Origin of the sequence: Sedimentibacter saalensis (assembly GCF_007830175.1) — a bacterium.
Lineage (GTDB): Bacteria > Bacillota > Clostridia > Tissierellales > Sedimentibacteraceae > Sedimentibacter > Sedimentibacter saalensis.
Window position 1 is genome coordinate 115,344 of sequence record NZ_VLKH01000004.1, and the last position, 115,343, is coordinate 230,686.

At 36.1% G+C, this 115,343-nt stretch carries 105 protein-coding genes, 1 pseudogene and 1 other annotated feature (2 of these 107 cut by a window edge); of the genes and pseudogenes, 21 read left to right on the forward strand and 85 right to left on the reverse strand.

Annotation, left to right across the window (positions count from 1 at the left end):
* The 3 genes in view from pgsW to pgsB are tightly spaced (at most 24 nt apart) and all read right to left on the reverse strand, a layout consistent with a single transcriptional unit that may run on beyond the window.
* A protein-coding gene (gene pgsW / locus LY60_RS08145; RefSeq protein ID WP_170226149.1) for a poly-gamma-glutamate system protein crosses the window boundary here: on the reverse strand, window positions 1–775 show its 5' portion. Its footprint begins 281 nt before the window's first position; only the first 775 of its 1,056 coding nucleotides appear in the window; it begins with the start codon at window positions 773–775; the stop codon falls past the left edge of the window.
* A 24-nt stretch (window positions 776–799) separates the two neighbouring features.
* Complete coding sequence (pgsC, locus tag LY60_RS08150; protein ID WP_145082302.1) at window positions 800–1,228, reverse strand: poly-gamma-glutamate biosynthesis protein PgsC; 429 nt, start codon at window positions 1,226–1,228, stop codon at window positions 800–802.
* Window positions 1,225–2,313, reverse strand: a complete 1,089-nt coding sequence (gene pgsB, locus LY60_RS08155) for a poly-gamma-glutamate synthase PgsB (protein ID WP_145082303.1) — start codon at window positions 2,311–2,313, stop codon at window positions 1,225–1,227. Before pgsB ends, pgsC begins: the two co-directional genes overlap by 4 nt.
* Before the next feature lie 154 nt (window positions 2,314–2,467).
* Between pgsB and LY60_RS08160 the strand changes: the two genes are divergently transcribed.
* Window positions 2,468–3,853, forward strand: a complete 1,386-nt coding sequence (locus LY60_RS08160; protein WP_145082305.1) for a lipopolysaccharide biosynthesis protein — start codon at window positions 2,468–2,470, stop codon at window positions 3,851–3,853.
* 151 nt (window positions 3,854–4,004) lie between these two features.
* Here the strand turns inward: LY60_RS08160 and LY60_RS08165 are convergent, their stop codons facing one another.
* From LY60_RS08165 to LY60_RS08205, 9 genes and pseudogenes are all read right to left on the reverse strand, one after another.
* On the reverse strand, window positions 4,005–4,499 hold the full coding sequence (locus LY60_RS08165) for a CD3072 family TudS-related putative desulfidase (protein ID WP_145082307.1): 495 nt from the start codon (window positions 4,497–4,499) through the stop codon (window positions 4,005–4,007).
* Window positions 4,500–5,072, reverse strand: a pseudogene (locus tag LY60_RS08170) (CD3073 family putative ECF transporter S component); the annotation flags it as partial. It lies immediately after the preceding gene.
* A 208-nt stretch (window positions 5,073–5,280) separates the two neighbouring features.
* The gene (locus LY60_RS08175; RefSeq protein WP_145082311.1) at window positions 5,281–5,859 is read right to left on the reverse strand and encodes a GNAT family acetyltransferase; all 579 of its coding nucleotides are present in this window, start codon (window positions 5,857–5,859) and stop codon (window positions 5,281–5,283) included.
* A 46-nt stretch (window positions 5,860–5,905) separates the two neighbouring features.
* A complete protein-coding gene (locus LY60_RS08180; protein WP_145082313.1) occupies window positions 5,906–6,745 on the reverse strand; it encodes a nitroreductase family protein in 840 nt (279 codons plus the stop codon).
* Between the two features lie 40 nt (window positions 6,746–6,785).
* On the reverse strand, window positions 6,786–7,514 hold the full coding sequence (locus LY60_RS08185) for a nitroreductase family protein (RefSeq protein ID WP_145082315.1): 729 nt from the start codon (window positions 7,512–7,514) through the stop codon (window positions 6,786–6,788).
* Window positions 7,515–7,550: 36 nt separating this feature from the next.
* On the reverse strand, window positions 7,551–7,976 hold the full coding sequence (locus LY60_RS08190) for a RidA family protein (protein WP_145082316.1): 426 nt from the start codon (window positions 7,974–7,976) through the stop codon (window positions 7,551–7,553).
* The gene (locus tag LY60_RS08195; protein ID WP_145082318.1) at window positions 7,977–8,555 is read right to left on the reverse strand and encodes a GNAT family N-acetyltransferase; all 579 of its coding nucleotides are present in this window, start codon (window positions 8,553–8,555) and stop codon (window positions 7,977–7,979) included. It lies immediately after the preceding gene.
* A gap of 229 nt (window positions 8,556–8,784) precedes the next feature.
* On the reverse strand, window positions 8,785–9,324 hold the full coding sequence (locus LY60_RS08200) for a DsbA family oxidoreductase (protein ID WP_145082321.1): 540 nt from the start codon (window positions 9,322–9,324) through the stop codon (window positions 8,785–8,787).
* A gap of 180 nt (window positions 9,325–9,504) precedes the next feature.
* The gene (locus LY60_RS08205) at window positions 9,505–10,374 is read right to left on the reverse strand and encodes a nitrilase family protein (protein WP_246145397.1); all 870 of its coding nucleotides are present in this window, start codon (window positions 10,372–10,374) and stop codon (window positions 9,505–9,507) included.
* 270 nt (window positions 10,375–10,644) lie between these two features.
* Here LY60_RS08205 and LY60_RS08210 point away from each other — a divergent pair, with 270 nt between their 5' ends.
* Genes LY60_RS08210 through LY60_RS08220 form a run of 3 tightly spaced genes read left to right on the forward strand, consistent with a single transcriptional unit; the run spans window position 10,645 to window position 14,645 of the window.
* On the forward strand, window positions 10,645–12,915 hold the full coding sequence (locus LY60_RS08210; protein WP_145082325.1) for an FAD-dependent oxidoreductase: 2,271 nt from the start codon (window positions 10,645–10,647) through the stop codon (window positions 12,913–12,915).
* 11 nt (window positions 12,916–12,926) lie between these two features.
* Window positions 12,927–14,201, forward strand: a complete 1,275-nt coding sequence (locus LY60_RS08215; protein WP_145082327.1) for an aconitase X — start codon at window positions 12,927–12,929, stop codon at window positions 14,199–14,201.
* The gene (locus tag LY60_RS08220) at window positions 14,202–14,645 is read left to right on the forward strand and encodes an aconitase X swivel domain-containing protein (RefSeq protein ID WP_145082329.1); all 444 of its coding nucleotides are present in this window, start codon (window positions 14,202–14,204) and stop codon (window positions 14,643–14,645) included.
* Between the two features lie 188 nt (window positions 14,646–14,833).
* Here LY60_RS08220 and LY60_RS08225 read toward each other — a convergent pair whose 3' ends face one another.
* The 25 genes from LY60_RS08225 to LY60_RS08345 form a co-directional block, all read right to left on the reverse strand.
* A complete protein-coding gene (locus tag LY60_RS08225) occupies window positions 14,834–15,808 on the reverse strand; it encodes a serine hydrolase domain-containing protein (RefSeq protein WP_145082331.1) in 975 nt (324 codons plus the stop codon).
* Window positions 15,809–15,864: 56 nt separating this feature from the next.
* The gene (locus LY60_RS08230; RefSeq protein ID WP_145082333.1) at window positions 15,865–16,794 is read right to left on the reverse strand and encodes an AraC family transcriptional regulator; all 930 of its coding nucleotides are present in this window, start codon (window positions 16,792–16,794) and stop codon (window positions 15,865–15,867) included.
* Window positions 16,795–16,896: 102 nt separating this feature from the next.
* Entirely contained in the window at window positions 16,897–17,436 is a 540-nt protein-coding gene (locus LY60_RS08235; protein WP_145082335.1) for a nitroreductase family protein, read from the reverse strand.
* 41 nt (window positions 17,437–17,477) lie between these two features.
* A complete protein-coding gene (locus LY60_RS08240; protein WP_145082336.1) occupies window positions 17,478–17,945 on the reverse strand; it encodes a cupin domain-containing protein in 468 nt (155 codons plus the stop codon).
* 204 nt (window positions 17,946–18,149) lie between these two features.
* Window positions 18,150–18,893 (reverse strand): class I SAM-dependent DNA methyltransferase, encoded by a 744-nt coding sequence (locus tag LY60_RS08245; RefSeq protein ID WP_145082338.1) that lies wholly within the window; start codon window positions 18,891–18,893, stop codon window positions 18,150–18,152.
* Window positions 18,894–19,134: 241 nt separating this feature from the next.
* Window positions 19,135–19,596, reverse strand: a complete 462-nt coding sequence (locus LY60_RS08250) for a GNAT family N-acetyltransferase (RefSeq protein WP_145082340.1) — start codon at window positions 19,594–19,596, stop codon at window positions 19,135–19,137.
* 297 nt (window positions 19,597–19,893) lie between these two features.
* Window positions 19,894–20,421 carry an AAA family ATPase gene (locus LY60_RS08255; RefSeq protein ID WP_145082342.1) on the reverse strand — a complete coding sequence of 176 codons (528 nt, stop codon included), beginning with the start codon at window positions 20,419–20,421 and terminating at the stop codon, window positions 19,894–19,896.
* A gap of 107 nt (window positions 20,422–20,528) precedes the next feature.
* Window positions 20,529–21,356, reverse strand: a complete 828-nt coding sequence (locus tag LY60_RS08260) for a DNA-formamidopyrimidine glycosylase family protein (protein WP_145082344.1) — start codon at window positions 21,354–21,356, stop codon at window positions 20,529–20,531.
* 338 nt (window positions 21,357–21,694) lie between these two features.
* Window positions 21,695–22,375: a SanA/YdcF family protein gene (locus LY60_RS08265; protein ID WP_145082347.1), complete on the reverse strand. Its 681-nt coding sequence runs from the start codon at window positions 22,373–22,375 to the stop codon at window positions 21,695–21,697.
* A 137-nt stretch (window positions 22,376–22,512) separates the two neighbouring features.
* On the reverse strand, window positions 22,513–23,523 hold the full coding sequence (ilvC, locus tag LY60_RS08270; protein ID WP_145082349.1) for a ketol-acid reductoisomerase: 1,011 nt from the start codon (window positions 23,521–23,523) through the stop codon (window positions 22,513–22,515).
* Window positions 23,524–23,769: 246 nt separating this feature from the next.
* Window positions 23,770–24,025, reverse strand: a binding site (T-box leader).
* A gap of 107 nt (window positions 24,026–24,132) precedes the next feature.
* On the reverse strand, window positions 24,133–24,681 hold the full coding sequence (locus LY60_RS08275) for a flavodoxin family protein (protein ID WP_145082351.1): 549 nt from the start codon (window positions 24,679–24,681) through the stop codon (window positions 24,133–24,135).
* Between the two features lie 135 nt (window positions 24,682–24,816).
* Window positions 24,817–26,409: an ABC transporter permease gene (locus LY60_RS08280; RefSeq protein ID WP_145082353.1), complete on the reverse strand. Its 1,593-nt coding sequence runs from the start codon at window positions 26,407–26,409 to the stop codon at window positions 24,817–24,819.
* Window position 26,410: 1 nt separating this feature from the next.
* On the reverse strand, window positions 26,411–27,331 hold the full coding sequence (locus LY60_RS08285; RefSeq protein WP_145082355.1) for an ABC transporter ATP-binding protein: 921 nt from the start codon (window positions 27,329–27,331) through the stop codon (window positions 26,411–26,413).
* 11 nt (window positions 27,332–27,342) lie between these two features.
* A complete protein-coding gene (locus tag LY60_RS08290; protein ID WP_145082357.1) occupies window positions 27,343–27,966 on the reverse strand; it encodes a TetR/AcrR family transcriptional regulator in 624 nt (207 codons plus the stop codon).
* A 102-nt stretch (window positions 27,967–28,068) separates the two neighbouring features.
* On the reverse strand, window positions 28,069–28,884 hold the full coding sequence (locus tag LY60_RS08295) for an ABC transporter permease subunit (protein WP_212633468.1): 816 nt from the start codon (window positions 28,882–28,884) through the stop codon (window positions 28,069–28,071).
* 11 nt (window positions 28,885–28,895) lie between these two features.
* Window positions 28,896–29,690: an ABC transporter permease subunit gene (locus tag LY60_RS08300; RefSeq protein WP_145082361.1), complete on the reverse strand. Its 795-nt coding sequence runs from the start codon at window positions 29,688–29,690 to the stop codon at window positions 28,896–28,898.
* A gap of 9 nt (window positions 29,691–29,699) precedes the next feature.
* The gene (locus tag LY60_RS08305) at window positions 29,700–30,581 is read right to left on the reverse strand and encodes an ABC transporter ATP-binding protein (RefSeq protein WP_145082363.1); all 882 of its coding nucleotides are present in this window, start codon (window positions 30,579–30,581) and stop codon (window positions 29,700–29,702) included.
* Window positions 30,582–30,589: 8 nt separating this feature from the next.
* Window positions 30,590–31,204: a TetR/AcrR family transcriptional regulator gene (locus LY60_RS08310; RefSeq protein WP_246145398.1), complete on the reverse strand. Its 615-nt coding sequence runs from the start codon at window positions 31,202–31,204 to the stop codon at window positions 30,590–30,592.
* A gap of 88 nt (window positions 31,205–31,292) precedes the next feature.
* Complete coding sequence (locus tag LY60_RS08315; protein WP_145082367.1) at window positions 31,293–33,659, reverse strand: PEP/pyruvate-binding domain-containing protein; 2,367 nt, start codon at window positions 33,657–33,659, stop codon at window positions 31,293–31,295.
* Between the two features lie 2 nt (window positions 33,660–33,661).
* Window positions 33,662–34,282, reverse strand: coding sequence for a TetR/AcrR family transcriptional regulator (locus tag LY60_RS08320; RefSeq protein ID WP_145082370.1), 621 nt, complete (start codon window positions 34,280–34,282; stop codon window positions 33,662–33,664).
* Window positions 34,283–34,409: 127 nt separating this feature from the next.
* On the reverse strand, window positions 34,410–35,369 hold the full coding sequence (locus LY60_RS08325; protein WP_145082372.1) for a permease prefix domain 1-containing protein: 960 nt from the start codon (window positions 35,367–35,369) through the stop codon (window positions 34,410–34,412).
* Window positions 35,356–35,700 carry a PadR family transcriptional regulator gene (locus LY60_RS08330; protein ID WP_145082374.1) on the reverse strand — a complete coding sequence of 115 codons (345 nt, stop codon included), beginning with the start codon at window positions 35,698–35,700 and terminating at the stop codon, window positions 35,356–35,358. The genes LY60_RS08325 and LY60_RS08330 overlap by 14 nt, the downstream gene beginning before the upstream one ends.
* A gap of 143 nt (window positions 35,701–35,843) precedes the next feature.
* Complete coding sequence (locus LY60_RS08335) at window positions 35,844–36,893, reverse strand: flavodoxin family protein (RefSeq protein WP_246145399.1); 1,050 nt, start codon at window positions 36,891–36,893, stop codon at window positions 35,844–35,846.
* Window positions 36,894–36,971: 78 nt separating this feature from the next.
* The gene (locus tag LY60_RS08340) at window positions 36,972–38,201 is read right to left on the reverse strand and encodes a lactate/malate family dehydrogenase (RefSeq protein WP_145082376.1); all 1,230 of its coding nucleotides are present in this window, start codon (window positions 38,199–38,201) and stop codon (window positions 36,972–36,974) included.
* The gene (locus tag LY60_RS08345) at window positions 38,201–43,069 is read right to left on the reverse strand and encodes a nicotinate-nicotinamide nucleotide adenylyltransferase (RefSeq protein WP_145082377.1); all 4,869 of its coding nucleotides are present in this window, start codon (window positions 43,067–43,069) and stop codon (window positions 38,201–38,203) included. The genes LY60_RS08340 and LY60_RS08345 overlap by 1 nt, the downstream gene beginning before the upstream one ends.
* Window positions 43,070–43,282: 213 nt before the next feature.
* On the opposite strand from LY60_RS08345, the gene LY60_RS08350 reads away from it, so the two are divergent.
* Entirely contained in the window at window positions 43,283–44,176 is an 894-nt protein-coding gene (locus tag LY60_RS08350; protein ID WP_145082379.1) for a fumarylacetoacetate hydrolase family protein, read from the forward strand.
* Here the strand turns inward: LY60_RS08350 and LY60_RS08355 are convergent, their stop codons facing one another.
* The 11 genes from LY60_RS08355 to LY60_RS08405 all read right to left on the reverse strand — a co-directional run bounded on the left by LY60_RS08355 (window position 44,177) and on the right by LY60_RS08405 (window position 54,654).
* Window positions 44,177–44,560: a DUF4363 family protein gene (locus tag LY60_RS08355; protein WP_145082381.1), complete on the reverse strand. Its 384-nt coding sequence runs from the start codon at window positions 44,558–44,560 to the stop codon at window positions 44,177–44,179.
* 3 nt (window positions 44,561–44,563) lie between these two features.
* Window positions 44,564–45,202, reverse strand: a complete 639-nt coding sequence (locus LY60_RS08360; protein ID WP_145082383.1) for a DUF421 domain-containing protein — start codon at window positions 45,200–45,202, stop codon at window positions 44,564–44,566.
* A gap of 128 nt (window positions 45,203–45,330) precedes the next feature.
* Entirely contained in the window at window positions 45,331–46,422 is a 1,092-nt protein-coding gene (locus tag LY60_RS08365) for a PIN/TRAM domain-containing protein (protein WP_145082385.1), read from the reverse strand.
* 153 nt (window positions 46,423–46,575) lie between these two features.
* Entirely contained in the window at window positions 46,576–47,070 is a 495-nt protein-coding gene (locus LY60_RS08370; protein ID WP_019227619.1) for a CarD family transcriptional regulator, read from the reverse strand.
* Between the two features lie 232 nt (window positions 47,071–47,302).
* Window positions 47,303–48,235, reverse strand: a complete 933-nt coding sequence (locus LY60_RS08375) for a transketolase family protein (protein WP_145082387.1) — start codon at window positions 48,233–48,235, stop codon at window positions 47,303–47,305.
* On the reverse strand, window positions 48,228–49,046 hold the full coding sequence (locus LY60_RS08380) for a transketolase (RefSeq protein WP_145082388.1): 819 nt from the start codon (window positions 49,044–49,046) through the stop codon (window positions 48,228–48,230). Before LY60_RS08380 ends, LY60_RS08375 begins: the two co-directional genes overlap by 8 nt.
* A 67-nt stretch (window positions 49,047–49,113) precedes the next feature.
* Complete coding sequence (gene fsa / locus LY60_RS08385; RefSeq protein ID WP_019227616.1) at window positions 49,114–49,761, reverse strand: fructose-6-phosphate aldolase; 648 nt, start codon at window positions 49,759–49,761, stop codon at window positions 49,114–49,116.
* A gap of 9 nt (window positions 49,762–49,770) precedes the next feature.
* Window positions 49,771–50,538 carry a WecB/TagA/CpsF family glycosyltransferase gene (locus LY60_RS08390; RefSeq protein WP_145082390.1) on the reverse strand — a complete coding sequence of 256 codons (768 nt, stop codon included), beginning with the start codon at window positions 50,536–50,538 and terminating at the stop codon, window positions 49,771–49,773.
* 1 nt (window position 50,539) lies between these two features.
* Entirely contained in the window at window positions 50,540–51,592 is a 1,053-nt protein-coding gene (gene csaB / locus LY60_RS08395; RefSeq protein WP_145082392.1) for a polysaccharide pyruvyl transferase CsaB, read from the reverse strand.
* Window positions 51,589–53,739, reverse strand: a complete 2,151-nt coding sequence (locus tag LY60_RS08400) for a DUF5693 family protein (protein ID WP_145082394.1) — start codon at window positions 53,737–53,739, stop codon at window positions 51,589–51,591. Before LY60_RS08400 ends, csaB begins: the two co-directional genes overlap by 4 nt.
* Window positions 53,740–53,817: 78 nt before the next feature.
* Window positions 53,818–54,654, reverse strand: a complete 837-nt coding sequence (locus LY60_RS08405) for a class I SAM-dependent methyltransferase (RefSeq protein WP_145082396.1) — start codon at window positions 54,652–54,654, stop codon at window positions 53,818–53,820.
* Between the two features lie 200 nt (window positions 54,655–54,854).
* Between LY60_RS08405 and LY60_RS08410 the strand changes: the two genes are divergently transcribed.
* A complete protein-coding gene (locus tag LY60_RS08410) occupies window positions 54,855–55,334 on the forward strand; it encodes a hypothetical protein (protein ID WP_145082398.1) in 480 nt (159 codons plus the stop codon).
* Between the two features lie 43 nt (window positions 55,335–55,377).
* On the opposite strand, the gene LY60_RS08415 is transcribed toward LY60_RS08410, so the two are convergent.
* The 4 genes from LY60_RS08415 to polA are packed head-to-tail and all read right to left on the reverse strand — an operon-like array spanning window position 55,378 to window position 60,161.
* Window positions 55,378–56,154, reverse strand: coding sequence for a biotin--[acetyl-CoA-carboxylase] ligase (locus tag LY60_RS08415; RefSeq protein WP_145082400.1), 777 nt, complete (start codon window positions 56,152–56,154; stop codon window positions 55,378–55,380).
* On the reverse strand, window positions 56,151–56,771 hold the full coding sequence (locus LY60_RS08420; protein WP_145082402.1) for a hypothetical protein: 621 nt from the start codon (window positions 56,769–56,771) through the stop codon (window positions 56,151–56,153). Before LY60_RS08420 ends, LY60_RS08415 begins: the two co-directional genes overlap by 4 nt.
* A 2-nt stretch (window positions 56,772–56,773) precedes the next feature.
* The gene (gene coaE, locus LY60_RS08425) at window positions 56,774–57,442 is read right to left on the reverse strand and encodes a dephospho-CoA kinase (protein ID WP_170226150.1); all 669 of its coding nucleotides are present in this window, start codon (window positions 57,440–57,442) and stop codon (window positions 56,774–56,776) included.
* The gene (polA, locus tag LY60_RS08430; RefSeq protein ID WP_145082405.1) at window positions 57,429–60,161 is read right to left on the reverse strand and encodes a DNA polymerase I; all 2,733 of its coding nucleotides are present in this window, start codon (window positions 60,159–60,161) and stop codon (window positions 57,429–57,431) included. The genes coaE and polA overlap by 14 nt, the downstream gene beginning before the upstream one ends.
* A 166-nt stretch (window positions 60,162–60,327) precedes the next feature.
* Here polA and LY60_RS08435 point away from each other — a divergent pair, with 166 nt between their 5' ends.
* Window positions 60,328–60,942 carry a superoxide dismutase gene (locus LY60_RS08435; RefSeq protein ID WP_145082407.1) on the forward strand — a complete coding sequence of 205 codons (615 nt, stop codon included), beginning with the start codon at window positions 60,328–60,330 and terminating at the stop codon, window positions 60,940–60,942.
* A 219-nt stretch (window positions 60,943–61,161) separates the two neighbouring features.
* On the opposite strand, the gene LY60_RS08440 is transcribed toward LY60_RS08435, so the two are convergent.
* The 6 genes from LY60_RS08440 to LY60_RS08465 are packed head-to-tail and all read right to left on the reverse strand — an operon-like array spanning window position 61,162 to window position 67,410.
* Window positions 61,162–62,064, reverse strand: coding sequence for a selenium metabolism-associated LysR family transcriptional regulator (locus tag LY60_RS08440; protein WP_145082409.1), 903 nt, complete (start codon window positions 62,062–62,064; stop codon window positions 61,162–61,164).
* Between the two features lie 14 nt (window positions 62,065–62,078).
* A complete protein-coding gene (locus LY60_RS08445; protein WP_019227603.1) occupies window positions 62,079–62,516 on the reverse strand; it encodes a histidine utilization transcription antiterminator HutP in 438 nt (145 codons plus the stop codon).
* 54 nt (window positions 62,517–62,570) lie between these two features.
* Window positions 62,571–63,185: a cyclodeaminase/cyclohydrolase family protein gene (locus LY60_RS08450; protein WP_145082411.1), complete on the reverse strand. Its 615-nt coding sequence runs from the start codon at window positions 63,183–63,185 to the stop codon at window positions 62,571–62,573.
* The gene (gene hutI, locus LY60_RS08455) at window positions 63,175–64,434 is read right to left on the reverse strand and encodes an imidazolonepropionase (protein ID WP_145082413.1); all 1,260 of its coding nucleotides are present in this window, start codon (window positions 64,432–64,434) and stop codon (window positions 63,175–63,177) included. The genes LY60_RS08450 and hutI overlap by 11 nt, the downstream gene beginning before the upstream one ends.
* Before the next feature lie 48 nt (window positions 64,435–64,482).
* The gene (ftcD, locus tag LY60_RS08460; protein WP_145082415.1) at window positions 64,483–65,376 is read right to left on the reverse strand and encodes a glutamate formimidoyltransferase; all 894 of its coding nucleotides are present in this window, start codon (window positions 65,374–65,376) and stop codon (window positions 64,483–64,485) included.
* Between the two features lie 12 nt (window positions 65,377–65,388).
* Entirely contained in the window at window positions 65,389–67,410 is a 2,022-nt protein-coding gene (locus LY60_RS08465) for a urocanate hydratase (RefSeq protein WP_145082924.1), read from the reverse strand.
* 398 nt (window positions 67,411–67,808) lie between these two features.
* Here LY60_RS08465 and LY60_RS08470 point away from each other — a divergent pair, with 398 nt between their 5' ends.
* Entirely contained in the window at window positions 67,809–69,500 is a 1,692-nt protein-coding gene (locus tag LY60_RS08470; RefSeq protein WP_145082417.1) for a BTAD domain-containing putative transcriptional regulator, read from the forward strand.
* A gap of 17 nt (window positions 69,501–69,517) precedes the next feature.
* On the opposite strand, the gene LY60_RS08475 is transcribed toward LY60_RS08470, so the two are convergent.
* From LY60_RS08475 to LY60_RS08495, 5 genes are all read right to left on the reverse strand, one after another.
* The gene (locus LY60_RS08475; protein ID WP_145082419.1) at window positions 69,518–69,787 is read right to left on the reverse strand and encodes a DUF2087 domain-containing protein; all 270 of its coding nucleotides are present in this window, start codon (window positions 69,785–69,787) and stop codon (window positions 69,518–69,520) included.
* Window positions 69,787–70,443, reverse strand: a complete 657-nt coding sequence (locus LY60_RS08480; RefSeq protein WP_145082421.1) for a flavodoxin family protein — start codon at window positions 70,441–70,443, stop codon at window positions 69,787–69,789. The genes LY60_RS08475 and LY60_RS08480 overlap by 1 nt, the downstream gene beginning before the upstream one ends.
* Before the next feature lie 124 nt (window positions 70,444–70,567).
* Entirely contained in the window at window positions 70,568–71,131 is a 564-nt protein-coding gene (locus LY60_RS08485) for a hypothetical protein (RefSeq protein WP_145082423.1), read from the reverse strand.
* 133 nt (window positions 71,132–71,264) lie between these two features.
* Complete coding sequence (locus tag LY60_RS08490; RefSeq protein WP_145082425.1) at window positions 71,265–72,029, reverse strand: MerR family transcriptional regulator; 765 nt, start codon at window positions 72,027–72,029, stop codon at window positions 71,265–71,267.
* Between the two features lie 65 nt (window positions 72,030–72,094).
* Window positions 72,095–72,673, reverse strand: a complete 579-nt coding sequence (locus LY60_RS08495) for a TVP38/TMEM64 family protein (RefSeq protein ID WP_170226151.1) — start codon at window positions 72,671–72,673, stop codon at window positions 72,095–72,097.
* A gap of 130 nt (window positions 72,674–72,803) precedes the next feature.
* On the opposite strand from LY60_RS08495, the gene LY60_RS08500 reads away from it, so the two are divergent.
* On the forward strand, window positions 72,804–73,304 hold the full coding sequence (locus LY60_RS08500) for a 2'-5' RNA ligase family protein (protein WP_212633469.1): 501 nt from the start codon (window positions 72,804–72,806) through the stop codon (window positions 73,302–73,304).
* A gap of 99 nt (window positions 73,305–73,403) precedes the next feature.
* Here LY60_RS08500 and glmM read toward each other — a convergent pair whose 3' ends face one another.
* From glmM to LY60_RS08515, 3 genes are all read right to left on the reverse strand, one after another.
* Window positions 73,404–74,753 carry a phosphoglucosamine mutase gene (gene glmM / locus LY60_RS08505; RefSeq protein ID WP_145082431.1) on the reverse strand — a complete coding sequence of 450 codons (1,350 nt, stop codon included), beginning with the start codon at window positions 74,751–74,753 and terminating at the stop codon, window positions 73,404–73,406.
* 74 nt (window positions 74,754–74,827) lie between these two features.
* Window positions 74,828–75,766 (reverse strand): homoserine O-acetyltransferase MetA, encoded by a 939-nt coding sequence (metA, locus tag LY60_RS08510; RefSeq protein ID WP_145082926.1) that lies wholly within the window; start codon window positions 75,764–75,766, stop codon window positions 74,828–74,830.
* A gap of 115 nt (window positions 75,767–75,881) precedes the next feature.
* Entirely contained in the window at window positions 75,882–76,406 is a 525-nt protein-coding gene (locus LY60_RS08515) for a hypothetical protein (RefSeq protein WP_145082433.1), read from the reverse strand.
* A 146-nt stretch (window positions 76,407–76,552) separates the two neighbouring features.
* Between LY60_RS08515 and LY60_RS08520 the strand changes: the two genes are divergently transcribed.
* Together LY60_RS08520 and LY60_RS08525 are read left to right on the forward strand one after the other, a co-directional pair.
* Window positions 76,553–76,936, forward strand: a complete 384-nt coding sequence (locus tag LY60_RS08520) for a helix-turn-helix domain-containing protein (RefSeq protein ID WP_145082435.1) — start codon at window positions 76,553–76,555, stop codon at window positions 76,934–76,936.
* An 82-nt stretch (window positions 76,937–77,018) separates the two neighbouring features.
* A complete protein-coding gene (locus LY60_RS08525) occupies window positions 77,019–78,935 on the forward strand; it encodes an ABC-F family ATP-binding cassette domain-containing protein (RefSeq protein ID WP_145082437.1) in 1,917 nt (638 codons plus the stop codon).
* Between the two features lie 105 nt (window positions 78,936–79,040).
* On the opposite strand, the gene tsaD is transcribed toward LY60_RS08525, so the two are convergent.
* From tsaD to LY60_RS08550, 5 genes are all read right to left on the reverse strand, one after another.
* Window positions 79,041–80,063 (reverse strand): tRNA (adenosine(37)-N6)-threonylcarbamoyltransferase complex transferase subunit TsaD, encoded by a 1,023-nt coding sequence (tsaD, locus tag LY60_RS08530; protein WP_145082439.1) that lies wholly within the window; start codon window positions 80,061–80,063, stop codon window positions 79,041–79,043.
* Between the two features lie 183 nt (window positions 80,064–80,246).
* Entirely contained in the window at window positions 80,247–81,548 is a 1,302-nt protein-coding gene (locus LY60_RS08535; RefSeq protein WP_246145400.1) for an ABC transporter permease subunit, read from the reverse strand.
* Window positions 81,548–82,615 (reverse strand): ABC transporter permease subunit, encoded by a 1,068-nt coding sequence (locus LY60_RS08540; protein WP_246145401.1) that lies wholly within the window; start codon window positions 82,613–82,615, stop codon window positions 81,548–81,550. The genes LY60_RS08535 and LY60_RS08540 overlap by 1 nt, the downstream gene beginning before the upstream one ends.
* The gene (locus LY60_RS08545) at window positions 82,615–84,213 is read right to left on the reverse strand and encodes a sugar ABC transporter ATP-binding protein (RefSeq protein WP_145082441.1); all 1,599 of its coding nucleotides are present in this window, start codon (window positions 84,211–84,213) and stop codon (window positions 82,615–82,617) included. The genes LY60_RS08540 and LY60_RS08545 overlap by 1 nt, the downstream gene beginning before the upstream one ends.
* 105 nt (window positions 84,214–84,318) lie before the next feature.
* Window positions 84,319–85,530 carry a DUF3798 domain-containing protein gene (locus LY60_RS08550; RefSeq protein WP_145082443.1) on the reverse strand — a complete coding sequence of 404 codons (1,212 nt, stop codon included), beginning with the start codon at window positions 85,528–85,530 and terminating at the stop codon, window positions 84,319–84,321.
* Window positions 85,531–86,047: 517 nt separating this feature from the next.
* On the opposite strand from LY60_RS08550, the gene LY60_RS08555 reads away from it, so the two are divergent.
* The 3 genes from LY60_RS08555 to LY60_RS08565 are packed head-to-tail and all read left to right on the forward strand — an operon-like array spanning window position 86,048 to window position 90,591.
* On the forward strand, window positions 86,048–87,022 hold the full coding sequence (locus LY60_RS08555) for an AAA family ATPase (protein WP_246145402.1): 975 nt from the start codon (window positions 86,048–86,050) through the stop codon (window positions 87,020–87,022).
* Complete coding sequence (locus tag LY60_RS08560; protein WP_145082445.1) at window positions 87,019–88,164, forward strand: DUF58 domain-containing protein; 1,146 nt, start codon at window positions 87,019–87,021, stop codon at window positions 88,162–88,164. The genes LY60_RS08555 and LY60_RS08560 overlap by 4 nt, the downstream gene beginning before the upstream one ends.
* A gap of 21 nt (window positions 88,165–88,185) precedes the next feature.
* A complete protein-coding gene (locus LY60_RS08565; protein WP_145082447.1) occupies window positions 88,186–90,591 on the forward strand; it encodes a transglutaminase TgpA family protein in 2,406 nt (801 codons plus the stop codon).
* A gap of 72 nt (window positions 90,592–90,663) precedes the next feature.
* On the opposite strand, the gene LY60_RS08570 is transcribed toward LY60_RS08565, so the two are convergent.
* On the reverse strand, window positions 90,664–90,981 hold the full coding sequence (locus tag LY60_RS08570; RefSeq protein ID WP_019227578.1) for a hypothetical protein: 318 nt from the start codon (window positions 90,979–90,981) through the stop codon (window positions 90,664–90,666).
* Window positions 90,982–91,144: 163 nt separating this feature from the next.
* Between LY60_RS08570 and LY60_RS08575 the strand changes: the two genes are divergently transcribed.
* Entirely contained in the window at window positions 91,145–92,002 is an 858-nt protein-coding gene (locus LY60_RS08575) for a hypothetical protein (RefSeq protein WP_145082449.1), read from the forward strand.
* A 42-nt stretch (window positions 92,003–92,044) separates the two neighbouring features.
* On the opposite strand, the gene addA is transcribed toward LY60_RS08575, so the two are convergent.
* The 3 genes from addA to LY60_RS08590 all read right to left on the reverse strand — a co-directional run bounded on the left by addA (window position 92,045) and on the right by LY60_RS08590 (window position 100,173).
* Window positions 92,045–95,665 carry a helicase-exonuclease AddAB subunit AddA gene (addA, locus tag LY60_RS08580; RefSeq protein ID WP_145082451.1) on the reverse strand — a complete coding sequence of 1,207 codons (3,621 nt, stop codon included), beginning with the start codon at window positions 95,663–95,665 and terminating at the stop codon, window positions 92,045–92,047.
* On the reverse strand, window positions 95,655–99,056 hold the full coding sequence (locus LY60_RS08585; protein WP_145082452.1) for a PD-(D/E)XK nuclease family protein: 3,402 nt from the start codon (window positions 99,054–99,056) through the stop codon (window positions 95,655–95,657). The genes addA and LY60_RS08585 overlap by 11 nt, the downstream gene beginning before the upstream one ends.
* A gap of 91 nt (window positions 99,057–99,147) precedes the next feature.
* Window positions 99,148–100,173, reverse strand: coding sequence for a 3'-5' exoribonuclease YhaM family protein (locus LY60_RS08590; RefSeq protein WP_246145403.1), 1,026 nt, complete (start codon window positions 100,171–100,173; stop codon window positions 99,148–99,150).
* Between the two features lie 146 nt (window positions 100,174–100,319).
* Here LY60_RS08590 and LY60_RS18035 point away from each other — a divergent pair, with 146 nt between their 5' ends.
* Window positions 100,320–100,487: a hypothetical protein gene (locus LY60_RS18035; RefSeq protein WP_170226152.1), complete on the forward strand. Its 168-nt coding sequence runs from the start codon at window positions 100,320–100,322 to the stop codon at window positions 100,485–100,487.
* Window positions 100,488–100,553: 66 nt separating this feature from the next.
* Here LY60_RS18035 and LY60_RS08595 read toward each other — a convergent pair whose 3' ends face one another.
* The 5 genes from LY60_RS08595 to LY60_RS08615 form a co-directional block, all read right to left on the reverse strand.
* The gene (locus tag LY60_RS08595) at window positions 100,554–101,828 is read right to left on the reverse strand and encodes a DUF4349 domain-containing protein (protein WP_145082455.1); all 1,275 of its coding nucleotides are present in this window, start codon (window positions 101,826–101,828) and stop codon (window positions 100,554–100,556) included.
* Window positions 101,829–101,840: 12 nt separating this feature from the next.
* The gene (locus LY60_RS08600) at window positions 101,841–102,422 is read right to left on the reverse strand and encodes an RNA polymerase sigma factor (RefSeq protein ID WP_145082457.1); all 582 of its coding nucleotides are present in this window, start codon (window positions 102,420–102,422) and stop codon (window positions 101,841–101,843) included.
* A gap of 66 nt (window positions 102,423–102,488) precedes the next feature.
* A complete protein-coding gene (locus tag LY60_RS08605; RefSeq protein ID WP_145082459.1) occupies window positions 102,489–103,706 on the reverse strand; it encodes an ATP-binding protein in 1,218 nt (405 codons plus the stop codon).
* Between the two features lie 93 nt (window positions 103,707–103,799).
* Entirely contained in the window at window positions 103,800–105,329 is a 1,530-nt protein-coding gene (hutH, locus tag LY60_RS08610) for a histidine ammonia-lyase (RefSeq protein ID WP_145082461.1), read from the reverse strand.
* A gap of 137 nt (window positions 105,330–105,466) precedes the next feature.
* The gene (locus tag LY60_RS08615) at window positions 105,467–106,252 is read right to left on the reverse strand and encodes a hypothetical protein (protein WP_145082463.1); all 786 of its coding nucleotides are present in this window, start codon (window positions 106,250–106,252) and stop codon (window positions 105,467–105,469) included.
* A gap of 193 nt (window positions 106,253–106,445) precedes the next feature.
* Between LY60_RS08615 and LY60_RS08620 the strand changes: the two genes are divergently transcribed.
* Window positions 106,446–106,880: an Lrp/AsnC family transcriptional regulator gene (locus LY60_RS08620; protein ID WP_019227567.1), complete on the forward strand. Its 435-nt coding sequence runs from the start codon at window positions 106,446–106,448 to the stop codon at window positions 106,878–106,880.
* 72 nt (window positions 106,881–106,952) lie between these two features.
* Here the strand turns inward: LY60_RS08620 and LY60_RS08625 are convergent, their stop codons facing one another.
* Window positions 106,953–107,432, reverse strand: a complete 480-nt coding sequence (locus LY60_RS08625) for an FMN-binding protein (protein ID WP_246145404.1) — start codon at window positions 107,430–107,432, stop codon at window positions 106,953–106,955.
* A gap of 106 nt (window positions 107,433–107,538) precedes the next feature.
* Window positions 107,539–109,227, reverse strand: a complete 1,689-nt coding sequence (locus LY60_RS08630) for an FMN-binding protein (protein ID WP_145082466.1) — start codon at window positions 109,225–109,227, stop codon at window positions 107,539–107,541.
* A 298-nt stretch (window positions 109,228–109,525) separates the two neighbouring features.
* On the opposite strand from LY60_RS08630, the gene LY60_RS08635 reads away from it, so the two are divergent.
* The 3 genes from LY60_RS08635 to LY60_RS08645 are packed head-to-tail and all read left to right on the forward strand — an operon-like array spanning window position 109,526 to window position 112,017.
* Entirely contained in the window at window positions 109,526–110,017 is a 492-nt protein-coding gene (locus LY60_RS08635; RefSeq protein WP_145082468.1) for a hypothetical protein, read from the forward strand.
* Window positions 110,014–111,357, forward strand: coding sequence for a TrkH family potassium uptake protein (locus tag LY60_RS08640; RefSeq protein ID WP_145082471.1), 1,344 nt, complete (start codon window positions 110,014–110,016; stop codon window positions 111,355–111,357). Before LY60_RS08635 ends, LY60_RS08640 begins: the two co-directional genes overlap by 4 nt.
* A 9-nt stretch (window positions 111,358–111,366) precedes the next feature.
* Window positions 111,367–112,017 carry a potassium channel family protein gene (locus tag LY60_RS08645; protein ID WP_145082473.1) on the forward strand — a complete coding sequence of 217 codons (651 nt, stop codon included), beginning with the start codon at window positions 111,367–111,369 and terminating at the stop codon, window positions 112,015–112,017.
* A 181-nt stretch (window positions 112,018–112,198) separates the two neighbouring features.
* On the opposite strand, the gene LY60_RS08650 is transcribed toward LY60_RS08645, so the two are convergent.
* Window positions 112,199–112,885 (reverse strand): response regulator, encoded by a 687-nt coding sequence (locus LY60_RS08650; RefSeq protein WP_145082475.1) that lies wholly within the window; start codon window positions 112,883–112,885, stop codon window positions 112,199–112,201.
* Window positions 112,885–114,324 carry a sensor histidine kinase gene (locus tag LY60_RS08655; RefSeq protein WP_170226153.1) on the reverse strand — a complete coding sequence of 480 codons (1,440 nt, stop codon included), beginning with the start codon at window positions 114,322–114,324 and terminating at the stop codon, window positions 112,885–112,887. The genes LY60_RS08650 and LY60_RS08655 overlap by 1 nt, the downstream gene beginning before the upstream one ends.
* A gap of 121 nt (window positions 114,325–114,445) precedes the next feature.
* Here LY60_RS08655 and LY60_RS08660 point away from each other — a divergent pair, with 121 nt between their 5' ends.
* The gene (locus tag LY60_RS08660) at window positions 114,446–115,078 is read left to right on the forward strand and encodes a flavodoxin family protein (protein ID WP_145082478.1); all 633 of its coding nucleotides are present in this window, start codon (window positions 114,446–114,448) and stop codon (window positions 115,076–115,078) included.
* 197 nt (window positions 115,079–115,275) lie between these two features.
* Here the strand turns inward: LY60_RS08660 and LY60_RS08665 are convergent, their stop codons facing one another.
* Window positions 115,276–115,343, reverse strand: the final stretch of a protein-coding gene (locus tag LY60_RS08665) for a hypothetical protein (protein ID WP_145082480.1). Its footprint extends 544 nt past the window's final position; 68 of the gene's 612 nt are visible here — the last part of the coding sequence; the start codon falls outside the window, past its right edge — the gene reads right to left on this strand; the stop codon is at window positions 115,276–115,278.

Here is a 115,343-nt window from a genome sequence, read left to right on the forward strand (position 1 = left end):
AAACCATCACATTGCTATCTCCAAATGAAGCATCATTGCCGCCAACATTTACAAAACATTTTACATCATTGACACTGTTATATATATCATACCTTGCATTTATATTATGTATCAAATCATCATCATATAAAAGCTTATAGCCATAATTTCTAAGTCTTTTCACAATTTTATCCCTTGTTTCAGGATTCATTTCTTGACCAATATCATACATCCCTCCAATTGAGAAGTATGAACTGCGGTTAGTTATTAAACCTTCGTTGTACAAATAATTCTCCATATCAAGATATGTTAATTCAGTATCATTAGCTCCGTGAGTAGATGACCCGATTGATGATATAATAATAGGTTCTAAGTTCATTTTTTCAATTGCACACATGACAGCAATATTTAGAGCCGGAAATGATCCTGAGAAGTTTACAGCAATCGTGTCTTTGGGCTGCAATCTAAGTTCATTAAACATATGGACTATAACTGCTGACATATTTGGATTTGTTGATGTTCTTTTTGCTTCAAGATTACCAAGTGTAGTTGTTATTTCAGAAAAATCCTGTCCAATCATACCTGTATGGTTAAGATCTGTAGACTTATCTATGTTTATATTCTTTTTAATTTTTAGTTGTTTTATTTTTTCAAAGCATTGTGCTGTAAGTCTTGATGCTTCTAATTTAATTTCATAGTCCTCGGAATATGTAGTAACCTTGCTATTTTCTAAAATTAAAAATCCAGATAATAGAATTATAAACAGAGCAATGAGCAAACAATATTTTTTATTCATAATTATCTCCATTCGGTCTTTTATCTACATTAACAATATTTGTACTATTGCAATTATTAGAACCACTATAGATAGACTACCAAGTGTTTTTATGATACCCTGGCGTTCCATAACCCTTCCGAGAATTCCAGGCACTACATATCCTATAGTAATTGACAGGTTATAAAACATATATGTATTGCCAAAGTATATATATGTAAATATTATTTTTATTATTATTCCAATGATTATGTACATAGCAAATTTTCTTCTGCCATAAAGTATTGTATATCTTGACAAAAATTTAATAAAAAATACACATGCAATAGAAGTAAGTACTGTTGCAGCTATTTTAGCTGGATCATAAATATGCAGTGCAAAGTAAAACGGTATTATTATTCCTCCGGGTATTATGTTTGTCATATCTGCAAATATAATACTTACAATCAATGAAACAATAATCAGCTCATTCATTTGTTATCCTCTTCCAGATAATTTATTAGTTCATATGCGCTGCCTTTTATATTTCCTACTCCTACAATCATTCTTGAATCTTTAATATTAAATATATTCTGCCAGTCAGGAAGTTCTGTTACATTCAAAAAACCTTCCTTTCTGAGATGTCTTATTCCAAAGCTTCTATTTTCACCTATTATAATAATTCTTTTATAACTCATATTATTAAAAAAATATCTTGAAAACAAAAGAAGTCTGTCTGGCCTGTCCAACCTGTTATTATATATAAAAGTAATGTCTTCTGTATCCTTTGTAAATTTCTTAAGTACATTTCTTGTAGAAAGCGGATCATTTACTGAGAACAAATTCAGGAATTTTATATTGTCTGATAATTCATATAACTTATGTGCTCCGAAGTCTTCTTTATAATTCCGAATATTTTCTAAAAAATTTTCCCTGTTAATACCAAATAACTTTCCAATTTCATATGCTGCTGCATAGTTTTCATTTTCTATAAATTCATCCGTCCTGCAAAGAATTGCTTCAGAGTTGTTTTTACTGCATATATTGCGGAAATACTCAAAATAATTCTCATCACATGTAAACAGAATTCCATTTTCAGGAACAGTAGTAGAAAGACTTTCTGCAATTTTGTCCAGGCTTTCTCCCATATCAAAAATATGGTCGTAGCGAACATTTGTAATAACATTCAGATTTCCTTTGACTATTTCTTTCTGAGAAATTTTTTGCAGCTCAGGATTTACTGCCATGCATTCAAGAATAAGTATTTCAGCATTTTCCGTATAAGCCAGCTTTATTATTTTAAGCTGTTCTTTTATATTAGCCGTACCTTTTCTTCTTATGAGATGCTCACTGCCATTTGTATCTATAAAAACAGGTGTGCTTCCTGTAGTCTTGGTAAAAACTCTGAATCCTGCACCCCTTAGATTAGCATCAATAAGTCTGCATACACTGGTTTTTCCTCTTATACCGTTAACATGTATGATACATTTGAATGTGGACAGATACATATTGTTTGCTTTTTTTTCATAGATTAGATAAATTATATAAGTTATTAATAAAAATATGGCTATTTGTAACATGGTTGTCCTCCATTCATTGATATAATTATAGTATCATTTTAAAATATTATTCCATAAAAAAAGCGCATGCGCGCTTTTTTTGTATATTGCTATTATCATGTTTATGCTGTATCATAATAAAGGATTTTTCAGGCATTAATTAAGGAGAACAACAGTGAATAAATATAAAAACCTTATTTATAATACATTCATATTTGGTATCAGCACCTTTAGTTCAAAAATATTAGTTTTTTTGCTGTTGCCATTATATACAAGAGTACTTTCAAACACCGATTATGGAGTTGTGGATCTTATTGTTCAAACATCAAATTTGCTCATACCGATTGTTTCTCTGGGAATAGCAAATGGTGTAATAAGATTTGGACTAGATAAAAGCAATAGCTCATCTGACGTTTTTTCAACAGGTTTATTTACCATTTTGGGAGGTTTCTTAATATTCTTATTATTAGAACCTATACTGTCCAAAATAAAATATGTATCAGATTATACTGCACTTATATATATTTTTGTATTAATGTCATCTCTTCGCACATTATGTTCACAATTTATAAGAGCAAGAAAACTAGTGAGGCTGTATGCCTTTGAAGGTGTTTTAAGCACAATAACAACTATTTCTTTTAACATTTTGTACCTTGTAGTATTAAAGCTCGGCATTAACGGGTATGTTCTGGCGATTATTTCATCTGATTTTTTATCAGTTGTCTTCTTATTTTATACTGCAAAGTTGTATAAATTTATAAAGTTTAAGCAAAAGGAAAAATCAACACCAATAAATATGCTTAAATACTCAATACCGCTGATTCCATCAACTATTTTTTGGTGGGTTACAAATGTATCTGATAGATTTATTGTAGCCTACATGCTTGGTGCTGAAGCAAATGGACTTTATGCAATCTCTTACAAAATTCCTACGGTTGTAACATTATTGTCCAGTATTTTTTCAGAAGCATGGCAGTTATCAGCAGTTTCAGAAAAGGATGCGCAATATCGCGAAAAATTCTTCACAAATGTTTTTAAATCGTATTCATCTCTGATTTTTATATCTGCATCCGTCTTGATATTATCAGTAAAAGCCATTACCAAAATATTGGTTTCAGATGCTTTTTACGCTTCCTGGAGCTATGTACCGTTTTTAGTTATGGCAACTTCTTATTCATGCCTGGCTACATTTTTAGGTAGCATATATTTTGTAGAAAAGAAAAGCAATTTATCACTTATAACAACATTTATTGGTGCCCTGGTCAACATTATGTTAAACTTAATTCTTATACCGAAGTTTGGTGTAAATGGTGCTGGTTTTGCAACATTTTTAAGCTATGCTGCCGTGTTTGTGCTAAGAGCTCTCAACACCAGGAAATTCATAAAAATAAACTGCAGCAATAAAAAACTGTTATTTAATACATTTATACTGTTGATACAAAGCACTATTATGATTTTTGAAGCACCTCATTGGATATTGATTGAAATATTTTTATTTGTTTTAATCTTTGCTGTTAACTTAAAAGACATTTTAATAAACATTAAAAAATTAATTGTATAAATATATAAGTTGAATTTAAGAGTGATTATTAAATATGTTCCAGTGCATCCATTACATTTGAACTTATAACAGTAATCATTATAGACATAACAAAATGCATGGCACAAGCTGATGCCATGCATTTTGTTTAAAAACTATAAACCATTAATTTCTAAAGAAGATTTGATACCAATACTTTTATCTCTTCAATAAACTTCTCGCCTTTTTCACCATCGTGATAATCAGTTGGAACATCCATATAACTTATCTTGATATTCTCATGATATAACATGTTTATGAGCTCTTCCATCAATATTCCCTTATCTCCGTTGATGCTGCATGTGGGACTTTCATTAATGCCTATGACTCCTAAAACTTCGTAACCATTATTTATGTATTCCTTTATAATATTTACTGTGTCAGCTGCAATGCTTTTATTAATATTTCTGAAACCTTCAGTATTGTATTGCGCTTTTGTCATAGGTTCTCTTTTTAATCCTAAATATCTGTATTCAGGACATGGAAGCTGATGGATTCCTATATCATTTTTAATTAATTCCATCACTATGTCTTTATACGCACCTTTGGCTCTTGCCAAGGGATATACAACTGTATTCTGATTTAATATGCAATGAGAAACCAGTATAACACGCTTGCTTCTTTCCATTTAATTATTTCCTTGGGTATACTTTGCAGGTACTTTGCTGATTAATAAAGAAACAAATATGCAGCTTGCAATTTTATCAACAATATTGCTTGTTATTCTAGGTATGAATGCTGCAGTAAAAATAGATTGTCCGGATTGAACCAGCCATGTAAAAAATACGTCGTTGATATCTCCAGTAATACCTCCATAAACATATGTGGCGATTGGAGTTCCTATGAGAGGAGCAACCACAGACAAAATTAACCCTGTAAAAATAGATGTTTTAAAATTAAATTTCCATTTTCTTGCTATTAATCCCACTATAATACCTACTGCAATATTAACCAATGCAAATGGAATATCTTTCGGGTTTGTTAAAATACCCTGAATTACGTTGGTTAATCCTCCAACTACTGCTCCGTACCAAGGTCCGAATAATGCAGCCGAGAAAATTGTTCCCACTGTATCAAGAAACAACAATGGTATGTTCAATAATCCTATTACAGTTCCTAATACAATATTGATTGCAATTGCTAATGCTGAAAAAACCAGTTTAAAATTTGAATTATTTCTGTTCATGACTCTCTCCTTGTTTGTTAAATTTCTTGCATATTCAGATTATCATGACAGCTGATTTCAAGTCAATTTCATGTTTTTCATACATTAACTGTCAATTATAAAAATATATTATAGCAAGTGACATCTAAGGTTAATATATGTAAAATCGTCTGTTTTTTAATTTAAAAACTACAAAAAAACCGTTGATTACTCAACGGTCGCAATATAGTATTTCAACAATTGTTTATTGTATGCCTTTAGACCCGGGTGTTTTCCTGGATGTATCGCAGCAAAGAACGAAAAGCTTATTGCTGTGGAATTCAAATTGCTTAACTACATCAAGCCCCAGCTTCCTTGAATGAGCTTGAAATGACCTTTGATTATTCTGATCTACATAAGTTACTAAAATTGGGTACCTGTCTTTCATCAAGAGCCTTGAACATTCAAACAAATTAGGCAATACCTCAGTTCCCCTGTAATCTTTATCAATGCAGGCAGGTCCATACTGATATGAATTGTCTATTGATAACACTCTGTCCTTATACTTAATATTAGGTAAGTCATCAATCATGGGATAGAATACTGGCCATATTTTCAAAAACTGCCAAGATACAGCCCCAGCAAAGCCAATCACTTTGTCCCCATCGCAAGCAACAGCCAGACTTTTTTCTTCTTCTATTAATCTCTTCAGCTTATTCTCAGAAAAAAAGGTTCCAATGAATCCATCAGGTTTATCCTCTTCACTGATTGAATTTTTGTGATATTTTTTCTCCAGCATTATGATACCGGGAATATCTTTTAACTCAGCTCTACGATAATTCATTTTCTCCTCCTGAAAATTTATAATTGCGTATAATACTTCCATTAGCTTATTCAATCTGAAATCTCCAGACTGCTCGACCATCTTCTACAGTGAGTGAAACAATGCAGTTTATATTCTTCATTAAAAGCCCAAGCCAAAAGTGGCTGGCACAAATTCCTATATCAACATCTGGGTGTTCCCATTTTATGTGTTTGTAACCGACTGGCATATATATGGAAATTGTTTTTTGGTCAGACGAAATTAAGAAACGCCAGTGTTGGGTGTTAGCGGCTGATGGAGCCTTACGTGCAAGTTCTAAAGCATATAAAATCTCCGGTGAAAGTTCATCTTTTTTTATGTCTCCATCCAGGAAATTTTCTATGGGTTTTCGTTTATAACTTATTAGATTTTCTTGTATTCTGTCAAATAACCTGACACCGTCTTGTTTCCCGTATCCAAGAGGAGTTATGCAGATTGTTCTTTCGCCTTCAACTTCATCTTTACCATAGCCCCATTTCGGATTTTGCAAATTTTTATATTGTCCTAAGTGAGGCATAACACTTTCCAATTCAGCCAAAGCGTAATGTCCATACCAGCATGTTGAAATCCCGATGCTTGTAGCGTATAAAATTACAACTTCTCCAACAAATCCTGCGGCAGAAATTGAGTATACATCAGTTTTAGACATAAATGCCAGATTGTCAGGAGGTGCGTTATAAACAGTATAAAGCTTCTTGTCAGATTTTGCTTTAAATTTTTTTACTTTTACATTGTGCTCAAAGGGCATATTCATATCACTGATAAAACTATTAATCATGTTCATTTTTTCAGTCTCTACATTTATATTTTGAAAACTTCTCGTAGACCTTCGTGTGTTTATAGCACTTTCCCAATCAATGTTTCTCATAATCTAATCACCCCTTGAATAATTTTTAAAACAACTTCTTTCAAGCATTCCATTCATTAAAGTAAAGTTTTATTGACCTTATCATTTCCTTAAAAAATGGTGCATCCATTTTTCTTTTGTAAAACCTCTTAGCAAAATCATTATCCTTTAATTCTTCCTTTGAAAACATATTATTGATGAATTCTTCTGTTATTGTTGGATACGATTCATCAAACACTATACATGATTTATCAAATCTATCTCTTATTTGCGGCTTTGTGTCATAGTTTCCCATTACTACTAAAGCTATGGGCATTGTGTACTTGGGAAGATTAAAAAGCTCCTTGTGATATTCATAATTTTCAATAATATCCCCTATATAGCAGGTTCCTATACTTAGACTTTCAGCAGCAATAACAGCATTTTGAGCAGCAATCATTGCATCCTCAACTCCAAGCATGAAATCACTTATGCATGGTCCTTTATAATCCGGAAAATCATCAATAATATTTCTTTGTTCATATAATCTATGCCATTTGTGGCTGTCCGCAACGAACAACAGCGCCAGATCTGCATCTTCAATGAATGGCTGGTCATCACAGCTTTTTGCAAGCTTTGACAATGTTTCCTTTGATCTGATTTTAATAATGCTGTAAGCCATCATATTTCCTGCAGTTGCTCCTTGCATAGCAGCTTCGAGAATATGCTTAATTTGTTCATCTGTAATTTTTTCTTGATTGAACTTTCTGATTGAAGTGTGAGATTTTAATAGTTTTATAACTTCGTTCATTTTCCCTCCGAAATTTTATATGCCAATTGTTAATAATTATTGAATATTTTTATGTGTCTTTTTTTCTACAGCAGCAACTGCTTCAATTTCAACCAATTGGTTTTCATATCCTAATACAGTAACACCTGATAAAGTGCTTGGTACATCATGTTCACCAAATTCATCACTTATTACATTCCACACTTTAACTAAGTCTTTTCTGTCTTGGGATGCTACTAATATTCTTGTATATGCGACATCTGTTATTGAGGCACCACATTCTTTTAATGCTTCTTTTAAATTATCAACACACAATTTAGCCTGTCCTTCAAAATCATTTATTAAACTGACTTTACTATCCTTATTGATTGGACACGACCCGGATAAAAATAACAGTTCCATTCCTTCTGGTACTTTGCTGGCATAAGCATAGCTTACTTTTGCCAGATTTTCTGATCTTATGAGAGATATCTTATTTGACATTTAATTATCCTTTCTTATATCCAGCCACATGATGCTCATATTATCCTGCTTTTCTATTTCCTTAAAACCATTTTCCTTATACATATTCAATGTACCCCTGTACAGTTTCTCAGGTTCATTTTTATTTTCAATTGGAAGAGCAATTACAGCTTCATATCCCTGAACCTTGAAGTCTTCTATGGCCTGCTTAAGCAATTGTCTTGCAACCCCCTGTCCTCTGTACTCAGGATGAATAACAAAGCAAATAACACAGCCCGTTTTTTTGTCTTTGATTAATGCCTCTAAATCATCTTTCAACCTCAAATATTCATTTACATCATTTGCATTGCACCACCCGATGCATTTGTTATCATCAAATGCCAGGTAACCTTTCATCTTACCTGATTCTATGTTCTCTATTGCTTCTTGACGATTTGTTGCACCTGATCTTTGCTGCCATTCATCCCTGGAGCAGTTTGTGTGATAATATCTGCAAAAACAAGTTGCCCAATGTGGTGCATGTCCAAAGTCAAGGTTTCCAAGGTAATCTGCAAATGTTAGAGCTAACTCAGCATTTAATTTTCTAATTTCATATTTCATAATATCCTCCTAAAAGTGTAAAATTTTAAAACATTATCTATCTAACAATATTATTAACTATGTAAATTATATGCTACATAATTTTGCAATCGTTTTACTCATTATGAAATTATATCCCTTTATATTTCTCCTGTACTAACAACATTATAACTATTTGTTCAGTATTAATCAACATATACAAACATGACTTGCTAATAAAAATCCTTGAGACTGACCCAAGGATTACTTATTACTTATTCAATACATTTTTAAATGATTCTATAGATTGCGCCCCAACTATAGCATATTTGTCGTTTATTATAAATGTTGGAGTGCTGTTTACTTCATAATGTGTTGCTGATTTCTTTGCTTCTGCCAAGTTACTTTCATAAGAACCATCTTCCAGCCTTTTCATCATTTCATCTTTATTCAGGCCAATACTTTCTGCTATTGATTTAAGCAATCCAACATCACCGATATTTTTCCCCTGAGTAAAATACGAATAAAACAATTTATCATGAAACTCATGGAATTTACCTTTTTCTTTAGCATATTCGCTAGCAAGCAGAGCCAAATGTGTATTTGAAATCAAATCAACTCCGCTAAATTTAACACCATACTTATTGCTCATATTATTTATGTTTTTAAACATATCTTCCACTGACATTCCCGGGAAAAGATCTGAAACTTTGTCACCTTCTTTAGAAACCTCAGGATGCAGTTCATATGGTATCCATTCATCTTCTATATCAAATTCTTTTTTTAATTCATCGACAATACCTTTGCCTATATAACAGAATGGTCACGCATAATCTGAAAAAATTAATATTTTGTTTATCATATTAGCTCCTTTGCATTTAAGTTCTTTTCTTTGTTATACCCATTATTGAAGTAAAATAAACTCAGAACTTTGCAGAACTTAATATCCACTTTGTTTTATATTGTAAGCAATAGAAATTACTACACTGTATTACCTAAAATTTGATGGATCGTATCCTAAAAATTCATCATATACATCTAATCTTCTGTCTTTTTTTGTTGAATTATACTTAGTTGTTCCATGGGCTCTTACTTTAGCAAAATTGCAATCTCCATATATAATTTGTTCTGTATCGTCTGCCGGTCCTGCAATTGGAATTCCCGCTGTTCTTACAATTAAACTTCTGCCCGGAAATGCCATTTCTCTTTCTATTCCGACCCTGTCAGCAGCAGCTATGTATATTCCGTTGGAATGTGCAGCTGCCATAGCAAGTACAGGTCCGAAGTTTTTCATATTATCAGGCAGACTGTCAATGGTAACCCAGTTTGTAGGAACACAAATTATATCTGCTCCCTGTGCCGCAAGAATTCTGTATGTTTCAGGAAACCACATGTCATAACAAATTATAATTCCAATTTTGCCAATTGGTGTATGAAATACAGGGAGTCCCAGGTTTCCAGGTTCAAACCACAAAAATTCATCTTCCCACAGATGTAGCTTTCTATATTTTCCAATTAAACCCTCGGGCCCAATCAGCACTGCAGTGTTGTATAAATCAGAACCATCAATTTCTGTAATTCCTGACACTATGTAGATATTTCTGTCACGGGCTGTCTTGCTCCATGCTTTTACACTTTCACTGTCATTGATGTTCTCTGCTAAGTCAATTGCTTCTTGCCTGTTATCAAAATTGTATCCTGAATTGGCCATTTCAGGCATAACTATAAGCTTGGCCCCATTATCTGCAGCTTCATTTATCATATGCACAGATTTTTTTATATTTCCCGCAATGTCGCCTATTTTAACATCCATTTGCAAACATGCAACCTTAACGTCCAGTTTCTTTTTTTTAATTTCCACTTCTTCCTCCTGTTTATATAAATTATGTACTATTTTAGTGAAGAACCTTACGAATATATATCGAAAACGATAAAAGGCCCCGTCCCTATATCCATTATCCATCTAAAGCATTAATTAAGCAAAGATTTTTTTGACAAACGTCTATTTATTTGTTGAATATTTCACAAAATAATATCTTGTGCTTTTCTTATCTTTATTATATCATAAAAGTGAGTATATGTAAATTAATGGAAACACGCACTACTATAAAAGCAAAGGAAGTGTTAATTTATGAAAACAGATGCATTGGTACAAGAACTTATCGACAGCTACGGTAACTGGGTTTCCGACGGAAAACGTTCGCAGCAGTCAATGGGCTCCATGACAAAGAATCTGTATCCTTATGATTCTATATTCAGTCCCATTCGTGTAAATCATCTGGTTATCAAGAACCGCATCGTCATGGCTCCTATGGGCAACATCGACATGTGCGAGGAAACAGGACGTCCCAACGACAAGATGCTCCAGTATTTCTTCGCAAGAGCAAAGGGCGGCACCGGTCTTCTGACCACCGGACTCATACCAATTTCTCACGGCATTGACAACTCTATCACAGAAATGGGCAAACTGTCTTACTTCCCCAGGATAGACCGCAGCCGCACAGTACAAGCTGGCTGGCGCGATCTGGCGCAGGGCTGCCACGCTTTCGGCTCCAGAATTTTTATACAGTTAACACCAGGTCTTGGTCGTGTGGGTAATCCACAATGCCTGGTCAATGAATTAAAATTCCCGGTTTCAGCATCGTGGAATCCTAATTTCTATATTTCTCAAATTCCTTGCGCCAGGATTTCCGACGGGAAACTGAAGAAGATTGTCAAAAACACAGGTCAGGCAGCGGCAGATGCCAAGGCTTGCGGCTTAGACGGTGTCTATCTCCACGGTCATGAGGGTTACCTGCTTGAACAAATGACCAATCCTGCCTTTAACCGCAGAAAAATGGGTCGCTATGCCAACTGGAAGCAGTTCGGCATTGACCTTGTTACAGAAATCCGCAATAGAACAGGTCCAGCATACCCTATTATGTACCGCATAGACTTAAGTCTTGCTTTGAATGAAACCTATGGTTCAACCATGGAAAAGGAAAGTGCTTTAAAAAAATTCACCAATGGCCGCTCCATTGAGGATACTCTTGAGTACATGGAAGATTTAGTCAGAGCCGGCGTTGACATGTTCGACGTTGACCTGGGATGCTACGATAACTGGTGGCTGCCCCACCCACCTGCAGGCATGCCCGCAGGCTGCTTCCTGCAGATAAGCAAGTACGCCAAGGATTATTTCAATAATAAGGGCATCAAGTCTAATGCAGGTGTAGAGGTTCCCATTGTGGCTGTAGGAAAGCTTGGCTATCCTGACCTCGCAGAACAGGCACTTCGGGACAATATGTGCGACATGGTGATGCTGGGACGCCCGCTTCTGGCAGATCCTGAATGGCCTAACAAAGTGTATGCCGGTAAAGTTGAAGAAATCTGTCCATGCATAGGTTGTCAGGAGGGATGCATCAATGAATTCGTTGATGGCGGCCATCCCCAGTGCGCTGTAAATCCCAGAACCGGATTTGAAGATGTGCATACGGCAATTCCTGCTGATGCAAAAATAAAAAAACACATTGCAGTTATTGGCGCAGGGCCAGCCGGATGCAACTTTGCCTTACAAGCTGCTGCACGGGGCCATAAGGTTGACTTGTATGAAAAATCCGGCAGCATTGGCGGCAAGATGAATCCCGGCTCAACACCTAAGGGAAAATTTGACTTTAACAACTACCGAATGTATGTGGAAGCAACAGTGATAAAAGCGGTCGAAGAAGGCATGATCGATGTTTTTCTTAATACAGAATGTGACCTGGATACCCTGAAGAAGAAAAGCTATGATACGATCGTGACCGCCATCGGCACCAAAGCAGCAGAACTTAATGTCCCAGGCTATGAAAATATGAAGACTGCACAGGCAACAGAACTGCTGGAGAATCCTGAGCTGCTGGGAGAGGCAAAGAAGGTTGTAATTATCGGAGGAGGTGTGGTTGGCTGCGAAACTGCCTACTGGCTGTCTTTTGAAAAAAATATGGATGTTACTGTGGTAGAAATGCTGCCTTACCTTATGGATGGGGCCTGCACCGCGAACCGCGGCCATTTGATCTATTACATGAAAAAAAATGGTGTAAAACTCATCAATATGGCAATGGTAAAGGGCTTTGAAAACAGCAAGGTGAAGATTTCCCGCAACACTCATAAGAATGTTCCCAACCCATATAACACCTGGCAGCCCATCCTGCCAAAAAATATTGAAAATCCCCTTGCACCCAAGGTAAAGGATGAATATCAAGAAGAGTTTCTGGATGCCGATCTGGTGGTGTTTGCCATGGGCGGCAAACCTGATGACAGCCTGTACTATGCTTTGCAGGAAGCCCACGCAGCACATGAAATCTACAATATCGGAGACAGCTTCGCCGCCGGCAGAGTACTGGAAGCAAACCGGGCAGCATATAATCTTGCTGTAAAGCTGTAAGGAGGAGATCTATGATTTTAAAACCTGAGCAACAAGCCATTTTAAACGGTGAAAAGGGTGAAACGCTGGCAAAGGTAATGAAGACCTTAGTCATGTTTGGTGAAGCCTTTGATGCAGAAACGATGGTACCTGTAACCAGTAAATATAACCACCTTGTCACCTCTTTTGGACTCGGTGCTCTGCAGCCGGTCTATGATTTGATGAACCAGTTTATTGATGCGGGCGCTGTATCAAGCCAAAAGTTCACTGCAGACCCAAGACCCATGGATAAAAATGTTCCATCCGGTCTCTTACAAAATCTGGTTTTCAAAAAGTTTATGTACAACAAGCAAGATTACTATGAAGATCAGCTGAAAAAGCTGGGCCTCCTCAACGATGATGCCTTTACCTGCACCTGCTATATGGATGCCGTTGGAAATAAACCCAACAAGGGTGATGTCCTGTCCTGGTCTGAATCCTCTGCCGTTGTCTATGCCAACTCCGTGCTGGGTGCCCGCTGCAACCGCAATTCCGGTATACTCGACATCATGGGCTCAATCGTAGGCTTTGTGCCCTACTTTGGCCTTCTTACCGATGAAGGCCGCAAGGCAGACTGGATTGTAGAAGTTAAAACATCTAAAAAGCCGGAAGCGCAACTCCTTGGATCTGCAATAGGCATGAAGGTAATGGAAGATGTTCCATATGTAAAAGGCCTTGACAAATGGCTGGGCAATAACCTAGATGATGATGCCTGTACATACCTTAAGGACTTCGGCGCAGCAACCGCCTCCAATGGTGCAGTGGGTCTGTATCACATTGACGGTCTGACGCCGGAAGCCGTAGAGCAAGGAGAACAGCTTATTGCTGACGGTGCAAAGATCTACGTCATAGACGATGATGAGCTACAGCGTGTTTATGACAACTATCCTGTAATGTGGAAAAACATTGATGCCAAACCCAAGCTATGCTTCATGGGATGTCCTCATATGAGCCTGCAGCAACTTAAGGACTGGACAGACAAGGTAGAATCATCACTGAAGCAGTATGGAAACAAGAAGGTCGTTATTCCCACTGTGTTTACAGCAGCACCAGGAGTTTTGAAGGAGTTTGAAACCACGTCCTATTCAGCGCGGCTGAACGCTACCGGTGTCATTACCTCCTATATATGCCCCCTGATGTATATGAACAACCCTCTGAGCGGAAAAATGCCGGTCATAACCTCAAGCAACAAGCTGCGCACATATACCACCGCACGATATTTCACTGATGATGAAATACTGGTCCAGATTACAAAAGGAGGGAAGTAAATGAAAACATTTAAAGGACGCGTTGTAACACCCGGCACCTCAAAGGCGGAAGCTCTTGTCTCCCACGGTGGTCTGAATACACTTGCTTCATTCCAGAAAGCGCTGCAGTTCGGTGATAAGACTTCCAAGTGCAGCGATCAGAACAATGAAGATCTTTATGGAAAGCCCATGGCCGGCAAGGCTTTATGTCTGCCTCAGACTATCGGCTCTACAACCGGCGGTCTAGTGCTTTACACTGCCTGCTCCATGGGCCGTCAACCTGCGTGTATGCTGTTTGCCAACCATATTGACTCACTTGCTGCAGCAGGTGCCATTCTGGCTAATATTTGGCTGGATGGGATTTCCATGCCGGTCGTTGACTCTCTCGGGGAAGAATTCCTCGCTTATGTCAAGGATGGGATGCAGATTACAATTGATGACGAAGGCATTGTTACTGTAATTTAAATCTTGATCATATTAAGGACTAAAATTCCAACAAGCAATAAATTATTCACTATAAATATTAAGAAAGGGCAAATCAGAATTTTTCTCTGATTTGCCCACTTTTGTTTTATTTAATAAACTATTTTATTATTAACCATTTTCCTCATAACATTTATTTTTAGTACGATATACCCCTAAATTGAAATTCACTATACACAATCCTCAAACACTGGTTCGATATACTCTTTAATCAGTTTTATTCTATCTTGAGCATGGGGTGTATAAAAAGAAGCAATTGAAATAACTATATTTTTCTTTTCATTGACATAAATCACATTTCCTCCATCTCCCATAGCGGCATAAGCATGTTCTTCATCATCAATAATCCACCACAGATAACCATATGACAGTTCTCCCCACCTGCTATGTTCTTTTGTACTCTCATTTATCCATTCGGAAGATATAACTTGTTTACCATTCCATATTCCACCATCCAGGTACAGTTGACCTATCTTTGCCATATCCGCAGGAGTCAGGGTAAGACCCCATCCTGCTGCATTTACTCCATTTTGGTCAACAACCCAGCCGTTGACATCCTTAGCTTCGTAAAATGCCATTTGTTCCTCTTTATTATGAAAAATCACATTGGACTTGGTCTCAATTTCCAGCGGCGAGAATAAGTACTTTGTTGCGAAATCAAGCACGGATTGCCCGGTTGCTTTTACAAGAATACCTGAAAAAATATCCGGTCCTATAAGGGGAGCGTATCTGAATTCTCCAATCTGTCCTTTTCCTCCTAATAAATCAAGTGCAAATTTTACCCAGTTATCGCTGGTAAAATATTTTGTATAAGGTTCGGTTTTATGTTTATAGGGTGCTGTCATTGTCAACAGGTCTTTAAGTGTAATGCTCTGTATCGTTTTTTCTCCTCTTTTTACTGTGTAATCCGGAAAAAAATCCAATACATTCTGATTAATGCTTTTTATGAACCCTTTGTCTATGGCTATGCCAATCAATATGGAAATAATACTTTTTGTTACTGAAAAAACATGGAGAGTGCTGGCAGCACTGCATTCGTTAAAGTACTTTTCATATACCGTCTTACCATTTTTCAGAACAATTATGCCTCCCATATTCTTGTAGCTGTTATTTATTACCTCTTCCATTTTTGTTTTTAAGTTCATGCATGATACCTCCTTATATTTTCCATATGCCCACCTCAGAATTAATTTACAGCATATTAGAAAATAATGGGCTCAATGGGAACGTAAATGTCCACTTCAATGATATGATTTTCATCAGCATCCGGATTATTACGATACACTTCAAATGGATAGGAATTTCTTGGAACATAACCACTGCATGTAAGCCATTCCTTATACATGTAATCCCAGACATTGCTGAATTGTTCCTGCTGAATCCGGAAATGTCCAACCGCATACAGACCACCTTCTAACTTCATCCTTCCAAGAACTCCGTTTTCTTGTATCAGTATGTCCTTTGGAACCGTCAGGCACAGACTGGTACGAAACTGACTCTCATCTCCGAATTCCGGATTGTCATGATATATGGCAAGCAGCCAGTTTTGTTCGTCTACAAGAAGGTGCTGATTATTCGCATGAACAAATAACGTGTGTAGCAGATTGACATATTCTTTTGATAAAGTCTCATAAGTGCCGGTATGTCTGACATAAGCGACCTGTTTTTCTTCCAGGTTTTCTATTGTGATTTGACCAGTCACAGGAAACAGCTTTTCTGCCCATTCTTTCTTTGCTGTATCCTTATTGTACTCTGACAATAAAAAAGAATCTTTGCAATTCTTGCTATATTCCTTACGATATTCTCTTGGACTAATGCCATAATAATTCTTAAAAGCTCGGGAAAATACAGCTGAGTCCGTAAATCCAAGTTCATAAGCAATGTCCGTGATATTTTTATCTGCCCGATGTACTAGCAGAAAAAGTGCATTCTCCATACGGATTCGGTTCACATAATGAGCCAATGATTCATGTAACATACTCTGAAAAATTCGGCTGAAATGATACTTTGAGAACCCAGCAGCATTAGAAAGCTCCTCAATAGACATGGGCTGTCCGAAATGTTGCTCAATGTAGTCCTGTACTTTATGAATTCTTCGTATGTATTCTTCCTTACACTCCTGCTCTGACATATGATTTCCTCCTGTTCCTGTCACGGTTACACTTATCATACCTCAAATGTTATTTACAAATATACTAATTTTTTAAAATTGTAATAAATTAAGAAGATTTCATTACCATTTTTCATACCGAACTATTTCATCAATCTTTTTTCTTGGTCGTTGATTTGGTGCTTCATCACCATATCCCAACGTAATTATTCCGCACACATATTTATCTTCCGGAATGTTTAGAATAGGTCTGACAGCATCTTGTTCAAACCACGCTGTCCAACATGTTGCCAACCCCAAATGCTCTGCTTCAAGCAATATATGTTCTATCGCAATCGCTGTATCCCTAATAATTAGTTTAAGCTCTGGCTCAGGGCTGTTCTCATCCAGCCTGACACTGATGTCTTCAGAAATACGACAGCGAATATCTGCTACGCACACAATAAATACTGAAGCTGTCATCATCCATTTTTGATTATGATCGGCAATTGTTAGTTTCTCTTTAGTTTCCTCTGATTCAACTATGATGAAAGTCCATGGTTGAGTATTGCTGCCTGATGGTGCTAATCTAGCACTTTCTAATATTTGAACAACCTTCTCTTTTTCAATTTTTTTATCAAGATATTTACGGATGCTTCTTCTGTTTTCTATTTGTTCCAGCATGTTAATCTCCCTTTCTGATATAGGTCATCGTGGAAGCTTGCTCATTTTGTGTGATTTGGCTCAGATGTCCACGACGAATCTAAATCTTTTCCTCTGAAAATTCGGCGTTGGTCATTCGATTTCTGAAGATACATATCCTCATCCGGATAGTAACAGGTATCCTCTTTTTCGTTGGTTCCTACATCTATAATGACCAGACTTTCATTGCCAGAGTTATAAAACGTATGCGCGATTTCTTGCGCCGCCGGTTTTGCAATGAAGTCACCCTGTTTCACAAGCCACTCTTGGCCGTTTAAGCGCAAAGTCCCGGAGCCAGAAAGGATCATAAAAAACTCTTCCTGTTGGGAGTGACTATGATATTTGGTGCTATATGCTTTCGGCGGAACGTAATCAATGTTCACATAAATCTTTTGGCTCCCCGCCGCAGCACCTAACGATTTTGTAATTAAGCCAACGGAATCTTTCCATAAAAATTCTTCTGGTAATTGTTCTACATTCAATATTTCCATGTGTTTGTTGCTCCTTCATAAAATATAAGAAATTTGTATTTCGCATTGTTTGATATTGACGGTCATAGGGGACGGTTCTCCTTGACCATTTCATTATATCTTTTAACACCGTTACTCTTAGATTTGGTGATTTTCCACAGAGAACTGCCCCCTATGGCGCATAAACAATTTTGGTTCGCTTCTCCTCATTAACCAATCCTGCAATTATTTCTTTAATTTCATTGCTCTAATCAGCAGAAAATCAGGCTTATGAATGTTGTCCAAATAATCATGATATTGATTCATTACCAACTCAGATGGAATTGGCTCTGACATCTGTTCAATACAGAATCCAGATTCGATTAAAGTGTTAATAATACTTGAAAACGTCCTATGATACTTAATAACTCCATCCTTAAACCATCGAGATTCTCTTTTACCATCAATTGAATAGTTAGAAATATTTGCATAGAGCTTTTTGCCATTTTCATCTTTAGTCCATCGATTTCCATATGTAAAACTTGTACTAAAAGGATGCTCTTGCGAGAAAATAAATTTACCACCGTTATTAAGCAATCTATATACTTGTTCCGCTACCATCTTAAAATCCTCTATATAATGCAACGCTAAAGAGCTAACAACCAAATCAAATGATGGATTAAGTTCTGATAAATCCTCCATATCCAATTTTTTGTATATAATCTGAGGTGATGAGTTTTCATTAATGGCAACCTGTAGCATTTTTTCAGATATGTCGATTCCTACCACCTTATCAGCTCCCATTCCTATGTACTTAACACAATGTTCTCCATAGCCGCAACCAAGATCCAAAATACGAAGACCACTAAGTGGAGGTAGCATTTCAAAAAGAGCAGGAATTTCAACAATTTCATTTGCATTTACTCCAGATCTTAATTTCTTATATGATTCAAAAAAAACATTATCATCGTAAATATTTTGTCTATTCAACGCTCATACCTTCTTCTTCTAAATTAATTTACCTGACTTTAAACTATAAGTCATAGTTTGTTATGTTATAAATCTATACTACTTTAACAAGTCAGGCAAATTCTATTTAACTGTGCGTTATTATATAATTTGTTTTTCATATTTTTGATAATGACATGCTCGTTTAATACACTATCGTTTTTAATTTCGCTTATAACATTTACAATTTATTTAAATTAAACTGTGGGTATTATATTTAGTCTTACTTCAAAAAATATGCCATGGGGGTGAATCGTATACCATTCACAGTCTGCTCCTTGTCTATATCAACAAAACCAAGTCGATGATATACTTCTACTGCATATGGAGATGAATTTACAGTAATTTTGCTAACATTGTCCTGTTTTTTGCATATTTCTTTAACTGTCTGGAATAAACTTTTTGCTATACCTCGCCTATGATAATCCTTTTTTACAAACAGCATACATATATGATTAACTCCTCTTGTTGCTATTACGCCTGTCAAATCACCATTATCTATATATCCCCAAAAACATAACTCTCCTTTATCAAATTTTTCAACAATAGAATTATATGATATAAATTTTCTAAACTCTTCGATACCATCTGTTGAGTAATCAGGTGATTCAAATTCTTGAAAAACCGCCCACACTAAATCAAGAGAATTTTCAATATTTTCTTTCTTCAACTTAATAATATTCACACAAACACACCTGCCTAACACGAATTATTGTTTCGCATTTATTTAAATATTTTGACATAAGATTATATATTTTATTTATAATTAGCACAAAATTTCACTACCAAAATACTGTTCCTGAAAGTATATTTTGTTGTTCAATTCCTTTTTTCGTAAATATCATATTATATATTCAATTATTATGTGGCTCCTAATGTCATATTTTTATTTTATAAATCTAATTTTATTTCATCTCATAATAAACATAATGGGAAATTCAAATTATCGACAAATTGGAATTTATCTATTTCATAATCAACACTAACGTTCCATTAATAATCGACATATAGTTTGAATATTTCTGTCTATAGGTTGCGTTCCATCTACCCGAATGATCGGAATATTAATATACTCTAACCATACTGCTACATCATCTTCTGAACGTTGCTCAACCATATCAAAAAACTTTTTCTCCTTCTCATATAAATCGCCACCTTGCAAAATCCTGTCTCCAAATTTTTTATATGATCTATTTCTTACTCGTTTCATTCTAATTTCTTTTGGCGCACTAACCAATACCGCACAAGTAAACATGGAACTAACTTCTTCACCATAATTTCCTTTAACCGAAGCAAGTATAAAATTATCATATAGTTTTAGATCTTCTAACAATAAAGACGACACCTCTTCTCTTGTTCGTGCCATCTCATAGTTATAATCCATGCTATTTAAAGGGAAATAATAGTCTTCTATGTCCACAAACTTCCATTCTAATTTTTTAGAAAGTTCTTTGCCTAATGTACTTTTTCCTGCACCATTTCCACCACATACAATTATTCTATTTCCCATTCTATTTTCCTCATCAAATTCTTATTTAACTGTGCGTTATTAGCCAAACTAGAAGTTTATTTTATATCTTTATATTAATTTTATCTTACTTTGCTTTCCGAATTCATTTATATCTTTTGACATTTCGGACAATAATAAATGCTGCCGCCCATGTATGCTTCTTTGATTATTGTGGTGCCGCATATTTCACATGGCTTGTTAGCTGTGTTTTTGCTTAGTTTTGTTATGTAGCTGCCTGGGTTTCCGAACAGATCTTTTTCAGTGTCCCTGCCGCCTTGTTCTATCATTTCTTTTAGGGTAGTTTTAATTGAATCATAGAGGAGTTCTTTATCGCTTTTCGTAAATGATGAAACTTTTTTCTTTGGATGAATTCCGGCATTGAAGAGAATGTCCTGCAATGTGCCGTTACCTAAGCCTGGTATTCTTTGCTCAGTTGCCAGCAAAGCTTTTGCACTTAATTTTTGTGCTCCTGGTGCAGATAAAATTGCATTAAAATATTCCCTGTCAAATTCTTCAGAGATGGGAGATATACTATCTTTGGCGCGTAAATAATATGAGTTGTCAAATCCTCCAACATTAAAGCACCATAGACCTCCATACATTTGAACTGATGCGCTCAAGGCTGTAAAATCCTCAAATTCAACTAGAAGCTGGTGCTTTTGCGGTCTTTTTTCTCCAATACCATGGAATCTTAAATTGACTCCATCCCCAAATAATAATATTGCATCCTCAACTGTGATTTCAACATATCCGGCTACTGCTTCCGCTCTGGTTATCACTTTTCCTGAGAGCATACTTTTGTAGTCCTGCGGATCATTGTTGAACCATGCAAATTTATGAGGAGATTGTGAAGCTATAACATCCTTAATTCGTTTTCCTTCAACAGTTTTGTTTAATTGCATTGATAATGTTGATGCTTCTGGTATTTCAATCATTTTTTACACCCCCTAATGTAAATAAATAATCAAGTATTAAGTTAATCGCGCAATATATTCATTAAAACAATACTAGCATAATATGGAGAAAACCGCAATAAATGTTTCCTAAAAATGGTAATTGTTATATATGCTTTACCTTTACTTGGTAGAAGTGATTTAATTTAAACTATAATTACTATTATTGAAAAATATGTTTCTTACAAGGAAGAATAATTTAAATAAATGATATAAGAAAGTCAATTTACAGAAATTCTTTCACACACTCAAGAAATGTATCTGTAGGAAATGCAGATACATTTCTTTATTCCTCTTTTAAAGGAACTGCTTTAATTTTGCTAATTATCATTTGTTGTATCGCCGTTTCCACTGACAGGTATTGTATCACCCAGAAATTTAGGGTTCGGCTTAAATATAGCCATAAAAAAATCCTTGACTCTTGCAGCTTTTTCTCGTATTTCTCTTAAATCCTGGCCTGCATATACCCTGATGTCAGCTGATACTCCATATGCTTCTATTCCAAGGGACCTTGCAGTGTATAAAGCTCTATACAGATGATACTGTTGAGTAACAATTATAATTTTATCTGCCTGAAATATTTCTTTTGCACGATAAATGCTGTCATAGGTAGATATGCCGGCATGATCCATGAAAACATGCTCGGAAGGTATTCCCCTCTCAACTGCATATCTCTTCATTGTGTTGACCTCATCGTATCCTTTGGTGCTGTGATCACCGCTCATAATCAATCTGTCGGAAACCCCTTTATTATATAAATCCATGCCTGTCAAGATTCTGTCCTCCAACATTGGACTTGGAGATCCGTCTCTTCTAACTCCGGCACCAAGAACCAATATGCAGTCCGCATCTTTATCTAATGATTCTTCAGCTGATATTATCATGTCTTCAGTGGAAGATTTCACATGAATATTGATAAATATAGTTAATAAAATTGACAATATAATCAATGAAATAATTGCTTTAGAAATAAAAATCCCCACTTTAACTATTTTTTTCATAATGTCTCCTGATAAATACTCTTAGTTATATTCTACTAGATTATGATATAAATTGAAACATAAAATCAAATTATTTTATTTACATATAAAAATCTGGTAATTGATTTATCATTACCAGATTTAAATAGTTTTAAAAATTATTCTTGTCCTTCTGCTGATTTTCCAATCCAGGACATCATTGACCTTAATTTTCTGCCAGTTCCAATTATAGGATGCTCCAGCTGCATTTTTTTCATTGCCTGGAATCTTGGCTTTCCTGCTTTGTTTTCTGATATCCAGTCGTAGGCAAATGTTCCGTCTTGAATATCACTTAATACTTTTTTCATAGATTCTCTTGTATCTTTAGTAATTATTTTGGTTCCAGTTATATAATCTCCGTATTCTGCTGTATCACTTATAGAATATCTCATATTTTCAAATCCGCCTTCATAGATTAAATCAACTATGAGTTTCATTTCATGTAAGCATTCAAAGTATGCTATTTCCGGCTGATATCCTGCTTGAGTCAATGTATCGAAACCTGCTTTAATCAGTTCAGTTATTCCTCCGCAAATAATTGCCTGTTCTCCAAATAAATCTGTTTCAGTTTCTTCCTTAAAAGTTGTTTCTATAACACCAGCTCTGGTTCCGCCTATTGCCTTGGCATAAGCCAATGTAATTTCCCTGCATCTTCCTGTGAAATCCTGATGTATTGCAAAAACATCCGGAACGCCTTTTCCTTCAAGATACGTTCTTCTAACCAGATGACCTGGTCCCTTGGGTGCAACCATGAACACATCTATATTTTTGGGCGGTATAATTTGATTGTAGTGAATATTGAATCCATGAGCAAATGCAATAGCATTTCCTTCTTCCAGATTAGGCGCTATACTTTCTTCATAAATTTGTTTCTGAACCGTATCCGGTGCAAGCATCATAATTACATCTGCTGCACGAGCTGCTTCAGCAACTGTCATAACTTTAAGCCCGTGTGATTCTGCTTTAGCTTTGGATTTGCTTCCTTCCTGAAGTCCTACGACTACATTTATTCCGCTTTCCATAAGATTTAGAGCATGTGCATGGCCCTGGCTTCCATAGCCGATTATTGCCACTGTCTTTCCCTCCAGATATTTTAAATCTGCATCCTTGTCATAATACATTGTTCCCATTTTACTTCCTCCATGAAATATAATTTTAGTTTATTAGTTATGTCATTTGACAAACCTACAGCAATACTAGTTGTCCATGAGAAAGTTAGCAATTTCCAGTCTCGTTCATCAATTTATTTGCTCACTTTCGCTCGCATAAATTGAGAACTCGTTGGGTTTGACCTACCAACCATTTTACAGAAAAAATACTCTGAAAAATTGGGTTAGGGCATAAAAAAATCTTCCTCTCTCAGGGTAAACTAATCCCTAAGAGACGGAAGATATAAATCTTTCGCGGTACCACTCTTATTCATTTCATACGAAATGCCCTCTCCGGATACGGAATATTTCTAGTCGATATCCTGCCACTTTTAACGATTGGCTTCTTCGTACCATCCTACTCAAATTTTCGGAAGGTCCGCTCCAAGGCTACTTCTGCATTTCATCTGATATTGTCTTTCACCAATCCAACAACTCTCTGAAATCGCTGAAAATGCATACTACTCCTTTTCACAGCGTTTATGTGTTTATTAATTTGTATTTTTTAGAAGTATAACATCCGCAAAAAGGTTTGTCAATTAAAATTTTAAAATTTTGTTTTGTCATAAATTCAGTAGTATTTCATCCAATTTAACTATGACACATTTCTTTTCCAAGTTTTCTTGCCATTAATTTATATTCACTGTTCTCTGCATCCTGCCTTGTGCCTAATCCATAGGCCAAAAGCATTCCGCCTTCCTGCCAGTTCATATATTTGCACAAGCTTTTGTAATGAGCTTTTATTCCATCCATAGCCCATTCATCTTTATCTGCACCTGCAGCTATGAGAAATAATTTTTTTGAATTTTCCCTAAGCAAATCATTAACAGAATAAAATCTGTCTATAACCCTTTTTAACTGCGATGTCATACCGAAATAATACAATGGAGTTACCAATACAACCGCATCGGCAGTTAACAAATGCAAAATTATTTCAATCATGTCATCATATTCATATACACATTTACCTTCATTCTTCCGGCAGTGGTCACAACCAATACATGGATTGAGTTTTAATTTTGCTGTATCAAAACGAATTAATTCATGAGATGATTCCATTGCACCGCTGCAAAATTCATCTGCTAGCAACGATGTTGTTCCGTTTGTGTGCGGACTTCCTGTAAGTACTACAACTTTCATACTATTCCCCTATTCTTATTCTGCGTTTTCATTGTTTGAATATGTAAATTTTTATAAATTATATCATTAATACAGAAATTCTTCAAACAATACAATAATTTACCCGGCAGCAAAAATGATTGCTGCCGGATTTATTTATATTATGTTTCTATTTTTAAATCCTGCTAAACCGACGAGAGTAAAAGTTATTGAAAGCAGAACAAGCAATGACAGTGACAATGCTGACAGTTCATTAACTGGAATGCTGTAGTGAGCGTAACCAAACGGAGTAAGCTCCATTGCTGACCAGCCAACAATTCCTGCCTCCCACAGCATTTCTGTAACAATAAACAGTCCAAGTAAAAACCAGCTCAATACAGCAGAAATGCGCGGCATCCATCCATACAGCAATGATGTAATTCCAATTATAACCCAGACTGATGGTATTTTTGTCAAACTCATTACTATTGCCTTTGAAACTAATGACATGTCCCCTGATGAATAGCCCCATCCCCATCCTACTGATGCCCCTAGGACTAAAAGTATAACAGCACTTCCTGCATATGCTATAATTAAATAACCGCTCATCAATTTGATTCTGCTCACAGGCTGGGCTAACAACATTTCTGCAAAATGCTCTGACTCTTCTTTTTTAAGATTAAGTACTGTTGATATACCATAGACAGAAGTTCCTGCCATGAGCCCCATAATATAAATGGTTACTGAAACAAAGCCTTCTCTGTTGCCGAGTTTTGACATAGTTTCTGCCCATGTGCTCATGTTCACTAGCATTTCACTTATATTTTCAGATATGCTTGGAGTTATAAATCCAACAGCACCTCCTATAAAAGCCATGCCTATACACCAAACTATTATTGTTTTCTTATGCTGTCTTAAAGATAGCGCCAATGGACTCTTAAGTTCAGCAGAATCCTCCGGACCAAGCTTTTCCTTGAAAATACCTCTGCCTAAATCTCTGTTATCCATCAAGTAATATGCAAAAGCAATAGGAATAATTGACAGCACCATAAAAACTAGCAAAGGAGAAAAATTATTTCCTCCAAAAGGCTCAGTTATTCTAAACCATGCTTCTGGAGCAAGCCATATCCAAAATGTGCTGCCGCCTCCAACATTGTTTATCATCATAGGAACCATGCTTAAAAAATAAAGTGCTAAAATAAAACCTCGTGCACTTCCGGAATCTTGAAAAATCTGTGATATGAGAACCCCAATTCCGGTAAAAATAAGTCCCACCGCACAAAGTGTCAATCCTGCCAATAAAGAACCTGTTAATGAAAATCCACTGATTATCATTATTATGGAGACAAACAATGCTGATATGAAACTTCCTGCAAAGCTAATAGCAATAGAAGCAGTTATGGCTGCATTTCTTCCTTTTCCGTTTCCATAAATCAATTCATATCTTCCGGACTCTTCATCGGAACGGGTATGTCTGATAGCGGTAAATGAACTTCCTATCATGACTGCAATAGATGATTGAAGCATTCCGCGCCATAAAACCGCACCTTCCTTGCTCAGTGGCACAATTGGACCAAGGATTGCATTTGTAAGTGCATTAGCAGAAAGTTCTGCCATAAATTCACGCCAGTCAGCCATAGATTCAATGAAAGAAATCTGTCCGGCAATTAAAAATAACGGTAGCAGTATCCAAACAGGCAATATGAATCTGTCTCGGCGCAAATAAAATCTCAATAAATTTAACGTTCCTTTGAAGTTATTGTCAGCCATATTACTTCAACTCCTTGTGAGCAGCATTATTAAGCATTATGCCTTCATTTTTTTCATAATGTCGCATGAAAAGTTCTTCTAAGGCAGGTGGTTCTGCTGTCAGTGACTTTATTCCGGAAGCTGATAGTTTGCTTATAATATGATCTAAATTTTCTGAATCTGCAGAAAAACGAACCTTTCCTCTATCATGAGAAATATCATGAATTCCTTCAAGTTTATTTAAATCCAGATCACTTTTTAATTCAACGGTCAAAGTTGTACGCGTTAAATGACGAAGATCATCTAACGTTCCTGACTCTACGATTTTTCCTTGTCTTATTATTCCAATTTTATCGCACACAGCTTCAACCTCAGCCAAAATATGACTTGACAGAAACACTGTCTTTCCTTCTTTTTTTGCTTTATGAATATAATCTTGAAAAATCAGTTCCATAAGTGGATCCAAGCCGGAAGTTGGTTCATCTAATATAAGCATTTTTGCATTTGATGACAATGCTGCAATTAAAGCTACCTTTTGACGATTACCTTTAGAATATGACTTGCACTTTTTTCGTATATCCAATTGAAAAGTTTCAATTAATTCCTTCTGCTTTGCAGAGTCAATGTTTCCATGCAATCGTCCTAAAAAGTTAATTACCTCACCTCCTGTTAAGTTAGGCCAGAGTGTCACATCTCCGGGCACATATGCTATGTGTTCATGCAACTTAACAGCATCGGTCCAGGGATCTCCCCCAAGTAATCTTACATCTCCTGAATCCTTTTGAAGCATCCCCAACAAAATCCGTATTGTAGTGGATTTTCCTGCTCCATTTGGGCCTATGAATCCATATATTTCACCTTCTTTTACAATTAAATCAACACCATCCAAAGCTTTTTGTTTACCAAAAAATTTTGTGAGTTTACTAATTTCAATTGTATTCATAAATACCCTCCCTATTTATAAAAACTTTTTCTTAATTCATCTAAATATCCGTTAAATTCAACACCTATTTTTTCATAGTCTGCCACATAATTTTCATCGCTTCTTATTTCTTCAAGAATTTTATTAGCATAACCCCCGATAGCCCAATAAATAAGCTGCTTTGATTTTTCAACATCAAGGTTATCTCTGAATTTTGAAATATCAATATCGCCGTAAAAATTCATAAGGCTGTATTCGTCAAGATTTTTTCGTCTTTCATCCAGTTCTTTCTTAACATCTTCAGAATCTGTAAAAACAACAACCTTTGTAAAATCAAATATCCACGGATATTTTTTTAAAACCTTAACTTTAAGCATATAAGTATTGCTCAATCTCTCAAATATATCTTTTTCATCCAAATCAATTAAATCAAAATATTCCTTTTTTATAATTTCTAAGCAATAATCATACAAAAACAGAAAAAAATCCTTTTTATTATTTACATAATGAAACATTAAGCTTTTAGAAATACCTGCTTCTTTTGCTATTACATTTGTGGAAGCATCATCAAAGCCCTTAGCTGCAAATTCTTTCAATGCTGCATTTATTATTTCTTCACGCCTTTTGGACTCTAAATTTAGCAATTTTTCAAACAATATAACACCTTCTTACAATAAAATTGACCTATTAGGTTAATGGAATTATATCGCCATTTACCTAATAGGTCAATATAGTAAATTTATTTTTATTGAATTTTATCAAATTAAATCTTTTCTGTTATATAAAGAGTAGGTAAAATAAACTGAAACAGCTGTTATCATTGTGCTAATTAAAACATACACAATGTTTATTCCGTTGTTCACTACCTCTGTTCCAGTAAAATATCTAAATGGAGACAAAAAATTAAGATAATTTATTTTTCCCACATATTCAATCACAATACCTATTACATACGTCACAAATACAAACAAAAAACCGGACTTAAGTGCTGAGTTGTGAGTATTGAGTGCGGCTGCCAACAAAAGGCCAATTGAAAAAAACACGACTTGGGTCAATAACATACCAATTATTGTTTTTGTAATCAATACAATAACTAATTTTCCTTCTATAACCCCTGCAAATGTACCATCTATGAACATAATGGTAGCAATGCTTCCAATCCATGATACAAATGCAAGCACAATTATATTTATAACGCCCACCAGTATCTTTGCAGTAATAATTTCATTCCTTTTATATGGTTTTGAGTAAATAAATTCAAATGTCCTGTCTCTTTGGTCTCTGGAAAGAATGGTAACTCCTATATAGACCGCATGGACAAATACGATTAAACAAATCCAGTAAAACATGATGAGATGGTAATCCAATGATGTATCCATGGATAATCCTTCCATGCCAAACATTATGACTACAATTCTAGGCATGGAATTCATGCTGTCCATAATGCTGTCTGCATATTGTGATACCATTGGATACTCAGCCAATCCATACAAAATGGTCACTAAAGTTACTATACCCCAGATGATTAATCCTTTTTTACTTAGTTTTAATTCTTTTATAATAATAGATTTCATCATCACACCTCCTAAGAAACAAGCGCAATATCTTTTTTGCAAAAAATTTTATATCCTGCAGCTAAGAATAAAAGTATTAAAATTATCAGTGCAGCAATATATTTAACCTCATATGAAACTGATGTAATAATTGCCGAGCCATTAAAATAATGAAGCGGTGACAAGAACCTAAGAAAATTTATTCCAACAATACGAGACATTGAACCCGTTGCATAGGATATAAATACCACTCCCGTTGATATAGGCAGTGTTGCCCTTATTTTTGGAAACATGGTCCCAATGAGCATACCAAAAGTCAGGAAAATCAGCTGAACCCAAGTGATTGAGACAGCAATTAAAACAAGTGTTTTTAGATTAAAACTGTAATTTGTTCCCCTGGACATGCTTACATACGACATTACAGTGTAAAAAACTCCCACAATAATTGCTTCTACAGCTAATGCAAAAAATTTCGATACATATACATTCCCTCTGCTCCATGGCTTTGTCAATAAAAAATCAGCAGAGTTTTGTTTATATTCTTTAGTCATAATTCCAAGACCCTTGTTAAATCCATTGATGGCACAAGCAAACATAATAAAAAATGTCAGGAAGTAATATATACCCATAGGAGTATTTAAAATCTCCATATTAAGCCCAATGGAGTCAAAAAAAGTATTATCACTTAATGATTCCATACCAAAGTTTGCACTGGCTATCATTTTTATATATACAGGAAGCATGAAGAATATTGCTGAACATAAAGCCAATGACCAAATGATAATAGACTTCTTCAACTGTCTCATTTCAAATTTAAAAATTACCATAGTATCCTCCTACTTATAATAATGTAAAAATATCTCTTCGAGAGAAGGCTCTTCAATAAAGACATCATCAACTTTAAGATTATATATCTTTTCAATGATTTTATCTGCTTCGCCTCTATAAATAAATGATACCTGTCTACCCTTCACCTTATAATCTGCAACACTGTCTTCTTTAAAATAATCCTTTTCAATTGGTTCAGAAACCATCAATTGTACTTTTTTATATCCGTTTTTTCTTAATTCAATCATGTTCTGAACGTTAATAATCCTTCCTTCTTTTATAATGGCAACCTTGCTGCATATCCTCTGTACTTCGCTTAATACGTGAGAAGAATATAAAATTGTGGCTCCTTTTTTATTTTCTTCTTTGAGAATTTCAAAAAATATTTCTTTAATCAATGGATCAAGCCCGTTTGTCGGTTCATCGAGTATTATTAATTTTGGAGAATGTAAAAGTGCTGCTACTATCCCCACCTTCTTTTTGTTTCCAAATGAAAGATCACTGATTTTACGTGTATCATCAAGCTTCAATTTTTCTTTTAACTCATTAATTCTGGCGCTGCAATCCATCTGGTAAAGTTCAGCTGAATACTTAAGCAATTCCTTTACTGTCATGTTTTCATAGTAATATGCTTCTGAAGGTAGATACCCCACGTTCCTGGCTATCATGTGGGCTTCTTTGATGCAGTCCATATTGAAAATATTTGCACTGCCTGATGTTGGATGAATAAGAGCTAAAAGTGTCCTGATTGTAGTGGATTTTCCTGCTCCGTTTGGTCCTATGAATCCGAAAATTTCTCCTTCCTCTACTGTAAAGCTTACATCTTCTATGCCTCTGTGTTTGCCGTAAAATTTGGAAAGACTTTTAATTTCAATCACATTTGTACTCATACATCCTCCTATTTATAAAAACAACGTTTCATAATATCGAAATAATCATCCCATTCACCAAGAAGTTCCATGCTTACATCTTCAAATGAATTTAATGAATTTCTCTGTTGCTCTGAAAAGCTGAGCATCGTCCAATTTATAATATTTATGGTTTTATTAATATCAATGTCATCACGAAACTTTGAAAAATCAATATTTTTATAAATCCTTGACATACCATTTTCAATAATTATTTTGCTCTTATTTTTTATTTCTGATTTAACCTCCTCAGATTCTTCCTTTCCAATGGCATTAATAAAATCAAATGCCTGGGGAACCTTTTTCATAATATTAAATTTTATAATACCCACATCTCTTATTCTTTCAAAAAAATCAGTTTCGTTTAAATCAATTTCGTCATACATGTTTTCAATAATTTCAGCAACATAATCAATCAGGAAAAAATATAATTCTTTTTTACTTTTAAAATAATTAAACAATGAACCCTTTGAAATATCAGCTTCCTTAATAATTTCATTTGTTGAAGCCCTTTCATATCCATTTTTGGCAAACTCTTTTAATGAAGCATTTATTATACGACTTTGTTTCTCCGGTTCTAAAGTATAAAACTTATTAAAAATCATAACCACCTCACCTATTAAATTAAATGACCACATTGGTCATATATATTATACAATATATGACCAATGTGGTCAAGGACTATGCTATATTTTATTTCTTTAATTTTTCTACTATTCCATTTCCACCATCAACAATTACTCTGTCTCCGGTTTTTAGTCTTAATGTAGCATTACCACATCCCACAACTGCAGGTATTCCCATCTCTCGGGCTACAATAGCTGCATGTGACAGAGGTGCTCCAACATCAGTTACAACGGCAGCTGCTCTTGGAAAAAGCGGTGTCCACCCTACATTGGTAGTTGTGGCTACTAATATTTCACCCTGCTGCAATTTATCACCTTCTTCCGGATTTAACAGAACTCGAACCGTTCCTTCCACCTTGCCCCCTGCTCCGGGAAAACCCTTAAGTATTTCGGAATCTGGAGAAGTGCTGACAGTCTTTGAAGAATCATAATAGTCCATTCTTCTGTTTTCATCCTTAATCCATTCCGAAGGATTAAATCGTCCTTTTATAATTGATGGAAATGGCGGTAATTCCTTAAATTTTTCATAGTTCGTTTTTCTTGCGGAAATAAACATCAATGATGATTCATCATTTTTTGTGAGTACATTTATAATATCATCAATGTAAAGAAAAAATACATCTTCACCAATTCCTATAATTTCTCCTGCTTTTAGCGCAAATGCTCTGTTGATTCTAAATACTCTTACTAACTCTGAACGCGCTGACTCTCTGTTTCTGGCCCCTTCTGCTGCCTTTTTTAATTGTTTGTCCAGCCATTTTGTTTTATTTGGAAACTTATCTTTATATCTTTTCAAAGCAACTTCAAACTTTGTACGTTGTTCATTCAATAGCTTATCTACATCCGTATCAGAAGCTGTAAATTCATTTATCTGTCTTTCAAGCCATGATTCATCCTCTGAAGGATCAGAAATTGATAGTTCAAACTCATGGGGACCCCTATGTCCATACAATTCTAAATATTCCTCTCGGCTTATGCTTCCTTTTACTACATTTGATATTCCAACAACAGGTCCAAGACTGGCAAGAACAGAATCTCCTCTTAGATTTGACAAAAGCGCATTAGAATCTTCTGCTCCTACCATTTCATTAAGTTTCTTGCTTAACGTCATGGCTATAACGGCTTTACTGCCCCCAGCCACATGTATCCACCATGCTTTTGAATTATATGGCTGAAGTTCATCATTCCATAAGGACAGCAACTCTTCAGGTGTACTAGCGACTTTAATCTTCTCTGAAATGTTCCTGCACCATTCAGGAGTATTCTTAATATGCTCATGCATATTTTTTGAAGCCTTCATTGTATTCTTTATTAAATTCTTTATTCTAGGAAACATAATCTTAATTAATTCAAGACGTGCAAAGGGATAAACAGGTACATTCATTCCCTCCGGAAATTGTCCGAACAAGTCTCCCATAAGTGACATGCCTCGTTTTACATCAAAACCATACAAGGCTGTAATGGCTGATAATCTTTGACTGATATTTGAATATATTCTTCCACAAATATTGCCTGACCATAAAAAATATCCTGGAATAAAGCCAGATTCAACATCTAATGACCTTACTATACTCCATGTCAGTGGAGTTATGACATCAGGTATTGCTTCTCCAACATTTGTATTTACCCATAGACTGTCACCTGATAAACTTTCATTTATCTCATAAGTGTCTAAATTTCCTGATGTCAGAGTAGTTATTGGTCTACACTGCAGCAGATACAATTTTCCATCTGCAACAGCCCATTCAATATCCTGAGGACTCTTCATTTCCTTTTCTAGTTTTGAGGCATATTCATAAAGATCAGATGCATATTTTTTTAACTCATCCGGGCCGGAATATCTTCCTTTTGGGCGCATTAATCTAAAAGGAAAAGCGTCAGATTCTCCCGATACAAGCTGCTCACCTAGACCATGTACGTAATTTCCTATCATATTTACATAGCTTCCTGTTATGGGATCAGCTGAAAACAATACACCAGAAACTTCAGAATTCACCATAAGCTGAACAACAACTGCTACCCTGTGAAACTCATCGACACCTTGAACAGAGCTGTAGACTTTTACTCGCTGTGAATTCCTTGAATTAAAAACTGTATAAATTGCTTCTAAAATTTTATCATCTGTTTCTGCATTTAATACTGTTTCAAATTCACCTGCAAATGATGCTGATTTTGAATCTTCACTTAAGGCTGACGACCTGACAGCAAACATTGCATCTTTATTATTTTTTCTAATTTCATTCAGTAAAAATTGTGTTTCTTGCCATGCTTCATTATTTAATATATCTTCTCTAAAAGCTGAGGGCAAAATTACAAAACCTTCAGGAACCGGATAACCTCCCTTAAACATTTTAGCAAGCATTCCGCCTTTACCGCCTGCAAATTTATATAGTTCAGGACTTAATTCTCTGAAATGTTTTACAGTGTCTAGCATAATTATCCTTCAGTTTTTTCTATGCCGTAACGTATCATACATAGAAAACTGTTCCTTTCTTCTATAAATTTTTGTAGATTAGCTTCATTAAAGTTAGTATCATTTTCAATCTCTGATAAATACTTGTTGTCGCAATAATCCAATGCAAGCATTACAAGCTGGAACGCCTGATCAGAATCTATTCCTTCTTTCAGACTAACTTTCTTAAACATTTGCTTCCATATCTGATTTTTTCTGAAAATCAATTCACCATACTTTTCTTTAATTTCTATTTTCAATTCTTCAGGAGTTTCATAAAAAGCATTAATTACGAACTTATATAAGACTGGATTCTTTTTATAGTATTTGAATTTGATGATGCTGAACTTTTCTTTAGCTTTAAAAAAATCTTCATATTCTGGAAGTGTATCAAAACCCATTTCAACCTTGCCCTTTTCAAAGCATCTGTCCAAAAGGTCCAGGTACAATTCCTTCTTGCCTTTGAAATGATGAAAAATCAGAGTTCTGGATATACCTGCCGCCTCTGATAGCATTAATGTTGAAGTATTATCATATCCATGATTTGCAAATACTTCCATACAAGCATCTAAAATTTGTTCCTTATCATATATTTTTTTAGGCATATTGACCTCCTGTAATTATACTGACCGTACTGTCAGTATAATTATATTACATGCTGACATATGTGTCAACAAAAAATGACAGTCAGGATTTAATCCAGCTGTCATTTTCATCTTCTTTTTAATTTATTTATCTTCCTTCTGAAATTGCTTTTATGGCTCCGAATAGCACTCCGGCTACAGGCCAGATAATCCATGACATTGCCCAGTTGTTGGTTATGAAACTGTATCCCAGATATACAGCAACAACTACACACCAATATACTTTTGAAACAGTCTGGAATGTTTTGTTTGATTTACTTCTTACAGAATAATCACCTTGCTGCAGCAGCACATTGCACGGTTCATAATAGCTGCTCTTGTTGATTAAGTTGTAGGTGGAAAGTGCAACAATTATTAATGTTATTGTTACAGCTATTACACTTAATCCATCAATTTCACTTACAAGTGGAGTAACAATTACAGGCAGTGCACTTAAAATATAGCATACCACTGAAATACTTACTGCCGCTTTATAAGTCGGCTCATCTTGCTTTTGTATATTTCGAACCATTTCTTCAGCCTTATAGTCAAGTTCAAAAACATTGAATTTAAGGTATTCATATTTTTCCAGTTTGCTTGTATATCTTATAAAGTGTAAAACTCCTGTTGCCACTAAACATATGAGAACTACCAAACCTGCAGCAATCAACAATTCTTCCTTAACACCAACAACGCCCAGCTCTTTTAATCCAATTAATAACAACAAAGTTACCGGAGAAATTATGCAAAGCAATACTCCCAAAGCTGTTTTTGGAGCTGCAGCTCTTGATTCTTCTATATAATTTTTTGCTTCTTCATAAGTAACCAAAGGAATATCAGTCTTATTTTCTATGACTTGCTTTATTCCCAAAGTGTCTCCCAGTTCATCCAGATTACCAAATTCAGATATTACAATTCCTATAGCTTCATTTTCAGTTTTTCCCTCATTCTTCAGCTCATTGTACTTGTCTTCCATCATTGCAAGCAATTCTTTTTTTGCCCTTGCCACATCTTCTGTCTGTGGCAACCCTAAAAACATGTTGTCAAGATAATTCCTAATTGTATTCATGGTCATTCTCCTCAACTATAAATTTTTCAATAACTTCACGGGTAACTTCCCATTCTTCGCATCTTTCCTTATAATATTTTATGCCTTCTTCTGTTATTTTGTAATATGTTCGTGGTTTCCCATTTGTTTCGTTTCCCGAGAACGCTTCAATGTAACCATTTGATTCCATTCTCTTAAACGCAGAGTAAAGAGTTGTTTCCTTCATTACATATTTTTCATTTGTTAATTCTCTTATTCTTTTGGAAATTTCATAGCCATAAGATGGTTCATCAAGCAAAAGATATAATATCATCGTATCATTGTAGCCCCTGATTACATCACTGCTAATCATAAAATACCTCTTTCTAATAATTTTACTTCATCTGTCGTACTTTATCTGATGAAGTAATTATAGTACATTTACTACGACAGGTCAAGTACTTTTTAAATTATTTTTATAAAAAAAATAGAGGGTATACCTCCATTTGAAATTATTTACTTAACTGTACACTTTCTTATGTTATCTGCAAATTTCTTTGCCTTTTCATTGATGTTTTCAATTTTTTCCACTTCACCGTAATCATTGGCCGTTTCCATCAGGGCAAATTCCGGTGGAAGCATGAATGTCTTGTTAATGTTCAGGGCACTTATGAGCTGCTGTGCAATTATGTCACTTCCGCTGAATCCTGAAACAATAACTGCATAGACATACTTGTCATAAAACTTAAATTTTCTGAACAGTGCTGTGAGCCTGTTTATTGCAGCTGACATGTTTGCGCTTATGGAATCATTGTAATTTGGGCATACCATCACAAGTACATCACAGTTTATTATTGCAGGGTATATTTCTTCAACCATCACACCTCCGTAAAAACAATTGTTGCTTTGGGAATAGTGCTTGCATGCCTTGTAAGAACATCCCTTGCAGTCTCTTACAGAGCCATTTTCAATATGTATTTCATTTATGTCAAATTCCTCTAAATTGTTTTTGACCATTTTCCAGAGAGACAAAGTGTTTGATGTGTTGTAGTTGCTGGCATGAAGAGCAAGTATTTTTGGTCTGTCAAGTTTGTTAGGGTTAAATTCCATAAGTTTGTCAACAACGCTTTTGCATTCCTGCAAACACACTTCCTCCAGACTTAAATCAGTCATTTTTTTTCGAGTGTTAAGGTTTTTTAATGAGCCTGTGGCTTCTGACAGAGGCCTTCCTGGAAACATACAGCCAGCCATATTTGCATAGAGAATTGTTTTTCTTGCTATATCTCTTGAAAAAAGTTCGTTGTTGCTGTTTATAATAATGCTTCCAGCTGAATTTTCCATAAATTTTTCCCCGGACATTCTTATTTTTTCAAGCATTTTAAAATGCTCAATATTGATGCCGGACTCTCCCAGTTCAACTGCAAACAAAATTTTCTTATTTTTCAAGTCATTAACTTCTTCACTTGCCCTGAAGATTACAGCTTCACGACCTTTCAATGAAAATTCAAGCATATTTTCAAGTCTAAGTGATATTTCCCCGGGAATGAAAACATTTAGTTTTTCCACAAAAACACCCTCTTTTTATTTAATAGCTAAAAATAAGGAACATTCAGCTAAGCTAAATGTACCCTTGATTTATGATTCTTAATCTAATTTTATTTTTTCATTTATAATTTTTGATAATTCATCATATGTATGCCTGATTCTTGCAAAAAGTTCATCCGGCATTTGTATTTTTTCAATTTCAAGGCCGGAAGGAAGATTTCTGTTTTTTGCGCCCATGAAAACTCCCCCAAGAAAGTTAGAGCTGTAATGAAATTTTCCTTCAAGAGTGAGTATTATTGATATTGCCCCCGAAGAAAGTGCCGGTGCTATGTATGGTTTGAACCCTGTTTTTCTCACTTCGAGATTTGCTTCCACTGCAAGTTTTGTGAGTTCTTTTGATAGTTTGTCATCGTAGTTTTCTATGCTGTTTGCTATTACAAGGTCGTTTCCGTGCGGTCCGAAGGCCCTTCCTTCACTCAGGTAGGAAGAATATTCATTGTATTTTTTTGCGTAGTACATTGCTCTTGCATTCATTACACCAAGCCCGTAGCCTTTTATTTGCTCAGGTTTAAGCACACCTTTGCTTTCTTTTAAAACAGCAGCGCACAGCAAATCAACGGGATCTGAAACCACAGCAAATATTCCTTTGAAATTTTCATGGGCAGCCTGAGCTGCATATTCCTGTATGAGTTTATAGTTTTCTTCAAACTGAACCATTCTAACATCAACACTCTCGCTTCCAACGGGCGGGACTCCCTTAGAAGCACAGAACACGAACATATCGCAGTCAAACAGTTCATTTTTTTCTACACCATGCACATGAGGAAGAGAATCTTCAAATGGAAATGCTGTCTGGTTCATTTCATATTCCCATCTGTTGATTTTATCCTGGCTTCTGTCATATATTCCTATGGATTCAACTGCATTTCCCCCAAGAAGCTTAAGACCTGTAAGAAGTGTGCTTCCCACATCTCCAAGAGCCAGTACGTTCACTCTTTTTTTCTTAATTTCATCCATAATGAAACATTGTTCATAATCATCGTAATCCGCATTTACGGCCTTTACTTTTCTTTCACAGATTAAATTCATGATTTCTTCCGGCACTTCTTTTTCAAAGTCATCAGTACCGATTTTCAGGAGTTCAACTCCCTCACCCAACGTGAAAAGGTCAGCCGCACTGCATACGGCGTAAGTTCTTTTTGAACTGTTCCTGTCAGATTTGTACAAAAAATATAATTCATTTGCATCTGCTGGAAGAATTGTTTTTTCATAGCCAAAATCCTGAGCTGAAAACATATATTTATCTTTATATTTATAATAGTTAAACATTATTTTATAATCCTCTCCAGCTTTATTAATGTTTCAATGCTAACATCCATGTAACCGGAAGCTTCCATGTTCAAATCGTAATAAATATTGTCTCCAAGGTAAGGAAGCCTAGGAGAAAGCAGTACTTCACCAAGTCTTTTTACAGTAAGTTTTTTCTCATATAAATCCTGAAATTCTGCTTCAAGAACATGAAGTATGTTTTTAGCGTTTTCAAGACTTACCATGGACAAATTGTAAATTGCTTCATTTGTAGCACCACTGATGTACATAGGCGAATAATATGGAAGTATCAGGTTTATTGACGGTATGAGATTAAGCATGTTTTCATTGTTAAGCCACATTCCGTCACCGCCTAAAAACGGGTACATGAGGTTTTCATTGAACCAAATTCTCAGATTTGGTATGAAATATGCGCAGTCAGCGTCTCTTCCCTGAATGTCCATAAGGTCCTTACCACGGCCTGACATTATTCCAAGGATTATTTTCTTTACTTCAATGTTGTGCTTCTTGAGTATAGGGTCAAGTTCCTTTATTCTGTAACCTTTGTGCAGCAAGTCGTCTACTAGGATAACAGGCTTTTCAAATGACTTTATAGTCTTCACCTGGTTTTCTATAGGTGAATAAAAAGGATATTCAGTTATCATAAACTGTGCTGCATCTGTTGAATAAACTTTTTCTGTATGAAGAGATTTAGTAACGGTGTTCGGCACAACCATTCCCTTTAAAATATTGCCGAAAGGAACGCACATGTAGTCGCCTATTACTTTAGGAACCTGCACTTCGTTGCTTACGTTGTTGATGCTGCATATTTTGTTTATGAGAGTCTGGTTTATCATGTCATTGTCGATTGAAAGAACCAGACTTCCTGGATACAGCTCAGTCATTGATTTCTGAAGCCTTTTTCTGGCGTTAACAATTGCTTCGTGAACCCTCGGATTTGTGTTCAATGGTTCCTTTATGAAGCTTTCAAGGTTCAATGTGAGGCATACAGGGAACTTCATATCTACTGCATAGACAGTCTTGCTCTGCCTTTCATCCTTTATTTCCCTGAACCCCTGAAGCTCCAGCGTTTCAATTACAGTTTCGCTGTTTGTGTTTGAAAGTATGTTGTAGTACATTGCATAAGTAAAATCATTTTTAAGGCAATGAGCCAGCGTTTCCGTGATTAATATCTGCTCCATGTTATCATATAACTTGCTTGGGTTAATAAAAATTCCGTCTATTATAATGAGTCTGCCTGCAGTTTTTTCACGAACATGGTTAGCGATGTACTGGCTTTCAAACTCTGAGTATACTTCTGAAGAGCCTATCTGGTGGAATGCTGAAAATCCAAGAAGCTTGTTGGAATTTTTGCTGTCTCTAATAACAAGAAGCTTTATTTTTTTGGAAATCAATTTTTCACCTATATTTTCATACAGGTTTGTGTACATGAAAATATAGTGCCCTATTTCATCCACGATTTTCTTGCTTAAATCTTCAACAATTTCTATTACAAAAGGTTTTGACTTCAACACGCTCTTGTTGAGAGGCTCCCTTATGTAAAGGTTTCTGTCGTATATGAAGCTTTGAGCAAGAGGATCTATGAGGTTGGAGATGTCTCTGTTGTTGTCTATGTTTTCTCTTATTTGTGTTGAGCTTATATCCTCAAGGTAAAGAGGAAGCTGAAGCTCTACAAGGGAACCCTTTATTCTAGCCTTAGTTTCTTCGGCTTTTTTCACAGAACTTACTGACATATCGTCTTTTGTTCTCTTGAATACTATGTGGTTGAAACTGTGAATTGAGTTCTTTGTAGGACGCGATTTGTATGCTGTTGCATTCATCAATACATCGCTTCCCACAACAATATAAATATCCTTTTCAGGAAACAAAGATTTAAGCCCCTTCAGGTCTGCAGCGTTTGAAAGGTTTATTGGAATATCATCAGGAAACAAAAATACACCAAGTTCATCTGCTATAGACATGTTAATTATCTGACGCCTTATAAGTCTTGGCTGGACTTTCTTGGACCAGGAAAATTCATCAACAGCAAGGTAGACGTCATAGCCGAGATTTCTTATTTCTGTAACAATTCCTTTATGGCTCAGTGAAAACGGGTCGAATGTTCCCGGGAAAAACGCGATGTTTTTATTTTCATTTATGTTGAAATTCTTGAAATTGAATTCATATTCATTGATAAAACGGTAAATGTGGTTGAATGAAGCTGAATTGTTGAAGAAAAACAAGTCTCCCATTTCCCTCTCGTTTATAAGGGTGAGAAGTTTTTTGTAAATCAAAAGAAACACCTTGTTTTTTTCTTGAAGCGTCAGCTTTTTTGAGCCAAATATGTGCTGCCCTATTACAAGGAATGTTTCCTGCTTTACCTGCATGTTGTAATTTGCAAGGCCGCTTAATATTATTCCAAGTATTTTTACAAGCCTCTTGTTATATGTGCCATCATCCTCGCCGAATCTTTCCTTGTATTCAGGATAGTGCTGTACCATCACTCCAAGCGTATTTATTACCAATGCGCTTGCTCTTTCGTTTGTACCTTTGTATATATTGTTAAGCTCTGCGATAAACTCATCAAGTTCCTTTGGATACAATAGCATTACAAATTTCCCCAGGTATTCAGGGATGTATTTTGCGTATTGAAGTTCATCAATTTCCAAGCCTTTTATAAGCTCAACTGCAATTTCGTTTCTCTGGTCAATTGTAAGAAGAGGTCCTATTTCAACAAGTGAGTTTCCTGCCTTGTTTCTTACGGATTCCTTTGCACTTACTTTCACAAGGTTTGCTAGATGTGTTGCTGTCTGAAGTAATGCAACGTCATTCTTATTCTTTATGTGATCCATTATATAGTCTATGCTAATGGTTTTTACATTCCATGGCGTAGCTGTCTTCAGATTGTTTAGGAACAAGTCTGAAGTCTTATACCTGCTGCTTGTGATAAGGGTCTTGTACTTAGTGATTAAATCATAGGACATGTTCATATTTTTGGCTATTTTATATTTAAGATAGTTTATGCACAGTCCGTCATTTTCAGAAATAATGGATGTCAGATCATATATTTTTTCAAGAGATGAGCTTATATTAGCTTTGTTTTTTACAACAAGATTGAAAAACTGAACTGCCATGAGCCTTACATCGCTTGCAGGATTGTCCAGTGAACCAATTGCATAATCAATGATATAATCAAGCTGTTCAGGTTCATACAAATCAACCGGAATACTCAAAAGAGAATTCAGGCAGCTTAATTTAGCCATATATTCATTGTTTTCTGTTTTATAATAGTCTAAAAGAAGATTTAAGTAGCTCTTCTTGTTGTTGTTTCTTTTTGAGTTTATGACTGAATCAACAAATATTCTCAGTGAATATCCGATCCATTCCTTGTGGTTGTCTGTTACCTTGTATCCCGGATCAAGAAAAAGTCCTAAATATTTGTCCCACAAAGCAAGACCGGTCATCTCTTCATTTATTTCAATTTTTACGTCATCAGGAATTTCTTTTGTATATTCCAGATCAAATGAAACAATTATTATACCCATAAGGTTTGCAGCCTGACGTCTTATGTCGCCTTCCCTGTGAACCAGAAGTTCATATAAAAAGCTTAGGGTAAACAACTTTTCTTTCTGTGAAAGATAAATAGAATACTCTTCAAGTATATTCAGATAAGATCTTAGGTTTTTCCAATCCTGTTCACTTCTTGCAGCTTCTATCATGCTTGTGAAGTTTATTTCATTGTTCAGTTTGCTCATGAGTGTTGTATTGTGTGATATTGCCATGTATTTAAAATTTTCAACAACATCATATCCATCTATGAGAGCATAATCTATTATTTTGTCAGGAGAAGGCTCCTCGGTTTTAAAGTCTATGTTTATGCCTTTGTGTATGATGAAGTTTTCAAAATCCTTCAACTTTGAATACACTCTCATGTATCTCTTTTCTTTTGCTTCGTCCACATTGTCAAGTTTGTCAAGAATTATCTGAAATGATTCACTCAAATCGTATATGTGCATTTCATAGCCGTTTTTTGACTGCTTGTTTTTCACTCTGAAATCTGCATATATCAAAATAAGGGATTCAAGAGGTAGATTTTCAAGTTCCAAATCCCAAGTGGAATGGTTTGCCGCAATAAGAGATATGCTTGGCATGTTGTATTTCATGAACCATTGGTCTGTGTAATAGTAATGAAGATATGCAACTCTTCTTTTTTCAAGTCCCTTGCATCCGTACTTACCTATGTCATGGCCAGCTGCTGCCCCGGATACAAGCCCTAAGTTTACGTTAATTCCTACTTTCTTTAGCTGTCTTGCAACATGCATTGCAACATAGTGTACAGCAGTAACATGTTTTAATGTGTTGTAGCCGTTTACTTCAGCATCAAGCATCATCAATTCGTATATATAATTTTTGTCAAACTTATCCAAAAAGTTAACATATTCGTCAGGATTTGGAAGATCGCTGATCTCTTCTTCAGACAGGAATTTGAAATCTGCAAACTTGTCGTAAACATCGCTGTTTTTTGCGTGACTCAGTATTGTTCTTAATATTTCCAGGTATATGAGAGCTCCGTTTTCATATTTGGGATTAAGCTTAATGGTTGCTGCTTCTGGGAACGATTTGTGTAAGACATACTGAAAAATATAAGAAAGCCAGTCTTTGGGAGCTTCAGAACAAACAATGTCAAGTATGTCAACTGAAAGGTCGATTACATCCTTGCACATGAACTGTTTTTTGTTTATAAGAATCAGCAGATTATTTACAAATTTCTTATTTATTATAAATGACTGCATCTTTTCTTCGGAATAATTTATTCTTTTCAAAAACTCTTTTTGAGTCAAACTTAATAATATCTCTTTGTGCAATTCGTTCAACATAAATCTGCTCATAATATACCTCTAAAATTAGATTTAATTGCACACATTATATCATAGTCCAAAGTTTACTGCAAGAATATCATAAAATTCACAAACCATCATAATTCAACAAAACAAACGATTTACCCTTGTAAAATATTCCGAAATGTATTATATTAAATTACACATGAAATCATTTTATTTAATAAATAAATTGCATAACAAATAAAATTATTGGAGGCTAAAATGTTTTTATTGACTTATTTTTACGAGGGTTCAGAAGCTGCAGGATTTCTGAATAGTAACAAGAATGGTATCATTCCTGCATCCGTTGTATTTTCAAAATTAAATGTTCCGGCACCTTCAAACATGCTAAATATAATTGATGTTTTTGATGATTTGGAATTGGATAAAATCAATGAGGCAATTGTATCCTGTTCTGAATTTATTGACTTGGATAAAGTTAAAATTTTGTCTCCAATTCCTTACCCCAGAAGAAACGTAATTTGTCTTGGAAAAAATTATCTGGATCATGTTAAAGAAGTTAAAAATCTGAAAAATGTAAGTGCTGACATACCGTCAAAACCTATATATTTCAGCAAAATTGCATACCCTGCCATAGGTCAGGAAGATTTTGTTGATATGCACCAGGGAATTGTCAAGGAACTGGACTATGAAGCAGAGCTTGCTGTCATAATAGGCAAGAAAGGCAAGAACATATGTAAGGAAGAGGCAGAAGACTATATATTCGGATATACAATTTGCAATGATATTTCTGCCAGGGATTTGCAGCAAGAACACGTGCAGTGGCACAAGGGAAAATCATTTGATACATTTTGCCCATTAGGACCGGTAATTGCTCATAAATCAACAATTGCATTCCCGCCTGAGCTTGAAATAAAAAGCTTCATCAACGGAGAAATCAGACAAAACAGCAACACTAGACAACTCATATTTGACATACCAACAATAATAAGCGACCTTTCAAGTGGCATCACACTATATCCGGGAGACATAATCCTAACAGGAACACCTGCAGGAGTTGGAGCAGGATTTAATCCTCCGAAATATCTTAATCCCGGAGATAAAATGGAATGCTTCATAGAAGGAATAGGAACTCTTGTTAATACTGTAAAATAATTAAAAAATATTATCCAGTGCAAGACATTCATTTTCCTTAATAATATTAAATTGTATTCTTAAGTGCTCAAGCTCTGCTTGAGCCATATTTTTATCTTTGTTTTTAATGAAAGACTGTAGCTTTTTAATGGAAGAATCAATGTTGTCAATTTCATCCTGGTTGATGAAGTACACCCACAGACCTCTTGCTTCTTCCCACCTTCTGTAATGACTTTCATAATCGACTTCTGCTTTTACCCAGTTTCCTTCTTCAATGACTTGTGATAAAAGAAACAGATTTTCCCAGTAATATGAGGTGACCGGCTCCACCGACGTGAAATGAAACCATACCCACACACCTATCATCACAATCAATACTATCAATGAAATAATTACCATTCTCATATGCTACCTCTTATAAAAAATAAATTTATCTTCTTCATCAACAAAACCATACAGTACCTGCCGGGATTTAAGCTTATTCTTTTTAAGCTCGTCTTGTAAATCAGATTCTGAAATATTAAACTTCTCAAGATTTTTCTGCATTATTTCCCCGTCAAGAATTACTGCTATGGGAATTCTTGCGCATCTTTTCCCAGGCTCTTCATCAGGAGCAATGATGCTCATTTCTCCGTTTGTCTCCATAATCAGGTAATCTATGTCTTCAACGCTGTAATACCCTTTAAGCCTCATTTGCCCAAGAACATCATTGACATTGATCCTCAGCTTGTTCATGTCCTTTGTGTTGAATTGTCCATGATCTATTATTATGGTAGGAGTGCCGCATATTATTTTTCTAGCCTTGTTGCTCTTCAATGTGACATAGGATATGAAGCACTGCAAAAACATAATAACAGCTATGGCCATGAAACCATGGACCAAGGGAGCTCCAAGATCTTCCATGGGCATAACTGCAAGCTCTGCAAGCATAAGTGAAACTACAAGGTCAAAAGGCTGAAGCTCGCCCAGCTCTCCCTTTCCCATTATTCTCATTGACAAAAGCAAAATTGCATACAGTATTAATGATCTGATAGCAACAATAATCATTTTTACCTCTCTGTTTAAAGTTATCTAAAAATGCTAAAAACAAATGAAGCATAAAAGTGAATTTTGCTTCATTTGTATTATTGGTTTATTGCATAAAAAAAATACTCATTTCTGAGTATTTTTATTGTTTATACAGCTTTGTTTATTACGTTTTTAAGTTTTGCAAAAATCATTCTTCCTGCTGCAGTCTGTAAGACGCTGGTAACAGTAACCACAACAGAATCTCCAATACACTTTTTGCCGCCTTCCACAACTATCATTGTGCCGTCGTCAAGATATGCAAGTCCCTGGCCTGATTCTTTTCCGTCTTTAACAACCATGACGGTCATTTCTTCTCCTGGAAGAACTATCGGTTTAACCGCATTTGCCAGCTCGTTGATGTTTAACACCTCAACTCCCTGGAACTCAGCAACCTTGTTCAGGTTAAAGTCGTTGGTCAGAACCTTACCCCCAAGTTCCTTTGCAAGTTTTAAAAGCTTCACATCCACTTCAATGTTGTCGCCGTAATCCTTTGATTCAATCAAAACATTTACAGTGTCATCTTTCTGAAGAATATTTAAAATATCCAGACCTCTTCTTCCTCTGTTTCTTTTAAGACTGTCGGAAGAATCTGCTATGTGCCTTAGTTCCTTAAGGACAAATTCAGGAATTACAAGTGTGCCTTCAATAAATCCTGTCTTGCAAATGTCGGAAATTCTACCGTCAATAATAACGCTTGTATCAAGTATCTTTGGTGAAACAATTTCTTTTTTCGCACTTTTGTCTTTCTTAACCGGCTGGACTTTTTTAAGATTTAACTGTGGCCAAATAACATCGTCTTTTTTTCTTGTGGATATTTTTATTCCCAAGTAACCAAACAACAAGTATGACAATATGGAAACTATTGTTCCAACATACTTTATGTCAGCAAATGGCTGGCTTATTAAAAAAGCTATAACAAACCCAACAATAAGACCCAAGGCGCCCCAGATAATATCAATAGTTGAAAATTTCATCAATTCCCTTTCGAAAGCTTCAGCTATTCTCTGACCAGTCTTTTTAATTTTAACAGAAAGTAGAAAAAATATTATTCCAAAAATTAAACTGATACCAATAATTATTAAAATGTTTTGCAAACCTGATAATTTAAGAAGACCATTTTGATTTAACACTACACCTATAAAAGCCCCTATAGAAGCTCCTATGGTAGTAATAACTGCTCTTACAATTTTATCTATCATTTAATCACCTCCTTAGTAGTATACCCAAATTTTGTTATATTATTTAATGTAACACATTTTTTCTTATTTGGCTACATTTAAATGAAATTATACCCCATTTTTATTAAACAAATCTTAACCTGCATAAAAAAAGAATGCACTAAGCATGAGCTTCTAAACATTCAGTGCATCTTCATTTATTATATTGTCCAAATATTCCTGAATTCCGTTGGAGTCTGTCTCTGTTGAAAGTGAAATTTCACTTACAAGCATCTGCTTTGCGCTTACAAGCATTTTCTTTTCTCCGGTTGAAAGACCTTTCTCCTTGTCCCTGTATGTCAGATCCCTCACCACCTGGGCAACTTCAAAAATGTCTCCTGTCTTCATTTTAATCATATTATCGCGGAACCTTTTGTTCCAGTTGGAATCATTCAATACCGCAGCCTGCTTTAATATGCTGTAGACTCCTTCAACAAGACTTTTATCAATAATGTTTCTCAAGCCGATATTGTTTACATTGTCAACAGGTATCATAAGCTTCATTTCACCAATCGGCATTTTCAAAACGTAATAACTTTTTACTTCGCCTAAAATTTCCTTAGATTCCAATGTCTCTATTACCCCAGCTCCGTGCATGGGATAAACTACCTTATCTCCTAAATTAAACATATTGTTACCTCCTATAATTTATAGTATACACTATCGGGCAACTTATGTCAAATTTATCATTATACCTTGACAGTATGTTGTTGTCAATAAAAAATATCAATTTTTTTATTAAAATTTCAACTTATTTTTTAGTTTTCTTTTATAACGTTATACCGGCGTGAAAACGATATGCATAAAATCTCAAAAAAAATATTTTTTAAAATTTTATAAAAAAACAAGTGCCTTTCGGCACTTATTTCATTTTTATGATTTCCTTACAAGATTCTTCTATATTTTTCTCAGTGAGCATGTATTTTTCCATGAGGTCTTCAGGTTTTCCAGATTCACCAAATGTGTCCATAACTCCGATTCTTCTTACAGGTACAGGGCATGTGTCCGAAAGCACTTCCAGCACTGCACTTCCCAATCCGCCTATAATGCTGTGTTCTTCAGCAGTTACCACTGCTCTTGTTTCTTTGGCAGCCTTAATTATAATTTCCTTGTCAATAGGCTTGATTGTGTGTATGTTTATAACTCTTGCATCAATTCCCTGTGCCTTTAATGATTCAGAGGCCTTTAAAGCTTTCTGAACCATTATTCCAGTGGCAATTATTGTCACATCGCTTCCGTTCTTAAGCTCAACGCCCTTACCTATTTCAAACTGGTATGAAGAATCATAAACATCTTCAACAGCCATTCTTCCAAGTCTTATATAAACCGGCCCAACATATTCCGCAGCTTTTAAAACTGCCTGTTCTGCTTCTATACAATCTGCAGGATTTATGACAGTCATGTTTGGAATGCTTCTCATGAGGCTTATGTCTTCAATGGCCTGATGTGATGCTCCGTCTTCTCCGACTGTAAGGCCTGCGTGTGTTGCAGCTATTTTAACGTTTAAAAATGGATATGCCACAGTGTTTCTGATTATTTCAAATGCTCTTCCGGCAGCAAACATTGCAAATGAGCTTGCAAATGGAATTTTTCCTGCAAGAGACATTCCAGCTGCAGTGCCGATTAAATTTTGCTCTGCGATTCCAACATTGAAAAATCTCTCAGGACTTACTTTTTTAAATTCTGATGTCTTGGTGGAACCGGACAAATCAGCATCCAACACCACAACATCTGGATTGTTTGCAGCAAGCTTTTTTAACGCCTCACCGTATGCTTCTCTAGTTGCTTTAGCCATTCAAGCCACCTCCAATTTCTTCCATTGCCATACAAAACTCTTCATAGTTAGGGGCTTTTCCATGCCATGAAGCCTTGTCTTCCATGAAGGAGCAGCCTTTTCCTTTTATAGTTTCTGCTATGATCAGTGCAGGTTTTCCTGTAACTTTTTTTCTTTCTTCGAATGCTTTTTCCAGTGACTCAAAGTCATGACCGTCTGCCTTGATAACATGCCATCCGAATGCTTCGAATTTTTCATCTATTGGCTCAACTGTCATAACGTCGTTGTTTTTGCCGTCTATCTGCAGGCCGTTGTGGTCAAGAATAGCAGTGAGGTTGTCAAGATGGTAGTGATTTGCAAGCATAGCAGCTTCCCAAATCATTCCTTCCTGAATTTCTCCGTCTCCAAGAAGGGCAAACACTCTGTTTTCCTTTTTATCCAGCTTGAAAGCAAGAGCCATTCCGTTTGCAATGGAAAGTCCCTGTCCAAGAGATCCAGTTGAAGCTTCAACTCCCGGAAGCTTTTTCATGTCAGGGTGTCCCTGAAGCTTTGAGTTAACCTGTCTTAATGTGCCCATAAGCTCCTTATTTATGAATCCCTTTTCCATGAGTGCTGAGTACAGAACCGGAGCCCCGTGTCCTTTTGAAAGAACGAAGCGGTCTCTCCCCTCATCATGAGGATCCTTTATGTTCATTTCTTTGAAGTACAGATAGGTAACAATTTCAACAGCTGAAAGAGACCCGCCAGGGTGCCCTGATTTTGCTTCATGAATCATAGTCAGAATGTTTTTTCTTAAATTCTGTGCTGTGAGTTTCAAATCATCATATTTCATATTTTCCTCCGTTTTTTATTAATTGAGGTAATTAAGTTCTAACTATAAACTAACTCAATCATTATTATTAATTTTTTGGAACTGTTTCCCAGTCCTTGAGAAACTGCTCAATTCCCCTGTCTGTAAGAGGATGCTTTGTCATCTGAACAAGAACCTTGTATGGTACTGTTGCAATGTGACAGCCAATTCTTGCAGCCTGTGTTACATGCATAGGGTGTCTTATGCTTGCTGCAATTATTTCTGATTTTATGTTGTGATAGTTGAATATATCAACAATTTCTGAAATAAGCTCCATTCCGTCTGTACTTATATCATCAAGTCTTCCCACAAATGGGCTTACATATGTTGCTCCTGCTCTTGCGGCAAGTAGTGCCTGACCAGCTGAAAATATAAGTGTTACGTTTGTTTTGATGTTTTCACTGCTTAAAACCTTCACAGCCTTAAGACCTTCAGCAGTCATAGGTATTTTAATTATTATGTTCTTGTGTATTTTGGCCAGTTCAACAGCTTCTCTAATCATGCCTTCTGAATCAAGGCTTATAACTTCAGCACTTATGGGGCCGTCAACAATTTGTGTTATTTCTCTTACAACTTCTTCAAATTTTCTTCCTTCTTTGGCAATAAGTGAAGGATTTGTAGTGACTCCGCAGATGATACCCATATCATTTGCTTTTTTTATTTCTTCAACATTGGCTGTATCGATAAATAATTTCATATGTACCTCCTATTTAATTTCTTTCACTATATTTTTATTTCCAAAAATAACCTTTAGCATAAATACAGGCAGCACTGCCTGACGTGATATTCTCTTTGGTTCCTTTATGAGTCTGTACAACCACTCAAGCCCTAAGTTCACATATATGTCAGGAGCTCTTTTCACATTGCCGGCAAGTACGTCAATTGTTCCTCCATTGCCGATTATGATTTTAGCATTTAGCTTATCCTTGTTGAATTCAATCCATTGTTCCTGTTTTTTTGCTCCGAATCCAACAAACAATATGTCTGGTTCATGCATGTTTATTTCATCAACAACCTTCTGTTCTTCTTCATGACCACCCTGGCCTAAGTGTGCTCCCTTGAAATAACCGTGATGATACCCGGCAATTTTTATTCCGGGATATTTTTCATGGACATTTTTCATGGCAGTTTCAGCAATTCCGGGCTTTCCTCCAACAGCGTAAAGCTTAAGTCCTTTTTTGTCAGCAAGCTCAAGAAGTTTCATTGACAAATCAAATCCTGCAACTTTTCCCTTCAAAGGATGTTTTTTGATTTTTGATGCATAAACAAGTCCTATACCATCTGGTATGTTGATGCTTGATTTGTTCATGTAGTTCAGGAACTCCTCATCATTCTGGCACATCATGACTATTTCTGTATTGGGAGTATATATAATGTATTTTTCTCCCTTTGACAATCTGTCCGCAACGGTGCTCATCACTTCGTCCATTGACTGATTGTCAATTCTTACACCCATAATACTTATTTTATCCATTTTAAATTTCCTTTAATATTTTATAATTTACATTTGTCAGTTCACGAAGTTTGGATACGCTTTGTTTAAGCATCAGCTTTTCTTCATTTTCATTTTCTATTTTGTTTACTATTTCACTGTATAGCTGTATGGAATCTATATTGTCTATCTTGCAGGATACCTTCATGTTGACGCTGTTTGCAAAATGGTCAACCTTGTGGTCATAGGATACAGCAACAAATGGTACATTGGCTGCAGCTGCAAATATTAAAGAATGAAGTCTCACTCCAACCATGACATCCATATTTTTTATTATGTCAAGTGCATCAGTTGTAGTAAGTCTTTCCTTGTAATACACTGCCTTGTCGCCCAGGCTTTTTTCAACCTCTTCAATGAGAAGTAAATCTTCGTTGTAATAAAAAGGTATGAAACAGCACTCTATACCGTCACTTATGAGCTTTTGTGCAACCTGGACGATTTTTGTGCTCACATCTGCATTTTTCCAGTTTCTCAGTGAAAAACAAACCCTTTTTGGTCCATGTGGGGTTTTGTTAATGCTTTCGCCGGCCTTTAAGTTGATAACGGGGTCCGTTGACAAAAAAATCTTGTCCTGGTTTACTCCCAGGGCCTCTAAATAGTCCTTTGAATGTTTATCTCGGACAGTGATATAATCCACAAGTTTAAGTGTGCTTGCTACTGCATTTTTGCTCTTTTCATTTATAATTGGTCCTATTCCCTGACTGAGCATTATTATTTTATTGTTCATGAGCTTTGCAAGCCTTATGAGGAATAAATAGTAATAAATGCTTCTTTTGCTCGTTATATCCTGAAGAAGGCTCCCTCCTCCGAACACTATGGCATCAGATGACTTGAGTTTCCTAAGTATGGACATCACATTGTACCTATCTATGGTGTCTATGTCGTATTTTCTTGCGGTTGCTTCCTTGTTGCCTGACAAAATGGTAATGCTTTTTCTGTCCGTTATTTGCAGGATTTGCTCAAGGGCCATTTCCAGTATTGCTTCGTCACCTAAGTTGCCAAAGCCGTAATACCCTGCTAACAATATTCTTTTCACTTAAGTCTCTCCTGTAATTTAACGAATAATTTATTAAGCCAATCAAGCACAACAACCAGAATGCAACCTATGATTATACCAAATCCAAGAGCAATTAATGTCCTTGCAAATGATAAGTAAATCGGAGTTCTCAAATGAGAAAATGTATTTATTACGGATGATGTTCCAATGGCAGAAGCCAGCATAAACAGCCCTGTATAGAACATTGATTTTTTGCTTGCAGCATAAACAGCAGCAAAAATAGAAGGGAATGCAATTAAGAATTCCTTTGTTCTAGGCCTTGCAAGAAGAACATATTCCATGAAATTTCTGGAAATCATTTCAATGTTTGAAGGCTGAATGTTTGTTTCATGTCCTGTTCTTGAAATGTAGATATAGCCTGCAACAGCCAATATTCCTGCAATGATTCCATAGTAAATTTTAATTTCCTTGTTCAAAATTTTAATTGTTGTATTGACTACGCTTTTAACCGAATCTTCCTGTTCGTTGTTCATGAAATATATTAAAAACATCATTAGAAAGACTCCAAACGGAAGAATCTGAGCAAACTTAACTCCTCTGAAAATATCCATTTCAAGGAAGTACTTCACATCAGCAAGCATTGCATCAACAAACACAGCACCTGCCAGTGATATGGCAACAGAAGCTGTAAGGATTAACGTTGAATAAATCATAAGCTGGACGTTTGTGTATTGTTTTTTTGATATGAATATTTTCTTTATATGCATCATGAAAAAATAAATTGCAATTCCTGAAAATGAAACCGCAGCAGCAAAGGAAAATCCTTTCTCAGCAATATTTCTCATGACAAAAGGCACTGCTGAAGCTGGGACTGCTGCCAGGTACAGGTAATTGAAAAATTTATGTTTAATGTTGAACATCTTAAGGAATAAAAACACACAGGATAATGTGATTCCTGCTGCCATTACAGCAAGTCTTTTTGCACCTATGTGGAATTCATGCATTGCCTGAGCCTTTCCAAGAGTTATGTTGTGCTCGCTCAGTCTTTCCTGAAGGCTATTAAATGTTCTTTCATATTCTGCTGCTTCAGTCATGAACTTTGTGCTTTTTTCTTCTTCATAGAAGGGTTTGAAATAAATGACTCTGATGTTTCGTTCTGTGATTGCCCTGAACAGTGTGTTTTCTATTTCTTCTGCACCTTCATAATTGTAGTATTTGTTCCTTGCCCTTATGTAATCCCACATTGTGAATGCTCTTAAAGCCTGGTACCCGGAATCTTCAACCAGGTCCTTAAGCCCTTCCTGCTTAATGTGCTCTCTTTGCTCGGAACTTTCAATCATAACTACGGAAATATCATTTTCCATTACATAATCAAGCAAGTTTTGTTCATTATCAGGAAATCCCAAAACTTCCTTGCCGTGAAGTATGTAAAGCCTTGGTTCTAAATTATATCTTTCATTTGCATTCTTATATGCATCCGCAAGCTTTTCGTTGTGAGACGGGAAATTAATTGGTCTTAATATTACATCAAGATTTGCATCTTTTATAAGATTTATTTTTTCCTCGTCATAGCCTATTCCTATGTTAAGAAGCCTTGAATCGCTAATTTCTTTTGCTTCGTAAACTCCCAAGCCTTCATTGTTGACAATTCTAAGAGTAGGGCTGTAGTAAAGATCGTCGGCTGTTCCGTCAAGAACTATGTAAAAAACACCGTCAAAAGAGTATGTATTGAAAAATTCATCAGTATATCTTTCATTGAGCCCTGAAACCAAGTAATCATAAGTTTCTTTATCCTTTGTTGAAACAACCACATCATACTGATCTATTTCTTTATTCATGATCATTTCTACAATTTCAGGCTTGTAAAATTCAACCCAGTTGTAGTTTTCAATCAACTTTGAAACAATTTCAGCTCTGAGGGGTTTACCGTCTTGGATGAGAAGTTTTATTGTTTCTTCCTGTATTGCAACAGACTGAGAACCGTATTTCTTAAACTCTTTGAGCCACCAACTCAAATCTTTTTCAGAGCTGTCAGCAAATTTCTCCATTTCATTGTAATCAAGTACTATTTCAGCAGTCTTGTACTGCTTTTCAACTTCTACGCGCTGGTATATGGTAAACAGCCCCACAAGCAGTGTCAGGCATATTATTAAGAGCACTGTTTTATCTATTTTGTTAAGTTTCATTTTATCTCCTTTTCAGATGTTTAAATCTAATAAACAATAACATATTAATTTCATAAAATCAACTTTGTAACTATCAAATTATTTTTCCAGCACGCACACAACCATTTTAACGAGAAATTCCTTAAAAAACGGTAATTTTGCAGGATACTTAAAAATTCCCCGAAGGGGTTCTTCCGAATAATACACAGTCTTGAACCTGCTGTTATTTAAGATTTTTTTTGCTCTTTTGATTGTCATTTTGTTTATGTATGAAAAATACTCAGTTCCATCAGATTTTGCTGAAATTCGAAACTCAATTCTTTCCTTGCCGTCAGGCAAATCCTTCACAAGTTCCTTGTATGTTTCTATTAGTGTTTTTTCACTGAAAAATACATGTACCCACGGCATTCCTATGGCATCGCTTAAATGTGCTCCGTAAGGATGGTTGTATGGTGGAAAATTCAAATACAATTTTCCGTTTTTTTTCAATATTCTGTAGCATTCTTCAAGAACCTTCTCCGGCTCATCCACATGTTCCATGGCATCATTCATGATAATAGTGTCAAATGTCTCATCGTCAAAAGGAGTTTTTGAAGCATCCGCGCACACAAACTGGAACTTATCGCTCATGTTGTATTTTTCTGCAAGCTTTTCTGCTTCATTTTTATATTTTCCCAGTATTTCTACCCCTGTTATGCTCTTAACTCCCTTAGAGCCGTAAAAAACAGTCTTTCCTCCTGCTCCGCAGCCAATGTCAAGCACATCTTTATCCTTAAACATTTTATCCACATCTGTATATTTCAAATAAAATTTTATTGTATCTATTCCTTTTTCATACTGCCATTCTGCATATGTTTTTTTACCTTCATTGTTTAAATTGAAAGGATGTAGTGGCAGCTTGAACAGTTTGTTGACTGTCATACATAAATTTCGCATATAATAACCTTCTTCTTTAAGTTTTTATTACTTTGCAATTATAACATTACATTTTGGCAAATTCAATCTTTAGTTGCTTATTCAGCACATTTCGTTCTTCTTCTAAAATTTTACCCATAATTTTTTATTTGTCACTTTATGTTGAATTATTTGTTAATTTAAGTTAAAATGTTTTATATACTATTAAGGGAGTTGTTATTTTGAAAAAAGTTTTAGTTTTGACATTGATATTGCTGCTTGCATTTTCTACGGTTATTTTTGCAGCTCCGGGAGACACAAGCGATCCTATTGTGGTGTTGAGCTACTTGAATGAGCAAATAGAAGCTCTAATCAGCAAGTACAAGCTTGAAGACATCGATGATATGCAAAAACAAATTGACAATTTAGACTCATCAGGCGGCAGTTCCTCTGGTATGGCTCTTGAAATTGTTGAAATCAGAAATGGCGAAAAAATAATTGCAGGCTCCGGATCTGAACTCATTTTAAGAGGCGGAGAAGCTGTCATCATAGGAAGCGAAATGGGCGGTATTTCAGATGTTACCCTAGGCAAGGACTTTGTGTCAGGAATGTCTGTTGTTCCAAACCACCTTATGATAGTTCCAAGAGATGACGGAAGAGGCGTTTATGCTGAAAAATATGCCATATTCATGGTACGAGGCTCATACAAAGTAGTTAAATAAGAATTATAATAAAATGATAAATGGATCTTCCATTTATCATTTTTTATGTATTGAGCCTTACAGACACTTCCCCTGAAATAATTTTCTCAGTCGTTCCATTTTCAGTTATAACCACCAGTTCTCCTTCAGAACTTATGTCAACGGCAGTTGCCTTTCTGACTAAATTGTTTTCAATGAGGTTTATGTTCTTTCCTATGACATATGATTTTTCTCTGCATATGTCCAGGCTTTCTTTAAAATTCCCCTTTATGAATTCATTGTACAAAATTTCAAAGTTATTGAGTATTTTTGCAGCAACAAGGCTCTTCTCGAAAATAATCCCTGCTTCCATATACAATGAAGAAGCTACGTCTTTTATTTCATCAGGAAAATTGTCGTTGTTTATGTTCATTCCTATTCCAACAACTACATATGGATTTTTGTTCATCTCAGTCTTCATCTCAGTGAGTATTCCGCATATCTTTTTACCGTTTAAAAAAATGTCGTTAGGCCACTTGATCTGAGAGATGATATGAAGTTCATCAAGTGCTTTTGCCACTGCAGCAGCACAAACTTGAGTGATCTTCGAAATTTGAGACAGTTCAATTTCAGGAATAAGCACTACGGACATGCACATTCCCTTTTGCGATTCCCATCTTCTGCCCAGCCTTCCCCTGCCTGTTGTCTGTTCTTCACATGTTACAAGGCTGCCATTTGAAAGGTCGTTGTTTTTGGCATAATTGTTTGTTGAGTCAACTTTTTCAACAAACACAACATTTCTTCCCATAAACTTCGTATTGAGATGTTTGTTTAAATTTTCCCCGCTTAAGTAATCCTTCATTGTTGTTCAGCCAATTCCTTTATAAGTTTTACAAACTCTTCATCAGCCTCATACCCTTGAAGATCCAGTCTGTTGTTTTTAGTGCTGAATTCGTTGTGGTATTTTTCCTTCACATAAATTTTTTCTTCTTCAATATCATAGTAAAGATCAAAATTGTATTCATCTTCATTTTCAAATATGAAAAAACTGTTTTCAACAATTACACTGACATCCAGCCAGTAGTACCCGTCATCCTTATTAGACAACTCCTTGACTTTAGCTGCTTCATCTGCATCTGCCAGATTTTCCAGCAAAAGTTTTGCAACGCCAACTTTATCAAGATCATCAGACAAAGCACCATTAAAGCTGTTAAGCTTTTTAATCCTTTCATGCTGACTTGTATATCTGATTCCTTCATTGGAATAAACAGTTGGGTCAACAAATGAAACGCTGCTTATGCTACCGGAAATTTTTAGAATTTCCGAGCTCATAACCTCATCAATTTTCTCCTGGTAATCCTGGGTGCTAAAAAAGCTGTATACTGCAAACACAAGAGCAGCCAGCACCGCAAGCAGCACAATTATTCGTCCGTAATTTATTTTTCGTTTTTTGCTGTACATGCTATGTCTTCTTGCCATAACTACCACCTTATATCTTTTAATTTAAGAAGCTTCTTTATATTTTCTTCAAGCTCCTGTAGTGTGCCCTCATTGTCAATGATTTCATCTGCCATGGAAATTTTTTTCTTAATAGGTATTTGTTTGCTGATGATTTTTAAAACATCTTCAGGGTTTTTACCTTCCTTCAGAGCCCTTTTTTCAAGCCTATTTCTTTGTGTTTCTTCGCTTACGCTCACAAGCCATATCTCATCAAACTTAATGCTGTATGACTCATTCCTTGCAATGCTTTCAAAAATCAGAGGTATGTCTAAAAATATTACTTCGTCATTTGAACTTTCAACACCCTTTGCAAGTTCCTCCCTGACGAATGCATGAACCATGTCATTGAGGGTTTCAAGTCTTTGTGTGTCATTGAACACAATGCTGCCGAGAACACTCCTGTTAATTGTGCCATCTTCATTTAAAATTGTATGTCCGAACAAGTCAACAACCTTGTTATAAAGCTCTGTTCCTTTATTGTAGCCTTCATGGACAATTTTATCCGAATCAAGAACATTAAATCCCATTTTTTTTAAAATATCAACAGCCGCTGACTTACCTGTTCCAATGCTTCCTGTGATGACAATCACTTTTTTATCATTAAATGTTTCTGATTCTTGTTTATGATGATCTTGATTATTTTGCTTCATACCAGCTACCGCCCACATTCACGTCAGATTCCAGGCGAACCTTGAAACCCTTAACCACATTTTCCATTTCTTCCTTAAGAAGTGTCTTGACCGCTTCAAGCTCATCACCGGCAGTTTCTATTATAAGCTCATCGTGTACCTGCAAAATCAGCCTTGATTTCATTTTGTTATTCTTTAACCTGTTGTAGACTCCAACCATTGCAGATTTGATTATATCTGCTGCCGTGCCCTGCACAGGTGTGTTCAGGGCAATTCTTTCTCCAAAAGAACGGATGTTGAAATTGCGGGATGCAAGCTCTGGAATATATCTTCGTCGCCCGAAAAATGTTGTAACATATCCATCCTTCTTGCCCTGTTCAACAATGTTTTTCATGTATTGGTCAATGTTTGAGAAAAACGACAGATAATTGTCTATGTACTGTTTTGCTTCCTTCCTTGGAATACCCAGGTCTCTGCTTAACCCGTAGTCGCTTATTCCATAGACGATTCCAAAGTTTACTGCCTTAGCCCTGCTTCTCATGGTGGAAGTAACCTGTTCCATGTCAACATGGAAAACCTGTGATGCTGTCTTTGTGTGTATGTCTTCATGATTTATAAATGCATCAATAAGATTTTTTTCATCTGCTAGATGTGCCAGCACACGAAGTTCTATTTGGGAATAATCGGCATCGCATAAAACAAATCCATTCTCAGCAACAAAAGCCTTTCTCAGCTCCCTTCCCTCATCCGTCCTTGTAGGAATATTCTGAAGGTTTGGTTCTGTGCTTGAAATTCTTCCTGTTGCTGCAATTGTCTGGTTGAATACAGAATGAACTCGTCCGTCTTTGCTTATTACGTTTTTAAGCCCGTCAACATATGTTGAGTTTAACTTAACCATCTGCCTGTAATCAACAATATATCTGGCTATTTCATGTTCAGACATGAGTTTTTCCAACACTTCCGCATCAGTTGAAACGCCTGTCTTAGTCTTTTTAATGACAGGAAGATTCAACTTTTCAAAAAGAATATATGAAAGCTGTTTTGGGGAATTTATGTTGAAGTTTTCTCCTGCCAGCTCATAGATAACTTTTTCAAGCTCTGCAATTTTCTCCTGAAAATGAACTCCAAGTACACCAAGCATATCCGGATCAACCTTGAAACCTATGAACTCCATGTATGCCAGCACTTCAATAAGAGGAATTTCAATCAAATTGAAAAGGTCTGTCATTTCAAGTTCAGCAATTTCAGATAAAATCAGTTTTTCAGTCCTTATTACTACATTAATGAAATTGTACAAATAAGTTTTTTTATTTTCCAGATCCAGTTCTCTGAATGTAATTCCTTTTTTGCCTGTTCCAAGAATTTCATTTTCAGAAAGTATGTCTTCTTTCAAGTATTCATAGGCTATTTTGTCTATGGAATATGAGCTTTCAGAAGGATTAAGAAGATATTTCCCTATTTCAGAATCAAATGATATTCCGTTAAGCTCCATATTATTTCTCATAAGGTAAATAACTTCATTTTTGATGTTGTGTCCTGATACATTGATTGTACCGTCAACAAATATATATTTTAAAATGTCAAGGACCTTTTCTTCACTTATTTTTTCTAAATCTATGTAGTATATTTTGATTCCGTCAGAAATTCCTATTGCTACCGCATTGCTGTACAATGCCCTGTCACCGTCTAAGAGAAATTTAATATAAATCTTTTTAGTTTTTTTGATATCTTCTGCAATTTCAATTATCTTTTTTTCATCATCTACATAAATAATGCTTGTGTCCACGTAGTTATTTGCATTTACATTTACATCTTCATCGACCTCTGCAGCATCAAACAAAGACATCTGCGACTGTTCCTGTACATTTTCAGGCGAGGTAGTGTCTTCTATTCTTTTTTTGAAATTTCTGAACTCCAGCTGATCGTACAAATCTAAAAGGCTTTTTGCATCCGGCTTTTTAAGTCTGTAGTCTTCAATATTAAAATCAATGGGAATGTCTGTGATTATGCGAGCGAGGCCCTGGCTCATATATGCCTGAAGTTTGTCTGTTTCAAGTTTTTCTTTTAGCTTACCTTTTATGTTGTCAATATTTTCATAAATGTTGTCAAGGCTTTTGTATTCCTGAATCAGCTTCAAAGCAGTTTTTTCTCCAACACCCCCAACTCCCGGAATGTTGTCAGAAGAATCTCCCATGAGAGCCTTAAGGTCAATGAACTGTGCAGGAGTTATTCCATATTCCTCGTTCATTCTTTCAATGCTCATTTCCTCGGTGTTTGTAACGCCTTTTTTCGTAAGTATAACTCTTGTGTTGTTGTCTATAAGCTGAAGATAATCCTTGTCGCTTGTTACAAGGTATGTCTTTGCTCCATATTCTTCTGCAGCGCTGGCAAATGTTCCTGCCACGTCGTCTGCTTCAAAACCTTCTATTTCAACACATTTAATATTATGAACCTCGAGAACATCCCGGATAAGCTGAAACTGTGAAACAAGCTCGTCAGGAGCTTTTTGTCTTGTGGCTTTGTAATCTTTGTATTGTTCATGCCTGAATGTAGGCTTCTTTGGATCAAATGCAACACATATGTACTCAGGAGAATATGTATCTATAAGTTTATACATCATGCTTAAAAAACCATAAACAGCATTTGTAAACTGACCTTTTTTAGTCTTAAGAGGAGGCATAGCGTAAAACGCTCTGAAAAGCAAGCTGTTGCCATCCAATATCATAATTTTATTTTCCATGTAATCTCCTTTGCATCAAAAGAATTCCGTTTTGCTGCAACAGCACCGGTATCTTATTATTATTTTTATTATAACAATTTCTATTCTCAGGGTAAAGGAATATTTTATCTCATATATTGATTTTTCAAACATATAATTAATTAACGATGTGGAGGTGCAATAAATATTGAACAAAATTACTGCAAAAAACTATAATTTTTCAAATGTGAAGTTCTTTACTCCCATGCAATTAAGCGAACATTACAACTTGTACACAAGATATATTGATTGCCTTAATAAGGTTAATCTTGAAATGTCCTACAGCGACACAAATGAATGCAACCAAAATTACAGCAGTACAAGATCCGCCCAAAAATCAAAGACATTTTGTTTTGATGCCATAAAACTCCATGAACTGTATTTTGAAAACCTCACAGGAAACAACACAACAATTTACGGATCTATTTCAGAAGTAATTGACGACGTGTTTGGTTCATACAGCAATTTTTTTGAAAAATTCAAATGCATCGCGCTGTCCATGAGAGGATGGGTAATGTTGTGCTTTGACAAATACAACGGCGAGTATTACATCTATGGGCAGGATTCCCATGACGACGGTGTCATGCTTTACGCTGAGCCTCTAATAGTTCTTGATGTGTATGAGCACTCCTACATGATTGATTACGGAACCAACAGAAGCCTGTATGTTGATGTATTTTTTGAAAACCTTGATTTTAAAGTCGTTAATTCAAGAATAAATTATCTGCTAAATTTGGAACCCAAAGAACCCCCCCACATATAATAAATTAAACAATAAACTTAAGGAGGTTTCAAATATGGGATTTTTTCATGGCAATAGAGTAGGCGGCGCTAGCGGATCAAATTTACTGTTTTTCTTCTTATTGTTGGTAATTTTATTCAACCAGTGCGATGATTTTGATCTGTAATAAATAAAAATTGCATTTAATAAGAACAATAAAAGGCCTGGATTTCCAGGCCTTGTTATTGCATTATTTTATTGTTATTTGTCTTTGTATCTTTCAACCATAAATTCCTTGAATTTTTCTTCAACTTTGGAAAAATATCTGTCAGGCTGATATACATAGTAAAGCTTTCTTTTAAGATTCATACCTTCAACGTTCAATATGAACGCTTTTATTTCATTTATTTCTTGTTCCACTGCCTTTTTAGGAAGTACAGCAAGTCCTAAGTTGTTTGTTATGAATTTCTTGATTATGTCGTTGTCTTCAGCCTGAATTACTATGTTCAGGTCGCTCAATTTAATTTTTTTTCCGTTCAGATAGTTTTCAAACATGTGTAGTGTTGCTGATCCCTTTTCCCTGACAATGAACTTTTGCTCAAGAAGATCAGCTGCTTTTATTTTACGGTCCTTGAACTCTTCATTTTTTTCGGCAGATGCCACAACAACAACTTCATCTTCCGCAATACATATGCTCTTTAATTTTTTGTTCTTGGACAATATTCCCGTAAAACCAAAGCTTGTGAATCCTTCTTCTATGTTTTTGAACACCATGTCCGAGTCAATTTTTTTAATTACATATGTTGTTTCAGGATACAATTTGTTAAATTCGATTATCAAATCGTGTATGTAGTAATCTGCAGGCATTGAACTTGTGTATACAGTCAAATTGCCCTTTACCAAGTCGTCTTCACATCTAAGCAAAGAATATATTTTGTTTTCTTCGCTCAATACGCTTTTTGCATATTTGTACAGAATGTAGCCTTCTTCGGTTGGTACTATTTCTCTGCCGCTTTTCTTAAAAAGCTCTGCTCCGAAATCCTTCTCAAGAAGCTGCATTTGTTTAGAAACTGCAGGCTGTGTTATGAAAAGCTTTTCTGCTGCCTTTGATATATTTTTCAAATTAATTACTTCTATAAATGTTCTTAGGTAAGATGTATTCATGATTAACCCTCATATTATATTGGCTGTATGCCCATTCCAACTGCTTCATGCTCAAAACCTCTTCTAGGAGAGCCTATCTGTCCGTAAAGAACAACAGCAATCCAATTTCCACTGGAAGGGTCGTCCTCGATTAAGGTGCCTCTTACAATTGTAAATGTAAGGCCTGCGCTCCTTAAAACTTCACCTAGCATGACCTGCCCCCTGCAGTAACCGCTGAGAGCTTCAATGATAGCATGATAAAGTGCATGTTCCTCATGGTAGTTCTCACGAATGATGTCTTCTCTTGAAGCCGCTGTTTCTATGGCAGCAACAATTTTCTTCGCATCCATTGAACCGGCCTGGCCCCTGTAAATGACATAATTCTTTTTTTCATAAAATTCCTTGAGATTTTCCATGTCGCCGTCATCCATTGCCAGCAGCAATGCTATTTTACCAATACCACGTTTATTCATGACTACCTCTTCATTGAGTTAATTATAACGCATAACGCATTTTAAATTATACCATTAAAATGGTGATAATTCCAATATTTTTTTCTCATAAAAAAGTGTTTCTTCCTGAAGAACATCTGCTCTGTTTTTATATTCAAAAACAAAATCCTTATCGCTGATTGTTTCAAGGTTTATTCTTACATTTAAAAGTGCCGAGAGAACTGCTGTTCTTGCAAGCATTGCAGCTACAAGACCGTCAGTAACGGCATTTGAATTTCCTCTTGCAACAACGGCCTCAGCCAGAGGAAGGATTTTAAAAGATGTTTGGGCAACATCAAGAGGAACCTCTGCTGCTATTTTTGCACTTTCTTCTATAGCTTTGTTTCTAAGAATTTTTTGTTCATCATCTTCCTTTGGCATTTTGTATGCTTCCATGACTTTGTTGTAAGCGTAGCTGTCCCTTTCAATGTCATCAAGCAGCTTACTTCTAAGAGCCATTGCCTTATTTTTTATTTCATTCATTTCAGATTCAACTTCAATGTATTTTTTCTTACCCGTTGTCAGGTTGGCAACCATTTCTGCAAGAGCAGCGCTCAATGCTCCGCAAAGAGCAGCAATGCTTCCTCCTCCAGGAACAGGAGAATTAGAAGCTACAACTTCTGCAAATTCATGTATAGACTTATTTTTCATATGGGTTCCCCTTTACAATTTCTCCGTTTTTAATTACTGTTTCAACTATGTTTACTGCTGCATGGTATGGAAGAAAATGAATTGAAGGATATTCAAGAATTATTATGTCTGCCTTCTTTCCTTTTTCAATGCTTCCTATTGTGTCAGCTCTGCCCACTGCAGCTGCAGCATTTATTGTGAGAGCTGTAATTATTTCTTCAATTGACAATTTCATGTGAATTGCTGCTAAAGCTATGACAAGTGGTATTGAATTTGTAAAGCAGCTTCCCGGATTAAAATCCGTAGCCAGTGCCACAGCACAGCCTTCATCTATCATCATTCTTCCCCTTGCATATTCTTCCTTAAGGCAAAATGCTGTTGCAGGAAGAAGCGTGGCAATAGTATCAGACTTTGAAAGCATATTGATTCCTTCATCAGAAGACTGCAGCAGATGGTCTGCAGAAACACAGCCCAGTTCAACTGCAAGTTCTGTTCCTCCAAGCTGAACCATTTCATCAGCATGAATTTTAAGTTTTAATCCTGCATTTTTAGCAGCAGACAAAAATCTTCTTGACTGTTTCACAGAAAAAACATTTTTTTCACAGAAAATGTCTGCAAACTCTGCCAATTGTTTTTCAGCAACAACTTTAAGAACATCGTTTATCATGAAATCAATGAATTCATCTTCTTTTCCTTTGTATTCAGGCAGAACGCTGTGAGGACCTAAGAATGTAGGAACCAAGTCCACAGGATGAATTTCGTCAAGTTTTTTCATGGCTTCAAGCTGCCTTATTTCTGTCTCCATGTCAAGGCCGTATCCGCTTTTTCCTTCTATGGTTGTAACGCCCATATCCATAACTTTATCAAGCCTTTTTTTGCCTGTTAGTACAAATTCGTCCAGTGTTGTGCTTCTTGTTGCCCTCACGGAACTTGTTATTCCGCCGCCTCTTTCCATGATGGACATATAATTGTCCCCTCTTAACCTCCATGAAAATTCGTCAGCCCTGTACCCTCCGAAAATCAAATGAGTGTGAGAATCTATAAAACCTGGGAGCACTGCCTTGCCTTCAGCATCTATTACTGTATATTCATAGTTATCATATTTTGAAAGTATTTCATCAGTTGTTCCAACCTCAGCAATTATACCATCTTCAACAACAACAGCACCGTTTCGTATCATTCCAATGTCAGACATATCTTTGCCGTGCTTTGGACTTCTTCCACTGCATGTGACAAGTTCTGAAGCGTTTTTTATAATAAGTCTTTTCATGTTTCTCCTTTCGAATGTACCCTCCGCAAATTGCGGAGGGTAGTTTCCTTACTGAAGTCTTGTTTCAAGCACCTGGTCGCTTGAGAAATTTTCAAGTCTTAAATAATAATCTGCTGTATCAACCAGCGCCTGCATTGGAACAAGCCCTACTATTTCGCTGCCCACAATGTTTACTCCGTATCTTGCAGCTTCCATTTTAATTGTTTCAAAAACTCTGTAAATGGATGTCTTTGTGTAGTCCGTAAGGTTCATGGATACCTGTACTATGCCCCTGTCTTCAAGTTCTATTCCAAGAGCCTTCACATATCTGAACCCGCCGCTTAAGTGTCTCACCTGTTTTGCAATTTTGCTTGCAATTTCAAGGTTGTTGGTTGAAAGATTAACATTGTATGCAACGAGAGGCATTCTTGCTCCGATTACTGTGGCTCCGGCTGTAGGGTGAATAGTTTCAGGACCAAAATCAGGCTTCCACATGTCATCCTTCATTTTTTCTGCCATTCCTTCAAACTGTCCTTTTCTTATGTTAGCAAGATTTTCTCTGTGAGGTGCCGTTGCTGATTTTTCATATAAGAAAAACGGCAGCCCGTATTTTTCAGAAGCTTCCTTTGCAACATGCTTTGCAAGAGCATCTGCTTCTTCAACAGTTGCATTTTTTATTGGAATGAATGGAATTACATCAACTGCTCCCATGCGTGGATGCTGTCCTTCGTGATGATTGAGGTCTATTAATTCAACTGCCCTGCCTATGGCTTCAATCATGGCAGCCCCTAATTCTTCCGGTTCTCCGACAAGAGTTACAACTGTTCTGTTGTGGTCCTCATCGCTGGAATAATCAAGAAGCTTAATATTTTTCTTTCCTCTGAAAACATCAAGTATTCTTTCTAATTTTTGTAAATCTCTTCCTTCGCTGAAATTTGGAACGCATTCTATTATTTTGTTCATGATTTTCTCCTGTTATTTTTTATATTCTGTAAATGTTCTGTCAATTAATTCATCGCTTGCAACGTAAGGAATTGTAATGTGGTCTTCCCCTGCAAACTGCTTGTTGTATTCCATTGTTGTTTCGATGGAATGTTCATTTCTTGCCCATGACCTTCTTGATACTCCCACCATTGTATCCCATGGTATTGACTTAAATAGAATTTCATCAACTCTTCTGCTTCCATCAAGAACCATTCCAAATCCACCGTTTATGGACTTGCTTATTCCAACTCCCCCGCCGTTGTGAAGGGCAACAAGGCTCATTCCTCTTGCTGCATTTCCGGCAAAGCAGTGTACTGCCATATCTGCTGTTACATTGCTTCCGTCATATATATTTGATGTTTCTCTGAAAGGTGAATCTGTTCCGCCTGTGTCATGGTGGTCTCTTCCTATCATCACAGGACCTATTTCACCGTTTCTTACCATTTCATTGAACTTAAGGGCAATGTCCCTTCTTCCAAGAGCATCCTGGTAAAGAATTCTTGCCTGTGTTCCTACAACAAGCTTATTCTTTTCAGCATCGCGTATCCAGATGTAGTTGTCTCTGTCCTGTCCTCTTCTGTCAGGATTTATGCAGGACATGGCAGCATGGTCAGTCTTTCTTAAATCCTCAGGATTTCCGCTTAAGCAAACCCATCTGAAAGGTCCGTAGCCGTAATCAAACAGCATTGGTCCCATTATGTCTTCCACATAGGACGGGAATATGAAACCTTCGCTGGTGTCAGTTCCATTTTTGGCAATTTCCTTCACTCCCGCATCAAAGACGGCTTTCATGAACGCATTGCCGTAATCAAAGAAATAAGTTCCTCTGTCTACCAGTGTTTTTACTGCTTTGAAATGTTCTTCCAGAGATTTGTTTACAAGTTCAGCAAACTTTTCTCTGTCAGCCTTTAACAGCTCGGTTCTTTGCTCAAAGGTTAATCCTTTAGGGCAGTATCCTCCGTCATATGGAACATGGCATGATGTCTGGTCAGACAAAAGGTCCACGTGAATATTTTTATCTACTGCATATTCAAGGAGATCAACTATGTTTCCGTGATATGCAATGGAAATTGTCTGTTTTTTGTCCAGGTATTCCTGAGCCTTTTTAAAAGCTTCTTCAAGACTGTCAGTTACCATGGTAACCCATCCCTGGTTCAGTCTTGTTTCAATTCTTGAATAATCGACTTCAGCAATTATGCCGACACCGTTGGCAATTTCAACAGCCTTTGGCTGAGCACCGCTCATTCCTCCAAGACCTGAAGTGATAAAAAGATGTCCTGCAAGGTCCTGGTCAGCAGGTATTCCAAGTTCCTTTCTTCCTGCATTTATGAGGGTGTTGAATGTTCCGTGAACTATTCCCTGAGGTCCGATATACATCCATCCCCCTGCTGTCATTTGTCCGTAGCTTGAAACACCCATGGCTGTAGCCTTTGCCCAGTCGTGAGGGTTGTCAAACATTCCTATCATAAGGCCGTTTGATACTAAAACTCTCGGACTGGTTTTATGAGACTTGAAAAGTCCCAGAGGATGGCCTGACATAACAGCAAGAGTTTGTTCATCAGTAAGCTGTTCAAGATATTTTTTTAAAAGACAGTACTGCATCCAGTTCTGGCAAACCTGGCCAGTTTCCCCGTATGTCACAAGCTCATATGGGTACAGTGCAACTTCATGGTCAAGGTTGTTGTCTATCATAACCTGAAAAGCTTTGCCTTCAACGCAGTTTCCTTTGTATTCTTCAATTGGTTTTCCGTAAATTCTTTCCTTTGGCATGAAACGGTAGCCGTAAATCCTGCCTCTCGTCATGAGCTCTTCTAGAAATTCAGGAGCAAGTTTTTCATGAAGATTTTCAGGAACGTACCTGAGGGCATTTTTAAGAGCAAGCTTGATTTCTCTTTCATTTAATGTAAGCTCTCTCTTGGGTGCTCTTCTCACATTTTCTTTAAACACTGGGTATTCCGGAAGAACGTCATCTAATTTAATTGTCATAGCATTTAATATGTCTAAATTATTAATCATCTTAATACCTCCATTCTTATTAATATCATTATATAAGAACACCGTCGATAAATCGTCTATACATTTAAGATTTCTTAAAGCTTTTTTTATTATAATAAATTTACAGTTAGTAAGAGAAATCTTATTAACATCTCTCCCCCTTGTTTTTTTATAAATACGTTATTAGGTCTTGCACGAGCAAGGCCTAATTTTTTCCTAATGTACTCGGGTTACTATAATAATGACTTCATGAAAACATTGTCTCCCCTGGTATAGTTTTTTTATAAATACGTTATTAGGCCTTGCACGCGCAGGGCCTAATTTTTTCTAATTTTAACCCCTATCCATTATGCTTAAAATTGTTGATTTTATTGATAATATGCTATATTATTGAAATATAAACTTCAGGAGATACTATGGATATTATTTCAGTAAAAATGCTTGGTAACCCCACAGTTATGTACAACCAAAATAAGGTGACTTTTCCTTACAAAAAGGCAGAAGCCTTGTTTTATTATGTCTGTTTAAACAAGCATGTGAGAAGAGAAGAAGCAATGAACATATTCTGGGCTGACACTGACGAAGCAACCGGGCGCAAGAATTTAAGGGATGCAATTTATAAAATTAAATTGAGCACATGCGATACAATCTTTTCACCATCAAAAACATACATTGAATTTTCTGACAATGTTAATATTGAAATTGACACAGACAATCTTGACGTTTCAAATGCCAGAAATTTGTACACCGGAGATTTTCTACTGAACTTCTCAGTAAAAAACTGCTTTGACTTTGAAAACTGGATGATTGAAAAAAGAAATTTCTATAAAGACATATACATTAAATCCGTATTTGAAAAAGTCAATGAGCTTGTGTCCATCGGTGACTATGTTAACATACAGAAATATTCAGACATATTGATTCAAAATGATCCTTACAATGAAAAAACACTGAGATATCTCATGAAAATTTTTGCTCTTTCTGAAGATTACAACACATCAGTTAAACTTTATTATGACATGTGTTCTGTTTTGAAGCATGACCTGGGAGTAGAGCCGGAACAAAAAACAAAGAAAATGTACAAAGAAATACTGGAGCTTAAAAACACATTTAATCAGGATCAGCAAAAAAACAACTTCGATGAACTGAAAATTAAGGTTGAAAATTTAACCGGTTACTACACCATGTACCACGAAACATATCCTGTACTTGCTACTGAGTTTTCAAATAGAGACGATTTTTCAGTAACTGATGTTGAGAAAGAACTTTCGAACATAGAAAAGGATTTGAAAAACATAGATAACCTTGACACAGAATACATAAAAATCAAAATGGAAGAATCGTACCTGGCAGGAAGATATTATATTTCCAAAGGAAACTATAACAAGGGTATAGAAAAAATCAACATAAGCATAAAGCTTGCAGAAAAACTAGACAACTTCATTTATCTTTTGAACAATTACAAGCAGATGATTTACTACGGCATTCAGGTAGACAACAGTGAAATAATGAAGGAATACATTGGCAGGAGCATGAACCTTCTTGAAAAAAGAGATATCATTGAGGAAAGAGGAATAATGTTAAGGCTGAAGGGTCTTTATTTCATTAAGACTGAAAACTACAAGGAAGCAGCAAGCAACCTTACTGAATCCATCAACATTTTTTCAAGTCTTTATATGTTTAATAAAAAATACAGCGTAAATATTTCCGCCTGCTACAACTACCTGGGTCAGATGAACAAGGATCTTGGAAATTTCAAGGAAGCATTTGATTTTTTCATGAAGGCAATTAACATATGCAATGAAAATTCTGTATTGAAGGGGCTTGAAATATTTTATTCCAATGCAGGCCAGGCATTGTACCACATGGGGAAATATGATGAAGCAAAAAAACATATAAACACGTCATTGGAATATTTTGAACGCTTCAATTCCATCTGGGGCAGGGATTTTGCCGAATGCTATGCAGCTCTCATTGAAATAAAAAATGAAAATTTAAATTTAGCTCAGCTTCACATTAAAAATGCTGAAGAATATGCAAACAAACTTAACAATCCAAAATCAATTGACTTGACCGAAAAAATAAAAAAAATACTTGAAGAAAAATAATCCGCCTTAAAGGCGGATTATTTTTCGTTGACCCAGTATTTTCCTCCGTCAGGAGTGCGAATCAACAAATTATAATCAACAAGAAGTCTTCTTAAAATGAAATAATCATTGAATGTGTGATTTTCATTTATTATGTGGTTTACTTCTTTCTCTGAATATTTCTTTCCTTTTTCAAATTTTCCTGCAAGATATGTTAACACAGGAATTTTTGTCCTGTTTGGTGAAGGCAGTACTTTTATTTTTCCTTCATCATTTAAAAATTGCAATATATTTGTGCTTTTTTGCATTAAAAACCTCTCCTCTCCAATAAATCCTTAACTTCAGTTGACAGTTTCATATGTGCTGCCATTTCATACCCTGTTTTTTCAAGAAGTTTAAAATATTCTTGTTTTTCATCCTTGAATAAATCCGAATTTTCATTTAAGCATCTGCTCTTCGTGAAATATATTTCTCCTGATAATTCCATGTGAACTTTTTCTGCAACCCTGTTAATCCAAAGAGATGTAACGTCAAATTCCTTAGCATCATCTAAACCGCAGCTCGATATCATCATGAGCTTAGGGATTTTTACCTGGCTTGAATTATCAGCAGGAACAGCTGGCTTTTGCTGCTCACCAGGTCCTCCTATCATTGTCATCCTGTCCATAAAAACCTTAAGCATTCCGGAAATATTTCCAAATTGAACAGGAGAAGCAAAGACAATTACGTCTGCATCACCCATATGCATCATAATCTCTAACATATCATCTTTAATAACGCATTGTGCAGGTCCCTTTGTCCAGCATATGTGGCATCCCATGCAATGATTAATATTTTTTTCTGATAGTTGAATGTTGACGGTTTTTGCTCCTGCATCAACGGCTCCCTTTAAGAACTTTTCAATAATTACATTTGTATTTCCATTTGAACCCCTCGGACTTCCATTTATAACTGTTACTTTCATAATTCCACCTCATATATATTTACTAATTTACTAAATTACTAAACATATATTAATATCTCAGCACACATTTGTCAATGCAATTATTTTCCAAAAAATAAAAAATCCGACTTGTCAGTCGGATTTTTTAAATTCTTGCATAAGACGGGGTTAATCCATTAACATGCTTCATATTTCTTAAATTACCTCTGAATATAACTCTGCCGTCAATATCTAGCAGGCTCTGAGGTCTCACCAGGTTTCTTGGCATGTTTAAATCTGCAACACCGCAGTTGTTTAAAATGTAATAAACAAATTCAGAACATAAGAATCTGTCACTGTAACATGCTTCATTGTTTAATAAGCCGTCAATCAGCCCCATGTAATTGTACTTATAAATGCTGCTGTTCATTATAAATTCATCAAGAAGCTCCACTGCTTTGTTGTATTGCTGTCTTGAAACATCAACTTCTATAATAACTCCCTGCAGATTTCTGCACATTCCGTATATTCCCTCATCGATATTTTCTTTAATGAAGCTGCCCACAAATGGATTGTATACTTTTTTTCTTCCAAAACTGTACATTTGGTTGAGGTCTTCATCCAATGATATGGCAGCGTGCGTGAATTCATCATTTGTAACAAATCCGATCATCCTTGATAAAACAGTGCTTGTCCTTGTTAAAACTATATATAAGTGCATGGATTTCATAATTGCCTCCGTATGTTAATAACCATATTATCATACATACATCTTAATTATGACTAAATTATTTATTAAAACTTCATTAAATTTACATTTATTAATAGTGATAAAAAAGAAAAGCAGCATTAAGCTGCTTCTCTTATTTTTTCATTCCTGTGTAAATCAGCACAGCTTCTCTTAAGAATTCTGCAGTTCCAGGGTTTTTGCTGTCATAATATGCTTTGAACCTTTCATCATCAATATACATCTGTGTTATATTGACATGTGCTTCCTTGTTGTACTGCCCCCAGAAAAATGACAGCCATTTTCCGTGAAGCTCCGCAGCCTTTTGAGCTGTTTCACTGTAGGGTTTTCCTTCCTTAAAGGCCTTTTCCAATGTTATTAAAACTTCATTTCCAAGGTCTTCAATTTCCTTGAACTGTTCTTCTGTCATATTTTTCAATATTTTATTTGATTTGTCCACTGCCTTTTCGCCATATTTTTTTCTTGCTTCTTTTCCGAACTTCTTTTCATTGTTTGTAATAAGCTCATCCTTAAATCCTTCAAACTTTTCAGTATTGCTCATATTATATTTACCTTCCTTGCTCAAAATTGTTTTTTCCACATTATGGATTAAAATGTCCAACTGTGTTCTTTTAGAAATGAGCAACTGTCGATGTTCTTCAAGTGCCTTTTTTTCATCGAATTCACGGGATGTTATTATTTCCTTAATTTGTTCAAGGTTCACCCCAAGTTCTCTGTAAAACAATATTTGCTGCAGTCTGTCAACTTCATGCTCACCATAAAGCCTGTATCCTGAAGAGTTGATTCTTGCCGGCTTAAGAATTCCAATTTCATCATAATACCTTAGCGTCCTTGTGCTGACATTTGCCATGACTGCAAGTTTTTTAACTGTATATTCCATATGCTCACCTCTTGAATTAATTGTACACATTTACGCAGCGTCAATGTCAACAGTTTTTTTATTTTTTATACTTTCCGGTGATATTCCTCATACTTTTTTATAAAGTACTTGCTTATAAAGTTTACAGCAAGTATAAAGACTATGAAAAACAAGGATTTTGCAGGATTTTCAAAATATGAGCTCACATTTTGCCCTATGAATGCAAGAGACAAAATCATAACGAATTTTGAAGGCAACAAAGCCAGGATAAACTGCTGTGTGTTCATGTTTGTTAGAGCAGCTGTACCGCTTATTAAAAATGACGGAGTAAAGGGAAAACAATACAGAAAGAACAAGACTGTGAGATTCTTTCTTCTTATTTTTTCCAATGTTCCCTTGTACTTGCTCTTTTCTATTTTGTTTTCTATTTTCTTGCCGCCGATTTTTCTTATGAGCATGAACAATAAAAAAGAGCCCAGGCAATTCCCGATCCATGAATAAAGATATCCCATGAAAAACCCAAATACAGCAACATTTATGATTACAAAACCAACAAGAGGAAGCACTGGTAAAAATGCCTCAATGACAGGAAGAATAATTCCTGCAATCGGGCCTATCTTTTCAACAAAATTTAAAAAAACATCAGTATAATTAGCGTAGTCCATAATAACCTCATGAGGTAATTTCATTTTTTATTATATAACACTTGATTAATTTAGTATATAAAATATAATAATATTATATATTTAACAGCTTACAAAGCATATGCTTATTATTTCAGAAAGGATTGGTTATATGAAATATTTCATAGGAATTCCTGTTCCATATAGTTACAAAAATAAAATTGAAATGCTCAGGGCAGAAGCAAGATTTCTCACAACAGAGCCTCACATTACTCTTGTTCCTCCTCCAGCACTGCCCGATGATGATTCATTTATAGAAAAAGTTGTTGAAGTCTGCAAGAACACAAAAAGATTTAAGGTACGACTTGATAACCTTGAGCAGTTTGGGGACCGTGTACTTTATGTTGGAGTAAAAAGTCCCGAGCTTATTGTTCTTTATGATAAAATTTATGAAGCACTAAATCTTGAAAAAGAAAAAAGAGGCTATACTCCTCACCTAACAGTTGTAAAGCAAAGGCCAAGACGTCCTGTAGATCTGGAAACAATAAGAAAAAAAGCAGAGAAACGTCTGTCTCCCTACCCTGAATACACTTTAAATTCAATTATTGTATACCGTCAGCCAAAAGAAAAGTTCATGTACATACCATACATGGAAATACCCTTCGAAAGTTAAGAATTAATAATGAAGAATTAAGAATTATGGTTGAAATTGTGCCAAAGCACAATTTCTTCATTTAATTTTTAACTCTTAACTCTTAACTCTTAATTATTTTTAGTTGTTCAACTGAACTTCTATGAGTGCTGCCAGTTCATTGGCATGCATTTTCAGCTCTTCAAGATTTTCTCCCTCTATCATTACTCTTACAAGAGGTTCAGTACCTGATGGTCTGATGAGTACTCTTCCTTTGCCGTCAAAGTGTTTTTCTATATCTTCAATTTTGTTTCTGATTGTTTCATCTTCCATATATGCTTTCTTTTTATCTTCCGCAACACGTGCATTCACAAGAACCTGGGGCATTACCTTCATTACATTGGCAAGCTTTGAAAGTTTGGTGTTTTTTTCCTTCATAACGCTTAACAGCTGAATTGCAGTAAGTAATCCGTCCCCTGTTGTATTGTAGTCTAAAAAAATTATGTGACCTGACTGCTCTCCTCCAATTGAATGGTTACCGCTTAGCATTTCTTCAAGCACATATCTGTCACCAACGTTTGTTTTGATGATGTTGATGTCCTTTTCCCCAAGACATATATCAAGTCCCATGTTTGTCATTACAGTTCCTATAACGGTGTTGCTCTTCAAGTTTCCTTTTTCCTTCATGCTTATGCCGCATATGGCAAGAACATGGTCCCCGTCTACAATATTTCCGTTTTCATCTGCAGCAATAAGTCTGTCGGCATCTCCGTCAAAAGAAAGTCCTATATCTGCTCCTGTTTCAAGAACAAGCTTTTGAATTTCCTCAGGTTTTGTGGAGCCGCAGTTTACATTTATGTTTATACCGTTAGGGTCATTGTGAATTACATAAACCTGTGCTCCAAGTTCATTGAGAAGCTCCGGCGCTGCCTTGTAAACCGCTCCGTTTCCGCAGTCCACGGCAACCTTAAGACCTTTGAAGTCCACATTTATGGTATCCTTTAAGAAATCCATGTATTTTCTGACCGGATTTTCGATTCTTATTTTTCTTCCTACTTCTCCTGCAACAGGAACAGTCTCTATGTCCAGATCGTTGAGTATGTATTCTTCAATGGAATTTTCCATGCTATCAGTTAGTTTAAGTCCTTTTTCATTGAAAAATTTAATACCGTTGTATTCCACAGGATTGTGAGAAGCTGTAATCATAACTCCGCCGTCTGCTTCAAGAATTTTAATCATGCACGCCACAGCCGGTGTTGGCAGGACACCCAGATACAACACATCTATCCCTGCTGAGTTAAGACCTGCAGACAATGCTCCTTCAAGCATGTCTCCTGATATTCTTGTGTCCATTCCCACAACCATTTTCGGTCTTTTTTTGCCTTTTGTGAGAAAATAGCCGCCCACGCGGCCCAGTTTATATGCTAATTCAGATGACAAATCGCTGTTTGCAATTCCTCTGACTCCGTCAGTTCCAAATAATTTGCCCATTATTTCCTCCAATAAAATTATTTCATATACATAATATCATATTTATAGATAAAAAAAAAGATACCATTAATATTTTAATGGTACCAATCTGTTCTGTGAATTCCTATTTCATTTTTGTCATAAGGAGTTTCCTGGTATATAATATTAATCCAATTTTTAAACAATAAATTTGCATGACTTCTCCACTTAACAAACGGATTCTTTGAAGGGTCATCTCCTGGATAGTAGTTCATGGGAATATTGATATTCTTTCCCTGAGAAACATCTCTGTCATATTCTTTCTTCAGCGTCAGAGGATCATACTCTGAATGGCCCATGACAAATATCCTGCTGTAATCATCTGTAACGGCTATATGAACTCCTGCATCTTTTGATTCAGCCAGGACTATTAGTTCTTCAACGCTTTTTATGTCTAAAGATGGTACTTCCGTGTGTCTTGAATGAGGAACATAGAATATGTCGTCAAATCCATTTAATAGCATGCATGTTTCATGCATTTTCTCATGCTCAAAAACACCAAATACCTTGTTGTCCAGTGTTGTTTTGTTTAAACCGTAAAAATGATGAAGTGCAGCCTGTGCTCCCCAACATATGAACATTGTTGAAGTGACATTTTTGTTTGAGAAATCAAATATTTCCTTAATTTCTTCCCAATAGTCCACTTCTTCAAACTCCATGAGTTCAACAGGTGCTCCAGTGACAATCATGGCATCATATTTTTTGTCCTTTACTTCATGAATACTTTTATAAAAACTTTTCATATGACTTTCGGAAATGTTTTTTGAATCATGAGAACTTGTATGAATGAATTCAACATTAATTTGTATGGGAGAATTTGAAAGCAGCCTTACAAATTGTGTTTCAGTTTCTATTTTAGTTGGCATAAGATTTACCAATGCAACGTCCAATGGTCTTATATCCTGGGTTTCAGCTCTTTCTTTGCTCATTACGAAAATATTTTCTTCTTCCATTGTTTTATAAGCAGGAAGATTTGATGGTATTATAACCGGCATAGTTTCATTCCTTTCTGTCATTATATAAAAAAACCTCTTTAAAAGAGGATTTTACTTATAAATATTAGATTTACTTTATACTAAACACAATTCTTTGTCAATAAAAAATATGGTTTTAACTGTATATTAAGTTCTTTTCAATTCCCGTTGAAAGATATTTTTTGAATTCGAAATACTGACTAGCAACCTCATAATCCTTATGCAAAAAGGCTTGTTCTAAGTCATTGTTTATTAGAGTCGTAAGTTCATGAAAATTACCCTTAAGTTCTCTTTTGTGATATTCATCATATGTATAATCAGAATGCCTTTTGCTGTGCCATAAATCAAAATACTTTGTTATAAAACTGAAAAATGACTTGTTATTTTTAACGAAATCATAAATGCTTAAAAATATGTAGGCATCTGCACCTGGCTTAAAATTAATTTCTTTGTTTCCCAACCATGCATTCCAGGTTTTTTCCTCAGGACAAAACTGAACATTACCTTCAATGCAAGCAACAACTGCAGCCATAAAATAGCTGTCATCCGAATGAAAACCAGAACAACACGTATCACATTTACTCTGCTTAAGCTTTTCAAATTCTGAAATTTCAATATATTTTTCGACAATAAATTTATCGTCTTTGCTGTATTGTGACATTTTATCCCCCCCATTTCCATTATATGATAATATATAATTTGCAATTTGTCAATATTTGCACATTTTATTTACATATTGTAAATTTTTGTTGTTTTTTGTTATATGCTGCATTATAATTAAATAATCACAATAAAAGGACTGGTAACATGGAAACAAGTGAAGTTATACGAAATCTGCGCATTAAAAACAACCTTTCTTCTAAGGAACTAAGCAAAATTCTTAATATTTCCGAATCATCAGTTTCATTGTATGAAAGCGGAAAAAGAAAACCAAGCCTGGGCTTGATTATAAAAATTGCCGATTATTTCAGCGTTTCTACTGATTATCTGTTGGGTCTGTCACATAAGGAAAATGAAAACAACATGGCAGAAAAAGACTTTTCCATGTTGATAGAAAACATAGTTTATTTTCTTGAGAAGTCTGATTACATAGTATATGACGGCAAAATGGTCAGCAAGACTCTCACATTGATTTTAAGGAATTATCTGGTTGGAATCTTAGAAAACATGAAATTGCTTACGACTTTATAACAGTAAAACAATTTGATAAAAATAAATAAAACTGATATAATCATATGAGTTTTATTTTATTTATGTCAGAAAGGAATAAAAAATGATAGTTTTATCGTGCAATGATGTTTCCAAGGCCTATGTGGTTGAAAATATAATAGAAAACATTTCATTTACAGTAGACGACAATGAAAAAGTCGGGCTCATAGGACTTAATGGAGCAGGAAAAACTACCTTGTTTAATATATTGACTGAAAGACTGGAGCCTGACCAAGGCTCAATATTCAGAGCAAAAGGAAAAAAACTTGGTTATTTGAAACAAAATACAAACATAGAATCAGAAAAAAGCATAATGAACGAAATGCTCACCATTTATGATAATGTCATAAAAATGGAAGAAGAACTTCATGAACTTTCCCACAAAATAAGCAGCTTTACAGAAAATGACGATCCCGGCATTCTTGAAAAGCTTATGAACACATATGCAAGCTTAAGCGAAAAATTTGAGGATGAAGACGGTTATAGCTTCAAAAGCCACATTAAGGGAGTTTTAAGAGGTCTTGGCTTTTCAGACAGCGAATTTGACAAACCCATAAATTTATTGAGTGGCGGTCAAAAAAGCAGGGTGATGCTTGCAAAGCTTCTTCTTGAAAAAGCAGACATACTTCTTTTGGATGAGCCTACAAACCATCTGGACATTGAAGCGATTTCATGGCTTGAAAAATACATCAAGGATTTTAAAGGCGCTGTTATTTTAATTTCCCATGACAGATACTTCCTTGACAATACTGTCGAAAGAGTTTTCCTCATGGAAAATAAATTTTTAAAAGCATACAACGGAAATTACACTGAGTTCATGAAAAAGAGAAAAAGCGAACTTGAACTTGAAATGAAGCAATATGAAGAATATGAAAAGGAAATTGAAAGACAGGAAGAAATGATTCGCCGCCTTCACGCCTATGGAAGCAAGAGAAACATAAGGCAGGCTTTCAGCAGGCAAAAAGCACTGGATAAAATCAAAAAAATGGATAAGCCATCTCAGGACAGCAGAAAAGTGAAGCTAAGGTTTACACCTAAAATCAAAAGCGGCCGAGATGTTTTAAAAGTTGAAAAAATGGGTATAAGTTTCAATGAATTTGAAGTGTTTAATAATCTTAACATGGAAATTTACCGCGGTGAAAAAGTAGGCATAATAGGCCCTAACGGCATAGGAAAAACAACTCTTTTAAAAACAGTTGCGGGAAAACTTGTTGACTACAAAGGAAATTTCACCCTTGGCCACTATGTGCAAACAGGATACTATGACCAGGAACAAACAAACCTGGACAGTGAAAACACGGTCATAGATGAAATATGGGATGAAAATCCAACACTCAACTACTATGACATCCGTACGATGCTTGCTCAGTTTTTGTTTAACGGCGATGATTTATATAAAATTGTGGGTGATTTAAGCGGAGGTGAAAAAGGCAGGCTTTCACTTTTAAAGCTCATGACTTCAAATGCAAATTTCCTTCTAATGGATGAACCTACAAATCATCTGGACATTGATTCAAAGGAAGTTTTAGAAGATGCTCTTTTAAATTATGAAGGAACTGTTCTTGTTGTTTCTCATGACAGATACTTTTTAAACAAGGTTGCCAACAAAATATACGACATGTCAAAGGATGGAATTTCCCCGTACCTTGGCAACTACGACTACTACCTTCAAAAAAAAGCAGAGCTTGAGGAAAATGAAGATGATGTTTCAGCCTCAAAAACAAAGACCCAGATAATTGCTGAAAAGAAAAAAGAACGTGAAATCATTCGTGGACGACAGCAGCGGGAAAAAGGAATCAAAAAAATCGAAGAACAAATTGAAATGCATGAAAATGAAATTTCTGTATTGGAAGACAAATTATGTCAACCTTCGACATATGACGACAAATTTTTAATTATAGAATTAAACGAAAAATTAAACATTCAAAAAATCGAACTTGAAGAATTATACAATCAATGGGCGGAAATTCAGGACAATTAAAAAAAGTTATCCACCCTTTGTTGATATGTTGTGAATAACTTTTTCTGCAATAGACTGTATCAACAGCTTTATCCACAGCTGTTGATACTTTTTTATTATTTTCTGTTAATTACTCTCAAGCTCCAAATTAGGAAGAGCATTTAGTGATGAATCTGCAAATTGTTTATTTAAATATTTATAATATGCAGCTGCTCCTATCATGGCTGCATTATCTGTGCATAAAACAGGCGATGGTTTTGTAAATTTATAACCTGCTGCTAGACACTGCTCTTGAAGAATTTCCCTGAGTCTTGAATTTGAAGCCACGCCTCCTGCTAACGCCACAGTATTGCAGTCTTTCTTCTTTGCAGCTTTCATGGTTTTCATCGCAAGAACTTCAACAACTGCTTCCTGGAAACTTGCTGCTACGTCTTCAATGATTACTTTTTCGTTCTTTTGTTCAGAGTTGTGAATGTAATTCAACACTGCTGATTTTAAACCGCTGAAACTGAAATCAAGAGTTTCCTCATCAATAATTACCCTGGGAAACTTTATGGCATCCTTGTTTCCCATTTTTGCTGTCTTGTCAACCAGCGGACCTCCCGGATATCCAAGCCCTATGGCTCTGGCAATTTTATCGAAAGCTTCTCCTGCTGCATCGTCTCGTGTAACTCCCAATATTTCATATTTGCCGTAATCTTTCACATATACAAGATGTGAATGTCCTCCTGATGCAACCATACATATGAAAGGAGGCTCAAGATTTTTGTCTTCAATATAGTTGGCGCTTATGTGTCCTTCAATATGATTTACACCTATGAGAGGTTTTTGCCATGCAAAAGCAAGACCCTTTGCAAAATTTACTCCCACAAGAAGAGCTCCTACAAGACCGGGACCGTATGTAACGGCAACCGCATCTATTTGTTCACTTGTTACATTTGCATTCTTCAATGCTTCTTCAACCACATCGCTTATATTTTCAATATGCTTTCTTGAAGCAACTTCAGGAACGACACCGCCGAATTCCTTGTGAATTTCAATTTGTGTTGAAATTACGTTCGACAGAACATTTCTGCCGTTTTCAACCACAGCCGCAGCAGTTTCGTCGCAAGATGACTCTATAGAAAGTATCAATACATTTTCTTTCATTTTTTCCTCCGTCAGTACAATTGCTTTGATTATACTACTTCAAGTTGTTGAACGCAACTTTTTTAACCGCGTTTACTTATAGCGAAAAACCAGCAACTTCAGCAAGGCAGCAAAAAGGGACCTGCATTTCAATGCAAATCCCTAAATCTGCTGTAAATTTCATTAATTATAAGCTTATCTTATTTAATCAAGAGTTATTTTACCCTTCTTGTTGGATCTCCATACGTGAAGACCAAGAGCAAGACCTATTACTCCGTAAACCATGAATGTTCTGAAATATTCTCCAAGAAGAGCATTTCCAAACAGAGACTGTCCGATTTCCGGTGACATGATAAACATTGAATTAAACAGCACCGTTCCTATTATGGCATGTTTTAAATTTGCCTTTTGAGTTGAAGCTCCTCCAACCAGTAATGAAGCAACTGAAAACATTCCTATTTGAGTGTGTGCATTGTAAGTGTTCAGAGTTCCCATGTTCTGCAAATACATTATTTGTCCCCAGGCTGCAAGAACTGTAGACATAATGGTTGCAATTATTCTCGTTCTGTCAACATTGATGCCTGACACTTCTGCAATGTGCTGGTTTTGCCCAACACTTCTGAAGTCTTGTCCCAGCTTTGTCCTTAAAATAAGTTCATTGAATACACAAAGTGCTATTATAAGGAGGGCGTTGACAACAGGAACCTTTCTTACCATCATGAGGCTTGAGTTTGTTAATATAGCCTGTGCACATATTCCTGCAATTATCAGACAGCTTGCAATGTTAATGTATGTCATCCTTTTTTTGTTTATTGAGAAAACAGGATTCTTTGAATTTTTCGCCAGTCTTATTAACTGAAGAAGCAACACTGCTATTGCAACTATGAGTACTGCCCACATGAACGGTATTTCCATAATGCTGTCAAGAGCATACTTGAGTCCCCCGTCCTTAACAGGAACCAGGTCCACAGTCATTCTTATTCCCACACCGTCAGGCTTTATCATAGGATGTGTTGCAGGCACCTTTATGATAACGCCAACAACAAACAAAAACAAGAACTGGTAAATACCATTGGCAAAGTAACCTACAATCAAGCTGGCTATCATTTCCTGTCCTCTTGTCTTGTTGTACAAAACCCCTGTGAAATAACCAAACAAAGCGGATATTGGGAATGCAAGGAGGAATGTAAGCATTAGGCCTGAAATTCCGCCAAGATTAAAATATCTTATTATTGCAATGGCTATTTGCCCTGCCATTGCACCAACAACTATACCAAAGTTAAGTCCAAGACCTGCGACAACAGGGATTATAAGGGACAAAACCAGAAAAGCATTTCTGAAGAAACGGCTTGACAACTCTGTAAGGAAAAAATTCATTGTTACGCCGTCAGAAACCATAAACCCGAATATGGTAAAGGCAACAAATATTAAAGTAACAATATTGTCAGCAAACCAGGATGACTCCTTTTTAACTTTCAATCTTTCACCTGTAGATACATTGTTCATTATTTTCCGCCTCCTTTTACTTGTGTCAAAGCATAAAGGATTATTCCGTTCTGAATTATCATACGAAGTATTTCAGACAAGTCAGTACCTTCAAACAATTGATTTGCTACAGGAAGTGCTGTAGTCAAAAGCCCCTGGAATATTATTACGCCTATTATTACATGTGATACTTTAGCCCTAGAAGCTGTAGCTCCGCCTATTAGTATAGCAGCAACAGCAGAAAATGCCATCATTAAAGGTGCACTGTAAAGCTGTGCGTAACCGTAGCCCTGTGAATAAACAATAATTCCTATGGCACCAAGCACTGTGGAAAGCATATTGGCTTTTATTCTGTTATTGTCTATTTCAATACCTGACGCCTGGGCAAATCTTGGGTTAATACCGCCTGCTGATATTGCAATACCTGATTTTGATCTGAAATATAGCCACACTATGAAGCAGCAAACGCCAAATACAAGAAGCATTCCTGTAGGTATGATGATTCCACCGATTGTGAATTTCCAGAAGTTGTTGAGTATCTGAGCTCCTCCAACTGCATCCAGCTGTATTGTTTCTCTCAGACCTGTTCCTATAAACCATCCCATTTTCGGATTTTTAAAAGGAATCATAAGCCATGCAAGACACATTGCAGCAACTATGGAAAAGCCAGTATATGTTGCAATTGTCATTTCTGAACCTTTAACTGCATTAAGAAGTTTTCCATACAAAAAACCTACAACAGCAGCCAATGGAATTGCAAACGCCATTGACACCGCAAGCCACATTACTCCGGTAAATCCAAATTCAATTGAACAAACAAGTGAAAACAAACCGCATACAATTCCCACCGGAAGTGCAAAGTTTGGGCCTGTCCCTGACTGGATTGAAGGAACCATTGCAAGAACCAGAATTCCGTTCATGCCTGCACGCTTTAAAGTGTCACTTAAGAGAGTTGCCATCGATATTCCCAAGAATCCTCCGGTAATTATAAGAATGAGCCAGAACACTCCGATTATCAGAGTAGGCAGACCTATTTTGTTTACTGTTTCCTTAAAGCTGAAACTACCTTTTTCTTTCATTTCAACCATTATGACTCACTCCCTTCTGCATGGCTTTTGCTTCCAGACATCATCAGACCGAATTCAGCATCCGGAGCTTCTGGAGAAAGCACGCCTTCAACCTTGCCTTCACAAATAATTACAATTCTGTCGCTTATTGCTCTTAATTCTGCAAGTTCAGAAGAAGTCATAACAATAGTCATACCATATTCTGTGTTCAACTGTTTCAATAAATCAAGAACAAGTTTTTTTGCTCCGATATCTATTCCTCTCGTTGGTTCGGAAACCAGAAGAAGTGTTGGATTCAAACTTAAAGCTCTTGCAACGCATACCTTTTGCTGGTTGCCTCCGCTTAATCTTCCAACTTTCTGAAGCGGCGATGTACATCTTATATCAAGGTCCTTGATCATTTTGTCTGCATGTGATCTTATTTTGCCGGAATTTTTAAATCTGAAAGGTCCCAATTTATTTAAAAAGTCATTGTTTATCTGCATTGCTGAAAATGCAATATTAAGTTCTATAGATTCATCAAGCAGCAAACCAATGCCCTTCCTGTCTTCACTAACAAAAGCAAGTCCTGATTTTATAGCAGCTTTTGGATCATTTAAACTAAGAGTTTTTCCATTAAATATAATGTCTCCGCTTGATGGATAAATACCCATCAATCCATTAGCAAGTCCTAGTTTTCCTTGTCCTGCCAAACCGCCAATGCCGACTATTTCTCCTTTTTTTACTTCTAGGTTAATTCCCTTGACCCTTTCACCCGGCATTGCTACATTTAAATCCTTAATACTTAAAATAATTTCATCAGAAGCTTTCTTATTTACGCTTTCACTTCTGTCGATTGAAATTTTTCTTCCAACCATAAGCTGAGCTATTTCAAATTTATTTGTATCCTTTATGTCTTTTGTGGCAACATGCTCGCCATCTCTGAGAACAGTAACCTTGTCAGCAACATCTACAATTTCATCAAGCCTGTGGCTTATGAACAATATTCCTATTCCTTTCTGGGACAGCTTTCTTATGGCGTCCAGAAGATTTTTCGCTTCGGCTTCTGCAAGCACTGCCGTAGGTTCATCAAATACAAGAATTTTTATTCCTGTCTTGTCAATCTCACGGGCTATTTCAATAAACTGCATGTGGCCTACAGGAAGACCTGCAACAGGAAGAAACTCATCAATGTTCATATCCAGAGTATCGAGAGCTTTTCTGGCATCTTCATTCATGGCCTTGAAATCCAGGGATTCAAGCCTTTTACCGAGCACTGCGCTCACAGGATTTTTTCTTGTTATTTCTCTGTTGAGCTTAATGTTTTCAGTAATGGTAAATCCCGGTATAAGCATAAATTCCTGATGCACCATGCCTATTCCGTATTTCATGGCATCGTGTGGAGATTTAATATGTGCCTCTTGTCCGTCTATCTCAATTTTTCCTTCAAAACCTCCGGTAGTATGTATTACCGGCATTCCGAAGAGAATATTCATCAATGTTGATTTTCCTGCTCCGTTTTCTCCAATAAGAGCATGTATTTCACCTTTTTTTAGCTCAATGTTAATATCCTTCAACACTTTGTTTCCGGAGTATTCTTTTGAAACATGTTTTAAGCTTAGAAGGTTATCACTCATCATTACCTCCTGAAATATGATTTAGCGTAAAAAGGAATGCCAGAAGTTCATTATAAGAAATTCTGAAACATTCCTTAGTTATAATTCAATTCTATAAAGTTTTAGCTGTTAAATTATGTCTTCTTCGCTGTAAGTTAAGAAATCCATCATTATCAATCTAAATGTAGGATATTCTGCAGAATTTTCTACATAAGTATTTGTTTTAACACTTATACCGTTAGCATATTCTGTCATCAGTTCTTCCAATACCTTTGTATCAAGTTCATCGCCAACTTCGCCGTTGATCCATTTTACTGCATATTCAGTTGATGCAACTGTGTTCATCATAGCAACTGGTACAGGCCATGTTGAGAATCTTCCAAGAAGACCGGCGTCTTTAAGTTTCTTTGCAGTTTCGCTTATAACGTTTGCCATAGCATCAGCTGAATAACCTGTTGATTCTATACCAAGAGCTGATGGATATCCATGGTAAGGTGATGGACAGCATGGTTGAGGATATATTGCACCTGCATCGTAGCAAGCTTTAATAAGTGGAGTCTGCATTGCGCAGTTTGTTGAGAAGAACGCTGTATCCTTGCCATATTTTTCTACCATTTTTGGAACGTCTTCAAGAATGAACTGCTGTGCACCTGGAACACCTGAATCTCCTGTTGGGTCCGGAGCTGTAGCATCAACAAATTCAAGGCCTATCTTCTTGCAAGTTTCAATCATCAAGTCTCTTCTAGCTGAAAGAAGAACAACTGACATATGTCTTGGGAATGAGTAGTGAACAAAAGTTTTAGCTCCCATTTTTTGAGCCTGTTCTGGAATAGTTGATCCCATTCCAAGTTCGTCAGGCTGCAATATTAAGTCAGCTCTTTCAACAACGTCTGGTGGGTTTTCCTGTGGTGAGCAATATGCTATGAACATGTCATCACGAGTTTCCAGAAGTTTATCAACTGCAGCGTTTGTTCCTGGAACTGCCTGGTTGATTATCAAAGCTTTAACTTCAGGATCAGAACCAATCTTAGTGATTGTACTAATCATTTGTTCCTGCTCAGTCATGAAATTATCTGGCCACAAAACGTGCATTATCTTTTTATCGCCGTACTTTTCAACCATTTGTTGAGCTGAACGATATTCTTCTTCATTTTGAGAAAGAGTATTTGTTACTATTGCAATTTTACCAGCAAATGGTTCTTCAGCTGATGGTTCTGCTGCTGGTGTTTCAGCTGCCGGTGTTTCTGCTGGTGTTTGTGCAGGGGCTTCAGTTTTTTGAGCGCATGCACCCAGACTGAATACCATTGCAAGTACTAAAAAGATGCTTATAAACTTTTTCATTCTTTTCCCTCCAAATTTTTTTACAATATGTACTAATTGTATATACACTTTATTATAATTGAATATATATTAATTGTCAATCCATAGTTATTAAGAAGAAACTACAGGTTTTCAAGTAAAAAATAACAAATGAATTTTAATGAAAACGATTGTTGTCGTTATTTGTACTTTTTATATACGTTTTCCGATGTTATGGACAGCGTTTTCTAGCCATTTTTTTCTTATTTTGAGTTTGTGCTCTTAAACATGCAGCATATTTATATTTATAAGTAAATTATTATATAAATATTTTAGCTTACATAATTTTGCATTAATATTTTTAAAATCAGACAGCAGTTAAAATTTTCTACATGAAATTAAAAATGTACTTTAGAATTTTATCAAAAAGTGGTACTATAAATTAACAACGTTTTCATCAACTAACTAATCCTCAAAATTTAAAAACTGCTTCTAAAAATACATTATGCAAATCTGAAGCGTGATAGTCAAAATGATATAAGAAGGAAGGTCGGTTTATTTGTCGAAATACGAGCATATTTCTGTTCAGCCAAAAGCATTGATGATTATCAATGAAATTAATAAAACAATAATAGGAAAAGATGAAGTAATTGAAAAAGTACTTATGTCAATACTGGCCAAAGGTCACATTTTATTAGAAGATACTCCTGGTGTTGGCAAGACAACACTTGCTCTTGCTTTCTCCAAAACCATGGGATTGGATTATAAACGAATACAATTTACACCGGAAATCATGCCGGCAGATGTGGTTGGTTTTTCAGTTTACAGTAAAGACAAGGAAAGACTGTTGTATCAATCTGGAGCAGTATTGTGTAATCTTCTGCTTGTTGATGAAATTAACAGAGCCAGCTCAAAAGCACAGAGTGCCCTTTTAGAAGCAATGGAAGAATGCTCAGTTACAGTTGACGGAGTCACACGCCAGCTCCCTAACCCCTTTACAGTTATTGCTACTCAGAATCCCATAGGGTCAACAGGCACACAAATGCTTCCTGAATCTCAAATGGACCGCTTTATGGTCAAGCTGTCAATGGGCTACCCGGAATTCCAGGATGAAATTAAAATTTTAAAAAACAAACAATCAAGAGAATTACTGAAATCATTAGAACAATCCACGAGCACAGCTGAAATTTTACAAATGCAGGAGCAGGTGGAAAACGTTCATATTGATGATGATATATATGCGTATATCACTCGCCTTGCTTCAGCTACAAGGGAACATCAGCTTATTCGCCTTGGTGTTAGTCCCCGGGGTTCTATTGCGCTTGTAAGAATGAGTAAATCTGCCGCGTGGCTTGCAGGCAGGGATTATGTAATACCATCAGATGTGCAGCTTGTATTTTTTAATGTTTTTGAGCATCGCATAATTCTTAACACTCAGGTAAGTCTAGGGAATGCAACTGTTCACAGCATATTGTCAAGAATTATGCAGACAGTACTTCCGCCTGACATCTCCCGAAAGAGAGCTTATCTATGATATCAAAAAGATTGGAATATTTGGTGCTGTTGTTAGCTGCCTTTTTCTTTCATATATTTGTGGTAGATTATATTTCATTTTGGATTCTTGCATTTCTTTTAATGCTGCCGCTGGTTTCCTTGCTTATTACAGTTCTCGCAATGGGCGGAGCAACAGCTGAACTAATAATAAACAAGGTCTCGATTCAAAAGAATGAGTCCCTTCCAATACAATTGAAAATACATAACAAGCACTTATTTCTAACATGCATGTGCATGGTAAAATTGACCATACAAAACGAATTGCTGCAGCAGGAAGAAACAAGATTGTTTTTCATGACTGCAACACATTCCGGACATACTGTGGAACAGGTAATATCATCTAGATATTGCGGCATGATTAAATGCAGCATTTCAGAACTTAAGATTTATGATGCTCTCGGGTTATTCTCGTTTCGTAAAGAAACCGAGTCCAGCTATTTTGTCTCAATTCTTCCTTCTGTTTATCATCTTATGGCCATGAGTTCGAAAATTCAGCAGGATATTAAAAACAACATAATTTCACGAACCGTGAAAGGAAATGATCCTTCTGAATTCATGGATGTCCGAGAGTATCGTGACGGAGACCGTCTGGCAAGAATACACTGGAAGCTTTCCGACAAATATGATCAAATAATGGTAAAGGATTTCGGCGATCCCATTTCAAATGATGTACTGTTGCTTTTTGATTTAAATGGTAACAGCGACGAAAAAATTTGCGGACTTTTGGATGCAGTTTATTCCATCTCCAATTTTCTAATTAAAAATCAGATTACTTATGAAATTCAGTGGTATGACAGCGTGCATGAACGTGCAGTGCTCACAGAAATCGCACAGAATAATGACCTTGTATCGGCCTTTGAAGCCATAATGGCTAAAAGCAGATATCAAAAGCAGTCTTGGATATTGAAAAACTGCAACAATGTCTGCGACTATAAGCCATATTCAGTTGTATTGTACCTATGCTCTGAAATCACGTCAAATTCCATTGCTCTTATTCATAAACGTCTAGCCGGAAGCCGTATAAACATCCTGCTTGTTACGGATGTACCAGGAACTCGTACAGACCTGACAGTCCTAGATCTGAAAAATATAAAAGAAAACATGAGCAACCTGGTGATTTAATACTTTGTAGAGGAGATTTATATGAAACGCAATATTACAAAATCTAAACATGTAATTCACCTTGACAATCCAGCCCTCCTTGAATCAAAAACCTCCTTATTTATGCAGTTTATTTTTTATTTTTCATTTTTAATTCTGGGAGTTTCCGGAGTGTATGGATGTTTTTACACTACATTTTCCATTCCTGTCATGCAGAATGATTTTATATTCTATGCAGTTGTATTTTGTGCTGTCATTACATTCATGTTTTTAATCAAACCCAAACGCAATATTGTGCTTGCTCTATTGCTTTCAGTTTCTGCCTATATTTTTTTTATAAAACGAAACATAATATATGTGGTAATAAATAATTTGACTCAGGGATATTTCATCACCTATAATTCTGTAGCTTCAGCATATGCTCAAAAAGCACAATACAGTCTTTTCACATTTCCAATATCTGTAGCCGGCACAAACGAAATAAGAGTTTCCATTACCATGTTTGCTGTTCTTACCTTATTCTTTTTTACACTTCTTTTGGCATGGATACTTGTTCTGAGAAAAAATACAATTTTGTGTTTCATTCTTACTGCACCATTTTTAGGTATATCAGTGTTTTTCGGCATCACTCCCCATTATGCAGCAGTAGGAGCATTATATATTTTTTGGGCCTTCTTGATTTTGAACTCTTCAGTTTTGCGTTCTAAAAATAAATTCAATAAAAAGAAAGGTATATTTTACAGCGGCGGAAAAAATACAGCAATTCCTCAATCACTTATATTTCTTCCAATTTTAATTTCATGTCTCATTTTTGTAACTGTACTCTTTCCAATGAACAGCTATAAGCGTTCAGACTTTGTGAAGGATCTTCGCATAAGCATTCTCAGCGTTCCTAAAATTCCATCTCCTATTCAGATACCCATACAAAGCATCTTAGGATATACTGGACGTGTAAATCTTCAACTGATTGGAAACATAACATTTACAGGGAAGACCGTCTTGCGTGTAAAGTCTTCTGGACCTGAAGGTGACTATCTTAAGGGATTTGTAGGCAGCATATATACCGGCCATAGCTGGGACTGTTTACCTGCGAAGGAATACGAAAAACTTGATACAATATTAGGCCAGTGGAGGGTTCAAAATTTTTCTTCACACTTTAACAAGCTTCTTGGAAGGAATGCAAAGACATATGATTTGACGGTTCAAAATATGCAAAGAAATTCACTGCGCGTTTATGCTCCTTATGGTCTGTTGTCAGGACCTGAAGAGTTACCTGGCATAAAATTTATACATGATGGTTTTTTAAGATCCGGCAATGCGTTGTTTGGCTTAAGTGAATACAACATGAAATCAACCACACTGCAAATAGACGCATGGAAAATGTCAAAATCAATGATAAATGCCTTTAACAAAGAGCAGCGGCCATTTATCCATGCAGCAATGGAATATAAAGATTTTGTGTATTCACACTACACTCAGCTCCCGGAAGCACTGGATGAAAGGCTTAGTCAATACCTCCATGAACATAATTTGAACATTAAAAACTATACTAATCCTAACGCTTTTGCAAATGCAGTCATTACTCATGTAAAAAACGAAAATTCATATACACTTTCACCCGGCATGACTCCAGAAGGGCGGGATTTTGTGGAGTACTTCCTTTTCGAAAATCACAAAGGTTATTGTGTACATTTTGCCTCTGCCACAGCTGCATTGCTCAGATCTGCAGGAGTTCCTGCCCGTTATGTTGAAGGTTATGCTGTATCCCCCGATGATTTTGAAGGCCATGATGAATGGGCAAGCATCCCCGATTCACGTTCACATGCATGGGTGGAAATATATCTCAGCGCAGTTGGCTGGGTCCCTGTTGAGGCAACACCAAGTGCTGACAGGGGAATAATTAATCATGATGCTGCTGAGGCACAAAGTCCTTCTTCCATAAATCACTTGGAAGATGACATAACTAATGATAAATTTTATAAACATGAGCGTCCTCAAACAAATGAATTGCCTGATGATGAAAACAATGAATCCATTTCTGGTGAAGTGCAAAGTTCATCTGCCAATTATATACATAATATAATTAGTATATTGACAACTTTAGCAATGTTTGTCTTATTCATAGCAGTAATTCTAAGCAGCAGAAAAATGCAAAATGCCTTGCGCAAGAAAAAGTTTACTCAAAATGATAGCAACAAAGCTGCAATTGCAGTCTACGATTATATTGTGAGGCTGCATGCATATGCAAGGGCTAATAAGACTGCTGATTACAAAATTCCAAACAATATATATAATATTGTGCTAAAAGCCAGGTACAGCCAGCATATGATTACAGAACATGAGTTGGAAAATCTATTGGTTTATGCTGAAAATCAAAGTGCTGAAATTCAAAAAACAGTTTCGTTATTTAAGCGGTTCGTAGGCAAGTATATCTATGTGTTGTTTTAATTTACACAATAATAATTCCGGCTGCAAAACAAAAAGGAGGATATCCTCCTTTATAAAATGTTTTTTGTTGAATTACTTTAAATTCTCAAGAAATGTTCGAAGTTTCTTTTTTTGTTCAGGGTTCAGGAACATTTCAAAGTTCTTGAGATCCTGTATTTTCTTGTTATATTCTTGCTCTCCGTATTGTTCCTTAAGCTGCTTGCTCATGTTCTGAGCATCTTTTATTATTTCTTCTTCGGTCTTCCCGTTGTATTTTTCTTTGAATTCCTTAAACTGCTTGTTGTTTACAAAATCATTTATATTTTTGTCGTTTGCTGCCTCTTTAAATTCTTTGCTTCCAGTAATTTTATTGACATTTTTATCGTCAAAATTCTTAAAAATATTTGCCATTCATATACCTCCATTTCATAATACATAGTATGCAGAAACACACAATAAATTACAATTTTAATTACCACATCCTTGTAACACTATTACACCAGGAGAATAAACTATATTATTAAATATGATATAAGAAGGTGATAATATTCCTGTTCAAATATTATTTTATTTTTTGGCTGCCAGATATATAATGGGAAACAGCCAGCTTCCGGGTATGGTTTCAAAACTTTCCGGGCCTACAAAAAATGTTGCAGCATCTCTGATTTCCGATCCGCACAAAATTGAAAATGTCATAGGAATGGTGCGCACATTTGCTCCTCTTGCCTCACCCCAAACAGTATCAAAAGTAAATACATATCTGCCGCTTGCAGAAAAAACAAGCACACTTTTAGGAATGTATTCGTTTTTAAACAGAGCTCAGACATTCAAACCATTAGAACCCTTAAACGCTAGTACACCGGCTGAAAAATTATCAGCACTGATGAAAAGCGGAAATATTCCTGTTGCCAAGCTGGCACAGCCACTAATAGCAAACAACATGGAAAAAGTCATGGGTGGAATGGCTATGAATATGTTGAAAAACGGCAACCTGGGAGACATTCTATCATCATTTGCAAATCAGCAGTCAGGAACAAAAAACAGCGGAAACGGCGGATTAGACTTAAACAATCTCGATCTAAACAGCCTCATGGAAACTTTTATGCCAATTATAAACAACATGTCAAATCAAGAAGAAAAGGTACCTGAAAAACAAGCAGAAAAAAGTCCGGAAATTAAAACAGAAAGGAAGCAAAGAACATCCAGACAAGATGTGCATGCTCCTAAAAAAGACACAACACCCTCAGTGATCTTTAACGAAACGAGTCTCCCTGATTATGATGCAGAACCGTTGCCTGAGCATGAGTACAATGATAATCAATACGAAGATCATCAAGATAATCATGATGTTTCTCTACATGAAGAAATAAACGACCAGTCACAAAGAGAAAACCACACCCCTATAAAAATAAGACATAAAAGAAGAAGATAACAATAATAGAATGGAGGATATTAATGTCCTCCATTCTATTTATTAATCTATTTTCACTGCTTCTCCAATGTCAAACAGGTAAAGGAAGCATTCCTTTACATTTCTGCCTGTAATTTTTTCAACGGCTTCCTTGTATGACAGAATCTGAGGGCTGTATTCATCTTTGAGAGCTTCGATTCCACCCCTAGACACCTCGTCTGTCTTGTAGTCAATTATTACAGCCTCTTCTCCCTCAAGAAAATAACAGTCAATAATTCCCTGAATCAATATAACATCCTCCTTGTTCAGGGAGCCGATTATTTCATGGGCTTTCTTTTTTATAACAAAGGGAACTTCCCTTTTCACATCTTTTGATTCTTTCATTCTAATGCCGATATCAGACTTAAAAAATTCTTCGATTTTTCTCTCATCAACAACAGCTGCTTCTTTTTCTGAAAGAAGCTTTTTAATTACCATTTCCTCCACTTGTAAACTTATGTCTTCGCAATTTAATCCTCTGTGAAGCTCAAGATGCTGCATTACAAAATGTACAACAGTACCGATTTCAGCTTTTGTGAAGTCTTTTTCATCTTCCTTGAACTGAGGAATGTCTCTGAGCACAGGAATCCTGTATTTGATGCTTTCAATTTTTTCCTGCTTCATGGTCTTTATGTCCGTAACCGATAGTTTAGTTGGAATGTTTACTGATTTAGAAAAAGCATACTTGTAGTCAAGACGCCTTTCTATTTCATTTTTCATATTAAGGTCTTCATAATTTTTGAAGCTGTTTATTTCATGAAGCATATTTTCCTTTATTTTTTGGCCTTCCTCCTCAGTCATGCTTATTTGAGGCAGCGTTATGCGATTTATGTTCCAATCTGAACTAAAATTTAAGTTTTCTTTGAAACAGTCAACATGATAAATGAATTTCTGGTCATTGACGGCATTCATGATGAAATTTTCGTCTTTCCTTCCGAACAAGCAGCTGCATATCCAGTCAAGATATGATTCTTCCGTGTATATGTTGTAAATGGAAGGACCCTTTCTCCACTTCTTCATTTTTGTTTCAAAATTATTAACAGTTCCTATCATAATCAGCCTGTCCACTGCTCTTGTCATGGCAACATACAGTACTCTCATTTCCTCTGACAGATTTTCCTTCTTGATAATGTTTTTAACAGCCATCCTTGGAAAAGTTTCTCTGAATATTCTTTCATCCGGATTGATATACTTGGGGGCCACACCGTAAATCCTATGCTTCAAAATGCTTTTAGATACATCTGTTCGGTTGAACTTCTTGTTCATTCCACACATTATAACAACAGGAAATTCAAGCCCCTTGCTCTTATGAACAGACATGAGCCTTACAACATTGTCGTTTTCGCCCAATGTCTTGGCGCTTCCTGTATCACCTGATGCAGCACCCAGTTTTTCTACATATCTTAAGAAGTTAAACAAGCCAAACATTGCTGTTTTTTCAAATTCAAATGCCTTGTCTGCGAGCAGCCTCAGATTTGCCTGCCTTAAATTTCCTTTGGGAAGAAGGCCCACAAAGTAATAGTAGTCAGTTTCCATGAGCACTTCCCATATGAAATCATTGAGGTGGGTGTAGCGGCTCCTTTTTTTCCAGCCTTCAACCATGTCCACAAATTTCCCGATTTTTAAGGACAATTCATCATCATATTTATTTTTATATTCATAGACAGCATCTATATAATTGTATTTTGGGTACGCTATTCTGATTTTAACAAGTTCTTCTGTGGTAAATCTGCCGATGGGAGACCTCATGACACTTAAAAGAGGCACATCCTGCCTTATGTTGTCTATTATTTTTAGAAGGTTCAATATTACTTGTATTTCTATTGATTCAAAGTAACCCTCACCTCCGTCAAAATAAAAAGGGATTCCTTCATTGCTGAATATTTCTTCGAATATTCCAGCCCAGGATGAAACTGAACGCATTAAAATCACAATGTCCTTGTACATAATCTTTTCTTTTGATAAAGACGGTTCATCTTTTTTTAAGGGCTCATTTTTATCCTTTAGAACAAGCTGTCTGATTTTCCCTACAGCAACCATTGCTTCAAGCTCTGCAGTCTTCATGGCTTTTATTTCATCATCAAGCTCCTCTGATTCAGCTGAATTTTTATCAATTATATCAAGCTCTGTTACACATTCGCTGATTTCTTCAAATTCTGCTCCCCAGTTTAGGAATACTTGCTGGTTGTAATCAACCTCTCCTAATTCCTTGGACATGATGCTGCTGAATATGAAATTGATACCATCAAGGATTTCCTTCCTGCTTCTGTAATTCTGGTTCAAATCCACTCGTCTGTTCATTCCGTCAGCATCAGTGTTCGGATAATCATCACTTTTCTGATTGAATATGCTGGGGTCTGCAAGTCTGAAACGGTAAATGCTCTGTTTCACATCACCGACCATGAACATGTTGTTTTCACTTTTAACTGAATTTAAGAGCTCTTCCTGCAGCCTGTTGCTGTCCTGGTACTCGTCAATAAAAATATATTTGAATTTATTTTTATATGTCTGGCTTATTTCTGTTTGCCTTAATATTTGAAGGGCATAGTGCTCCACATCGTTGAAATCAGCTATTGATTTTTCAAGCTTCGCTGCCTTGAACTTTACGCTGAGCTCTTGAATCAATTCAAACAGAGCGCGCATGGGAACGTGCATGTATTCAATGTCCCCGGCAAATTCCTCCAGTGTTCTTAGAGGAATCATGGAGTTAATTGTCTTGATTGCCTTTTTGTACTCTTCTCTTGATTCCTTCACATCTTCCTGCTTCCTGATGTCCGTTTCATCCTTTGCCTTTCCCCTCAGAGCTTTTAGAGCGGGAAAAACAACGCTGTGAGCTTTTCTTGTAAATAAAGTAAAATCACTTTCAAGAGTTTCTTTAAGATTTTTTAAGCTATTTAAATCTTCAGCTATGGTATCCTCATAAACAGTAGGGCCATCAGGTTCACGGCAAAGCTCCAGAGCAAATTCAAGAGATTCGCCTGCTCCGTCCAGAAGAAGATTTAAATTGTCCTTAACTGCGGATAGCCACATGGAGTCTTTAAGCTCGTCGCCGGAAATGTCAAGCATATCCACATTTTCTTCAAGCCACTCCAATGGATCCGGGAAGCTTAAAATAAATTTGTAAACATCCTTAATTATTTCATTAAGCTCCTTATCACCCCTGTTGCCTGTGAAGCTTTCAACAAGTCTGATGAATCCTTCCTTCTTTTGTGCATATGCGTTTTCAAGCACTTCATCTATGACATCATTAAGAAGTATGTCCACTTCGTTCACATCACCTATGCGAAAGTTCGGATCTATGCCAACCACATGGAAATTCCTTCTTACTACATCTATGCAAAATGAGTGTATAGTCGATATGCTTGATTTGCTCAGCATGTTAAGCTGTCTTCTCAGATGGTCATTGTCTGAACCCTTTAAAACTTCCTTCACAAGTGATTTGTGTATCTTCTGCTTCATACCGCTGGCAGCTGCATTGGTGAAAGTTACTATAAGAAATTTGTCAATATCTTCATTATCATTTACTATCAACTTTATTATTCTCTCAACAAGCACTGTTGTTTTCCCTGAGCCGGCGGCGGCCGACACAAGAATATTCTTGTTTCTCAAGTCTATTACAGTCTGCTGATTTTTGCTAAATTTCATCTGGCTCGCCTTCCTTCATTATTTCAAGCATTATTTCATCTTTTTTCAGCTTTTTTATCTTTCTGTAGCTGTTTTTATCAGATGAGGGATCAAACTGACACACACCCCTGAAATCGCAGAATGAGCATGGGACTTTATCCCCGGATTCTTTCCTGTATGGGTTTATTCCTATGTTTCCTGCGAGAATCTTTCCTGCAATGTCTTTAGCCACACTGTCAGTCTTGCTTAATAGTGCCTTGAATTCCTTGTCTGTAAGAGTTTTGGATGATTTTGAAGTGCTTCCGTCCTTGTTAAAGGTTACAGGAATTATGTCAGAAGCTTTTTTATCCCCTATTTCATTGTCCATGCCTGTTATTATTTCCGAATCTTCAAGAACATATCCCTTGAGAGAAAGCTTGTTGAATATTAAATCCTGCGGAGTACTTTCAAGAACAACATCACCGTCAACTAAAGGATCATCGATTAAGAAGTAATATGCACCTCCTATTTCCGGCTTGGAAGCAAAAAGTTTTTCTCCGTTTTTCATGATTGCAGACATATACACAAGAAGCTGAAGCTGAAGACCCTGCACTGCATCGGACAAATCAATGTCTTTGTAGGATGATTTATAGTCAATAATGTTAACATATGTTTTCTGTTCTTTTTCAAAGGTATCCACCCTATCGATTCTACCCTGGAAATAAATGCTCAGATCGTTGTCTATTTTGATTTCCACAGGTTCAACAAAAATATTTCCATCTTTGTCACCGATTGAAAGTTCCGTGAACTTTGGCCTGAAGCTTCCTCTTTGAAGCTGCTTTATAATTGTATCTGCAGCCCTGTTCACAAGCCTTTTTATTTTTTCTTTCATATACTTGTTGCGCTCATTTGCATCAAGGGCAATATAATCCATTTCTCCTTCTGCAAGGATGTTTTCAGTGCAGACACAAGAAATTTTTCTTGCCATTTCTTCATCCATGGTGTCTATGTCAATATTTGAACTTATAATTTCATTGGTAAACCTTTCAACTGCCTGGTGGTATATGTTTCCTATATCATAGAACTCAACCTTTTGAACTATTCTTGGCTGAGGTTTTATAATATTTTCCATAAAAAATTTAAACGGGCAGGCTGCAAAGCTTTCGAGCCTTGAAACCGACATGGTTACCGGCATTTGGTAAATTTTTTCAAGGTTTTCTTTGTTTATGTTTTCAGCCCTGTTTTCGTAGAGAAGACCAAGCTTTATGATATTAATAGTGTTTTCATCATTTTCTTCATACCATGCGTAAACATTCTTCCACACATCTGTGATTTCACCACTCTCGCTGAAATCACGGAGCTTTGAAACCAATGTGTCTACAGTTCCTCCAACACTAGAAACATTGTCAAGTTCCCAAGTGTCACTTAGATCCGACTTTTCCTTAATTCCTGTGAACAAAGATTTAAGTCTTTCTGTGTACATGGAAGGCTGCAGTGACTTACCTTCAGAAGTTCCCATGGCATAGCTCAAGTACAGTCTTTCCCCGGCAGAAGAAAAAAGCTTGTACAGCATATGCTTTTCTCTGTACATGTAGTAATCAGCATTATTTATAGCTTTCATGCCTGAAGCTGCCAGAATTTCTCTTTCATCATTGAGAAGAAGTCCGCTCTCTGAGCTTCTTGAATCAAGTTTTCCTTCATTGGCACCAAGTATGAATAATGCTTTGTATGATTTTACTGAAATTTTGTCAGTTTCCCCCACTGTTACCTTGTCCAGAGTAGGAGGTATTATGCTTATTTTAACCTCTCTGAATCCGGCTTCAATCATTTTCCTGTAATCTGAGGGGTTAATTTCCATGTTGCCCCCGGTCAATATTATTTGCTCAAGAATTTCAACAACATAATTCCATACCTGGGCGTTTTCACTGGACAGTTCATAGAGATTTGACTTTTTGAACACATTGACCTGCCTTTCAATTTTTTCCTGGACGTTGAATTTGTCCAGAAAATCAAAAAGGAACAATGTTATGTCCATAGCATTGTCAAGCTTCTTGAATTGTGTTTTTGCTTCTTTCATTCCGCTTGTAAATTTTTCTCTCAGGCTGTTGAAATATTCAATTCCATCGCATTTGAAGCGAAAGGCCCTGAACCATTTTTCTCCTTCAATACCATACTGCAGCGCAAAGTTTTCAAGTTTGCTCACTTCATCATAATTAAGAACAGAAAAACCCGTCTTCAGGAATTCAAACACGCTGTCATGCTTGAAATTATAAATAAACATATCAAACAAAGACAATATGAATTTTGTAAGAGGGTTACCCATTATGTCTCTTTTCATGTCAAGAAAAAACGGTATTTCAAATTGCGTGAAGACTTTTTTGACATTGATGCTGTATGTATCCATGTCACCTACTGCTACACCAATATCCTTCCACCTGTATCCCTGATCCCGCACAAGACATATAATTTCAAGGGCTGTTTTTTCCGTTTCAGTATATGGGTTCAGGGAAGAACGTAATTGTACTTTGTCTGTTAATATGGAGAATTTTTCATCCTTCAAAGAAAACATGCTTTTTTCAACTATCTTAATTTCTTCTGCAAATGCATGTTCATTAAGTGCTTCAATTTCAAAACTGACGTCTTCATCTGTCAGTGACTTGAATGTTTCATGAACTGTTTTAAATGCTTCCCAATCATCAATACTCTGTAGAGAATTAATGCATGCAGGATCAATGTTCAAAGTCACTGTTACTGATACAGCATATTTCACAAGCTCTTTTATAAGCTTGAGCCTTTGTCCATTGAAACTTTCAAACCCATCAATCCATATTTTTGAATTTCTTACAAATTTCGATTTTGCCACAGCAGAAATAAACAGGTTTATTTTGTCTTCTTCGTCAAAAAACCTGTCCTTTGTGTGCTTATTAATTTCTGAATAAATGGTTAGTATGTCTTCAAGCTTTGAGTTTAAAAGATGGTTGTCATTTTCTGTGACCTTGTGCTTTAAAATTTGTTCAAGAAACTCCTCGCTCACCATGTTTTGTTTCAGTTCGCTTATAAGGCTGTCAAATTCCCTTAAAAATCCTTCCTGTCTTGAAGCTTTTTTAAAGAGCTTGAGTTTGTCCTTGTTTTCCTCGAATATTTTTTTCAAAAGCATTATTTTTCCATACCGGTTAATTTCCTGAACTTTAAGTCCTCCGACTTCTTCAAATACCTTGTACCCAAGACGTTTGAAACTTAAAACCTCCAGAGACATGATGCCGCTTGAGCTTATTCTGTCAATGACTTCATACTCGGACTGATATGTCATTTGTTCAGGAACAACCAGCAGCAAGTTATTTTTGCTTCCATTTGATATTTCCTTGTTGATTTCATCATAAATATATGTTGACTTTCCTGTCTTGGCACGCCCTGCGACAATTTTAAATCCCATAATCCCTCCGCCTATTTCCGCACAATCGTAGGGGCGGATCTTGTATCCGCCCGTTTTATTGATTCAATATACTTGTTATCTGAAGTATCAATTATTGATTGCTGTCTGTTGGTTTATAAAGATTCCTGTTATCAAGAAGCCATATTTTGTCTGTAAACTGACCAGGCCCTATTGCTTCAAGCGCATGTTCAAAATCAAACATACGGGCATCTATGATATCTAGAAAATGAAGTATTTCTGCTTCAGGAGTCATTGGCTTTTTAGGGCTTCCGAATTCAGGCTCATAGTGATGTGACAGTACCATGTGCTGCAAAATAATGCTTTTTTCTCTGCTGAGCCCTATTTTTTCTCCTTCAATTTCAATTTCCTTTATTCCCTGTATGATGTGCCCCAGAAGTTTTCCTTCCATGGAATAATCAGAAACTACTCCATATTCATCGGAATCCATTTCAAGGATCTTGCATATGTCATGAAGCAATACTCCTGCGTATATGTAATCCATTTTCAGAAATCCATAAACCTGACCAAGCCTTTCCCCTGATTGCAGCATCCTGAGAGTATGGTACAAAAGACCACCCATGTAGGAGTGATGGTTTTTCTTTGCTGCAGGATAGTAATAAAGCTTTTTTTCATACTTGATTAAAATGTTCGAAACCAAAAGCCTGATTTCTGAATCTTTGATTTTTTTTCCGTATGATTTTACAGCTGCAAGCATTTCAGATGATTCTATGGGAGCTGAAGGTATGAGTTCGCTTATTTTTATGTCATCATCATCATTCTTGCCTCTTAATTTGTTTACTTTAAGCTGTCTTGTTCCACTCCATTCAAGAACCTCTCCCCTTACTTTTACAACCGGGTTTTCAGCTAAAATTTCTTCTGTTTCTTTTGAATACTCCCATATTTTTGCATTTATTTCTCCGGTTTTATCAACCAGTTCAAGATCTATATATTGCTTTCCGTTTGTTGTTTTCTTAACTTCAAAACTTTTCACAAGATAAAAGCCATCAGCTTTCTCGCCTGCCTTAAGCTCTGAAATAGTTTTGCCTGTGCCTGACATGCTCTTCATCTGTTCTCTAGCCTTTTCGTTAAGCATATCGCCAATACTTGCCTGACCCATAATTTGCCTCTTTTCATCATTTAATAGTTAATTATAACATATTGAATGCTGCTATAAAATAATTTTTTGCGATTTTATAAATAAAACATATATTCTGATAATTTATAATATATATTTATAAGTTTATGATTTGGAGGAGAACAGTAATGAATAAAGATATTAAAAACATGATATTCAAATCTATTGGCCTGGCAATGGGAATCGCTACACTTGTTCTAACTGTAATGAAATCACTAGAAAGCAAAAGTGCTATAACTTTATTGTCAATTGGTTTAATTTGTTTAGCTATTAATGAACTTGAAACAAAAAAGTAAATACCGCTATTTTATTCGGAATAAAAAAATCACTTAAGGAATATCCATTAAGTGATTTTGTATTGCTTATAGTTTGTGTCTGTTTTTCATGTATTTTTTTACTCTTACGAGCACAATCACCAAAATGATTATTGCAGGTATCAGTATTGGTGAAACTGAAACAATGTAAATCAAAAGATTTTCAAATGTCCGTATGATGGAATTGACTGTCATTATAAAACCTTCTTTTGACTTATCCCACACGTTATTCTTGCTTGCAAGATTGAAATCAGCAGCAAGAACTTCATCCACCGTGAGGCTGATTGTTGACATTCCTGCTCTGTCATCTATATCTTTCAAGCTTATGTTAAGAGCATCTATTTCTGTTCTCACGCGCCTTAATTCATTTTCAATAAGAAGCATTTCTTCAACAGTCTGAGCCTTGTCAAACAATGATCTTAAATGTTCTTCCTGAACCTCAAGGTTTTTTACCTTGTTGTCCTTTTCATAATATTCCTTTGTTACGTCAGTTTCACTGATGTTCTTGATTTTAACCAGGCTTGAACTTTCAATGAAATTTATAAATTCATAAAAGCTTTCCTGAGGAACTCGTATTTTATGATTACCATACATGAGCCTGTCATCATTTTCAAAAACCTGGTAAACCTCTGAGCTGCTGTTTTCTATATATCCTCCCAGATTTTGCACTTCAATAGTCATATTGCTTATAAAATTTTCATAATCCTTTGTTTCCACACGCAGGCTTCCTGTTTTAATGATTTTCATTTCATTTTCAGGAGCGCTCATCAAACTGTATTGATTATCGTATTTAGCCTTAGACTCTTCTGCTTCCGATGTGCCTCTTCCATCCATAGTAAAACCGTAGTCTGCAATTTCTGCCGGTGCTGCAGGAGCTTCGGTTGCTCCGTTATACTGTGCAGTATCATAAGACATTTCTGCCTTTGAATTTTTCATTCCCAGGTTGTTCATGCCGTATACAAGGAAAACCAGCACTAAAGCAGCGGCAAGGCTTCCGTATTTTACCCACCTGGAAATTTTGCTTTTAGATTTTCTTTTAATTTCTGTTATTTCAGCAGGAGCCTCCTTTATATTTGGCTCATGAAACTCAGATTTTTCAGCCTCAGCAGCAAGAAGTTTTTCATGCAATCTCTTGCAGTAACCTAAAGGCGGTTCTTCATCAGGAATTTCTTGCAACGCTTGTATAATTTTCTTGTATTCTTCAAGCTCTTTTTGGCATTCTTCACACGTTTTGAGGTGCTCTTCAACCAATAGCTTTTCATTTTCATCTAATTCGTCATCAATGTATAATGACAATAATTCTCTCACTTCATTGCAATTCATTTTATCACCACCTTAGCTCTGAATGTTAAGTTCATTTTCAAGTATTTCTTTTAAACTTTTTCTGGCCCTGTTGAGCCTCGATTTAACCGTACCAAGATTGCAGTTGAGCATTTCTGATATTTCACTGTACGAAAACCCCTGAATGTCTCTAAGTATTATAATTGTTTTAAAATCATCCTCCAGCCTTCCAACGGCATCACTTATGAGCTTGCTGTTGAAATTCTTTTCAATCAATATGTCCGGGTTGTTGGTATCATCGGCAATTTCTATTTGAAATTCTTTATTGCCGCCTAAATCAATATTTTCATCAATAGAAACGGCATTAATATTTTTTTTGCGTTTGAAATCAATGCATGTGTTAACAACAATCCTGTACATCCAGGATTTGAAGGAAGACTGCATATTGAAATTCTGTATGCTTTTATAAACCTTAATAAGCGCTTCCTGAGAGGCGTCTTCTGCGTCCTCAACATTTCGCAGCACTCTCAAGGCAATGTTGTAAGCTACTTTCTTATAATCTTTTATAAGCTCTTCGAAAGCATCAACATCACCGTTCCGGCTTTGCTCTACAAGCCATAGTTCATTGCCTTTCATCTTTTCACTCCGTTCGGTTATATTATTAGACGTTAACTGATTTTTATTTGTTCCAATAAATTTCGATTAAATATAAGTTTTTACGAACTGCACTGCTGATCTCCCTGTCCTGCCTCCGTTCTGCATTGCAAATTTCTTTGCATCGGCAAGCAGCTGTTCTTTAGAACTATATTTAACCTTATACTTTTCAGCAAGCCCTAGAACTATTTCAAAATATTCGTTTTGATTTGGTTCGCTGTACAGTATTGTGAGTCCAAAGCGGTCTGCAAGGGATGTCTGTTCATTTATGGCATCTCTTAAGTGAACTTCGTTTTGTCTGTCAACCATGTTTTCCTTTATTAAATGCTTCCTGTTTGATGTAACATAAAACAATATGTTTGAAGGCTGCTCATATATGCTTCCTTCCACTGCAGACTTAAGATATTTGTATGAATTTTCATTGCTTTCAAATGACAGGTCATCAATGAAAATAATGAAGTACATTCCTCTGTTTTTAAGTATATCTATTATTTTTGTTATGTAGTGAAGATTTTTCTTATCGACTTCAAGGAGTCTTAATTTGCTCTTCCCAAACATGGGTATGAGAGCCTTTACGCCTGTTGACTTTCCTGTTCCGCTGTCTCCAACCAACAGTGCATTAAGGGCAAATTTCCCTTGAATGAATTTTTCCGTGTTACTTATTATTTTATTTTTTTGATTTTCATATCCATAGATATTTTCCATGGCCACAGGTTTGAAATTGTCAACAGTTACAATTTTACCATCATCGTTTATGCTGAATGCATAATTGTTCCTAAATTCACCGCAGCCTGTTTTTTCATACTCTGTGTAAATAAAATCGTATATTTCTTCTGATTTATGGATTTTAAATATTTCAGTCAGAGGCTCATTGTTTTGATAGTTGATAAAGCTGTTTATGTCTCCTGCCTTGTCAGCCATTCCTTTCAGCGGAATATCATATATTTTTTTAAACAGTGATATGTCGTGAAGAACTGCCTTTTTTATTTTTGCATCTACAACAAGACCCTTTTCCCTTCTGAGACTGAAGATGTTTTCATCTGACAAAATCTTATTTGACAAGTAGTCCCCTATGGAATCTACGTTTTTTACAAGCAGATTTCCGCACAAGTTGTAATATTCATTTGAATATTGTTCCTTGTTTTCAAAATTTGAGTTGTCGCTGTATTTAAAATATTTCTGGCACAATAAGTCGTAGCTTTTTATAATTTCATCATCAAGTAAATTTCTGAAAACCAACAAGTTTGAAAGTAATGTATCTGTCATAGCAGTTCTCCTTAGTTATTTTCAATAATTATATCATCATAAAAAGCTATTAGCAACAAAAAAGCGCCCCTGGGGACGCTATTTACAATATATTTAAAACAATATTTCTCCTGCTTCTTCCTGGCACACCTTAACCAATGTTCCGTCGATTATCAACTCTTCGCACGCGTTGATGTCTTCGTATAGAGGTCTGTCTTCCGTAAGTACAGGAACCGATTTTCTAACAGCTTCATAAACTGGCTTTGTACCTTTTCCAAGGCCCTTGTTTCCTCTCATGTCAATTCCCTGGCAAGCGCACATGATTTCCATGGCAAGCACTCTTCTAACATTCTCCATTATTTCTCTGGACTTTCTGGCTGCAATTGTGCCCATTGACACGTGATCTTCCTGATTTGCAGAGGAAGGGATACTGTCAACAGATGCTGGATGGGAAAGAACCTTGTTTTCTGAAACCAATGATGCTGCAGAGTACTGAACTATCATGAAGCCTGAATTTATTCCTCCGTGTTCAACAAGGAATGCAGGCAGTCCGCTGAGAGCCGGGTTTACAAGTCTTTCCAATCTTCTTTCGGATATGTCTGCTAATTCCGCCAGTGCAATTCCAAGAAAGTCAAAGCTAAGAGCCATAGGTTGTCCGTGGAAATTTCCGCCTGAAATTCCTTCCTTTGTTTCCGGGAATATAATAGGGTTATCTGTTACTGAATTTATTTCAATTTCAACTTTTTCCTTAACGTAGTTGATTGCATCCTTGCTTGCTCCGTGAACCTGAGGAGTACACCTTAGAGAGTAGGCATCCTGCACTCTTATATCTCCTTGTCTTGTAGTCATTTTACTTTCAGCCAAAAGATCAAGCATTATTCTTGCAGTGTCAATTTGTCCCTTGTGAGGTCTTACATCATGAACCTTGTGGTCAAGAGCATCAACAATTCCATGATGTGCTTCGAAGCTCAGTGCTGCAGCTATGTCTGAAATTTTCACAAGATTTAAGGCATCGTACACAGTCAGAGAACCAACCGCAGTCATAACCTGTGTTCCGTTAATAAGTGCCAGACCTTCCTTTGACGTAAGTTCAATCACAGGAATTCCTGCTTTTTTCATGGCTTCTTCCCCTGTCAATACTTTTCCATCATATTCTGCAATTCCAAGGCCAATCATTGGAAGAACCATGTGTGACAGCGGAGCCAAGTCACCGCTTGAGCCAAGAGAACCCTTTTGAGGAACAACAGGATGAACTCTCTTATTTAACATTTCAATCATTGTGAGGATTGTTTCCAGTCTTGCTCCTGAATAACCCTTTGCAAGATTGTTGATTCGGAGCAAAATTATACCTCTTACTATTTCTGTATCAAATGGTTTTCCAGCACCAACAGCATGTGTAATAATAAGATTTTTCTGAAGCAGTCTTGATTCATCTTTTGAAATAGAGACATCGCTGAATTTTCCGAAACCTGTTGTGATTCCGTAAACAACATCGCCGTTTTCCACAAAATCATCCACTATTTTTCTTGATGCCAATATTCTATCAACAGCTGACTGGGACAACTCAACTTTGCAATAATTTCTGCAAACCTCTGCAATTTCTTCAAGAGTTAATGTATTTCCTGTTATAATAACCTTTTCCATCTTTCTCTCCTTTTAGCCTTACAAAATAAAAAAGCAAATTTCAGCATACTAAGTACACCAAAATTTGCCTCCTGTTATCTATTGTCTATAGGCTCATTTATTACAACAATTATATTACAAAACAACCTAATTGTCAATTACTCTGAACGTCTTACCACTAATTTGGCACGTACAACTGCTGGAATATTTCCATCGGTTTTTTCCGGATAAACCACAATTTCATCACCTTCTTGAAGTGTTGAATGAGCAAAATTAGTGATTGTATCTGAGTCCACATTGATGTCATATTCTCTGTTATCATCTGAAACACCGTACACTCTGAGCATTCCGTTTGTGTCTCTTGAAACTTCTTTTACTGTTGCGTTTATCTTTGATGATTCATCAAAATAGGACAAAAGTTCATTTCCTTTCGTATTTTCAACATAGTCAGCTATAAACTGATCCCCTTCTTTTAAGTTAAATCCTTTTGGATAATTAAATTTTAAGTCTCCCATTTCAGTTATTGCTGTAATGAAATTTTCTCCAACTTCACCCACTGTTGCAGTGACTCTTTTTATTTCATCACCATTTGAAGTCCTTCTTTGGGTATAGTCATAATACTGATCAGAGACAGCATCATATGTTCCGCCATCAAGCTTGTTTATTCCAACGTATTCACCGAGAAAATAATTGCTTGACCTTGCCTGGTCAACCTTGTAAGTGTTGACATTTTCTCCTTCCTGCACATGTATACCATCTTTATCAATTTTTACGATTTTTCCCTGAGCACTGTACCTGCCCGGAGTATACTGCTGGGCACTGCTTTCATTTCCGGGTCTTAAATTTTCCTGATATTCATCCTTGTTTTCTGATCTAGAACAACCTGCAGATGAAAAAACGAGGGCTATTATTATAAATATAATAATTTTTTTATTATTTTTCACATTTTACCTCCATAATTTTATTTTCTTTTTTATTTTTTCCTGTTAAGTTTGTTATATTCTTCATATTGACAAATTAGTTGTAGTTTTTAAGAAATAATCATTTACAAATTATAATACTTTGTGCTATATTAATACTGTTTGTAGACTTTATTTTAATAAAATTTACGAAATGAAAATATTAATGAGGTACTGTATGGATTCGTTAGATATGCAAATTATTAAGAACATTGAGAAAGAAGGAAGAATTTCTCATGAAGAGCTTTCAAAAAGACTGAACTTGTCAAGACCTGCAATACATAACAGAGTTACGAAACTTGAAGAACAGGGTATAATTTCAGGCTACAGAGCGACTATTGACTGGGTTAAACTTGGTTTCACAACTAAAGCAATGATTTCCTTGAGAGTGAGAACCACAGATTACGATAAACTGTTGCTGCAATTAAAAAAACTCGAAATACCGAATTTAGTAATTGAAGAATGCCACATTGTCACCGGAACATGGTGTATAATAATGAAGGTAAGATGCACAACGCCACTTGAATTAAAAGCAATTCAAGATGAGCTGCATAAAATCGATAGTATTAAAGAATCATCAACATCTTTGATTTTGTCTTCAATTTATGATTAGCAATAAAAAACCAGCATATAATGCATTAGTTAGAGTTTTCATTTAACTAATGCATTTAGCTGGTTTTTGTTTTTATTTATCTTTCAGTGCCTTATCTACTGCTTCCTTAATTGCATTGCTTGTTACAGTTGCTCCGGATACACCTTCAACATCAGTGGAGTCTGCATCTTCAATTTTATCAGGCAGCTCTTCTATAGCTTTCGAACCAACGCCTTGTGTTTCTTTTTCTCCGACAGCTTCAACAGAAACAATGTCATCACCATCTACTGTTACTGTTACTGTTACTTCTCCGCCGTATCCCTGAGCTGAACCTTGAAGTGTACCTGCTCCGGCTGCACCATTTCCGCCGTTCGTACCTGTTCCGTTGCCATTTGTGCCAGTTCCGTTGCCATTTGTGCCTGTTCCGTTTGTACCTGTTCCGTTTGTACCTGTTCCGTTTGTGCCTGTGTTGTTGTCTGTATTGCCTGTGTTGTTGCCATTATTATCTGCACAAGCAGCCAGACCCAAACTCATGAATATCATCACACATAATATCAATGCTATTTTTTTCATAATAACCTCCATGTTATTTAATTTCAAAAATAGTATAACCAAAATTATACCATTCATTAAAAATTTTCATAAAAAAACCGGCAATTTTGATTGCCGGTTTTATTATTTATTTAATTGTTAAATCAAGTGCAACTTTGTTTTCAAAAGATTTAACTATTGCTGCTATTATGTCTCCGTGTGCATCAGTCAAGCTCATAGTTGCTGTTGAAGTAACATCTGCAAGCATTGCTTTTTCTTCAGCAGTTAAAGCATCATATTTAGCCTTGTCTTCTGGTTTATCAGATCCGTCCTTCAATGGTCTTCCGTTTAAGTCAGAAGTGTATTTGTCATTCCATTCTTTGATTTCTTCAACGGTCATTCCAAGGAACAATTCTTCGAAATAATCCATTTGATCTGTCCAAGTTCCTGTATTGAGTCTGTAGCTGTCTCCTCTTTCTCTCTTAGTCTTCCAGCCTTCAACTTCTTTCTGGAATATTTCGTCTGTAACTGTAAGAGTTGCATCAATTTTTTCATCATGGTTTTCATCATAGTTGTATGATTGTCCTGGAAAACCAGAGAAATGAGGCATTTCAGCTCCATCATAGTTTGGTGTTGCAACTTCAAGAATGTCTACGTTAAGAGATACAAGCTTTCCGTCCTTGTCAAACAATGAGTTTGCAAAAACCTTGTTAATGCTGTATACCGGTACATCCTTATCATCTTTTCCTGGTCCTAAACGAGGAACACTTACAAGAGCAGTTCCCTGTGAAGCTATTTCTTCAGTTTCTACAGGAATGCGGTTTTCATAAGCTTCTTTTATTGCAGCAACTATGTCACCGTGAGCATCTTTCAAGCTCATTGTTGCACTGCCGATAACATCAGCAAGCATTGCCTTGTCTTCTTCGCTTAAGGCTTTATATTTTGCCTGGTCTTCAGGCTTGTCTGAATCAGCTTTCAGAGGTCTGCCGTTTACATCTGATGTGTATTTATCAAACCAGCTCTGAACTTCTTCAACAGTCATTCCAACAAACATATCCTGGAAGTAATTCATCTGATCTGTCCAAGTTCCTGTATTGAGTCTATAACTGTCTCCTCTTTCTCTCTTTGTATTCCAGGAGTTTACTTCAGCTTTAAAATTGTCTTCAGTATCAACAGTCTTTGAGTCTACAACCTCATCATGATTTTCATCATAGTTGTATCCCCCTTGTCCCGGGTATCCGCTGAAATGAGGCATTCCTTCTCCGTCATAGTTAGGAGTTGCAACTTCTAATATATCTACATAAAGAGAAAGAATTTTTCCGTTTTCATCGAACAATGCATTTGCAAATACATCATTTGTACTGTATACAGGAGTTCCTGTATCATCCTTTCCAGGTCCGAGACGTCCAATGCTTGCAAGTCCAAATCCCTGGAACACTTTTGCAGCAGACTGTGAAATAGGGTCTTTTTCTTCCTTAACCTCTTCTGTAGGCGCCGGATACTTTACAGGATCCAATGCATTGTTTACAGCATAAATTATTGCTTCGCTTGTATATGTAGCACCTGCAATAACGTCTACATCAGTTGAATTTGCTTCAACTATTTTAGCAGGAAGCTGTTCAATTGCATTTGAACCGATTCCCTTTGTTTCGTTTTCGCCAACTGCTTCTACTTTTATTATTTTGTCTCCTTCTTTTGTTACTGTTACAGTAACTTCTCCGCCGAAACCTTTGCCAACGCCTGTTAAAGTTTCTGTTGCCGGAGCTTGTTCCTTAGCACATGCAACAATGCTTAGCAACATCAAAGCACATACTGTGATTGAAATTAGTTTTTTCATGATACCCTCCCATTGAGATATATTCAGTATTTAAATACTGAACTACATAGAAAAATTTTCTTTGACAGCTAGAATGTTAAAAAATCTACATTTTTATTCAAACTGTTGCAAGAAAACGTATTTTTATAATACCACCTAAACTTTTTTTAGTCAATATAAACATAAGTCATAAACTATGTTAAGAAAGTATAAAGAAAAGGTCATTCTTACTTATGAAATCTTAACGCCCCATTCATAACTTTAACACTGAATTAATGCTTTCAGTGTTAATATATTATTGCAATCTAGGAGGTGTCATATGGAATTAATTGTAGTGTTAATACTTATTGCATTATATTTTATCGGTTTTAAATTTATAGACAACATATATAATTTAGCTTCTCCCTGCGAAAAAAAATCTGCAAAGCAGGATGAAATGAGTAAACTCAGTTCTTCCGGCGATATAAATATGCCTGATGTTTTAATATATGGAAATGATGATCATTGCATTGAAATTTCTGCTGCATTGAAGAAATACAACTTAAGTTCCGAGACGTTCAATGACTTAAACAAGCTCAATATGTCAAACTCCTATAAATTTTTGATTGCTGCAGGAAACTCAGATCTTGATAACCTCACCATTTGTTCAATCGGCACTAAGATGATGGATATAAATAAAGTATTTGCTGTGTGCAACCAGACTTACAGCAGAAAATTATACGAAGAAAGCAATATACATACATTTGAATCCTGTTGCATTGCAGATAACATTGCACGGGTAGTGGCAACTTCAGCTGGGGGTACATTATGATTGAATTAAAAAAGATAAAACTAAGTTATACTGAAATAATAGTATTTGGTACATTTGCCATAATTTTTATGGGAGGCATTCTCTTAAGCCTTCCTATTTCTTCAAGGCAAGGAATTTCAACTCCTTTCTTGGATTCTCTTTTCACAGCTGCTTCAGCTTTTTGCGTGACAGGCCTGGTGGTTTATGACACATATACCCACTGGTCTATGTTCGGTCAGACGATTATACTTCTCCTGATTCAAATAGGGGGATTAGGCTTCATGACAGTCATTACGCTGTTTTCACTTTTCCTCAGACGTAGAATAGGACTCAAGGAAAGAAGACTCTTGATGGAATCAGCAAACACGTTGAAAATTGGAGGAATAGTGCTTCTTGTCAAAAAAATCATTATAAGGACATTTATTTTTGAAAGCATAGGAGCATTTGTACTGTCATTGAACTTTTACAGCCGAATGGGTTTTAAGGAAGGATTATATAACGGAATCTTTCATTCCGTATCGGCATTTTGCAATGCTGGATTTGACCTGATGGGTAAATACGGACAAAACTCTTCTCTGACGCATTTTTACGACAATCCTGCTGTAAACATCACCATTATGTCCCTTATAGTTATTGGCGGTCTTGGTTTTGTTGTATGGGATGATGTGGCTTTTAACCGTCTTGATTTTAAGAAGTACCAGCTTCATTCAAAACTTGTCCTTGTTGCTACAGCTGTCTTGATTTTCGGTGGTGCATTGTTATTTTTCTTCACAGAGAAAAATAACAGCATGCTGGGCATGAGCAATGGTGAAAAAATTCTTGCCTCGCTGTTTCAGTCCGTAACAACAAGAACAGCAGGGTTCAACACCATAAATCTTAACTCAATGTCAGAAGGCGGTACACTTTTAACCATAATACTCATGATAATAGGAGGTAGCCCTGGCTCCACTGCCGGAGGAATTAAAACCACCACATTTATAGTCCTATTGCTGGGTGCATTGTCAAATGCAAAACAAAGCTCTGAAATTTCAGTATTCAAGCGCAGGCTTGAAAGCGATGCCTTGAAAAAAGCAAGCGCCATTACTGTTATTTATATTACAACAGCACTTACTGCGGTAATGACCATATGTTCACTTCAAAATTTTTCATTGACAGAAGTCATGTTTGAAGTATTTTCAGCCCTTGGAACAGTAGGACTTTCACTGGGAATTACCTCAAACTTAAGCATAGTTCCAAAATTAATAATAACGCTTCTGATGTACGGCGGAAAAGTTGGTGTATTGTCTGTGGCGGTTGTTCTGGCAGAAAGAAAAGAACCTTCGCTGTTAAGCAGACCGCTAGGTAAAATTATAATCGGATAGGAGAATAATATGAAATCAGTATTAATTATAGGAATGGGTGCATTTGGACGTCATTTGGCCCTTAAAATGACAGAATTAAAAAATGACGTTATGATAGTTGACAAGGATGCTGCCATAATTGAAGACATGTCTTCTCAAGTAACCGATGCTCAAATTGGAGACTGCACAAAGGAAGATGTTTTAAGAGCTCTTGGTATTGGTAATTTTGATGTTTGTTTTGTAACAATAGGTGACACATTCCAGTCTTCGCTTGAAATCACTTCGCTTTTAAAGGATTTGGGAGCAAAATATGTTATTTCTAAAGCCAGCAGGGATATTCAGGCAAAGTTTCTTTTAAAAAACGGTGCCGATGAAGTGGTTTATCCCGACAAAGATATGGCTGAAAAACTTGCCATAAGGTGCAGCGCCAACAATGTCCTTGATTATTTCTCTATATCAAACGACTACTCCATATTTGAAATACCCATCATGAAAAGCTGGACAGGAAGAAGCATTGAAGAAATCAATGTAAGGAAAAAACATCATATAAATATCCTGCTTATTAAAAGCGACAGCAATACAATGTCTCTGCCAAAAGCAGATTACATTTTTAAAGAAGATGACTTAGTACTTGTTCTAGGAAAATCAGAAGATGTACTGAGGTTTTCAGACAACATATAAAAAAGTTGCTCCGCAACTCCGCTAGGGGGACCTATGTCCCCCTTCGGCGTTAAAACGCATACGCGTTTTAACTGAGCACCCCCCTTAACGGCAAGGACGTCCCGTCCTTTGCAATCCTCGTTTTTTATATGATAGGAAAGAAAACTTTCCTATCATATAAAAAAGTGCCCTCAGGGCACTTTTATTCATCTGCAAATCTGTATCCCACACCAATTTCTGTGTGTATGAACCTTGGATTTGAACTGTCTTTTTCAATTTTTCTTCTGAGGCTTGCCATGAAAACCCTTATGCTTTTGGAATCACCTGTTTCTCCATATCCCCACACTTCTTTTGATATTTGGCTGTGGGTCACAACCTTACCACGATTTGCAATCAATAATAAAAGAAGCTTAAATTCTATGGGTGTGAGATGTATCTCTGCATCATCAACAAATATTCTTCGCTTTTCACTGTCCACGCTCAGGTAATCAAACTTGTACACGCTTTCAGGCATGTGGGCTATTTCTCTTTCAATAAGCCTTTCCATGACACGAAGTCTTGCAAGTAGTTCTCCCATGGAAAAAGGCTTAGTCACATAATCGTTTGCTCCTTCATCGAGAGCTTGAATTTTATCGCTGTCCTGCTCCCTTGCAGACACCACAACTATGGGGATGTTTGAAACGTTTCGTACCTGCTTTATGATATCTATGCCGTCCATGTCCGGAAGCCCCAAATCCAATATCATTATATCAGGATTTTCTGTGCAGAAAGAAAGAATACCTTCATTTCCGTTATGTGCTGTAACAATGGAATATCCCTTGGCCTTAAGGGCCATGGTCACAAAATTCAATATTTTCTTGTCATCCTCAATCACTAATATTTTAGTCATCACTCAACCTCCAAAGGGAGCCTTACTTTAAATACCGCTCCGCCTGTAACATTATTTTCTGCTGATATTGCTCCTTTGTGAGCAGTTATAATTTCCTTGCAAATTGTCAATCCCAGACCAACCCCAAGGTGCGAGTCCACAATGTTGTTTTTTTGTTTTGTCACAAAACCATCAAACACTCTGTTAAGTATTTCCGGATCGATGCCAGCACCGTTGTCAGAAATTTCAAAAACAGCAAAATCGCCGTCAGTATATGCCTTCAGAAAAACATCTGCTTCCTCCCCTGCATATTTGTATGCATTGTCAAGAAGGTTAACCAATACTTGGACAATTAGTTTGCCTTCTACAGGAACAAGAATTATTTCATCAGGAACTATCACGTGCAGTCTACCGGAAGAATTCAGGAAAGGAACGTGAGACAGTGTCTGATTTACAATGTCATCAACAGCTTCAAAATCTTTGTTTAATGTAATTCTTCCTTCTGAAAAACGTGTCATGTCCAATATGTTTTGAACGGTTTTTATGAGCCATGCTGATTCGTCACATATGTCTGATGCAAGTTTTTTTACGGATTTTGGATCAAGGCTGTCGTAACTTTCAAGAATAAGCTCCCCAGCACCCTTTATACCCGTCAGAGGAGTTCGAAGGTCATGAGAAATACTTCTTAAAAGTGTGCTCTTCAAATGCTCGCTTTCCATATCAACTCTTATTTTTTGCCTTTCCTCATATATAAATTCCCTGTCAAGGACTATTGCCATCTGGTGAACTATTGCCTTAATGAGCATGTCTATTTCATCAGTTATGGGAACATTGCAGTTAACTATTTTCATCACTCCCAATTTTTTTCCCACACCTTTAATTGGAATGATGTTTATATTTGTTGTGACCGAATCCACATAATCCGGAAGTCCTTCAGTGCTGTAAACCTGTTCGCAGGCATCTAACTTCACGTAGCAGTCAAACCCAACATAATCTTTTATGAAATTAATTCCCTTCAATACAATGTTGTCTCTTCCGGTGACATTTAAAAACCCCTTTGTTATGTCATAAAGAAGTCTGGCTGTTCTTTCATTTCTTTTTGATACCTCTGTCTGATACTGCAGCTTTGAAGTCATGGTGCTTGATATTAAGGAAGCAATCAAAAAAAACACGATGAGGATAACATCATCTGAATTGCTTATTTGCAGGCTGTGGTATGGTTCCGTAAAAAAGTAATTGAATAAAAGAACACTTAGGACAGCAGCTGTGGCGCTGTATATGTATCCACTTGTAAGTATGGTGACAGTAAGAACTCCCACAATAAAGACCATAAGGGAGTTTTCCTTTCCAATTCCCATGTAGTTCATAATAATTGACAGAATTACAGACATGGTACAAATAAAAATGACATTTGTAAAATATTTAAAATTAAATTTATTATTGTCGAAATTATTTTTCATAACATCCTCTTTATTTTTGTTTATATTATTATACCACATTCTATAAAAACAAAATACTATTCTTCCTTGTAATAATAATATTTATTTAGTATAATTGAACAAATAAAAATTGGAGGCATTTATGAAAGTAGTAGCATTTAACGGAAGTCCGAGAAAAGAAGGCAATACATACGAGGCATTAAAAATTGTAGCAGAGCAGCTTGAGAAGGAAAATATTGAGGTTGAAATAATACATGTAGGAAACAAAAAAATTCTTGGCTGCACAGCTTGCGGTTCATGCTTTAAAACAAGAGACGAAAGATGCATCATCAACGATGAAGTTAATGAGTGGATTCAGAAAATGAAGGAAGCAGATGGAATAATTTTAGGTTCACCTGTTCATTTTTCAGCAATAAGCTCTACTATGAAGTCTTTTTTGGACAGAGCTTCATATGTGAGCAGCGCAAACAGAGGATTGTACAGAAATAAAGTGGGAGCAGCAGTAGTTGCCGTAAGGCGCGCAGGCGGACTTCCTGCATTTAACCAGCTCATTAATTACATCACATATGCTGAAATGGTTATGCCCACATCAAACTATTGGAACGTAATTTACGGACAAAAACCAGGTGAAGCGCTTCAGGACGATGAAGGAGTTCAAATAATGAGAATACTTGGAAAAAATATGGCATGGGTAATGAAGCTCATTGAGCTTGGTGAAGGTAAAATAGAAAAGCCGGAACCAGAGAAAAAAATAGGCATGAATTTTATTAGATAATATTGTACGGGCGGACCTCGTGTCCCCTGTTATTATTTCCATAATTTTGTTATTAATGTGTGTAGGGGCGGACCTCGTGTCCGCCCGTATTATTTCCATAATTTTGTTATTCATGTGTTGTAGGGGCGGACCTCGTGTCCGCCCGTATTATTTCCATAATTTTGTTATATAGAATCAGTAGCCTCTCCTGATTATTATCATTCAAGAAAAAATGAAACCAGTCCTCCTCCAAGGGTGGTTGTTTCGTACCAAAGAGGAAGGCTTA

Bases quoted from the DNA above. Each gene is read 5' to 3' on its own strand.
- LY60_RS08565 (WP_145082447.1), top strand. From the start codon at position 88,186: ATGAAACGCAATATTACAAAATCTAAACATGTAATTCACCTTGACAAT.
- LY60_RS08380 (WP_145082388.1), bottom strand. From the start codon at position 49,046: ATGAAATATGATGATTTGAAACTCACAGCACAGAATTTAAGAAAAAAC.
- LY60_RS08635 (WP_145082468.1), top strand. From the start codon at position 109,526: ATGGAATTAATTGTAGTGTTAATACTTATTGCATTATATTTTATCGGT.
- LY60_RS08190 (WP_145082316.1), bottom strand. From the start codon at position 7,976: ATGTCAAATAAGATATCTCTCATAAGATCAGAAAATCTGGCAAAAGTA.
- LY60_RS08660 (WP_145082478.1), top strand. From the start codon at position 114,446: ATGAAAGTAGTAGCATTTAACGGAAGTCCGAGAAAAGAAGGCAATACA.
- LY60_RS08340 (WP_145082376.1), bottom strand. From the start codon at position 38,201: ATGTTTAACTATTATAAATATAAAGATAAATATATGTTTTCAGCTCAG.
- polA (WP_145082405.1), bottom strand. From the start codon at position 60,161: ATGGAAAATAAAATTATGATATTGGATGGCAACAGCTTGCTTTTCAGA.
- LY60_RS08220 (WP_145082329.1), top strand. From the start codon at position 14,202: ATGAAAACATTTAAAGGACGCGTTGTAACACCCGGCACCTCAAAGGCG.
- LY60_RS08490 (WP_145082425.1), bottom strand. From the start codon at position 72,029: ATGGAATATACAGTTAAAAAACTTGCAGTCATGGCAAATGTCAGCACA.
- LY60_RS08195 (WP_145082318.1), bottom strand. From the start codon at position 8,555: ATGAAATATGAAATTAGAAAATTAAATGCTGAGTTAGCTCTAACATTT.
- LY60_RS08355 (WP_145082381.1), bottom strand. From the start codon at position 44,560: ATGAGAATGGTAATTATTTCATTGATAGTATTGATTGTGATGATAGGT.
- LY60_RS08255 (WP_145082342.1), bottom strand. From the start codon at position 20,421: ATGGGAAATAGAATAATTGTATGTGGTGGAAATGGTGCAGGAAAAAGT.
- LY60_RS08375 (WP_145082387.1), bottom strand. From the start codon at position 48,235: ATGGCTAAAGCAACTAGAGAAGCATACGGTGAGGCGTTAAAAAAGCTT.
- LY60_RS08535 (WP_246145400.1), bottom strand. From the start codon at position 81,548: ATGAACAATGTATCTACAGGTGAAAGATTGAAAGTTAAAAAGGAGTCA.
- ilvC (WP_145082349.1), bottom strand. From the start codon at position 23,523: ATGGGAACAATGTATTATGACAAGGATGCAGATTTAAAATATCTGGAG.
- LY60_RS08485 (WP_145082423.1), bottom strand. From the start codon at position 71,131: ATGAAATCCATGCACTTATATATAGTTTTAACAAGGACAAGCACTGTT.
- LY60_RS08655 (WP_170226153.1), bottom strand. From the start codon at position 114,324: ATGAAAAATAATTTCGACAATAATAAATTTAATTTTAAATATTTTACA.
- LY60_RS08440 (WP_145082409.1), bottom strand. From the start codon at position 62,064: ATGAATACATCTTACCTAAGAACATTTATAGAAGTAATTAATTTGAAA.
- LY60_RS08295 (WP_212633468.1), bottom strand. From the start codon at position 28,884: ATGAAATCTATTATTATAAAAGAATTAAAACTAAGTAAAAAAGGATTA.
- LY60_RS08345 (WP_145082377.1), bottom strand. From the start codon at position 43,069: ATGAGCAGATTTATGTTGAACGAATTGCACAAAGAGATATTATTAAGT.
- pgsB (WP_145082303.1), bottom strand. From the start codon at position 2,313: ATGTTACAAATAGCCATATTTTTATTAATAACTTATATAATTTATCTA.
- LY60_RS08390 (WP_145082390.1), bottom strand. From the start codon at position 50,538: ATGGATAAAATAAGTATTATGGGTGTAAGAATTGACAATCAGTCAATG.
- LY60_RS08310 (WP_246145398.1), bottom strand. From the start codon at position 31,204: ATGATTTTTAATAAGTTTTATACTTTAGAACCGGAGAAACAAAGTCGT.
- LY60_RS08585 (WP_145082452.1), bottom strand. From the start codon at position 99,056: ATGGGATTTAAAATTGTCGCAGGGCGTGCCAAGACAGGAAAGTCAACA.
- LY60_RS08320 (WP_145082370.1), bottom strand. From the start codon at position 34,282: ATGCCTAAAAAAATATATGATAAGGAACAAATTTTAGATGCTTGTATG.
- LY60_RS08475 (WP_145082419.1), bottom strand. From the start codon at position 69,787: ATGCAAAAAAGCACAAATATATTGCAATTTTTAAATGATGAAGGAAAA.
- LY60_RS08185 (WP_145082315.1), bottom strand. From the start codon at position 7,514: ATGAACGAAGTTATAAAACTATTAAAATCTCACACTTCAATCAGAAAG.
- LY60_RS08400 (WP_145082394.1), bottom strand. From the start codon at position 53,739: ATGAAACTTAACAAAATAGATAAAACAGTGCTCTTAATAATATGCCTG.
- LY60_RS08480 (WP_145082421.1), bottom strand. From the start codon at position 70,443: ATGAAAGTAACAGTTATAAATGGAAGTCCGAGGGGTTCAAATGGAAAT.
- pgsC (WP_145082302.1), bottom strand. From the start codon at position 1,228: ATGAATGAGCTGATTATTGTTTCATTGATTGTAAGTATTATATTTGCA.
- LY60_RS08540 (WP_246145401.1), bottom strand. From the start codon at position 82,615: ATGGTTGAAATGAAAGAAAAAGGTAGTTTCAGCTTTAAGGAAACAGTA.
- LY60_RS08520 (WP_145082435.1), top strand. From the start codon at position 76,553: ATGGAAACAAGTGAAGTTATACGAAATCTGCGCATTAAAAACAACCTT.
- LY60_RS08275 (WP_145082351.1), bottom strand. From the start codon at position 24,681: ATGAAAGTTGTAGTACTTACAGGAAGTCCGCACACAAACGGAACAACA.
- LY60_RS08590 (WP_246145403.1), bottom strand. From the start codon at position 100,173: ATGGGTCAGGCAAGTATTGGCGATATGCTTAACGAAAAGGCTAGAGAA.
- LY60_RS08560 (WP_145082445.1), top strand. From the start codon at position 87,019: ATGATATCAAAAAGATTGGAATATTTGGTGCTGTTGTTAGCTGCCTTT.
- LY60_RS08370 (WP_019227619.1), bottom strand. From the start codon at position 47,070: ATGTTTAATTTAGGAGATAAGGTAGTTTATCCCATGCACGGAGCTGGG.
- LY60_RS08445 (WP_019227603.1), bottom strand. From the start codon at position 62,516: ATGAATAAACGTGGTATTGGTAAAATAGCATTGCTGCTGGCAATGGAT.
- tsaD (WP_145082439.1), bottom strand. From the start codon at position 80,063: ATGAAAGAAAATGTATTGATACTTTCTATAGAGTCATCTTGCGACGAA.
- LY60_RS08305 (WP_145082363.1), bottom strand. From the start codon at position 30,581: ATGAGTACAAATGTGATTGAAATTAAAAGTCTTTCCAAATTTTACGGC.
- LY60_RS08645 (WP_145082473.1), top strand. From the start codon at position 111,367: ATGAAATCAGTATTAATTATAGGAATGGGTGCATTTGGACGTCATTTG.
- metA (WP_145082926.1), bottom strand. From the start codon at position 75,766: ATGCCGGTTATAATACCATCAAATCTTCCTGCTTATAAAACAATGGAA.
- LY60_RS08470 (WP_145082417.1), top strand. From the start codon at position 67,809: ATGGATATTATTTCAGTAAAAATGCTTGGTAACCCCACAGTTATGTAC.
- LY60_RS08285 (WP_145082355.1), bottom strand. From the start codon at position 27,331: ATGAATACAATTGAAATTAGTAAACTCACAAAATTTTTTGGTAAACAA.
- LY60_RS08215 (WP_145082327.1), top strand. From the start codon at position 12,927: ATGATTTTAAAACCTGAGCAACAAGCCATTTTAAACGGTGAAAAGGGT.
- LY60_RS08625 (WP_246145404.1), bottom strand. From the start codon at position 107,432: ATGAAAAAAATAGCATTGATATTATGTGTGATGATATTCATGAGTTTG.
- LY60_RS08365 (WP_145082385.1), bottom strand. From the start codon at position 46,422: ATGATAGATAAAATTGTAAGAGCAGTTATTACTACCATAGGAGCTTCT.
- LY60_RS08515 (WP_145082433.1), bottom strand. From the start codon at position 76,406: ATGTCACAATACAGCAAAGACGATAAATTTATTGTCGAAAAATATATT.
- LY60_RS08165 (WP_145082307.1), bottom strand. From the start codon at position 4,499: ATGGAAAGAAGCAAGCGTGTTATACTGGTTTCTCATTGCATATTAAAT.
- LY60_RS08605 (WP_145082459.1), bottom strand. From the start codon at position 103,706: ATGACAGATACATTACTTTCAAACTTGTTGGTTTTCAGAAATTTACTT.
- LY60_RS08495 (WP_170226151.1), bottom strand. From the start codon at position 72,673: ATGGACTACGCTAATTATACTGATGTTTTTTTAAATTTTGTTGAAAAG.
- LY60_RS08545 (WP_145082441.1), bottom strand. From the start codon at position 84,213: ATGATGAGTGATAACCTTCTAAGCTTAAAACATGTTTCAAAAGAATAC.
- LY60_RS08415 (WP_145082400.1), bottom strand. From the start codon at position 56,154: ATGAAGGATTACTTAAGCGGGGAAAATTTAAACAAACATCTCAATACG.
- LY60_RS08630 (WP_145082466.1), bottom strand. From the start codon at position 109,227: ATGAAAAAACTAATTTCAATCACAGTATGTGCTTTGATGTTGCTAAGC.
- LY60_RS08260 (WP_145082344.1), bottom strand. From the start codon at position 21,356: ATGATTGAAATACCAGAAGCATCAACATTATCAATGCAATTAAACAAA.
- LY60_RS08420 (WP_145082402.1), bottom strand. From the start codon at position 56,771: ATGGCAAGAAGACATAGCATGTACAGCAAAAAACGAAAAATAAATTAC.
- LY60_RS08230 (WP_145082333.1), bottom strand. From the start codon at position 16,794: ATGTCAGAGCAGGAGTGTAAGGAAGAATACATACGAAGAATTCATAAA.
- addA (WP_145082451.1), bottom strand. From the start codon at position 95,665: ATGAAATTTAGCAAAAATCAGCAGACTGTAATAGACTTGAGAAACAAG.
- LY60_RS08175 (WP_145082311.1), bottom strand. From the start codon at position 5,859: ATGAATTATCGTAGAGCTGAGTTAAAAGATATTCCCGGTATCATAATG.
- fsa (WP_019227616.1), bottom strand. From the start codon at position 49,761: ATGAAATTATTTATCGATACAGCCAATGTTGAAGAAATAAAAAAAGCA.
- LY60_RS08330 (WP_145082374.1), bottom strand. From the start codon at position 35,700: ATGATTAGCAGTGATGTAATCAGGGGCTACAATGATACGATGATATTA.
- LY60_RS08600 (WP_145082457.1), bottom strand. From the start codon at position 102,422: ATGAAAGGCAATGAACTATGGCTTGTAGAGCAAAGCCGGAACGGTGAT.
- LY60_RS08450 (WP_145082411.1), bottom strand. From the start codon at position 63,185: ATGAAAAATAAGTCTATACATGAATTTGCAGAAGTTGTAGCTTCTAAT.
- LY60_RS08350 (WP_145082379.1), top strand. From the start codon at position 43,283: ATGTTTTTATTGACTTATTTTTACGAGGGTTCAGAAGCTGCAGGATTT.
- hutH (WP_145082461.1), bottom strand. From the start codon at position 105,329: ATGGAAAAGGTTATTATAACAGGAAATACATTAACTCTTGAAGAAATT.
- LY60_RS08280 (WP_145082353.1), bottom strand. From the start codon at position 26,409: ATGGCTGACAATAACTTCAAAGGAACGTTAAATTTATTGAGATTTTAT.
- LY60_RS18035 (WP_170226152.1), top strand. From the start codon at position 100,320: ATGAATAAAGATATTAAAAACATGATATTCAAATCTATTGGCCTGGCA.
- LY60_RS08620 (WP_019227567.1), top strand. From the start codon at position 106,446: ATGGATTCGTTAGATATGCAAATTATTAAGAACATTGAGAAAGAAGGA.
- LY60_RS08315 (WP_145082367.1), bottom strand. From the start codon at position 33,659: ATGCTAGACACTGTAAAACATTTCAGAGAATTAAGTCCTGAACTATAT.
- LY60_RS08265 (WP_145082347.1), bottom strand. From the start codon at position 22,375: ATGAAAAAAATAGTTAAAGTGGGGATTTTTATTTCTAAAGCAATTATT.
- LY60_RS08650 (WP_145082475.1), bottom strand. From the start codon at position 112,885: ATGACTAAAATATTAGTGATTGAGGATGACAAGAAAATATTGAATTTT.
- LY60_RS08640 (WP_145082471.1), top strand. From the start codon at position 110,014: ATGATTGAATTAAAAAAGATAAAACTAAGTTATACTGAAATAATAGTA.
- LY60_RS08550 (WP_145082443.1), bottom strand. From the start codon at position 85,530: ATGAAAAAGTTTATAAGCATCTTTTTAGTACTTGCAATGGTATTCAGT.
- LY60_RS08300 (WP_145082361.1), bottom strand. From the start codon at position 29,690: ATGGTAATTTTTAAATTTGAAATGAGACAGTTGAAGAAGTCTATTATC.
- LY60_RS08325 (WP_145082372.1), bottom strand. From the start codon at position 35,369: ATGAATACAATTAGGAATTATCTTGACAACATGTTTTTAGGGTTGCCA.
- glmM (WP_145082431.1), bottom strand. From the start codon at position 74,753: ATGGGCAAATTATTTGGAACTGACGGAGTCAGAGGAATTGCAAACAGC.
- LY60_RS08500 (WP_212633469.1), top strand. From the start codon at position 72,804: ATGAAATATTTCATAGGAATTCCTGTTCCATATAGTTACAAAAATAAA.
- LY60_RS08225 (WP_145082331.1), bottom strand. From the start codon at position 15,808: ATGAACTTAAAAACAAAAATGGAAGAGGTAATAAATAACAGCTACAAG.
- LY60_RS08235 (WP_145082335.1), bottom strand. From the start codon at position 17,436: ATGCTGGAACAAATAGAAAACAGAAGAAGCATCCGTAAATATCTTGAT.
- ftcD (WP_145082415.1), bottom strand. From the start codon at position 65,376: ATGAACAAAATAATAGAATGCGTTCCAAATTTCAGCGAAGGAAGAGAT.
- LY60_RS08570 (WP_019227578.1), bottom strand. From the start codon at position 90,981: ATGGCAAATATTTTTAAGAATTTTGACGATAAAAATGTCAATAAAATT.
- LY60_RS08525 (WP_145082437.1), top strand. From the start codon at position 77,019: ATGATAGTTTTATCGTGCAATGATGTTTCCAAGGCCTATGTGGTTGAA.
- LY60_RS08595 (WP_145082455.1), bottom strand. From the start codon at position 101,828: ATGAATTGCAATGAAGTGAGAGAATTATTGTCATTATACATTGATGAC.
- LY60_RS08360 (WP_145082383.1), bottom strand. From the start codon at position 45,202: ATGATTATTGTTGCTATCAGATCATTAATACTGTATGCAATTTTGCTT.
- hutI (WP_145082413.1), bottom strand. From the start codon at position 64,434: ATGAAAAGACTTATTATAAAAAACGCTTCAGAACTTGTCACATGCAGT.
- LY60_RS08180 (WP_145082313.1), bottom strand. From the start codon at position 6,745: ATGAGAAACATTGATTGGGAAAGTGCTATAAACACACGAAGGTCTACG.
- LY60_RS08240 (WP_145082336.1), bottom strand. From the start codon at position 17,945: ATGGAAATATTGAATGTAGAACAATTACCAGAAGAATTTTTATGGAAA.
- LY60_RS08210 (WP_145082325.1), top strand. From the start codon at position 10,645: ATGAAAACAGATGCATTGGTACAAGAACTTATCGACAGCTACGGTAAC.
- coaE (WP_170226150.1), bottom strand. From the start codon at position 57,442: ATGAAGCAAAATAATCAAGATCATCATAAACAAGAATCAGAAACATTT.
- LY60_RS08405 (WP_145082396.1), bottom strand. From the start codon at position 54,654: ATGCGAAATTTATGTATGACAGTCAACAAACTGTTCAAGCTGCCACTA.